General features: G+C 49.6%; 109 protein-coding genes, 4 tRNA genes, 1 pseudogene and 1 riboswitch (2 of these 115 cut by a window edge). Of the genes and pseudogenes, 64 read left to right on the top strand and 50 right to left on the bottom strand.

Going from position 1 to position 112,716, the window contains the following annotated elements:
* The 5 genes and pseudogenes from rho to trhA all read left to right on the top strand — a co-directional run.
* Window positions 1-611 carry the 3' end of a transcription termination factor Rho gene (gene rho, locus ACFPVS_RS01780; RefSeq protein ID WP_096294736.1) on the top strand. Its footprint begins 652 nt before the window's first position, so only the last 611 of its 1,263 coding nucleotides appear in the window; its start codon lies beyond the left edge, outside the window; it ends in the stop codon at window positions 609-611.
* An 85-nt stretch (window positions 612-696) separates the two neighbouring features.
* Window positions 697-2,055, top strand: coding sequence for a deoxyguanosinetriphosphate triphosphohydrolase (locus ACFPVS_RS01775; protein ID WP_198345328.1), 1,359 nt, complete (start codon window positions 697-699; stop codon window positions 2,053-2,055).
* Between the two features lie 133 nt (window positions 2,056-2,188).
* Window positions 2,189-2,265: transfer RNA gene (locus ACFPVS_RS01770), tRNA-Arg, on the top strand.
* A gap of 22 nt (window positions 2,266-2,287) precedes the next feature.
* Window positions 2,288-2,362 (top strand) — tRNA-Glu (locus tag ACFPVS_RS01765).
* Between the two features lie 178 nt (window positions 2,363-2,540).
* Window positions 2,541-3,168 (top strand): annotated as a pseudogene (gene trhA / locus ACFPVS_RS01760) (PAQR family membrane homeostasis protein TrhA).
* 56 nt (window positions 3,169-3,224) lie between these two features.
* Here the strand turns inward: trhA and ACFPVS_RS01755 are convergent.
* On the bottom strand, window positions 3,225-4,652 hold the full coding sequence (locus ACFPVS_RS01755; protein ID WP_096294738.1) for an alanine/glycine:cation symporter family protein: 1,428 nt from the start codon (window positions 4,650-4,652) through the stop codon (window positions 3,225-3,227).
* A 414-nt stretch (window positions 4,653-5,066) separates the two neighbouring features.
* Between ACFPVS_RS01755 and ACFPVS_RS01750 the strand changes: the two genes are divergently transcribed.
* Window positions 5,067-5,792: a YebC/PmpR family DNA-binding transcriptional regulator gene (locus tag ACFPVS_RS01750; RefSeq protein ID WP_096294739.1), complete on the top strand. Its 726-nt coding sequence runs from the start codon at window positions 5,067-5,069 to the stop codon at window positions 5,790-5,792.
* A 102-nt stretch (window positions 5,793-5,894) separates the two neighbouring features.
* Here the strand turns inward: ACFPVS_RS01750 and ACFPVS_RS01745 are convergent, their stop codons facing one another.
* The 6 genes from ACFPVS_RS01745 to ACFPVS_RS01720 all read right to left on the bottom strand — a co-directional run bounded on the left by ACFPVS_RS01745 (window position 5,895) and on the right by ACFPVS_RS01720 (window position 10,625).
* Window positions 5,895-6,392 carry a disulfide bond formation protein B gene (locus ACFPVS_RS01745; protein WP_096294740.1) on the bottom strand — a complete coding sequence of 166 codons (498 nt, stop codon included), beginning with the start codon at window positions 6,390-6,392 and terminating at the stop codon, window positions 5,895-5,897.
* Between the two features lie 856 nt (window positions 6,393-7,248).
* Window positions 7,249-7,455, bottom strand: a complete 207-nt coding sequence (locus ACFPVS_RS01740) for a hypothetical protein (RefSeq protein WP_096294741.1) — start codon at window positions 7,453-7,455, stop codon at window positions 7,249-7,251.
* A gap of 87 nt (window positions 7,456-7,542) precedes the next feature.
* Window positions 7,543-7,671, bottom strand: coding sequence for a hypothetical protein (locus ACFPVS_RS01735; RefSeq protein ID WP_255419103.1), 129 nt, complete (start codon window positions 7,669-7,671; stop codon window positions 7,543-7,545).
* A gap of 61 nt (window positions 7,672-7,732) precedes the next feature.
* Window positions 7,733-8,545 carry an FKBP-type peptidyl-prolyl cis-trans isomerase gene (locus ACFPVS_RS01730; RefSeq protein WP_096294742.1) on the bottom strand — a complete coding sequence of 271 codons (813 nt, stop codon included), beginning with the start codon at window positions 8,543-8,545 and terminating at the stop codon, window positions 7,733-7,735.
* Between the two features lie 139 nt (window positions 8,546-8,684).
* On the bottom strand, window positions 8,685-9,125 hold the full coding sequence (locus ACFPVS_RS01725) for a DNA polymerase III subunit chi (RefSeq protein ID WP_096294743.1): 441 nt from the start codon (window positions 9,123-9,125) through the stop codon (window positions 8,685-8,687).
* Window positions 9,126-9,215: 90 nt separating this feature from the next.
* Window positions 9,216-10,625: a leucyl aminopeptidase gene (locus tag ACFPVS_RS01720; RefSeq protein ID WP_096294744.1), complete on the bottom strand. Its 1,410-nt coding sequence runs from the start codon at window positions 10,623-10,625 to the stop codon at window positions 9,216-9,218.
* 223 nt (window positions 10,626-10,848) lie between these two features.
* On the opposite strand from ACFPVS_RS01720, the gene lptF reads away from it, so the two are divergent.
* Both lptF and lptG read left to right on the top strand, forming a co-directional pair.
* Window positions 10,849-11,964 carry an LPS export ABC transporter permease LptF gene (gene lptF / locus ACFPVS_RS01715; protein WP_096294745.1) on the top strand — a complete coding sequence of 372 codons (1,116 nt, stop codon included), beginning with the start codon at window positions 10,849-10,851 and terminating at the stop codon, window positions 11,962-11,964.
* Window positions 11,961-13,031, top strand: a complete 1,071-nt coding sequence (gene lptG / locus ACFPVS_RS01710) for an LPS export ABC transporter permease LptG (RefSeq protein WP_096294746.1) — start codon at window positions 11,961-11,963, stop codon at window positions 13,029-13,031. Before lptF ends, lptG begins: the two co-directional genes overlap by 4 nt.
* 63 nt (window positions 13,032-13,094) lie before the next feature.
* Here lptG and serB read toward each other — a convergent pair whose 3' ends face one another.
* From serB to hisC, 4 genes are all read right to left on the bottom strand, one after another.
* Window positions 13,095-13,931, bottom strand: a complete 837-nt coding sequence (serB, locus tag ACFPVS_RS01705) for a phosphoserine phosphatase SerB (RefSeq protein WP_096294747.1) — start codon at window positions 13,929-13,931, stop codon at window positions 13,095-13,097.
* Between the two features lie 93 nt (window positions 13,932-14,024).
* The gene (locus tag ACFPVS_RS01700; RefSeq protein ID WP_096294748.1) at window positions 14,025-16,067 is read right to left on the bottom strand and encodes a right-handed parallel beta-helix repeat-containing protein; all 2,043 of its coding nucleotides are present in this window, start codon (window positions 16,065-16,067) and stop codon (window positions 14,025-14,027) included.
* Between the two features lie 689 nt (window positions 16,068-16,756).
* Window positions 16,757-17,698 carry an imidazoleglycerol-phosphate dehydratase HisB gene (hisB, locus tag ACFPVS_RS01695; protein WP_096294749.1) on the bottom strand — a complete coding sequence of 314 codons (942 nt, stop codon included), beginning with the start codon at window positions 17,696-17,698 and terminating at the stop codon, window positions 16,757-16,759.
* A gap of 17 nt (window positions 17,699-17,715) precedes the next feature.
* Window positions 17,716-18,792: a histidinol-phosphate transaminase gene (gene hisC, locus ACFPVS_RS01690; protein WP_096294750.1), complete on the bottom strand. Its 1,077-nt coding sequence runs from the start codon at window positions 18,790-18,792 to the stop codon at window positions 17,716-17,718.
* Window positions 18,793-19,021: 229 nt separating this feature from the next.
* On the opposite strand from hisC, the gene ACFPVS_RS01685 reads away from it, so the two are divergent.
* A complete protein-coding gene (locus tag ACFPVS_RS01685) occupies window positions 19,022-19,588 on the top strand; it encodes a tetratricopeptide repeat protein (RefSeq protein WP_096294751.1) in 567 nt (188 codons plus the stop codon).
* A 251-nt stretch (window positions 19,589-19,839) separates the two neighbouring features.
* Here the strand turns inward: ACFPVS_RS01685 and ACFPVS_RS01680 are convergent, their stop codons facing one another.
* Complete coding sequence (locus tag ACFPVS_RS01680) at window positions 19,840-20,256, bottom strand: ChuX/HutX family heme-like substrate-binding protein (protein WP_232507495.1); 417 nt, start codon at window positions 20,254-20,256, stop codon at window positions 19,840-19,842.
* A 337-nt stretch (window positions 20,257-20,593) separates the two neighbouring features.
* Here ACFPVS_RS01680 and ACFPVS_RS01675 point away from each other — a divergent pair, with 337 nt between their 5' ends.
* Window positions 20,594-21,568 carry a PhoH family protein gene (locus tag ACFPVS_RS01675; protein ID WP_096294752.1) on the top strand — a complete coding sequence of 325 codons (975 nt, stop codon included), beginning with the start codon at window positions 20,594-20,596 and terminating at the stop codon, window positions 21,566-21,568.
* A 100-nt stretch (window positions 21,569-21,668) separates the two neighbouring features.
* Here ACFPVS_RS01675 and ACFPVS_RS01670 read toward each other — a convergent pair whose 3' ends face one another.
* Together ACFPVS_RS01670 and ACFPVS_RS01665 are read right to left on the bottom strand one after the other, a co-directional pair.
* Complete coding sequence (locus ACFPVS_RS01670; protein ID WP_198345329.1) at window positions 21,669-22,157, bottom strand: Rossmann-fold NAD(P)-binding domain-containing protein; 489 nt, start codon at window positions 22,155-22,157, stop codon at window positions 21,669-21,671.
* Entirely contained in the window at window positions 22,132-22,308 is a 177-nt protein-coding gene (locus ACFPVS_RS01665) for a Rossmann-fold NAD(P)-binding domain-containing protein (RefSeq protein ID WP_198345330.1), read from the bottom strand. The genes ACFPVS_RS01670 and ACFPVS_RS01665 overlap by 26 nt, the downstream gene beginning before the upstream one ends.
* A 207-nt stretch (window positions 22,309-22,515) precedes the next feature.
* Here ACFPVS_RS01665 and ACFPVS_RS01660 point away from each other — a divergent pair, with 207 nt between their 5' ends.
* Window positions 22,516-23,088 (top strand): DUF4126 domain-containing protein, encoded by a 573-nt coding sequence (locus tag ACFPVS_RS01660; RefSeq protein ID WP_373753352.1) that lies wholly within the window; start codon window positions 22,516-22,518, stop codon window positions 23,086-23,088.
* 312 nt (window positions 23,089-23,400) lie between these two features.
* Here the strand turns inward: ACFPVS_RS01660 and rpoD are convergent, their stop codons facing one another.
* From rpoD to gmk, 7 genes are all read right to left on the bottom strand, one after another.
* A complete protein-coding gene (gene rpoD / locus ACFPVS_RS01655) occupies window positions 23,401-25,344 on the bottom strand; it encodes an RNA polymerase sigma factor RpoD (RefSeq protein ID WP_123803819.1) in 1,944 nt (647 codons plus the stop codon).
* 183 nt (window positions 25,345-25,527) lie between these two features.
* The gene (gene dnaG, locus ACFPVS_RS01650; RefSeq protein ID WP_378595227.1) at window positions 25,528-27,315 is read right to left on the bottom strand and encodes a DNA primase; all 1,788 of its coding nucleotides are present in this window, start codon (window positions 27,313-27,315) and stop codon (window positions 25,528-25,530) included.
* Between the two features lie 90 nt (window positions 27,316-27,405).
* On the bottom strand, window positions 27,406-27,855 hold the full coding sequence (locus ACFPVS_RS01645; protein WP_096294753.1) for a GatB/YqeY domain-containing protein: 450 nt from the start codon (window positions 27,853-27,855) through the stop codon (window positions 27,406-27,408).
* Between the two features lie 127 nt (window positions 27,856-27,982).
* Window positions 27,983-28,195 carry a 30S ribosomal protein S21 gene (gene rpsU, locus ACFPVS_RS01640; protein ID WP_003680926.1) on the bottom strand — a complete coding sequence of 71 codons (213 nt, stop codon included), beginning with the start codon at window positions 28,193-28,195 and terminating at the stop codon, window positions 27,983-27,985.
* Window positions 28,196-28,578: 383 nt separating this feature from the next.
* Complete coding sequence (locus tag ACFPVS_RS01635; RefSeq protein ID WP_096294754.1) at window positions 28,579-30,735, bottom strand: RelA/SpoT family protein; 2,157 nt, start codon at window positions 30,733-30,735, stop codon at window positions 28,579-28,581.
* 203 nt (window positions 30,736-30,938) lie between these two features.
* Window positions 30,939-31,145 (bottom strand): DNA-directed RNA polymerase subunit omega, encoded by a 207-nt coding sequence (gene rpoZ / locus ACFPVS_RS01630; protein ID WP_095502195.1) that lies wholly within the window; start codon window positions 31,143-31,145, stop codon window positions 30,939-30,941.
* 48 nt (window positions 31,146-31,193) lie between these two features.
* Window positions 31,194-31,811 carry a guanylate kinase gene (gene gmk, locus ACFPVS_RS01625; RefSeq protein WP_096294755.1) on the bottom strand — a complete coding sequence of 206 codons (618 nt, stop codon included), beginning with the start codon at window positions 31,809-31,811 and terminating at the stop codon, window positions 31,194-31,196.
* A gap of 101 nt (window positions 31,812-31,912) precedes the next feature.
* Here gmk and ACFPVS_RS01620 point away from each other — a divergent pair, with 101 nt between their 5' ends.
* Both ACFPVS_RS01620 and ACFPVS_RS01615 read left to right on the top strand, forming a co-directional pair.
* Complete coding sequence (locus ACFPVS_RS01620; RefSeq protein ID WP_198345331.1) at window positions 31,913-32,509, top strand: adenine phosphoribosyltransferase; 597 nt, start codon at window positions 31,913-31,915, stop codon at window positions 32,507-32,509.
* Window positions 32,510-32,703: 194 nt separating this feature from the next.
* A complete protein-coding gene (locus ACFPVS_RS01615; protein WP_378595223.1) occupies window positions 32,704-34,554 on the top strand; it encodes a lytic transglycosylase domain-containing protein in 1,851 nt (616 codons plus the stop codon).
* A gap of 437 nt (window positions 34,555-34,991) precedes the next feature.
* Here the strand turns inward: ACFPVS_RS01615 and ACFPVS_RS01610 are convergent, their stop codons facing one another.
* The 8 genes from ACFPVS_RS01610 to ACFPVS_RS01575 all read right to left on the bottom strand — a co-directional run bounded on the left by ACFPVS_RS01610 (window position 34,992) and on the right by ACFPVS_RS01575 (window position 47,345).
* Window positions 34,992-35,678, bottom strand: coding sequence for a response regulator (locus tag ACFPVS_RS01610; RefSeq protein WP_096294756.1), 687 nt, complete (start codon window positions 35,676-35,678; stop codon window positions 34,992-34,994).
* Window positions 35,675-37,573, bottom strand: a complete 1,899-nt coding sequence (locus tag ACFPVS_RS01605; protein ID WP_378595220.1) for a type IV pili methyl-accepting chemotaxis transducer N-terminal domain-containing protein — start codon at window positions 37,571-37,573, stop codon at window positions 35,675-35,677. Before ACFPVS_RS01605 ends, ACFPVS_RS01610 begins: the two co-directional genes overlap by 4 nt.
* An 84-nt stretch (window positions 37,574-37,657) precedes the next feature.
* A complete protein-coding gene (locus tag ACFPVS_RS01600) occupies window positions 37,658-39,040 on the bottom strand; it encodes a NarK family nitrate/nitrite MFS transporter (protein ID WP_096294757.1) in 1,383 nt (460 codons plus the stop codon).
* Window positions 39,041-39,118: 78 nt separating this feature from the next.
* Window positions 39,119-40,342, bottom strand: coding sequence for an MFS transporter (locus ACFPVS_RS01595; RefSeq protein ID WP_096294758.1), 1,224 nt, complete (start codon window positions 40,340-40,342; stop codon window positions 39,119-39,121).
* 287 nt (window positions 40,343-40,629) lie between these two features.
* Window positions 40,630-41,313: a respiratory nitrate reductase subunit gamma gene (gene narI / locus ACFPVS_RS01590; RefSeq protein ID WP_123803795.1), complete on the bottom strand. Its 684-nt coding sequence runs from the start codon at window positions 41,311-41,313 to the stop codon at window positions 40,630-40,632.
* 13 nt (window positions 41,314-41,326) lie between these two features.
* Window positions 41,327-41,986: a nitrate reductase molybdenum cofactor assembly chaperone gene (narJ, locus tag ACFPVS_RS01585; protein WP_378595217.1), complete on the bottom strand. Its 660-nt coding sequence runs from the start codon at window positions 41,984-41,986 to the stop codon at window positions 41,327-41,329.
* Complete coding sequence (gene narH, locus ACFPVS_RS01580) at window positions 41,986-43,542, bottom strand: nitrate reductase subunit beta (protein WP_096294760.1); 1,557 nt, start codon at window positions 43,540-43,542, stop codon at window positions 41,986-41,988. The genes narJ and narH overlap by 1 nt, the downstream gene beginning before the upstream one ends.
* Window positions 43,543-43,673: 131 nt before the next feature.
* On the bottom strand, window positions 43,674-47,345 hold the full coding sequence (locus ACFPVS_RS01575) for a nitrate reductase subunit alpha (protein WP_096294761.1): 3,672 nt from the start codon (window positions 47,343-47,345) through the stop codon (window positions 43,674-43,676).
* Between the two features lie 187 nt (window positions 47,346-47,532).
* Between ACFPVS_RS01575 and ACFPVS_RS01570 the strand changes: the two genes are divergently transcribed.
* Complete coding sequence (locus tag ACFPVS_RS01570; protein WP_157742688.1) at window positions 47,533-47,718, top strand: hypothetical protein; 186 nt, start codon at window positions 47,533-47,535, stop codon at window positions 47,716-47,718.
* 9 nt (window positions 47,719-47,727) lie between these two features.
* Here the strand turns inward: ACFPVS_RS01570 and ACFPVS_RS01565 are convergent, their stop codons facing one another.
* Window positions 47,728-48,519 (bottom strand): Cof-type HAD-IIB family hydrolase, encoded by a 792-nt coding sequence (locus ACFPVS_RS01565; RefSeq protein WP_096294762.1) that lies wholly within the window; start codon window positions 48,517-48,519, stop codon window positions 47,728-47,730.
* 124 nt (window positions 48,520-48,643) lie between these two features.
* Window positions 48,644-50,035, bottom strand: coding sequence for a 3'-5' exonuclease family protein (locus tag ACFPVS_RS01560; RefSeq protein WP_096294763.1), 1,392 nt, complete (start codon window positions 50,033-50,035; stop codon window positions 48,644-48,646).
* Between the two features lie 119 nt (window positions 50,036-50,154).
* Here ACFPVS_RS01560 and ACFPVS_RS01555 point away from each other — a divergent pair.
* The 3 genes from ACFPVS_RS01555 to ACFPVS_RS01545 all read left to right on the top strand — a co-directional run bounded on the left by ACFPVS_RS01555 (window position 50,155) and on the right by ACFPVS_RS01545 (window position 51,290).
* A tRNA-Arg gene (locus tag ACFPVS_RS01555) sits at window positions 50,155-50,231 on the top strand.
* 22 nt (window positions 50,232-50,253) lie between these two features.
* Window positions 50,254-50,328, top strand: a tRNA-Glu gene (locus ACFPVS_RS01550).
* Between the two features lie 431 nt (window positions 50,329-50,759).
* Complete coding sequence (locus ACFPVS_RS01545; RefSeq protein ID WP_096294764.1) at window positions 50,760-51,290, top strand: hypothetical protein; 531 nt, start codon at window positions 50,760-50,762, stop codon at window positions 51,288-51,290.
* 72 nt (window positions 51,291-51,362) lie between these two features.
* Here ACFPVS_RS01545 and ACFPVS_RS01540 read toward each other — a convergent pair whose 3' ends face one another.
* On the bottom strand, window positions 51,363-52,583 hold the full coding sequence (locus ACFPVS_RS01540) for an aspartate kinase (RefSeq protein WP_096294765.1): 1,221 nt from the start codon (window positions 52,581-52,583) through the stop codon (window positions 51,363-51,365).
* A gap of 7 nt (window positions 52,584-52,590) precedes the next feature.
* Between ACFPVS_RS01540 and ACFPVS_RS01535 the strand changes: the two genes are divergently transcribed.
* A complete protein-coding gene (locus tag ACFPVS_RS01535; RefSeq protein ID WP_096294766.1) occupies window positions 52,591-52,854 on the top strand; it encodes a hypothetical protein in 264 nt (87 codons plus the stop codon).
* Here the strand turns inward: ACFPVS_RS01535 and ACFPVS_RS01530 are convergent.
* The 3 genes from ACFPVS_RS01530 to rph form a co-directional block, all read right to left on the bottom strand.
* Window positions 52,843-53,403 carry an AAA family ATPase gene (locus ACFPVS_RS01530; RefSeq protein WP_096294767.1) on the bottom strand — a complete coding sequence of 187 codons (561 nt, stop codon included), beginning with the start codon at window positions 53,401-53,403 and terminating at the stop codon, window positions 52,843-52,845. The two genes, ACFPVS_RS01535 and ACFPVS_RS01530, sit on opposite strands and share 12 nt — an antisense overlap.
* A complete protein-coding gene (gene pnuC / locus ACFPVS_RS01525; protein ID WP_096294768.1) occupies window positions 53,352-54,038 on the bottom strand; it encodes a nicotinamide riboside transporter PnuC in 687 nt (228 codons plus the stop codon). Before pnuC ends, ACFPVS_RS01530 begins: the two co-directional genes overlap by 52 nt.
* Window positions 54,039-54,101: 63 nt before the next feature.
* Complete coding sequence (rph, locus tag ACFPVS_RS01520) at window positions 54,102-54,827, bottom strand: ribonuclease PH (protein WP_096294769.1); 726 nt, start codon at window positions 54,825-54,827, stop codon at window positions 54,102-54,104.
* Window positions 54,828-54,957: 130 nt separating this feature from the next.
* Between rph and ACFPVS_RS01515 the strand changes: the two genes are divergently transcribed.
* Complete coding sequence (locus ACFPVS_RS01515; protein ID WP_232507498.1) at window positions 54,958-55,830, top strand: YicC/YloC family endoribonuclease; 873 nt, start codon at window positions 54,958-54,960, stop codon at window positions 55,828-55,830.
* Window positions 55,831-55,949: 119 nt separating this feature from the next.
* Here the strand turns inward: ACFPVS_RS01515 and ACFPVS_RS01510 are convergent, their stop codons facing one another.
* Complete coding sequence (locus ACFPVS_RS01510) at window positions 55,950-57,011, bottom strand: sensor histidine kinase (RefSeq protein ID WP_096294770.1); 1,062 nt, start codon at window positions 57,009-57,011, stop codon at window positions 55,950-55,952.
* 86 nt (window positions 57,012-57,097) lie between these two features.
* Here ACFPVS_RS01510 and argH point away from each other — a divergent pair, with 86 nt between their 5' ends.
* Complete coding sequence (argH, locus tag ACFPVS_RS01505; RefSeq protein WP_096294771.1) at window positions 57,098-58,480, top strand: argininosuccinate lyase; 1,383 nt, start codon at window positions 57,098-57,100, stop codon at window positions 58,478-58,480.
* A 263-nt stretch (window positions 58,481-58,743) separates the two neighbouring features.
* Here the strand turns inward: argH and ACFPVS_RS01500 are convergent, their stop codons facing one another.
* On the bottom strand, window positions 58,744-59,790 hold the full coding sequence (locus tag ACFPVS_RS01500) for an NAD(P)H-dependent flavin oxidoreductase (protein ID WP_096294772.1): 1,047 nt from the start codon (window positions 59,788-59,790) through the stop codon (window positions 58,744-58,746).
* 214 nt (window positions 59,791-60,004) lie between these two features.
* Here ACFPVS_RS01500 and ACFPVS_RS01495 point away from each other — a divergent pair, with 214 nt between their 5' ends.
* Complete coding sequence (locus tag ACFPVS_RS01495; RefSeq protein ID WP_096294773.1) at window positions 60,005-60,529, top strand: gamma carbonic anhydrase family protein; 525 nt, start codon at window positions 60,005-60,007, stop codon at window positions 60,527-60,529.
* A gap of 91 nt (window positions 60,530-60,620) precedes the next feature.
* Here the strand turns inward: ACFPVS_RS01495 and ACFPVS_RS01490 are convergent, their stop codons facing one another.
* Window positions 60,621-61,070 carry a hypothetical protein gene (locus tag ACFPVS_RS01490; RefSeq protein WP_096294774.1) on the bottom strand — a complete coding sequence of 150 codons (450 nt, stop codon included), beginning with the start codon at window positions 61,068-61,070 and terminating at the stop codon, window positions 60,621-60,623.
* Window positions 61,071-61,400: 330 nt separating this feature from the next.
* On the opposite strand from ACFPVS_RS01490, the gene ACFPVS_RS01485 reads away from it, so the two are divergent.
* The 10 genes from ACFPVS_RS01485 to greB all read left to right on the top strand — a co-directional run bounded on the left by ACFPVS_RS01485 (window position 61,401) and on the right by greB (window position 69,831).
* Window positions 61,401-62,009: a Maf family protein gene (locus tag ACFPVS_RS01485; protein ID WP_096294775.1), complete on the top strand. Its 609-nt coding sequence runs from the start codon at window positions 61,401-61,403 to the stop codon at window positions 62,007-62,009.
* 111 nt (window positions 62,010-62,120) lie between these two features.
* Window positions 62,121-62,900, top strand: coding sequence for a 16S rRNA (adenine(1518)-N(6)/adenine(1519)-N(6))-dimethyltransferase RsmA (rsmA, locus tag ACFPVS_RS01480; protein ID WP_096294776.1), 780 nt, complete (start codon window positions 62,121-62,123; stop codon window positions 62,898-62,900).
* A gap of 9 nt (window positions 62,901-62,909) precedes the next feature.
* On the top strand, window positions 62,910-63,638 hold the full coding sequence (locus ACFPVS_RS01475; RefSeq protein WP_096294777.1) for an amino acid ABC transporter ATP-binding protein: 729 nt from the start codon (window positions 62,910-62,912) through the stop codon (window positions 63,636-63,638).
* 69 nt (window positions 63,639-63,707) lie between these two features.
* On the top strand, window positions 63,708-64,067 hold the full coding sequence (locus tag ACFPVS_RS01470) for a hypothetical protein (RefSeq protein WP_096294778.1): 360 nt from the start codon (window positions 63,708-63,710) through the stop codon (window positions 64,065-64,067).
* 3 nt (window positions 64,068-64,070) lie between these two features.
* Window positions 64,071-64,514, top strand: a complete 444-nt coding sequence (locus ACFPVS_RS01465) for a protein YgfX (RefSeq protein ID WP_096294779.1) — start codon at window positions 64,071-64,073, stop codon at window positions 64,512-64,514.
* A 67-nt stretch (window positions 64,515-64,581) separates the two neighbouring features.
* On the top strand, window positions 64,582-65,859 hold the full coding sequence (folC, locus tag ACFPVS_RS01460; protein ID WP_378595207.1) for a bifunctional tetrahydrofolate synthase/dihydrofolate synthase: 1,278 nt from the start codon (window positions 64,582-64,584) through the stop codon (window positions 65,857-65,859).
* Window positions 65,860-65,871: 12 nt separating this feature from the next.
* A complete protein-coding gene (gene ftsN / locus ACFPVS_RS01455) occupies window positions 65,872-66,912 on the top strand; it encodes a cell division protein FtsN (RefSeq protein WP_096294780.1) in 1,041 nt (346 codons plus the stop codon).
* Complete coding sequence (locus tag ACFPVS_RS01450) at window positions 66,905-67,417, top strand: CvpA family protein (RefSeq protein WP_096294781.1); 513 nt, start codon at window positions 66,905-66,907, stop codon at window positions 67,415-67,417. Before ftsN ends, ACFPVS_RS01450 begins: the two co-directional genes overlap by 8 nt.
* A 99-nt stretch (window positions 67,418-67,516) precedes the next feature.
* Window positions 67,517-69,052: an amidophosphoribosyltransferase gene (gene purF / locus ACFPVS_RS01445; RefSeq protein ID WP_096294782.1), complete on the top strand. Its 1,536-nt coding sequence runs from the start codon at window positions 67,517-67,519 to the stop codon at window positions 69,050-69,052.
* 287 nt (window positions 69,053-69,339) lie between these two features.
* Window positions 69,340-69,831 (top strand): transcription elongation factor GreB, encoded by a 492-nt coding sequence (gene greB, locus ACFPVS_RS01440; protein ID WP_096294783.1) that lies wholly within the window; start codon window positions 69,340-69,342, stop codon window positions 69,829-69,831.
* Window positions 69,832-70,019: 188 nt separating this feature from the next.
* Here the strand turns inward: greB and ykgO are convergent, their stop codons facing one another.
* The gene (gene ykgO / locus ACFPVS_RS01435; RefSeq protein WP_096294784.1) at window positions 70,020-70,145 is read right to left on the bottom strand and encodes a type B 50S ribosomal protein L36; all 126 of its coding nucleotides are present in this window, start codon (window positions 70,143-70,145) and stop codon (window positions 70,020-70,022) included.
* Window positions 70,145-70,420 (bottom strand): type B 50S ribosomal protein L31, encoded by a 276-nt coding sequence (locus ACFPVS_RS01430; protein ID WP_096294785.1) that lies wholly within the window; start codon window positions 70,418-70,420, stop codon window positions 70,145-70,147. The genes ykgO and ACFPVS_RS01430 overlap by 1 nt, the downstream gene beginning before the upstream one ends.
* A gap of 277 nt (window positions 70,421-70,697) precedes the next feature.
* Between ACFPVS_RS01430 and ACFPVS_RS01425 the strand changes: the two genes are divergently transcribed.
* On the top strand, window positions 70,698-72,155 hold the full coding sequence (locus ACFPVS_RS01425; protein WP_123803780.1) for a TrkH family potassium uptake protein: 1,458 nt from the start codon (window positions 70,698-70,700) through the stop codon (window positions 72,153-72,155).
* A 63-nt stretch (window positions 72,156-72,218) separates the two neighbouring features.
* On the opposite strand, the gene galU is transcribed toward ACFPVS_RS01425, so the two are convergent.
* From galU to ampD, 4 genes are all read right to left on the bottom strand, one after another.
* Window positions 72,219-73,085: a UTP--glucose-1-phosphate uridylyltransferase GalU gene (gene galU, locus ACFPVS_RS01420; RefSeq protein ID WP_096294786.1), complete on the bottom strand. Its 867-nt coding sequence runs from the start codon at window positions 73,083-73,085 to the stop codon at window positions 72,219-72,221.
* A 69-nt stretch (window positions 73,086-73,154) separates the two neighbouring features.
* Entirely contained in the window at window positions 73,155-75,623 is a 2,469-nt protein-coding gene (ligA, locus tag ACFPVS_RS01415) for an NAD-dependent DNA ligase LigA (RefSeq protein ID WP_123803779.1), read from the bottom strand.
* 136 nt (window positions 75,624-75,759) lie between these two features.
* Complete coding sequence (locus ACFPVS_RS01410; protein WP_096294787.1) at window positions 75,760-76,995, bottom strand: cell division protein ZipA C-terminal FtsZ-binding domain-containing protein; 1,236 nt, start codon at window positions 76,993-76,995, stop codon at window positions 75,760-75,762.
* Between the two features lie 162 nt (window positions 76,996-77,157).
* The gene (gene ampD, locus ACFPVS_RS01405; protein WP_096294788.1) at window positions 77,158-77,715 is read right to left on the bottom strand and encodes a 1,6-anhydro-N-acetylmuramyl-L-alanine amidase AmpD; all 558 of its coding nucleotides are present in this window, start codon (window positions 77,713-77,715) and stop codon (window positions 77,158-77,160) included.
* Between the two features lie 131 nt (window positions 77,716-77,846).
* Here ampD and mltG point away from each other — a divergent pair, with 131 nt between their 5' ends.
* The 3 genes from mltG to ACFPVS_RS01390 all read left to right on the top strand — a co-directional run bounded on the left by mltG (window position 77,847) and on the right by ACFPVS_RS01390 (window position 81,458).
* Entirely contained in the window at window positions 77,847-78,842 is a 996-nt protein-coding gene (gene mltG / locus ACFPVS_RS01400; RefSeq protein WP_378595201.1) for an endolytic transglycosylase MltG, read from the top strand.
* A gap of 452 nt (window positions 78,843-79,294) precedes the next feature.
* A complete protein-coding gene (tmk, locus tag ACFPVS_RS01395) occupies window positions 79,295-79,915 on the top strand; it encodes a dTMP kinase (RefSeq protein ID WP_096294789.1) in 621 nt (206 codons plus the stop codon).
* Window positions 79,916-80,177: 262 nt separating this feature from the next.
* Window positions 80,178-81,458 carry a malic enzyme-like NAD(P)-binding protein gene (locus ACFPVS_RS01390; RefSeq protein WP_123803776.1) on the top strand — a complete coding sequence of 427 codons (1,281 nt, stop codon included), beginning with the start codon at window positions 80,178-80,180 and terminating at the stop codon, window positions 81,456-81,458.
* 100 nt (window positions 81,459-81,558) lie between these two features.
* Here ACFPVS_RS01390 and ACFPVS_RS01385 read toward each other — a convergent pair whose 3' ends face one another.
* Window positions 81,559-82,011 (bottom strand): c-type cytochrome, encoded by a 453-nt coding sequence (locus tag ACFPVS_RS01385; protein ID WP_096294790.1) that lies wholly within the window; start codon window positions 82,009-82,011, stop codon window positions 81,559-81,561.
* A gap of 253 nt (window positions 82,012-82,264) precedes the next feature.
* Here ACFPVS_RS01385 and ACFPVS_RS01380 point away from each other — a divergent pair, with 253 nt between their 5' ends.
* The 13 genes from ACFPVS_RS01380 (at window position 82,265) to ACFPVS_RS01320 (ending at window position 93,948) form a co-directional block, all read left to right on the top strand.
* Complete coding sequence (locus ACFPVS_RS01380; RefSeq protein WP_096294791.1) at window positions 82,265-83,095, top strand: SDR family oxidoreductase; 831 nt, start codon at window positions 82,265-82,267, stop codon at window positions 83,093-83,095.
* Window positions 83,096-83,213: 118 nt separating this feature from the next.
* The gene (locus ACFPVS_RS01375) at window positions 83,214-83,684 is read left to right on the top strand and encodes a Fur family transcriptional regulator (protein WP_096294792.1); all 471 of its coding nucleotides are present in this window, start codon (window positions 83,214-83,216) and stop codon (window positions 83,682-83,684) included.
* Entirely contained in the window at window positions 83,675-84,601 is a 927-nt protein-coding gene (locus ACFPVS_RS01370; RefSeq protein WP_096294793.1) for a CobW family GTP-binding protein, read from the top strand. Before ACFPVS_RS01375 ends, ACFPVS_RS01370 begins: the two co-directional genes overlap by 10 nt.
* 62 nt (window positions 84,602-84,663) lie before the next feature.
* Window positions 84,664-85,152: a hypothetical protein gene (locus tag ACFPVS_RS01365; RefSeq protein ID WP_096294794.1), complete on the top strand. Its 489-nt coding sequence runs from the start codon at window positions 84,664-84,666 to the stop codon at window positions 85,150-85,152.
* Window positions 85,153-85,255: 103 nt separating this feature from the next.
* On the top strand, window positions 85,256-86,302 hold the full coding sequence (locus ACFPVS_RS01360) for an ABC transporter permease subunit (RefSeq protein ID WP_096294795.1): 1,047 nt from the start codon (window positions 85,256-85,258) through the stop codon (window positions 86,300-86,302).
* 28 nt (window positions 86,303-86,330) lie between these two features.
* A complete protein-coding gene (locus ACFPVS_RS01355; protein WP_269768622.1) occupies window positions 86,331-86,462 on the top strand; it encodes a hypothetical protein in 132 nt (43 codons plus the stop codon).
* Between the two features lie 165 nt (window positions 86,463-86,627).
* A complete protein-coding gene (locus ACFPVS_RS01350) occupies window positions 86,628-86,846 on the top strand; it encodes a type II toxin-antitoxin system death-on-curing family toxin (protein WP_198345371.1) in 219 nt (72 codons plus the stop codon).
* A gap of 32 nt (window positions 86,847-86,878) precedes the next feature.
* The gene (locus tag ACFPVS_RS01345; protein ID WP_096294796.1) at window positions 86,879-87,901 is read left to right on the top strand and encodes an ABC transporter permease; all 1,023 of its coding nucleotides are present in this window, start codon (window positions 86,879-86,881) and stop codon (window positions 87,899-87,901) included.
* Window positions 87,902-87,936: 35 nt separating this feature from the next.
* Window positions 87,937-88,311: a DUF6979 family protein gene (locus ACFPVS_RS01340; protein ID WP_123803772.1), complete on the top strand. Its 375-nt coding sequence runs from the start codon at window positions 87,937-87,939 to the stop codon at window positions 88,309-88,311.
* Window positions 88,312-88,450: 139 nt separating this feature from the next.
* Window positions 88,451-90,001 carry a fatty acid--CoA ligase gene (locus ACFPVS_RS01335; RefSeq protein ID WP_096294798.1) on the top strand — a complete coding sequence of 517 codons (1,551 nt, stop codon included), beginning with the start codon at window positions 88,451-88,453 and terminating at the stop codon, window positions 89,999-90,001.
* Between the two features lie 51 nt (window positions 90,002-90,052).
* Window positions 90,053-91,600 (top strand): ABC transporter ATP-binding protein, encoded by a 1,548-nt coding sequence (locus ACFPVS_RS01330; protein WP_378595254.1) that lies wholly within the window; start codon window positions 90,053-90,055, stop codon window positions 91,598-91,600.
* Between the two features lie 63 nt (window positions 91,601-91,663).
* Window positions 91,664-91,996, top strand: a complete 333-nt coding sequence (gene trxA, locus ACFPVS_RS01325) for a thioredoxin TrxA (RefSeq protein WP_096294799.1) — start codon at window positions 91,664-91,666, stop codon at window positions 91,994-91,996.
* A 632-nt stretch (window positions 91,997-92,628) separates the two neighbouring features.
* Entirely contained in the window at window positions 92,629-93,948 is a 1,320-nt protein-coding gene (locus ACFPVS_RS01320) for a DUF445 domain-containing protein (protein WP_378595194.1), read from the top strand.
* Window positions 93,949-94,804: 856 nt separating this feature from the next.
* Here the strand turns inward: ACFPVS_RS01320 and ACFPVS_RS01315 are convergent.
* Window positions 94,805-96,001: an acetate kinase gene (locus ACFPVS_RS01315; RefSeq protein WP_096294801.1), complete on the bottom strand. Its 1,197-nt coding sequence runs from the start codon at window positions 95,999-96,001 to the stop codon at window positions 94,805-94,807.
* Between the two features lie 303 nt (window positions 96,002-96,304).
* On the opposite strand from ACFPVS_RS01315, the gene ACFPVS_RS01310 reads away from it, so the two are divergent.
* The 7 genes from ACFPVS_RS01310 (at window position 96,305) to ACFPVS_RS01280 (ending at window position 100,667) form a co-directional block, all read left to right on the top strand.
* A complete protein-coding gene (locus ACFPVS_RS01310; protein WP_096296078.1) occupies window positions 96,305-96,622 on the top strand; it encodes an HLGFF motif protein in 318 nt (105 codons plus the stop codon).
* Window positions 96,622-96,813 (top strand): cbb3-type cytochrome oxidase assembly protein CcoS, encoded by a 192-nt coding sequence (ccoS, locus tag ACFPVS_RS01305; RefSeq protein WP_378595191.1) that lies wholly within the window; start codon window positions 96,622-96,624, stop codon window positions 96,811-96,813. The genes ACFPVS_RS01310 and ccoS overlap by 1 nt, the downstream gene beginning before the upstream one ends.
* Entirely contained in the window at window positions 96,810-98,108 is a 1,299-nt protein-coding gene (locus ACFPVS_RS01300) for an MFS transporter (RefSeq protein ID WP_096294802.1), read from the top strand. Before ccoS ends, ACFPVS_RS01300 begins: the two co-directional genes overlap by 4 nt.
* Window positions 98,109-98,198: 90 nt before the next feature.
* A complete protein-coding gene (locus ACFPVS_RS01295; RefSeq protein ID WP_123803768.1) occupies window positions 98,199-99,197 on the top strand; it encodes a DNA polymerase III subunit delta' in 999 nt (332 codons plus the stop codon).
* A 9-nt stretch (window positions 99,198-99,206) separates the two neighbouring features.
* Window positions 99,207-99,557, top strand: coding sequence for a PilZ domain-containing protein (locus ACFPVS_RS01290; RefSeq protein WP_096294803.1), 351 nt, complete (start codon window positions 99,207-99,209; stop codon window positions 99,555-99,557).
* A 16-nt stretch (window positions 99,558-99,573) separates the two neighbouring features.
* Complete coding sequence (locus ACFPVS_RS01285; protein ID WP_096294804.1) at window positions 99,574-100,350, top strand: TatD family hydrolase; 777 nt, start codon at window positions 99,574-99,576, stop codon at window positions 100,348-100,350.
* A 77-nt stretch (window positions 100,351-100,427) separates the two neighbouring features.
* Complete coding sequence (locus tag ACFPVS_RS01280) at window positions 100,428-100,667, top strand: putative hemolysin (RefSeq protein WP_096294805.1); 240 nt, start codon at window positions 100,428-100,430, stop codon at window positions 100,665-100,667.
* A 174-nt stretch (window positions 100,668-100,841) separates the two neighbouring features.
* Here ACFPVS_RS01280 and lysM read toward each other — a convergent pair whose 3' ends face one another.
* Window positions 100,842-101,318 (bottom strand): peptidoglycan-binding protein LysM, encoded by a 477-nt coding sequence (gene lysM / locus ACFPVS_RS01275; RefSeq protein WP_096294806.1) that lies wholly within the window; start codon window positions 101,316-101,318, stop codon window positions 100,842-100,844.
* Between the two features lie 183 nt (window positions 101,319-101,501).
* Between lysM and ACFPVS_RS01270 the strand changes: the two genes are divergently transcribed.
* The gene (locus ACFPVS_RS01270) at window positions 101,502-102,170 is read left to right on the top strand and encodes a sulfite exporter TauE/SafE family protein (RefSeq protein ID WP_096294807.1); all 669 of its coding nucleotides are present in this window, start codon (window positions 101,502-101,504) and stop codon (window positions 102,168-102,170) included.
* Between the two features lie 76 nt (window positions 102,171-102,246).
* On the opposite strand, the gene ACFPVS_RS01265 is transcribed toward ACFPVS_RS01270, so the two are convergent.
* The 3 genes from ACFPVS_RS01265 to xseA all read right to left on the bottom strand — a co-directional run bounded on the left by ACFPVS_RS01265 (window position 102,247) and on the right by xseA (window position 105,302).
* Entirely contained in the window at window positions 102,247-103,050 is an 804-nt protein-coding gene (locus ACFPVS_RS01265) for a sulfite exporter TauE/SafE family protein (RefSeq protein ID WP_096294808.1), read from the bottom strand.
* A 6-nt stretch (window positions 103,051-103,056) separates the two neighbouring features.
* Window positions 103,057-103,809, bottom strand: a complete 753-nt coding sequence (pssA, locus tag ACFPVS_RS01260) for a CDP-diacylglycerol--serine O-phosphatidyltransferase (protein ID WP_378595251.1) — start codon at window positions 103,807-103,809, stop codon at window positions 103,057-103,059.
* A 137-nt stretch (window positions 103,810-103,946) separates the two neighbouring features.
* Window positions 103,947-105,302, bottom strand: coding sequence for an exodeoxyribonuclease VII large subunit (gene xseA / locus ACFPVS_RS01255; protein ID WP_096294810.1), 1,356 nt, complete (start codon window positions 105,300-105,302; stop codon window positions 103,947-103,949).
* 114 nt (window positions 105,303-105,416) lie between these two features.
* Here xseA and ACFPVS_RS01250 point away from each other — a divergent pair, with 114 nt between their 5' ends.
* From ACFPVS_RS01250 to rfaD, 8 genes are all read left to right on the top strand, one after another.
* On the top strand, window positions 105,417-106,586 hold the full coding sequence (locus tag ACFPVS_RS01250) for a PIN domain-containing protein (protein WP_378595186.1): 1,170 nt from the start codon (window positions 105,417-105,419) through the stop codon (window positions 106,584-106,586).
* A gap of 11 nt (window positions 106,587-106,597) precedes the next feature.
* Complete coding sequence (gene lpxK / locus ACFPVS_RS01245; protein WP_096294813.1) at window positions 106,598-107,638, top strand: tetraacyldisaccharide 4'-kinase; 1,041 nt, start codon at window positions 106,598-106,600, stop codon at window positions 107,636-107,638.
* Between the two features lie 57 nt (window positions 107,639-107,695).
* Complete coding sequence (locus tag ACFPVS_RS01240; protein WP_096294814.1) at window positions 107,696-107,878, top strand: Trm112 family protein; 183 nt, start codon at window positions 107,696-107,698, stop codon at window positions 107,876-107,878.
* Window positions 107,875-108,633 carry a 3-deoxy-manno-octulosonate cytidylyltransferase gene (kdsB, locus tag ACFPVS_RS01235; protein WP_096294815.1) on the top strand — a complete coding sequence of 253 codons (759 nt, stop codon included), beginning with the start codon at window positions 107,875-107,877 and terminating at the stop codon, window positions 108,631-108,633. Before ACFPVS_RS01240 ends, kdsB begins: the two co-directional genes overlap by 4 nt.
* Before the next feature lie 259 nt (window positions 108,634-108,892).
* Complete coding sequence (adk, locus tag ACFPVS_RS01230) at window positions 108,893-109,540, top strand: adenylate kinase (protein WP_096294816.1); 648 nt, start codon at window positions 108,893-108,895, stop codon at window positions 109,538-109,540.
* Between the two features lie 148 nt (window positions 109,541-109,688).
* On the top strand, window positions 109,689-110,426 hold the full coding sequence (gene pyrF / locus ACFPVS_RS01225; protein WP_096294817.1) for an orotidine-5'-phosphate decarboxylase: 738 nt from the start codon (window positions 109,689-109,691) through the stop codon (window positions 110,424-110,426).
* Window positions 110,427-110,551: 125 nt separating this feature from the next.
* On the top strand, window positions 110,552-111,514 hold the full coding sequence (gene rfaE1 / locus ACFPVS_RS01220; RefSeq protein WP_096294818.1) for a D-glycero-beta-D-manno-heptose-7-phosphate kinase: 963 nt from the start codon (window positions 110,552-110,554) through the stop codon (window positions 111,512-111,514).
* 68 nt (window positions 111,515-111,582) lie between these two features.
* The gene (rfaD, locus tag ACFPVS_RS01215; protein WP_096294819.1) at window positions 111,583-112,587 is read left to right on the top strand and encodes an ADP-glyceromanno-heptose 6-epimerase; all 1,005 of its coding nucleotides are present in this window, start codon (window positions 111,583-111,585) and stop codon (window positions 112,585-112,587) included.
* A gap of 122 nt (window positions 112,588-112,709) precedes the next feature.
* Window positions 112,710-112,716, top strand: a riboswitch (TPP riboswitch) (it continues 91 nt past the right edge of the window).

The raw sequence follows: 112,716 nt of genomic DNA, 5'->3' as shown, positions 1-112,716 counted from the left end.
AGATGAGCCGCAGTGTAAAAGGCGAAGTAGTGTCTTCTACGTTTGACGAGCCGGCACAACGTCACGTTCAAGTGGCTGAAATGGTGTTGGAAAAAGCCAAACGCATGGTCGAACATAAAAAAGACGTGGTGATTCTGCTCGACTCGATTACCCGCTTGGCGCGTGCTTACAACACCGTGGTGCCGGCTTCGGGCAAGATTCTGACCGGTGGTGTCGATGCCAATGCTTTGCACCGTCCGAAACGTTTCTTCGGTGCGGCGCGTAACGTGGAAGAGGGCGGTTCGCTCACCATCATCGCCACTGCTTTGGTCGAAACCGGCAGCCGCATGGACGACGTGATTTACGAAGAATTTAAAGGCACGGGCAATATGGAACTGCACCTCGACCGACGTATGGCTGAAAAACGCCTGTTCCCGGCCATCAGCATCAACAAATCCGGCACCCGCCGCGAAGAATTGCTGGTGCCAAACGACCAGTTGCAACGCATGTGGCTGCTGCGCAAATTCCTGCATCCGATGGATGAAATCGAAGCCACCGAGTTTTTGGTCGGCAAGTTGAAAGATTCCAAAGACAACAACGAATTTTTTGAATTGATGCGCGGTAATAAATAAGTTGTCATTGTGAGGCCGTCTGAAACTTTCGGACGGCCTTAATTTATTGTATAGTCAAATCATTAAACCGATACGGAACCTTATCATGCAGGCAAAAATGAACTGGCAGGATTTATTGTCTACCCAACGCTTCCGCGTGAAAGACGGCAGTATTGTGCCGACGGTGACGCCGTCCACACAAGAAGGCATGGATGCCTTGCGCACCGACTTTCACATCGATTACGACCGTGTGGTGTTTTCCGGCTCGTTCCGCCGTTTGGGGCGTAAAACGCAAGTTCATCCTTTTGCCGAACATGATTTGACCCACAACCGTTTAACCCACAGCGTGGAAGTGGCCAGTGTCGGCAGGAGCTTGGGCAACCGTGTCGGCATGATGTTGCAAGCCGGTGAATTTTTGCCTTTGGGCAATACGCCGAGTGATATTGGCGCAGTGGTGCAGGTCGCGTGTTTGGCCCATGATTTGGGCAATCCGCCGTTTGGCCACACCGGTGAAGACGCGTTGCGGGATTGGTTCCGAAATCCGCAACACAGCCGCTATCTGCAAGGCTTGAGCGACATTGAGCGCAATGATGTGCAAACTTATGAAGGCAATGCCCACAGCTTACGCATTTTGGCGACTTTGGAAATGTACCGCAATCGCGGCGGTATGCGCCTGACGGCAGCCACCATCGGCGCTTTACTGAAATATCCGTGGACCACGCAGCATCCCAACGGCAGAAAAAAATTCAATATCTACCAAACCGAGCTGCCCTTTATTCAATGTGTTGCCGAACAATTGGGCTTGCTTCAATTGGGCGAAAACCATTGGGCGCGTCATCCGCTTTCTTATCTGATGGAAGCCGCCGATGACATTTGCTATGCCTTGTTGGACTTGGAAGATGCGGTTGAGCTGGATTTGCTGAGTGATACCGAAGTTGAGAGCATATTATCCGAGCTGACCTTTACTGAAAGTACATGGCATGCCCAATCCAGCCGCCAGCGTTGCGCCATGCTGCGCGGTATTGCCATTGGTCGGGCGATTGATGATGTTGCGCAAACCTTTATGAAACACCAATCCGATTTGCTCAACGGCGAATTCAAAGGCAAAGACTTAATTGCCTTGTGCAGCCCCGAAGTACAGAACACGCTCGAGAAGGCCAAAGATTTGGCGCGCACGCGCATTTTCCGCCATCATACCAAGCTGATCACTGAAATCGCCACGTTCCCATGCTTGGGCTCGATTTTGGATTTGCTCGTGCCGGCGGCTTACGCGTATTTGGAGGATAGGCAGGTTGATTCGCGCCAATCATTAATATTGGAACTGTTCAAAAACGATGACCCGATCACTGAAGATGACACCCTTTACCAAGCCTATATGAAAATTTTGGATTTTGTCGGCGGTATGACCGACAATGCTGCTGCCAAGATGGCACAGGATTTATCCGGCTTAGGCATGTTGCGCTGAAATTATTTAATTTTATTTCAAATATTTATTAAAAATCTCAAAAAAATAATTGAAAATGCACTAGACACATTTCAGTAAATTCTTTATTATTCGCTCTTCTTGATTCACAGCGCAACAGCGAAGTGATGAGGATGCACCCGTAGCTCAGTTGGATAGAGTATCTGGCTACGAACCAGAGGGTCGGGCGTTCGAATCGCTCCGGGTGCGCCAGCTAAGAAAAATCCTTTATTCCGCGCCCATCGTCTAGCGGTTAGGACATCGCCCTTTCACGGCGGTAACCGGGGTTCGATTCCCCGTGGGCGTGCCACATACTTAACAAAAGCCTTACTGGATTCAGTAAGGCTTTTGTTTTATCCCTAAATGATTTATTTAAATATCATTCATTTGATAAAAAAGTAGTTAACCTATTTTTATCTTTCAGACGGCCTTTTATTCAGGGAATCGGCGTACACTGTTGGCTGTCATCCATGATGAGAAATAAAGCTATGTATCAAGGTGAGCGTTTTAATGCATATAGCCATTTGGCCGGCGTGCTGCTGGCATTGACCGGCATGGTGTTGCTGATTGTGAAGGCAGTTGAGGATTTTAATCCCTACAAGCTTGCCAGCGCGATTACTTATGGTGTGTGCTTGCTGCTGTTGTATTTGGGCTCGACGCTGTATCACAGCATTCCTCAGCCGAGAGTCAAGGCGGTGTTGCAGAAGGTGGATCATTGCATGATTTATCTGCTGATTGCGGGCAGTTATACGCCGTTTACACTGGTGACGCTGAAGGGGGGGCTGGGGCTGGTCGCTGTTCGGTGTGTCTTGGGGGCTGGCTTTATTCGGCATCATTCAGGAGTTGACCATCGGGTGTAAAAGCGAAAAACGCTTATTGTCGTTGGTAATTTATGTGGTGATGGGTTGGTTGATTTTGGTGGCGATGTATCCGCTGGCAAAGAGCTTGTCGGCAGCCGGTTTGTTTTGGCTGGCTTTGGGTGGCGTGTTATATAGTGCCGGGATTTATTGGTTTGTGAACGACACCAAAATCAAATACGGTCACGGTATTTGGCATTTGTTCGTGATGGCGGGCAGTTTGGCGCAGTTTATCTGTATTTATTTTTATGTTTTATAAGTTTCAGACGGCCTTTATTGGAAAAACCTCTCCGAGAAACGGAGAGGTTTTTTTGACTATTTCTTATCGTGAAATTCATGGAACTCGTATTGGTAAGACAATGCTTGGCCGGCTTTGGTTTGCGCCAAATAATCGTCGTACACCGCGCGGATTTCTTTTCGCAGCAGGAAGAGCGCGATTAAGTTCGGAATGACCATAAAGCCGTTAAACATATCCGATAAACTCCACACCAAATCAACCTTGCCCAAAGTGCCCAGCACAATCGCAATCAAAACCAACGAGCGGTAAAAGCCTAAATGTTTGCCGCGGAACAAAAAGCGGATGTTGGATTCACCGAAATAATACCAGCCGATGATGGTGGTAAAGGCAAAGAAAGCCAGGCACACGGCCAGCAATTGACCACCGAAATCGCCGAATGCGATGATAAAAGCTTGTTGGGTCACTGCGGCACCTTTTAAGCCCAAAGTATTGGCATCGGTGAGCAGGATAATCAGCGCGGTGGCGGTGCAGACCAATAAGGTATCGATAAACACGCCGACAAATGCCGCCATGCCTTGCTGCACGGGGTGCTTTACGTTGGCGGTCGCGTGGGCATGCGGGGTCGAACCCATACCGGCTTCATTGGAAAACAAACCGCGTGCCACGCCGTAGCGGATGGCTTCTCGCATACCGATACCGGCCGCGCCGCCCAACACTGCGCTCGGATCGAAAGCCGCCACAAAAATATGCTGGATCATCGGACCGATGTGGGCGGAAAATTTAAACAAAATCACCACCGCGCATAAAATGTAAATTACCGCCATAAACGGCACCACAAACTGCACCACATTGGCAATCCGGTTGACACCGCCGATGACAATCAAACCGGCCAATACCGCCAATACAATGCCCACCGCCAATGCCGGAGCATGAAATGCCACAGTGACCGCGGAAGCAATCGAGTTGGCTTGTGTGGCATTGCCGATAAAGCCCAAGGCGATGATGATGGCGACGGAGAAGAAGCCCGACAAAAAGCGGGCGGCAGGCCGGCCGATTTTTGGGGTTAAGCCGTGGGTAATATAGAATGCCGGGCCGCCGATGTATTTGCCGTGGCTGACGACGCGGTATTTTTGTGCCAAAACCGCTTCGGAAAAAATTGTCGACATGCCCAGTATGGCTGAGAGCCACATCCAAAAAATCGCACCCGGGCCGCCGGCAGTAATCGCTGTGGCGACGCCGGCCACGTTGCCCGTGCCGATTTGGGCAGAAATGGCGACCGCCAAAGCTTGAAATTGGGAAAGAGACTTTTGATCTTTATCGGTGCCGTCTTTTTTACCGAACAAACCGCCGAAAACCGATTTAAAACCTGCACCGAGTTTGGTAATCTGCGGCGCACCCAAATAAACCGTGAAAAACAAGCCAATACCGATTAAGGCATACATCAGCAGGTAATCCCACAGCACTTTATTGACCACGCCCACCAGCGCAGACAATGTTGCTTCCATAATAAACCTCAAAAAATAAAAAGTTAATCAACGTGAAATACACAGCGGCAACTACTCCGCTTTAATCCCGTTTAGACACCTCAGGCGAGCAGGCCGTTGGCCGGATAGGGATTATCCGAATGCTCTTTATCATATTTTCTTTAATAAAGAAACATTTTCGGCATCATACGCCTAATCTCGACTCAAGAGAATACAAAAACTGAATGGATATAACGGAATTTAACATAAAATTGATTTATACCAAGCGGACATACAGGCCGTCTGAAAGTTTTCGGCCGCAAAAAACTTATGATAAAATACGCATTTTGAAAATAGAATGACTCATGCATGTACGTGATTGATTAAAATAAGAATGGCATAAACCCATGCTTATTTTAATCGGTTATCAAACGCAAAAAATCGAAAGGAATCCACATGGCAGGCCATAGTAAGTGGGCGAATATCCAGCACAAAAAAGCGCGCGTCGATGCGCAGCGCGGCAAAATTTTTACCAAACTGATTAAAGAAATCACCGTTGCGGCCAAATTGGGCGGCGGCGATCCGGCAGCCAATCCGCGTTTGCGTCTGGCTATGGACAAAGCATGGGATGCCAACATGCCGAAAGACAACGTGCAGCGCGCGATTGACAAAGGCACAGGTAATTTGGAAGGCGTGGAATACATCGAATTGCGTTACGAAGGCTACGGTATCGGCGGCGCAGCTTTGATGGTTGACTGCATGACCGACAACAAAACCCGCACTGTGGCCGATGTTCGCCATGCGTTTACCAAAAACGGCGGTAATCTGGGCACTGACGGTTGCGTGGCCTTTAATTTTGAGCACCAAGGCTATTTGGTTTTCGCCGATGCGGATGAAGATGCGTTGATGGAAGCCGCTTTGGAAGCGGGCGCGGAAGACGTGCTTGTCGATGAGGAAGGCATGATTGAAGTCATTACCGCACCAAACGACTGGGCAGGCGTGAAAGCCACATTAGAAGAAGCCGGCTTTAAATCGGTGGATGGTGATGTGACTATGCGGGCGCAAAATGAAACCGTGCTGACTGGCGAAGATGCCGTGAAAATGCAAAAGCTGCTCGAAGCGTTGGAAAGCTTGGACGACGTACAAAACGTTTACACTTCGGCTGTATTGGATTTGGAATAAATCCTGTTGGGCAGTAGATATGAAAAAAAGCAGACTGAAATCAGCCTGCTTTTTTTATTTAGACAGGCCGTCTGAAATATTTCAGACGGCCTTGACTCCATCTCAAACTCGTATCTGACGGGTTTTAAACCACATGCCCCACACCAATAACACGACAAAGCCAAAATACAAAGCGCTCCACACCGGTAGGGCAACGCCAAAGATGTAATCCGGTTCGGCGCAATTGCCAAAGCCGCGCACAATCGGTTCGTACCATTCAAACAGCGGCCAATCACGTAGGCGGAAAGTCCACGGCGCACCGCAGGCAGGAGCGGTGCCGGCGGGCAGGCTTTGAATCCAGATTTGGTAAATGGCCACGCCCATGCCGTAAAGTGCCGGAATGCTGACCAAGAATGCGCTCGCGGTACGGGCAGCAAGGGAAAGTTGACGGTTAAATGCGGTGAGCAAAGCAACAAAGCCGACGGCCAACACCATTAAGCGCTGCACAATACACAGTACGCAAGGATTCACGCCGACAATGTACTGCAAAACGAAAGAACCGCATGCGGCGGCGGCGGATAGGGTAACAATGCCCCATAAAGTTAAGCGGAATAAGTTCATAATCCTAAAGCCGTTTCAGACGGCCTATTAATAGTTAATAATAGTTAAGTGTGTTGTTGGTGATAACGCTTCGGGAGTGTTAACGGAATCGAATGCCAAAGAATAGTTAGGCCGAAACCTTTCAAAGGCCTAGCCAGAATAAAAAAATATTACTTAAGTTATCAAATAAGCTTTTTAATATTAGATGTTCCTCGTTGCCTATGATTAAGTTTATTTAGGAACATATCCCCTTCGTGCGCAGACACACAAAACCTGAGACCTTTGCAAAATTCCCATCTTTGGCACATTTCTTCGTTATACGCTGCTCGAAAGCTTGCCTGTCTTTATGATATGTCTTTGCTTTCTGTGCTGCTATAATTTTGAACTGTACTCAAACCCGGGGTTTTGCAAAGGTCTCAGCCTGTTGGCAACTTTCAGCAGATTGAGACATAATTGCGTTCAAATGATTTTGCGCAGTGACTTTCAATAACCCGATATAACAATAACCCGATATAAGCAGTACGATGATGGTGGAATTTACAGTGCAACGCTGCCAAAACGCTGTTCCACCACATAGCGCGTTTTCGATAATTGTAGCGCATTACGCAGAAATGTACCAAAGAAGATGCTGATTTGACAAAGGCTGCAGCCTTGAATTTACATAATATTTACATAATAAAGATGTTCACAGTTTGTTTCAATAGCCCGAAAGCCAAATAGAATATGACCAAAGCAATCACACCATCGAGTAGTTGCCACACTTATTCGTGTCGGAACAGCGGCAATAGCAGCCGCGAAGCCGAAGCCTAATCCGCCGAACCACAACCTCTGATGCGGTGATGGCGTCTGCTAAAAAGAATGGTTTGGCGGTTTGGTCCTAATGGGCTGTGCTGCCGCCAATCAACACTATGGTATCGATGGACACATGCGGATTGAGCAAGGTGAGCGCCAGCGTAGTAGCGGTGATTTTTAAGGCAGAGGGAGGAAGGTGGTTTTCGGTATTCACGGTGAGATAATTGCTGCCTTGCCATGCGCGTTTGGCGATCATTGTGCTACAGGCCAATACAAATAAGGCACCTGCCAAGGCCGGCGCGCCAGATAATTCTCAGGCTGTCGGAGAGTAAGGCGCTTAAGCCAAATAAGCCCAAGGTCTCCAGCATCCCATCACCAGTCAGTACAACAGCACCACCGGCCAAACATGCTGGCGCAATAAGCCCTGTTTCAGTACCAGTGAGTTTTGTACGCCGATAGCCATAATCAAACCGGCGGAAATGAGAAAACCGTTAATACAATGGGGCATAATTCTTATATAAACAGGCCGTCTGAAAATGTTCAGACGGCCTGTTCGGCATCACAAAAGATTATTGCACTTTTTTGATTTGTACTTCAGGTTGGGCAGGCATATCTTCTGCACCGCCGACTTTCACCAATTTCACATCGAAAATCAAGGCGGAATTCGGACCGATTTTGTCGCCCGCACCTTGTTCGCCGTAAGCCAGTTTGGCCGGGATAAAGAAGGTTGCTTCTCCGCCTTCTTTCAACAATTGTACAGCTTCTTGCCAACCCGGAATCACTTGGTTTACCGGGAAGGTTACCGGCCGGGCGCCGTTTTGTTTGCTGCTGTCGAATACGGTGCCGTCAATCAAGCGGCCTTCGTATTCTACGGTAACCACATCTTCTTTGGTTGGTTTCTTGCCGGTGCCTTCGTTTTTCATCACATATTGCAAACCGGAAGCGGTGGTTTTGACACCTTCTTTAGCCGCGTTTTCTTTCAGGAAAGATTCGCCTTTTTCGAGATTGGCTTTGGCATCTTCACTGCGTTTGGCTTGCGCTTTTTCCTGCTGCTCGGTCAGGAATTTCATCATCACTTCTTGCGCCTGCATTTCGTTCATTTTCGGCTCTTTGCCGTCATACACGGTTTGTAAGGCTTCATTGAATACTTTCAGGTCGATGTCGGTACCTTGGTCTTTCATTTGTTTCAAAGAACGACCGATGTCCACACCCATTGCGTAGCTGGCTTGTTGCGCCGGTGTCCCAATGGCATCTACGCCGTTTGCTGCACCGGAAGCAGCAGAAGCCGTTGCAGGAGTTGCGCCTGTATCTTTTTTCTCACAAGCAACCAATGACAAGGCGGCGGCCAGAGCCAGCGCGCTGAATTTGAAAGTTTTGTTCATAATGCTGTTTCTTTGAATGAAAAAGAGAAACGTCATTATAGCCCAGGACGCCTGAAAATAAATCAGGCTGTCTGAAAAATTATCGTTGGATTTGTAAAGATGATGAGTGGATTTCAGACGGCCTATGCCGTCTGCACGTTTATGCTTTACCTTCCATTTTGTGATGTTCGATATTGAAACTGCTTTGGCGGTAAGCGCGGAATCGTTCGCGTGCTTCAGCCAAATCTTCCAAACTGTTGCCGACGATTTCCAGTACACGCTCGGGCGGATGCGCCGCGTCCGACCAAAAATCGGGCGATAAATTCAAAACGGTGATGTCGGCAGGAAGCGTGGGTAAGGTGTTGCCGCTAGCCAGTAAAACAGGCGTTTCAGACGGCATTATTTCACCGGTTTGCCAAATCTCGTGCGCAATAAAACTTTCCGCATCCTGCTGCCATAAACCGCGGTCAAGGCGTGCAATCGTATCGGCCGAATCCGACCAAACCAATACCCGGCCGTCACCGCGAATTGCACGGGCAGCCAAACGGCAGATAAAAATGGCAGGTTGGGCGACATGGGTGTAAAACGTGGCTTTGGGCATGGCAGTATCAAGTAAGATTGAATTGTGTTGAATTATAACAAAGGCCGTCTGAAAAACATTTTTTCAGACGGCCTGCGTGATGAATTAAACTTATTTCACATGGCGCAAATAATTCAGCAACAAAGGAACAGGGCGGCCGGTAGCACCTTTTTCGCTGCCGGATTTCCATGCGGTGCCTGCGATGTCGAGATGCGCCCATGGGTAAGCTTCGGTGAAATGCGACAGGAAAGTGGCGGCGGTAATGGTGCCGGCGCCCGGTGTGCTGATGTTCGGGAGGTCGGCAAAGTTGGACTTGAGCTGTTCTTTATAAGTGTCAAACAACGGCAGCTGCCATGCTTTGTCGTTGACTTCTTTAGATGAAGCCAGCAGGCTGTCAACCAATTCCTGATTGTTGCCCATCAGGCCGCTGACGTCGTGACCCAAGGCGATGATGCAGGCACCGGTGAGGGTGGCGACATCGATGACGGCTTTGGGTTTGAACTGTTCGGCGTAGGTGAGCGCATCACACAAAATCAGACGGCCTTCGGCATCAGTATTCAACACCTCGATGCTCAAGCCTTTCATGCTGGTGACGATGTCGCCCGGTTTGGTGGCCATGCCCGATGGCATGTTTTCGCAAGTCGGTACAATCGCAATCAGGTTAACCGGCAATTGCAGCTTCACGGCCGCGCAGAAGGTACCGATCACGGTGGCTGCGCCGCACATGTCGAATTTCATTTCATCCATGTTCAAGCCCGGTTTCAATGAAATGCCGCCGGTGTCGAAGGTAATACCTTTGCCGACCAACACAATGGGGGCGGCTTCTTGTTCTGCGGCGCCGAAGTAAGAGAGCTCGATTAAATAAGGGTCTTGTACGCTGCCTTTGGCAACCGCCCAAAACGAACCCATATTGGTTTTGATGTAGTCTTTTTCGATGATTTTGGCCTGAGCGCCCAATTTTTCTGCTTCGGATTTGGCGGTGGCGGCTAAAAAATCCGGCGTGCATTCGTTTGGCGCGGCATTGCCCAAATCACGGCAAAGGCTTTGGCCGAACACTTGCGCATCGGCTACTTTGACAGCTCGGTCAACTTTTTCAGCGTGTTCGGTATGGAAAGCAGTGTGGGTCAGCTTCGCCGGTTTGGCTTCTTTTTTGTAACGGTCGAAACGGTAGGCCGCGTTGCCGAATGCCACGGCAAAGGCTTCGGCCACGCGCGGGGCGTTGATTTCGCAAAACGGCATGATGTCAACGCTCACTGTTTCTTGTTTCTGCGCCCATTTGGCGGCTTCGGCGGCGGCTTTGTCGAGGGTGGTGCGTTCAAGATCTTTCAAATACACGAAGGCTACGGCTTGTAAACCGTCAGCAGAAAGGGTTTTGGTTTCGGCAAAAGTTTGGTCTTCTTCCAATGCGCGGAATAGGGCAAGGGCGGTCTCGTGGTGAAGTTGGGTTTCTTCCGTACAAATAAATAACGCTGCGCCTGCCTGATTCGGCTGCAATTTTTCGGCTTTTGTGCTAAATTCCACGTTTATTCTCCTGATTGAATATGGGTGTTCGGATGTTTCAGACGGCTTGGCGCCGTGTGAGAAAGACGGAATGATTGTACTCCATCATCAGGCCGTCTGAAACCTTATTTCATGATACCGGCAGGTTGCGCGTTTGCATTATTGCGTTTCAGACGGCCTGTAAAGAATAACAGCGAGAACCTGCCAACCGGCTTTACGCCGCCCAGCTTGAAACAGCAATTATATGATTTATCAAAGAAATTTTATTAAAGAATTGTCTTTTACCGCAGTCGGCATTTTTGTGGTGCTGCTGGCGGTATTGGTATCGACGCAAGCGATTAACCTGCTTGGGCGCGCCGCCGATGGGCGGGTAGCGATTGATGCCGTGTTGGCGTTGGTCGGCTTCTGGGTCATCGGCATGACGCCGTTGCTGATGGTGTTGACGGCGTTTATCAGCACGTTGACGGTACTGACCCGTTATTGGCGCGACAGCGAAATGTCGGTGTGGCTCTCCAGCGGTTTGGCTTTGAAGCAATGGATTAAACCGGTGATGCAGTTTGCTGTACCGTTTGCGGTCTTGATTGCCGTGATGCAGCTTTGGGTGATGCCGTGGGTGGAGCTGCGCAGCCGCGAATATGCCGAAATTTTGAAGCAGAAACAAGAGCTTTCTTTGGTGGAGGCGGGTGAATTCAACGCTTTGGGCAAGCGTAACAACCGTGTTTATTTTGTGGAAACCTTCGATGCCGACTCGGGCGTGATGAAAAACCTGTTTTTGCGCGAGCAAGATGATAAAGGCAACGACAACGTTGTGTTTGCCAAAGAAGGAAATTTTGCGCTGACTGACAATAAACGCACATTGGAATTGCGTAACGGTTACCGCTACAGCGGCACGCCGGGGCAGGCCGATTACAATCAAGTTTCGTTTGAAAAGCTGAGCCTGATTATCAGCACCACACCGAAAATCGTCGATCCGGTTTCTCACCGCCGCACCATTCCGACCTCGCAATTAATCGGCAGTGACAACCCACAGCACCAAGCCGAATTAATGTGGCGTGTGTCTTTGCCGATCAGCATTTTGCTGCTGACTATGCTGGCGGTGCCGCTTTCATATTTTAATCCGCGCACCGGCCACACTTATAATATCCTAATTGCCATTGGTTTATTCCTGATTTATCAAAACGGCCTGACCTTTTTACGCAACGCGGTGGAGAGCGGTAAAATCCATTTCTTCATTGGGCTGATTCCGATGCATGTGCTGATGTTTGCTGTTGCTGTGGTGTTGTTGTGTGTACGCAGTATGCCGGCGCAGCCGTTTTGGCAGGCTGTGGCAAAAAGCTTGAGTTTGAAAGGCGGAAAATGAATCTGATTTCACGTTATATTATCCGCCAAATGGCCGTAATGGCCTTGTATGCGTTGCTGGCGTTTTTGGCTTTATACAGCTTTTTTGAAGTGATTGACGAAGTCGGCAATCTTGGCAAAGGGGGTTATGATGGCGCGAAAATGGCGCAATATGTGCTGCTGCAGATGCCGGCGCGCGCCTATGAATTGATGCCTTTGGTGGTATTAATCGGCGGCTTGATTTCCTTGAGCCAGTTGGCGGCAGGCAGTGAATTGACGGTGATGAAAGCCAGCGGCTTGAGTACCAAAAAGCTGCTGCTGATTTTGGCGCAATTCGGTTTGATTTTTGCGTTGGCTACTGTGGCCTTGGGTGAATGGGTTGCGCCGAAACTCAGCCAACGCGCGGAAAACTTGAAAACCACCGCCATCAACGGCAAGCTCACCGCCGGCGACACCGGTTTGTGGCTGAAAGAAAAAAACAACATTATTAATGTGCGTGAAATGCTGCCCGATAAAACTCTTTTGGGCGTAAAATTTTGGCAGTACAATGAAAAATATGAATTGGAGCAAGCCGGCGAAGCCGAATCGGCGGTGTTGAATGCTGACGGTAGCTGGCAATTAAAAAACGTGCGCCACAGTGTGCTTCACGGTAATCGTGTTGAAGTGAGGACAGAAGCTGAGCAACGCTGGGAAACCGCACTCAACAGCAAATTGCTGGATGTATTGCTGGTCGATCCAGATCAGATGTCGGTATCCGAACTCACTACTTATATCATGCATTTGAAAGACAACCATCAGCAAACGCAGAGCTATTCGATTGCTTGGTGGCGCAAAGTCATGTATCCGATTGCCGCCTTGGTGATGGCTTTGGTGGCTTATGCGTTTACCCCGCAAACCACGCGCCACGGCAATATGGGTTTGAAACTGTTTGGCGGTATTTGTTTAGGCTTGGCCTTCCATTTCGCCGGCCGCTTTTTTGGTTTTACCAGCCAGCTTTATGGCGTACCGCCTTTCTTGGCCGGCGCGTTGCCGACCATTATCTTTGCGGTTTGGGCGGTTTACCTGATTCGCAAACAGGAAAAACGCTGAGTATTTAATCAAAAGGCCGTCTGAAATATCGGGTTTCAGATGGCCTTTTGCTTGGTAAGGCGATTAACGGAACCAGCCGCGAATGCGTTCTAATCCGCCAAAATTAATGCAGGCATCGGCATGCAGTTGTGTCTTTGGTTTGGCACGGTAGGCTATACCGATGCCGGCGGTTTCCAGCATAGGAATGTCGTTAGCACCATCGCCCACGGCTAAGGTTTTTGAAGCGGTTAAACCGAGTTTGTCGCGGTATTCGTTCAACAAATCCTGTTTTCTTTGTGCATCCACCACGTCACCCAATACTTGGCCGGTGAGTTTGCCATCGGTGATTTCCAAAACGTTGGCAAACTGATATTCAAAGCCGAGACGTTGTTGCAGGCGCTCGGTAAAGAAGGTAAAACCGCCGGAAACCAGTAGGAATTTCACATCGTGTTTTTTGCACTCGGCCAATAAATATTCGGAGCCGGGCGACAACTGCAACACGTTTTCATATACGTCGTACAAAAACTGCTCGTCCAAGCCTTTGAGTAGCGCCACGCGGCTGCGTAAGGATTGCTCGAAATCCAGTTCTCCATGCATAGTGCGTTCGGTGATTTCGGCTACTTGTTCTTTCAAGCCGGCACCGGCGGCGATTTCATCGATACATTCGATGGTAATCAGCGTGGAATCCATGTCGCTGACAATCAGCCCCAAATCGTTAAATGCCATATCGGGCAACACCGCAGCATCAATTTCTTGGCGGTCAAGTTCGGTTTTAGTGGCAGCGGGCAGGGTAAAATCTTCGGCTACGGCAAAACGCAGGCTGTGAGGTGTGTATTGCGGCTCAGCCAGCTTGAGGCTGTGCAATGCCCTTAAATCGCAGCGTGAGAAATCAGAGTGTTGAAGCACAAGAACGTTTGGCATGATAGAGAAATGATTGGATTGGAGAACCGCGATTATAGCAAAGAAAGAAAAGGCCGTCTGAAAGAATCTGTTTCAGACGGCCTTTGATTGAGATTATAAAATACCGAGTGAATTTAAGGTATTGATGGTATAGGTGTCATCTAAAGCATCGTATGAATAAGCTTTGGCTTCACCTAATTTCGCTTGGTCGTAGGCGGTAAAAAGGGCGTTGACTTTAAAGGCATTTTTATCGATGTCGAAAACGGTGGTCAATTCTTTTTCTATCGCGTCGGCCGCTTCCTTAGTATCGTTGAACGATTTTAGCTGCTTGGTATTTAAGTTGGAGTAAACATCCATTGTTTTGCCGTTGTGCGTATTATCAATGGCCACATAAGACGCGTTTTTGTGTTGCAGCCAATCTGCCGTCAGCTTGACGCGTGAGCTGGTTACTAAGTCGTTATCACTGACGGTTACGCTGGCGCTTTCTTTATTGCTGGTGCCGATAAAGCTGATGATGGATTTGTCTAAAATACCTTTTAAAGCAAAGTTGTTGTCGGTAACGGCGTATGTTTTGGCATTACCAATCAATTGCACACCTTCGACCACGCCGCTGGTTTTATTGATGCTGATGTCGTTGTCACTGACCGTCACGCTGCCGCGTAAAGTATCGGAAGCGTTTTTCTCTTCAACGTAAATCGGTACCGTGCCTTTCACGATTTCACCGATGTCGGCGGTGTTGCCAGAGATATTAATCGTGCCGGAACCGGCGCCATTTTTACCATTTAGCGAAGTGTCGTTAATTGCGGCAATCAGATACTTGCTACTGGTTCCTTCGATGGTATTGTCGGTGATGTTGACGGTGTAATCGATGGAATGCTCATGATTGCGAAATTCAATGCCGTAAGTATGCAGGGCATCGCGATGAACAGCTAAGCCGCTGATTTTATTGCCACTGATTTCATAATTGGCGTTGTTTTCCGTGTGTAAGTCACGACGCTGGGTGTTGGTTTCCAATTGGATGCCGCCATAACCATGATAAAACTGACCTAAATCGTCATCATGATAAAGGCGGAAGCTTGGATCTTGGATAACGGTGTTGTCTTTAATGACGACATCATCCATGGCGTATTGGCGGTTATAAACGGCAATGCCATATAAGCGGTCACCATTGGAGACGTTGTTTTTAATCACAATGTCGGTACCGTCATGTACATCCAAGCCTTTGCGGTAGTTGTGGTCGGTGTAGTTGTTAGTATAGGTGATACCGAAATTGTAGGTGCCTGCCAAAGCAGCAATGCCGTAACCGGTACCGCCATCGTATTGCGAGCCGTTCCAGGCTGCGATATTGCCGTTGGCTACAAAATCTTCTTGATAGGCGACTAATGCGCCGCCAACGCGGTTGTGGTGCAGATAGCTGTTTTCAATTCGATTGTTTTCACCCAAAGGCAATCTGGCGTCGGTTTCATCGATTTCACCATTTTCTACGCGGGTTTTGTAGGTGGTGCCGGTGCGGCTGTCTTTGTTGGTGGCGCTGGTTGAGGTAAACAAAATTCCCGCACGGTTGGCGCCTGAGGCTTCTACACCCGAAATCAGGGTGTTGTCGGCATCGTTGACCAAAATACCAGTTATCTTGCCGAAGTAACTTTGGCCTTTGCGGTAGAAATCACTGGTGTGCGTGTATTCAATGGATAAATTCGAGATATTTACGTTGTTGACGCCATCGACCAAAATACCGGCATATTTTCGAATATCGCCGTCGTTGTTGTTTGAGTTGAAAACACCGTCTTGCTTGGTATCAAAGCTGATTTTGGTTGCGCCCATGCCGTCTCCAAACAAACCCTTTACGTTGCTCAAAGATTTATCAATGACGATTTGATCCGCAATATACAGTTTGCCGCTCAAATATACGGCAGCTTTTTCCTTATTGGCCACTTCAAGCGCAGCTTTGATGGCCGCCGAGCTGTCGGTTTTGCCGGTTTTGTCGGTGCCGAATTGGCCGGCATCAATGTATTTACCAAATTTACTGTTGGAATAAACTGTATAAGTGATGCCTGAGGCTGTGGTTTTGGTAGCTAAGACTGAATCATTGCTGCGTTGGGTCTTTGAAGCACTGATTAGCGTTTGAAAGGTGGGAATCTGATTCACAGTTCCAGACATAAAATCTTCCTTTATTTAAAATTTAATAAATTAAAAATCTTTTATCATTTAAAAAAGAACGTTTTCATGTGCTTGAGAATGTATTTTGATTAAATAGTAGTAATATTGAATTTAAATTTCAATTATTTTTTAATTTTTGTAATATTATGCTAATATTTTTATAATATGGAATTAATTTAAGATTTAAGTGTATTTATGGTAACTCTTTACTAGATATTCGGTCAAGTATTTTGATAGGCGGATTTCATATTTGGACGTTTAATTTAAACTAATTTTAATGTTATAATATGAATTATTTTAAACGAATAAAAACTAAATATCATAAAAAAAGTGTGGTTATTGACATGTCTATTTTATGAAATGGTAAAGATAAATATTAAGTGTCGGAAATTAAATTAATTAATTATAGGCATACATCTTGATAAAAATTCAAAAATTTTATCATATTTAATATGGTTAAAATGACAAACAAAGTAATAATATTAAGGAATGGTTAATCTGTAGTGAAACAGATTTAATATGGAAATTAGAAAATATTTGCGATGTTTGTTTCAATTCATTGTATAGATTATTGAAATAACCTTGATAAATATAAGGTTATTTTAGACGTATAATGTTAAAAATCTCACTAAATTAAAAAAACCGTATTTCAGACGGCCTGAAATACGGTTTGAATTTGAATGGCTGGATTAAGCAGTCAATGTGCCTTTGGTCGAAGGCATTTTACCGGTCATGCGCTCATCGTATTCTACTGCCATGCGCAGGGCGCGTCCGAAGGCTTTGAACACGGTTTCGGCTTGGTGGTGGGCGTTTTTGCCGCGCAGGTTATCGATGTGCAGCGTCATCATGCTGTGGTTTACCAAGCCGTGGAAGAATTCGCTGAATAAATCCACATCGAATCGGCCAATCATGGCTCGGGTAAATTCGATGTTGTATTCCAAACCCGGGCGGCCGGAGAGGTCGAGCACCACGCGGCTTAAGGCTTCGTCTAACGGCACATAGGCGTGGCCGTAGCGACGTATGCCCATTTTGTTGCCCAAGGCTTGTTTCAAGGCTTGACCTACGGTGATGCCGATGTCTTCAACGGTGTGGTGGTCGTCGATATGTAAGTCGCCTTTGCACACGATATCCAAGTCAATTAAACCGTGGCGGGCGATTTGGTCGAGCATGTGGTCGAGAAACGGCACACCGGTATCGAAACGGCCGATACCGCTGCCATCCAGATTGAGCTGTACGCTGATTTGGGTTTCGCTGGTGTTGCGGGTCACGCTGACATAGCGGCCTTCGGTGGCGATTTGTACCACGCTGTTTTCAGACGGCATACCGCCTTGAATCAGGGTAAGGTTAGCGGTTTCTGCTGCCTGCTCTTGCGCCGCGGCTTTTTCTTTGTCTTTGCCGTGGTCGCGGTCAAGCCAGCCTTTGCGTTTGCTCATGCCTTGTTCTAATTTCTGTGCCAAGCTCGGGCGGATGCCGCGTGCTTTTTCATCGTCAACTTGTTCTTCCAAGCGGCGTTTGAGTTGGGACAGGGAGGCGGCGTTTTCATAACCGCATTGGCGCGCCAGCTTGGTAAGCGAACCGGCTTCTTCAATCAGTAAATACAGATTGTCTAAATGGCGTTTGGTTTTATTCATGGTGACAAGTCTCGTGTTTAAGCGTAAAGCTTGCGGATAATGTTTAAGACGGCATCATTTTGCTCGGGAGATCCGATGGTCAGGCGGACGCATTGATCCAAGAGCGGATGGTTGCCGTGCAGCTTTTTTATCAGAATGTTGTTTTGTTTTAAAGTGTTAAATAATCCGACCGCATCAGGTACGCGGACGGTAATGAAATTGGCTTCGCTCGGAAAGGCTTTCAGACGGCCTATGGTAGATAATTCGGCAAACATGCGTTCGCGTTCGGCTTTTAATTTTAACACATTGTCATTAATAATTTCAAAGTGTTGCATGGCAAATTTTGCCGTGGCCAAGCTTAATTGGTTCATGTTATAGGGTGGTAGGATTTTGGCCAATTCGTTCATGATGTTTGCGCTGCCGGCGGCGTAGCCGATACGGATACCGGCAAAACCGATTTTGCTGACAGTGCGCATCACCACCAAATTATCCATGCTGCCGGCTTGCGGCAGGAAACTGTCGCCGCTGAACGCGCCATAGGCTTCGTCCACCACCACAATACCTTTTGCTGCACGAATCACTGCTTCGACTTCTTCGCGTGTAAAATGCACGCCGGTCGGATTATTGGGGTAGGCGATAAAGGTCAGCGCGGGATTGTGTGCTTCAATGGCAGCTAAAACGGCCGCTAAATCAAGCGTGAAATCGTTATTCAGCGGCACGCCGACATAATTCATGCCGAACAAAGCTGCATTTTGCTTATACATCACAAAGCCCGGTTCCACCGCCAGCATGGTTGCGCCGGGTTTGGCCAATAGTAGGGTAATGAATTGAATTAATTCGTCCGAACCATTGCCCAAAGCGACACTTGCTGCTTCAGGAATGGCAAAAGCTTCACGCAACGCTTCCTGCAAGCCGCTGGCGGCAGGATTGGGATAGAGATGTACATCGGCCTGAGCCAACAGCGCCGTCCATTCGTTTAACAGCTCAGGCGGACCGGCAAACGGGTGATACGGGCTTTCCATCGCATCCAATTTGATAAAGCCTTCGGGCAGGTCGGCGACGTGATAAGCGGTCATGGCTTTCACGTCATCGCGGATAAAATCAAGCGTAGACATGGCGGTTCCTTAAATTGATATGCTGATTGGCAGGTATTTAGTTTTCGCAGGTTTTATTGATAATGCAAATGCAACATGCTGTGTTATCAATGCGGCGATGCGCGCAAAGAATTGTAATGTAACATAAAAAGCGCATAAAAACAGCTATTTTGACGACAATATTTTTTCAGACGGCTTATAATGTTCAATAAATAGCGAAAGCTGATAAACAAATTTCAGGGGGAATGCAATGAAATGGATACCACTATTGATTACGGCATTGGCCGTCAGTGCCTGCCACGCACCCAACCAAAATACGCAAGCCAATAACCTCCCTGCAAACCAAGCGCAACATCAAGCCTTTGATTTGGTTGAAAAAGGAAAGGATGCTTATGAAGCGCAACATTATGTCGAAGCCATGACTTATTTCACCCAAGCTTCCGCCGCCGGACACATGAGTGCACCGCGTTACATCGGCATCATGTATTTAAACGGCTACGGCGTAAAGAAAAACGTCCGCCGCGCCGTGGCCGAATTCAGTAAAGCCGCCCAATGGGGTGATGCGACCGGCCAATTCTGGCTAGGTTATTGTTACGAACAAGGCATTGGTGTCACGCAAAACCGTGAACAAGCCTTAAAATGGTATGAACTTTCTGCCCGCCAAGGCGACACTTATTCGGCTTCTGCCATGACTGCTTTGGGCCGTATGTCGGAAAGCGAAGATTTGCAGGAAGCCATTGAATGGTATCAAAAATCTGCCGCAGTCGGTGATAAAGAATCGCGTGTGGCTTTGAAGCGTTTGAATGTTGGACTGTGATGATTGATGAATGCGTATGCAAATACGATGAATTACTTTATTAATTTTTCATATATTTAAGGTAAAATTGCCAACCATTAACAAAAGTAATAAAAAGCCGTCTGAATATTAATATTTCAGACGGCTTTTTATTATACACGGAAGTACAAACCTGTTTCATCGTGGATGCGTCGTATGGGCCAATGATAAAGCCGTTGCAGCAAATTTTCGCGCCTCACGTCTTGCGGTGTGCTGGTGGCGATGATTTTTCCCTAATTCATTTTTTGCAGCGCGGTGCCGAATTCATCGTAAAACTGAATTGAGCGCGAAACCTTATCGCCGTCGCGGTTGGTCACCGCCAAAACATGTTGCCAACGCGCAGGAAAAATCCGTAAATCGATGCCGCCGATATTGAGCGCGATGCCCGAAGTCGGCGCCAAGCTGACATTTTCATACACGCCTTGTTTTTCATGCACGCACACATCATTGCGCACCACACATTGCACTTCGCCCAAAGCGTGAAGCTTGAGTACCACGTCACGGATGTTGCTGCCCAAATACACGCTTTGAGGCGCATCGGCCATTAATGCGCCTTCGCTGACGCCCAAATCCGCCGCACCTTCACGTGGAAAATACATGCCCTTGCGGGCGGCTTTGTTGGCTTGATATTGTTGCCAGAGATTATTCATGATGAACTCCTTGTGTGAGACCTTTGCAAAATCCCTATCTTTGGCGCATTTCTTCGTTGTGCGCTGCTCGAAAGCTTAGCCTTTTTATGATATGTCTTCGCTTTCTGCGCTGCTACAACTTTGAACTGTACTCAAATCTAGGGTTTTGCAAAGGTCTCTATGTTAATTTTTCAGACGGCTTATCGGTAATTTAAAGTATAAATGATAATGAATTGTATTTTATTTTTATCGGTATTGCCAAATTTATCATGAAAAAAACACCGCCGCGCATTGAATTTTTGCCCACTAAGCCTTATAACAATGAAACAGAAATTATTTGATTGGAAAAAGAAAAAACATGAGCCATACCGTTCATCTGCAATTTGAAGACATCGACAATACCGTGCTGCAACGCCTGTGCGGCGCGCTCGACGGCAATTTGGACACCTTGGCCAAGGCTTTGGATATCGAAATCAGCCGCCGTTTCGAACATTTCACCTTTATGGGCGAACTCGCCCATGCAGGTCGCCGTGCGCTGCTGGCTTTGGCCGAAACCGCCGAAAAAGGCGAATTGGATGATCATGTGATTCAGTTGGCAGCCATCGAAGCGAAAACCGCCGATGAAAAACATGAAGAAAAACACCGCGATCACCAATACTATTTCCGCACCAAACGCGGCAGCATCGGCGGGCGCACGCCGCGTCAAAACGGTTACATTCGCGCCTTGCTCAATTACGACGTCGTGTTCGGCTTAGGCCCGGCCGGTACCGGTAAAACCTATTTGGCCGTGGCCGCAGCGGTGGACGCGATGGAAAAACACCAAATCGAGCGCATTGTGTTGGTGCGTCCGGCGGTGGAAGCGGGCGAGAAACTCGGTTTCCTGCCGGGTGATTTGGCACAAAAAGTCGATCCTTACCTGCGCCCTTTGTATGACGCGCTGTATGATTTGATGGGCTTCGACAAAGTCACCAAGCTGATGGATAAAGGCTTGATTGAAATTGCCCCGCTGGCCTATATGCGCGGCCGCACACTGAATGGCGCGTATGTAATTTTGGACGAAGCGCAAAACACCACGCCCGAGCAGATGAAAATGTTCCTGACGCGTATCGGTTTCGGTGCCAAAGCTGTGATTACCGGCGACATCAGCCAAATCGACCTGCCGCGCAACATCAAATCCGGCTTGAAGGACGCGCGAGAAAAACTCTCCAACGTGGAAGGCCTTTATTTCCACACCTTCACCAGCGAAGACGTGGTACGCCATCCTTTGGTGCAGAAAATCGTTGAAGCTTATGAGGAAGCGGAAGAAGCTGAAGAGGGCAAACGCGTTGAATAATTGATGCTTTGTATTTGAAGCAGGTGAAACACAGGCCGTCTGAAACCCATGTTTTCAGACGGCCTTTTTATTGAATGTTACTTTGATCAATCAATTGAATTTACGCTTCAAGCAATGCCCAAATATCTTCTTTTTCCAAAATGCCGGTGCGTTTGAGCGTGACGCTTTTAATCATGGCGGTGGCGGGTTGTTCGGTCGGCAAAGGTTTTTGTGCCAACAGCAAGCCAAAGCCATTTAAAAATTCTAAAGCTTTTTCTGCCCAGACTTTGCCGCTGCGGTCGCTGTTGGGGCGTTTCAACAATGGCGGGCGCAGGATGCTGGTGTATTCAAAATCCAGCGCGCTAACGGCTTGTTCCAATTCACCTTTCATGCGCATGTAAAACGATTTAGAGTTAGGATTGGCCATGCCGGCGGAAACCAGCACATAATGCGCCACGCCGTTTTGTCGGGCGGCTTGGGCGAATTGGTATTGGTAGGTGAAATCGATTTGGTATTGCTTCGCTTGGCTGCCGGCTTGTTTGATGGTGGTGCCCAGGCAGCTGAACAATACGTCGCCCGTGACTTTATCCTGCCAAGTGTGGTTTGTCAAAGTCGATGATTTCGACCGTGAGTTGAGGGTGGGTAAAATCCAGCGGTTTGCGCATGAATACGGTGACTTGGCCAACATCAGGATGTTGCAGCAATTGTTGGGTAAGGGGCTTGCCGGTCGCGCCGGTTGCGCCGATGATCAGGGCTTTCATGTGCTTTCCTTAGTGGTTTTCACGGCATAGCTGAATCAAAATGAGGGAAAATCAAAGAGGCAGCAGGCCGTCTGAACAGGTTGGTGTTGGTCATTGTCGCATAAAAATCGGTCAGAGCGCATTCAGGCCGTCTGAAAACGCTATCTTGATTGTTCAGACGGCCTGTTTGCGCGTATAGTAGGCATTATTTGATTTTGAAAACTTATCATGACTTTTACCACGATTTTAAGTATTGCGTTGGGCATAGGCTTGGCGGCGAGTTCGGGCTTTCGTGTATTTTTGCCGCTGTTTGCCCTGAGTTTGTCGGCTTATTTCGGGCTGTGGCCGATTAATGAAAGTTTTGAATGGCTGGCTTCCACGCCTGCGCTGATTATTTTGGGTGTGGCAACAGTGGTCGAAATCGGCGCTTATCTGATTCCATTTATCGATAATTTGTTGGATACCTTGGCCGTGCCGCTGGCCGGTTTGGCGGGGACGGCGGTGATGGCTTCTACTACGGCAGACTTAAGTCCTGCGGTGACTTGGACATTGGCCATTATTGCAGGGGGTGGTGCGGCTGCGGCGATTAAAGGCGTGAACGCGACTACGCGTGCGGCGAGTACGGCGGCCACCGCTGGCTTGGCTAATCCGGTGGTGTCGGTAGCAGAAACCGGTATCGCAACGGTGATGGCGGTATTGAGTTTGTTTGTGCCGTTTTTGGCGGTGGCGGTGTTGTTGCTGATTGGCTTTTGGCTGTGGCGCAAATACCGTCAGTATCGCCAGCGGGTGCAAACGGTTTGATGGATATTGAACAGGCCGTCTGAAAGTTAATCTTTCAGACGGCCCGATACCTTTGCCAAAACTCCTTCAAAAGCCAGCACACAAAACCGACGTCATTCCCGCGCAGGCGGGAATCCATTTTTGAATATGGCAAACTATTGAATAAAATAGGTTTCTGAAGTTTTAGATGGATTCCCGCCTGCGCAGGAATGACGGCTTTTTGGTTTTGTTGGTGTGTTGGTGGTTTATGAGCTTTTGCAAAGGTCTCGGCCTTTTATTAATGATAAACAAAGCCGCAGATGATGATCATCTGCGGCTTTGTGGATTCAAGCATTACTGCTTGTTGTCTTCGCTGTCTAAGAAGCTCTTCAGGCGGTCGCTGCGGGTTGGATGGCGCAGTTTGCGCAGGGCTTTGGCTTCGATTTGGCGGATACGCTCGCGCGTGACGTCAAATTGTTTGCCGACTTCTTCCAGCGTGTGATCCGTATTCATGTCGATACCGAAGCGCATACGCAATACTTTGGCTTCGCGCGGGGTCAGGCTTTCCAGCACTTCTTTGGTTACTTCGTGCAGGCTGGAGTACATGGCGGCATCAGCCGGTGCCACGTTGTTGGCATCTTCAATGAAATCGCCCAAGTGTGAATCATCATCGTCGCCGATCGGGGTTTCCATCGAAATCGGTTCTTTGGCGATTTTCATGATTTTGCGGATTTTGTCCTCCGGCATTTCCATCAGCTCGGCCAATTTAGCTGAATCCGGTTCTTCACCGGTTTCTTGCAAGTATTGGCGCGAAATGCGGTTCATCTTGTTGATGGTTTCAATCATGTGTACCGGAATACGGATGGTACGTGCCTGGTCGGCAATAGAACGGGTAATCGCCTGACGAATCCACCAAGTAGCGTAAGTCGAGAATTTGTAGCCGCGGCGGTATTCGAATTTATCCACCGCTTTCATCAGGCCGATGTTGCCTTCCTGAATCAAATCAAGGAACTGTAAGCCGCGGTTAGTGTATTTTTTGGCAATCGAAATCACCAGACGCAAGTTGGCCTGAATCATTTCCTGCTTGGCTGCCGCGGTTTCGCGCTCGCTGGCAGCCATGTTTTTATTAATTTCTTTCAGTTCTTCAATCGAGATTTGCGTTTCTTTTTGCATATCGGAAAGCGCGGTTTGTTTCTCGATGATAGCGTGGCGGAAGCGGTCGAGTGCATCGCTCCATACGCGGCCTTTGCCAACTTCTTCTTCCACCCAGTTTAAATCGGTGATATTCGTCAGGAAGTTGTTGATGAAGTATTCGCGGTCCATGTGTACGCGGTCTAAGCAGATGTCGCGGATTTCTCGCTCAAGCTTGCGGATTTGGTCGACGCGGCCGCGCAGGTTGTTGCTCAGGTTTTCAATTTGACGGGTTGAGAAGCGCACTTCCAACAATTTGTTGGCGATGGCGTCACGGTGGGTCAAATAGGCCGGATGCTGGCTGTGATGCTTGGCCAATTGCGCGGTCATTTCGGCATAATCGACTTCGATTTGGGCAAAATGATCCAAGACTTTTTGCTTCAGCTCTTCCAAGTTGGCAGCGGTCATGCTTTCGGCATCGGCTGCGCTGTCATCATCGTTGTCGTCTTCGTCGTCATCATCATCGCTGCTTGCGGTGTCGTCGGAAGCATTGCTTTCCAAATGACCCAAGCCCAATTCGTTCAGTAATACTTCATTCGGGTCGATAATGGCTTCAACCACTTCGTCGACGCGGATTTCATCATTACGGATTTGATCTATCAAGGCCAAGATTTCTGCGACCGAACCCGGACAGGCAGAAATGGCTTGTACCATGTTTTTAAATGCATTTTCGATTTTTTTCGCAATGATGATTTCGTCTTCGCGCGTCAGCAGGTCAACCTGCCCCATCTCGCGCATGTACATACGCACAGGGTCGGTGGTGCGGCCGAACTCGGAATCTGCGCTGGAGAGCGCCGCTTCGGCTTCTTCAACGGCATCATCATCGGTAATGGTAGCGGCATTATCGCTGAGCAGAATGTCTTCGGCATCGGGTGCTTGTTCGGTAACTTGGATGCCTAAGCCGGTAATCATACTGACGATGTTGTCGATTTGGTCGGCATCAGACATATCGTCCGGCAGGGCATCGTTGATTTCCGCATAGGTGATGTAGCCGCGCTCTTTACCCATGATGATGAGCTGTCGCAGACGAGTACGTTGCTCTTCTACGGTTAACGGACGGTTATCATCTTGATCTTGGTATTCTTCGTGATTTTTAGACATAGATATCTCGTTGTTTAGTGAAAAATGCCAACGGTTTGCCGCAAGGCCGGCACCTGAGGGCGGAGCAGCGCATATCATCGGGATATTCACGCTGAGGCCGTCTGAAACTTTAAGAAAACGGGCGTTCTGCGCTTAATTGGTTCGCAGCATGGGACAATGTTTTCAGACGGCCTAAGAAGGAATTCAGAGTTAATTTGCTTTTGACATCAATAAGGATACCAAAAGTTTCTTTTCATAATCATTCAAACCATTTTGCAGGTTTTTTTGTTTGAGTGATTCAATTTGGCTGTATTTTAACTCATTTAACAGCTTTTTCATGCCAATTTTGAAATTCTCGCATTCGGCTTGGTAGGCTTCTTCGTTGTCTTCCGCCACTTCGTCATCGGCATGACGGGTTGATTGGAAGATTTGGTTCAACGCGGCTTCATAGGGGGAGCCGCGCATATGCTCTAAAATCTGTGCGCTGCTGGGCGGCTGGGCAAAGCTTTTGATGGTCTCGGCTAGGTTGGCTAAGCAGGCAAAATCGCCTTCCAGCGGGAGATATTCCGGCAAGTCTATATATGAAGCCCAATTCGGATTTATCAAGACGCTGCGGATTTGTCGTTGCACCAAAGTGAGCATCACCGGTCGCTTGAGGGTTTCTTGCGGCAGTTTGTAGCTTTTTTGCTTCACATGGCGCTTGGGCGATTCTTGGCCGAGCAGTTGCGCCAAATTGGCCGGATCGATGCCGACCAATTCACTGAGTGTCTGTTTCAATAAAAAGTTCAGCGCGGGCGCGGTGATTTGCGCCAACAGCGGCGAGGCGGTTTTCACCAATTCCGCTTTTCCTTCCTGCGTATTCAGGTTGAGGCCGTCTGAAAGATGTTGCCAAAAATATTCCGACAAAGGTTTGCTTTGATGGAGCAGGGCATCTTCAAATTGGGTTTTGCCAAACGCGCGGATGTAGCTGTCGGGGTCGTGTTCTTCGGGCAGAAACAGAAAATGCAGCGATTTATCGTCTTTCAACTGCGGCAGGGCATTTTCCAGTGCGCGCCATGCGGCTTTTTTACCGGCGGCATCGCCGTCGAAGCAGAAATAAATGCTGTCGGCCTGCCGCATCAAGATTTTTACATGGTCGGCGGTGGTGGAGGTGCCGAGCGATGCTACGCCGTAGCCGATGCCGAATTGCGCCAAAGCGACCACGTCCATATAACCTTCGACGACCAGGATTCGGCCGGCATCTTTAATCGCCGCGCGGCCTTCGTATAAGCCGTAAAGGTTGCGGCCTTTGTCGAACAAAGGTGTATCGGGCGAATTGAGGTATTTCGGTTTGGAATCGTCCAACACGCGCGCGCCGAAGCCGATAACCTGACCGCGTTGGTCGCGAATCGGAAACATAATGCGGTGGCGGAAACGGTCGTAATGCTTGCCTTCGTTGTCGATGACCATGCCGCTGTCGACCAAGGCGGTATTGGGGTAGGGTTGGAATACTTGCGCCAGCGGCTGCCAGCCGTCGGGCGCGTAGCCCAAGCCATAGTGGGCGATGATTTCTGCACTCAAACCGCGTCCGGCCAGATAATCCTGCGCCGTTTTTTGAAATTTAAGCTGCTGCGCGTAAAACGAAGCGGCGGAAGCGGTGGTTTCTTCTAAGGTTTGCTGCTTTTTCTTGCGCTCGGCACGCACTTCGGGGTTGTCGTTTTGCCCGCGCACTTTCGGCACGGCCATGCCCACCCGGTCGGCCAGATATTGTACCGCTTCGGTAAACGACAAGCCCTGATATTCCATGATAAAACCGATGGCCGAACCGTGCGCCCCGCAGCCGAAGCAATGGTAAAACTGCTTGCTCGGACTCACTGAAAACGACGGCGATTTTTCTTTGTGAAACGGACAGCACGCCATATAGTTGGCCCCGCCTTTTTTGAGCGGCACCTGCTCGTCGATAATATCTACGATATCGACTTTGGCGAGAAGTTCGTCTATGAAATCGGAAGGTATCATGGGGCGGTTAATGCGCAAGCAGCTTAATAGGTTTGATTAGGGGGTATGAGGCCATCTGAAAAAATTCAGATGGCCTCATACCTTTGATTTTTATTCGGCGGTCAGGGCGGCTTTTAAGATTTTATTGACTTCGCCCATATCGGCTTTACCGGCAAGCTGGGTTTTCAAGACGCCCATGACTTTGCCCATATCGGCCATACAGGTAGCGCCGGTCATGGTGATGACGGTATCGACGGCGGTTTTGATTTCTTCTTCGCTCATCATTTGCGGCAGATAACGGTTGAGCACTTCGATTTCGTCGATTTCTTTTTGTGCCAAATCGTAGCGGTCGGCTTCGGCGTAAATTTTGGCGCTGTCTTTGCGCTGTTTGACCATTTTGGTCAGAATGGCAATGACTTTTTCATCATCGGCTTCGATGCGTTCATCGACTTCGTATTGTTTGACAGCGGCATTAATCAGGCGGATGGTGCTCAAAGACAATTGGTCTTTGGCTTTCATCGCGGTTTTCATGTCTTCGGTAATCTGGGTTTTCAGGCTCATGACGGGCTCCGTGGGATTGCAGACAATCTAGCTAATGACAGTATTATAATGGATTTATAAAGGCAAAAACACCGTAGGGCATTCGGCCTTACGGTGTGTCTTGCTCAGATACGGGATTGCGCCCGTATTAGTACATTTTAGGAGGCAGTTGTTGGCTGCGCAGACGTTTTTGCAAGCGTTTGGCAGCAGCAGCTTTTTTGCGTTTGCGTTCGGTAGTTGGTTTTTCGTAAGCTTCACGGGCGCGCAGTTCAGTCAGCAGGCCGGTTTTTTCTACGGCGCGTTTGAAACGACGCATGGCAACTTCAAATGGTTCATTCTCTTTTACACGGATTGCAGGCATGTTATTTCCTTCAAAATTCTTTAAGTTTACGGCAGTCTGAAAAGATTGATTTAAGTTGGTTTCAGACGGCCTTTATCAATAGGGGTTTGTCTGTATCGCTGGTGCTTATAAACAAGCTGGCGGGATACGCGCCGTGATGTAAACATCACCTCCTAACAAGTCGGCTTGGTGCCGGATAGGGGTCTTTATATTTGGGTAAAAATATTTGGGTAAAAGACTGGAAACAATTCCGAGATTATCTTATAAATTGCTTTCTTGTGTCAAGTTTGGGTAAGGGATTTTAAGAGGCGTTGTGTCATTTTGGAGTGACGGGATAGGGTGTTTAAAGTTATAAAAACAGGCCGTCTGAAATTTTTCAGACGCCTGAAATGGTAGATTAACGCTTAACCGCGAATCACTTTACGCACATGCGGAATGGTATGCAGCTTGTGAATGATTTGGTTGACCTGAGCCAAATCTTTGGCCTTGATGATGAAGCCGAATTCGACAAAGCCTTCGCTGCCGGCACGGTTGGAGGAAGGGGTATTGACCGATTCGATGTCGGCGCCGGAGCTGGAAATGGCTTGTGCCATCTGTGCCAACAGGCCGTGAGTGTCTTCCGATTGGATGTTGAGGCTGAGGCGGTAGCTTTGATTGTTGAGGCTGTCCCAATCGGCATCTAGTTGCTGCTCCGGATCGGATTTGAGCAACACGCTACAGGTATCGCGGTGGATAATCATGCCTTTGCCTTGCACCAACAAGGCACGGACAGCATCGCCTGCGACCGGGTGGCAGCATTCGGCCAAATGCACGCGGCCGGTTTCTTGGCCGTTGACTTTGATCGGGCTCAGTTTGACTTCGCTGCCGAAGTGTTGGCCTGCGAGGTCGGCAATGTGCATGGCTACGGAAACGGGCTGGGTATTGCCCATGCCGACGTTGTATAACACTTCTTCAAACGAGGTTTTCTTGTCGCTCAAATCGTTCAAATATTTTTCTTTGAGGTCGTCTGAAATCAAGACATCTTTTGGCAAAAGGCTGGACAGGGCTTTTTGCAGCAGGTTTTCACCCAATACAACCGCGTCATGGCGGTTCATGGTTTTGATGTATTGGCGGATGGCGCTGCGGGCGCGGCTGGATACGGCGAAATTGAGCCATGCCGGATTCGGTTTGGCGTGCTCGGATGTAATGATTTCGACCGAGTTACCGGTTTTCAGCTTGGTGCGTAAAGGCATCATGGTGTTGTTGATGCGTGCGGCAACGGTTTTGTGGCCGATGTCGGTGTGCACGGCATAAGCGAAGTCAATCGGGGTCGAACCTTTAGGCAGGGTAAGGATTTTGCCTTTTGGGGTCAGGATATAAACTTCGTTCGGGAATAGGTCGACTTTGACATGTTCCAGAAATTCAATCGCATTGGCGCTGCTGGCCTGCAGATCGAGAATGCTCTTAAGCCATTGGTTGGTGTGTAACATGGCTTGATCGATGGTGTTTTCACCCGATTTGTAGATCCAGTGGCCGGCTACACCGCCTTCGGCAACGGCATCCATTTCGTGCGTGCGGATTTGCACTTCAATCGGCAAACCGTAAGGGCCGACCAGCGTGGTGTGCAAACTTTGGTAACCGTTGCTTTTCGGAATGGCGATGTAGTCTTTGAAACGGCCGGGTTTGGGCTTATAGAGATTGTGTAACGCGCCCAAGGCGGCGTAACAGGCCGGCATGCTGTTGACGATGACGCGAAAGGCGTAAATGTCCATCACGTCGGCAAAACGCAGTTTCTTTTGCAGCATTTTTTGGTGAATGCTGTAAAGGTTTTTCTCACGGCCTTTGATTTTGGCTTCGATGTTGGCATTGATCAAGCGGTGGCTGAATGCGCGTAATACTTTACCGACTACGTCGCGGCGGTTTTTGCGGCTGTTGTCCATCGCTTTTTGCAGCGTTTCGTAGCGCTTCGGATGCAGGTTTTGGAACGATAAATCCTGCAATTCCTGATAGGCATTGTTTAAGCCGATGCGGTTGGCGATTTGGGCGTAGATATCGAGTGTTTCTCTGGCGATGCGGCGGCGTTTGTCGGGGCGCATCGAGCCAAGCGTGCGCATATTGTGCAGGCGGTCGGCAAGCTTGATGATGATGACGCGCACGTCTTTGGTCATGGCGAGAATCAGCTTGCGGAAGCTTTCGGCCTGATGCTCTTCGTGATCTTCGAATTTGAGTTTTTCCAGCTTGGACAAGCCGTCTACCATTTCGGCAATGGTTTCACCGAATTCTGCCGCCATTTCGACTTTGGATACGCCGGTGTCTTCTAAGACATCATGCATTACGCCGGCGCACAAGCCTTGCACATCCATGTGCCAAACGGCTAATTGGGTAGCCACGGCAATCGGGTGGGTGATGTAAGGCTCGCCACTTTTGCGGGTTTGGCCCTCGTGGGCGTGAAAAGCGTAGGCCACGGCTTTTTCAAGCTGTGTCTGTTCTTTTTTGCTGAGATAGGATGCCGTTTTAAAGAGTAATTCGCGGGCTTCGGCTGTCAGCGCATCATAGGGAGCGGTAGGTAGGGGGGCGGACATATTCAGACGGCCTCTCTCGAGTTGGATAACTTGAATGGTGGGGGTGTTATCAGGTGATTCAAGAAGCGGTAAATATTATCGGCAGGCTGTTGCGGAATAAAAAAATAAGGCTTGCCATATTGTTATGTCAAAGTGAAGTGGGTAAACAACCGCGCATGGAAGCGCGGTTGAATGGTTGCTTGGCCTTGGCGGCGGCGCAAGTGTTATTTGTTGCGAGACAGCAATTCCACGCCGATTTGGCCGGCGGCTACTTCGCGTAATGCGGTCACGGTCGGTTTGTTGTTGCGGATGTCGTCAACCAAAGGTTGGTTGCCGTTTTCCAATTGGCGTGCGCGGCGGGCGGCAACCAAGGTCAAATCGAAGTGGTTGGGAATTTTCGGGGTGCAGTCTTCGGTGGTGATACGTGCCATATTGCTTTCTTTCAAAAAATAAATCGGATAGCGTATTTTCGCTGTTTTTTAAGAATTTTCCAACAGGTTTGTGAGAAAACCTTGTTGGGCGGATTTTTTCAGACGGCCTGACTTGATGATGTGCAGCAAATCGGCTTCGGCAGCATCTAAGTCTTCATTGACTACAATGTAATCAAAATCAAAAGCTTGCTCGATTTCATGACGTGCTTCAGCCAAGCGGGTGGCGATGACTTCTTCGCTGTCGCTCGCGCGGCTTTTCAGGCGGCCTGCCAAGATGTCAAACGACGGTGGCAGAATGAAGATGCTGACAGATTCCGGCAATGCACGGCGCACTTGTTCGGCGCCTTGTACGTCGATTTCCAAAATCACATCAAAGCCTTGTTCGCTCAATTGATTGACTGCGGCGATGCTCGTACCGTAGTAATTGCCGAACACATTGGCGTGTTCCAGAAAGGCTTTTTGTGCGATTAAAGATTCAAATTCTTCTTTGGGAACAAAATGATAATGCACACCGTGTTGTTCGCCTTCGCGCGGCTGGCGGGTAGTGTGGGAAATCGAGACGCGTAAATCACTGTTGTTTTTCAACAGGCGGGAAACCAAAGTGGTCTTGCCGGTACCGGAAGCGGCGGAGATGATGAAAATATTGCCGTTTTTATTGTGTTGCATGATGTTTTGCCATGGGATATTTTCAAGAAATTATAACACAATGCCTAGCGGATTTGGATGTTCAGACGGCCTCAACACCGACAGCATAAATTTGTTACAATATGGTGTTAAAAATATTCAATCTTGGAAAATTAAGCATGTTGATTCATCCTGAAGTGATGGGCGTTGATGCCTTGGCGGAAAAAATCCGTAAAATTGAAAACTGGCCGCAAAAAGGTATTTTGTTTCATGATATTACGCCGGTTTTGCAAAGTGCGGAGTATTTTCGTCTGCTGGTGGATTTGTTGGTTTACCGCTATATGGGCCAGAAAATCGACGTAGTGGCCGGCTTGGATGCCCGCGGTTTCATTATCGGCGCAGCCTTGGCTTATCAATTGAATGTGGGTTTTGTGCCGATTCGCAAAAAAGGCAAATTGCCGTTTGACACTGTGTCGCAAAGCTATGCATTGGAATACGGCGAAGCGACGGTGGAAATCCACACCGATGCGATTAAACCCGGTGCACGCGTGTTACTGGTGGATGATTTGGTGGCGACCGGCGGCACTATGTTGGCCGGTGTAGAATTGATTCGCAAGCTCGGCGGTAACGTGATCGAAGCAGCGGCAATTTTGGAATTTACCGATTTGACCGGGGGTAAGAAAATTCGTGATGCTGGTGTGCCGCTGTTTACATTGTGTCAAAACGAGGGCTGCATGTAATTATGTAAACGGTAACGGGCAAAAGGCCGTCTGAAAAGCCATACGCTTTTCAGACGGCCTTACTATTGTGGTATTCAACCCGGCAAAAAATGTAAATATCAGTTTGCAATTCGGATATTTGCCATAAATCATTTAGAATGCTGCAACTATACCGATAATAAATCATACCTGAAGATCTGATAAAGAAAGACGACATGAACGTACAACGCACATTTACCCTGTCGCTGAGCGCAATGGCATTGGCCGTATTGGCTGCCTGCGCTTCGCAAAGCAGCAAACCGACCGTGACCCGGGAGTCACGCGCAGAGAGTCAGTCGCCGGCATCGATTCCGTCACGCCGTGCCGACAGCCAATCGAAAATTTTATCTGATTTCAGCCAATATGAAAGCGCATTAAACGCCGCCAAACGCGGTGATGACGCATGGGCGCAGCAATATTTGGCACAAGCCGGCAACAGTGCCATGGCGGAAACCGTGCGCAATGAGTGGTTGAAAAGTTTAGGCGCACGCGGTCAGTGGCCGGTGTTCCAACAAGAATACAAAAAATTAGAAGCGGCAGGCCGTTCTCAAGAAGTGGAATGCTATGCTGATTTGAGCAGCGGCAATTATGCCAAAGCTGCTGATTTGGTGCGCGAAACCGCCCGCTTGCCGCAAGGCTGTACTTTATTGGTTCAGGCCGCAGCCGCCTCAGGCCGTCTGAAAAGCGATGGCGCTTGGCGCCGGGTACGCGGGTTGTTAAGCAACAATCAAATCACCGATGCGCGCAATTTGGCCGCCGCATTGGGCAGCCCGTTTGAGAGCGGGGCGCAGGGCATGCAGGAATACCGTCTGCTGTCGGTAATCGGCAGTGAAGCGCGCAAATCGTCTTCTGCCGCGGTCAATCTGTCGGCCATGGAAGGCAGCCTGACCCGCGCACAAAGCAGCTTCGCCTGGGCAGTATTGGGACAGTATCATGCCTACAGCCAAAACATGGCCGCCGCATTGAGCTACTACAGCCGAGTGACCGACCGCAGCCAGTTGACTGACGAGCAATGGGAATGGTATTCCCGTGCCGCTTTGCGTCTGCAACGTTGGAACGAATTGGCCAATGTGATTCAAGACATGCCGGTCAAGTTGCAACAATCGCCGGCTTGGCAATATTGGTTGGCACGCAGCTATGCCGCACAGGGCAACAGCGTACGCGCAAAATCGTTGTATGAACAAGCCGCCGCTTCCGGCCGCAATTTCTACGCCGTGTTGGCAACCGAAGAACTCGGCCGCCGCATCAATACCAAAAGCAACGTCAGCCAAGCCAGCCGCAGGGATGTCAGCCGTATGGCGAAAGACGGTGCCATCGACCGTGCTTTGACTTTGTTTAAAACCAGCCAAGCCAACGGCGACAGCAAAATGCGCCGTCAGGCACAGGCGGAATGGCGCTATGCCACACGCGGTTTCAGCGAAGACAATCTGCTTACCGCCGCCCAAGTGGCTTATGACAACCAGTTTTACGACATGGCCATCAACACCGCCGACCGCACCGATAATAAGCTGAATTACAATTTGCGCTATTTGTCGCCGTTTAAAGACACCACCGTGCGTTACGCCAATCAAGTGGGCGTAGATCCGGCTTGGGTTTATGGTTTGATTCGTCAGGAAAGCCGCTTTGTATTGGGTGCACAATCGCATGTAGGTGCACAGGGCTTGATGCAGGTGATGCCCGCCACCGCCCGCGAAATCGCCGGTAAAATCGGCATGAGCAGCAGCGAACTCTACACCATGGACGGCAACATACGCATGGGTACATGGTACATGGCCGATGCCCGCCGCAATCTGCAAAACAACGAAGTATTGGCAACCGCCGGTTATAACGCCGGCCCGAGCCGGGCACGCAGATGGCAGGCTTCAACGCCTCTGGAAGGCGCGATTTACGCTGAAACCATTCCCTTCAGTGAAACGCGCGATTATGTGAAAAAAGTGATGACCAATGCGACTTACTATGCGTCATTGTTTAATGAGCCAGAAACTTCATTGAAACGCCGTATGGGTACCATTCCTGCACGTTATTAATACTGTAGATTCAATATAGGCAAAGGCCGTCTGAATATTCAGACGGCCTTTGATGTAAGAAATAGCCGCATTGTTTACACTTTTTATGCAAAACAGCTTTTATTTTTTGCCCGAATGATTGTTTTAGGATTTTTGAGCATTATCAAGAACCATATGGCGTTGCCGTGCCTGTCGGCATTCTTGGCAGCACTCAAAAATTCCGAAATGGGTCTTTAAGCAAGAAAACAAAAGTGTCAACAACGCTAGGGTTTTCTACGCCCCCACCCCCCCAAAAAAAACTCCCTGAAAAGCCACTGAACAAAGAACCGACGTCATTCCCGCGCAGGCGGGAATCCATCTTAAAATTTCAGAAACTTATTTTATTCAATAGTTTGCCATGCTCAAAAATGGCTTCCCGCCTGCGCGGGAATGACGGTGCTTTGGTTTTTATTGGTGGGTCATGAAGTTTTGCAAAGGCTTCGGTCTTTATGCTGTTTATCGGTTTCGGAAACCAAATTATGCTGTGTGGCATAAACGGCGGCTTGAACTCGGCTGTTTAAATTAAGTTTTCTCAAGATGCTTTGCACATAAGCCTTGATGGTGGACTCGGCCAGATTCAAATGCTTGGCAATAACTTTATTACTGTGGCCGATGGCGAGATATTTTAAGGTTTCCAATTCACGCGGAGTGAGGGACTCAAGTGCATTAGGGGTATTTGCCTGCGCCGGATTGATGAGTGATTGTACCAGATGTGCGGTCATTTCTGGTGAGAACACGCTGTCGCCGTTGGCGGCTTTGGTGATGGCACTGATGAGAAAGTCGGCATCGATGTTTTTCAGTAAAAAGCCTTGCGCACCCAATTTCATACATTCGATTAAATCGTCGCTGTCTTCCGACACGGTGAGCATCACCACTTTTTGTGACGGGTTGCTGCTGAGGATTTGACCGAGCGCTTCGCGGCCGTTCATCACCGGCATATCCAAATCCAACAGCACCACATCGGGGTGAACCTGTTCAACCAATTTCACACCGCTCAAACCGTCTTCGGCCTCACCGATGATTTCAAAATCCGCTTCACCCAACACGGATTTGATACCGCGTCGAAACAGCGTGTGATCGTCAATTAAAACAATGCTTGTACTCATTCTAAAATTCTTTCTTTTTTCGGTAGTAGCAGTGAAATCGCGGTATTGCCGGGTTGGGACGCTACATTTAAATCAGCATGGATACGTTGCGCGCGCTCAAACATGATATTTAGCCCGACGTGTCCGTTTTCGGCAAAATCATTTAAATCGGCGGTATCAAAGCCGCAGCCGTTGTCTTCGATTTTCATTTCAAAATCGTCTTGATTATGGAATGAAACGTTGACCTGTGTCGCCTGCGCGTGTTTGCGGATATTCGACAGGCTTTCCTGCAAAATGAAGATAAACTGCAATTGCTGCTCGGAGGTCAACAGCGGGCCGTTGTCCTGCCAGTCGGTGACGGTGTCGATTTGTGTTTGCTGTCGGAAGCGGGCAATCAAACGTTCAACTGCATCGTTGAATTCGTTGTGGGTGATTTTAGTGCGGAAGTTTAATAATAATTCACGTACGTCTTCATAGCATTCCCGCACGCCTTCTTTGATGAATTGCAGCTTTTCATTGACCCTGGCATCTTGATTCAAGCCGGATTTTTTCAAGGCTTTGTCGAGCATTTGGATTTGCAGGTTTAAAAAGGTCAGTGTTTGGGCAATGCTGTCGTGCAGCCCTTGCGCAATCAGATTACGCTCTTGCAAAACGGCCAATTGGCGATTTTCAATACCCAAACGTAAATTGCTCACGGTGATGCCCAATTGTTGGCAAAGGGATTCGAGCAAATGATCATCGCCGTTGTCTGCGCCGGCATGATTGAAGTATAGCGTCATCATGCCCAAATCCACACCGTTGCTGCTGATTTTAAATACGCGTAAAAAGTGAAAACCCGATTGGCTGCACAATGGCTCGGCCACCTCGTGATTTTGCGGCGGCGTTTTGTAGAAGTTGACCGTTTGACGGCCGGATTGGTTTACAGCTTCGCCGCAGGTGCATTTTTCCAATTTGCGGCAGGCTTCGGCGGTTTGGAGGTTTTCCGGTAGGCCGCGGTGGGTAATCAAATCCATGCGTTTGCGCTGGAAATCAATCAGACGGATGCTGCCTGCTTGGGCGGGAATCATATCCATGATTTTATTCAGGAAGCCTTCCGAAGCTTCGGCAACGGTCTGCGCTTGGCTCAATAAATGGCTGAAATAGTAAAGCGTTTCCAGTGTATGGTTTTTCTGTGCTAAATCGCGGGTTTTATCCGCGACCTGCTGTTCTAAGTTTTGGTAAAGGTTGTGCAGACGGGTGCTCATTTGGTTGAAGCCGTGGTCGACTTCGGCAAATTCGGTCACATTTTCAATCGGTACTTGCTTGCCGAATTGGCCGTCGTGAATGGCAGTCACGCCGTTTTGAAGATGGGTCAGCGGGAGAATAATCCAGCGGTAAAGCAGTAAAACCATAATGATCGAGCTTATGCATACCATGCACAGCAACATTAATTGGAAAAGGCGTAATTTATTGATGTATTGGTTGTTGACGATTTCAATCGACTTAGCCAAAGTATCGATGGATTGGATAAAAGGTGGGATTTTACTGCGATTGAAAGCCAAACGTTCAGCTGAAATGGTTTGAAACCACGGTTTGATATCGTTAGCCCAAGTGTGCTTCAAAGTAGCCAGATTGGCTTGCACGTCTTTGTCATTAGGCAGAAACAGCGGCCGTTCGGGCACGCCGTTGCTCAAATTGGCAAGTGTTTGGTCGAAATCTTCAATGTAACGGTCGATTTTCGATTGCGGTGCACGGCTTTCCAGCAGCAGACCCAAACGGTAAGTCTGCATACGCAGACTGCCGGTGTCGTTGATGGCGGCGGCACCGCCTTCCAAACGCCACGACAAAACCAGCGTCAATACAATTGACGCGGTAGCTGCAACCAGCCACAGCAGCGTCAACAATTTCAAACGGGTGGAAAGGCGTTGTGGGAACATATTTCGTCATTGATCAGATACTTCCCACTATCTTATCATTTTCAGACGGCCTGTGCATAAGGCCGTCTGAAAAACATGACTGGACTAGCATTTCACTTCCGCTTGCGCACGGGTGTAATACCACCAATTCAGCAACAGACAAATGACGTAAAACGCGATAAATCCGTATAAAGCCATGTTGACGCTGCCGGTAAGCGCGATGGATGTGCCGTAGCTTTTGGGGATGAAAAAGCCGCCGTAAGCCGCAAACGCACCGGTAAAACCGGCCACCGCCGCGCCTTCTTTACCCGCGTTGATTAAGGCTTGTTCGCGGCTGATGATACCTTGTTCGGCCAAACGCTGCTGCTGAATCAAGAAGATAATCGGAATCTGCATGAAGGTTGAGCCGTTGCCGATGCCGGTCAGCGCAAAGAGGGCGATGAAGCAGGCGAAGAAGCCCCAGAAATTGCCGCCCTGTCCGTTGACGGGCAGGAAAAACAATACTCCGAATACGGCGATAATCATGCCGACAAACACCCATTGTGTGATTTTCGCGCCGCTTTGGATTTTATCCGACAACCAGCCGCCGAAAGGCCGCACCAGCGCGCCGACCAAAGGGCCGATAAAGGCGTATTTCACCGGATCGACGCCGGTAAACTGGCTTTTGGTCAAGAGCGGGAAACCGGCGGCAAAGCCCAAAAACGAGCCGAACGTGCCCAAATAAATGATGCACATAATCCAGTTGTGTTTGCGCTTGAAAATCACCGCCTGATCTTTGAAGCTGGCTTTCGCGCTGGCCAAATCGTTCATGCCGAACCAGGCGACTATGGTCGACAAGATAATAAACGGTACCCAGACGAAGCCCGCGTTTTGCAGCCAGATCTGTTTGGTTACGCCGTCTTTGACCCAGGTCTGCGGTTCGCCGCCCAAGTTGCCGAACAACGCGGCGGTAATCACCAGCGGCACGAGAAACTGCGCCACTGATACGCCCAAGTTGCCCAAACCTGCGTTTAAACCCATGGCCGTGCCTTTTTCCGCTTTCGGGTAGAAGAAACTGATATTGGCCATGCTGGATGAGAAATTGCCGCCGCCAAAGCCGCACAGTAAAGCCAAAATCAGCATGGTGGTGTAGCTGGTGTCGGGATTTTGTACGGCCAGCCCCAAACCGACGGCGGGCAAGAGCAGGCTGGCGGTGGAAATCGCCGTCCAACGGCGGCCACCGAAAATCGGCACTAAAAACGAGTAAAAAATGCGCAAGGTCGCGCCCGACAAAGCCGGCATGGCCGCCAGCCAGAAGAGTTGGTTTTCATTGAATTGGAAACCGATAGACGGCAGATTAATCACCGCCACGCTCCACACCTGCCAAATGGCAAATGCCAGCATCAGCGCAGGAATGGAAATCCATAAATTGCGGGAAGCGGTTTTCTTGCCGCTGTTTTGCCAGAAATCAGAATCTTCCGGCCGCCAGTCTTGAATTAAACGCGACATCGCGTTGCTCCTTATGATATTTTGACAAAGGCCGTCTGAAAGAGAAGATAATCGTTCAGACGGCCTTACTTAAAAGGTTTATTCTTGGCGTTTGCCTTTGAACGAGAAGTGCATCCAAATCAGCGAAATACACACCGTACCGTAAAGCAGCATGAACGCTGTCGAGCGGATACCCGTCAAATCTAAAAGCGCGCCGAACATAATAGGCAGTAAGAAACCGCCCATGCCGCCGGCCAAGCCGACCGCGCCGGAAACTGCGCCGATGTTGTCGGGGTAGTCATTAGCCACGAATTTGAATACCGATGCTTTACCCACCGCCATCGCAATGCCGGCAGCAAACATCAATAGGGTAAATATGGTTACATTTAAACCTATGCTCATGCTTATCGGGCCATTGGCCGTCTGAATCACCATTTCGGTTTGTGGGTAAGACAAGATGAAAAAACATACCCATAATACCCACATCACGCCCCAAGTCACCTTATAGGCACCGTATTTGTCGGAAAGATACCCGCCCAACGCGCGCAGCACACCACCCGGCAGCGAGAAGCAGGCAGCTAAAAACGCAGCCGTCTGAATACTCAAACCGTATTCGTCGATGTAGTATTTGGTCATCCACAGCGACAAACCGACATAACCGCCGAATACCACCGAATAATATTGGCTGTAACGCAATACGCCCGGATCTTTCAGCAGCAGCAATTGCTGTTTGAGGCTGGTGTTGGAAGACACCAAATGTTTCGGATCGTGGTAACTGGTGAACCAGAACAAAATCGCCGTACCCAGCATCACTGCCGAGTAAACGGTCGGCACGAAATGCCACGTGCCGTAAGCGATGAGGGCAGGAGCGAGGAATTTGTTGACCGCGGCACCGGCATTACCCGCACCGAACACGCCCATTGCCAAGCCTTGCTGGTCTTTCGGGAACCAACGTGCGACATAAGGTGTGCCGACCGAAAACGAACCGCCGGCCAAACCCATCATCAGGCCGATAATCAGAAACTGCCAGTAGGCATCGGCGTACTTCATCAGGAAAATAGCCGGCACGCTCAACATCATCAGCACAAACATCACAATACGGCCGCCGTAACGGTCGGTCCAAATGCCTAACGGCACGCGAATCAGTGAGCCGGATAATACTGGCAATGCCGCCAAAATACCGAATTCGGTTTCCGACAAGCCCAATTCGTTTTTTACCGGAATGCCGACCACCGCCATCATCATCCAAATCATGAAGCAGACGGTGAATGCGAAAGTGCTGCTAATCAGCACGGAATAGCGTTTATACGTTTCGGAGGCCATTGTCCCCCTGCCTTTCTTAGTGTTTGATACAAATTCAGATTTGGTTTTCAGACGGCCTAAAGATCTTGGTAATCCCCAATTTAAACCAAGAACTCTATCCACGTCATTCCCGCGTAGGTGGGAATTCGGAGCTTTGTCTTTATAAACTCTGTATTTCTGAAACTGATGAATCCGGATTTTCGCCTAGGCGGGAATGACGGATTGCAGGTTTCCGGCAATATACGAGTCTTGCAAAGAGGCCTGATCCTTGAACTCATACCACAAAACAGGCCGTCTGAAAGATGGGATTAACGGCGGCGCACCAACTGCCATGCGCGTCCGATATAAGCTACGCTGGCAAAACCGCTCCAAACGTGCACCATACGGGTGAACGGGAAAATGAAGAAGAAGGTCATGCCCATGAAGATATGCAGCTTAAAGAGGAAATTCACGTCTGCCAGATAGGCCGCCGCATCACCGCGGAAGGTGACGATGTGTTGCGCCCAGTGCATGAGTTTCACCATTTCATGACCGTCGAGATGGCCCATGCTGACAAAGATGGTGCATAAGCCCAATACCAAGGTAATCAAGAGCCAAACCAGCACCAATTTATCCTGCCAAGAACTGTTGGCGTTGATGCGGTCGATTTTGAAACGGCGCAAAATCAATAAAATCAGGCCGACCAGCGCCATTACCCCGAACACGCCGCCCATCACCATCGCAAACACCTGTTTTGCGCCGTGGCTCACACCGATGGCATCCCAAAACCATAGAGGGGTCAGCAGGCCGAACAAGTGGCCGAAAAATACTGCCAAAATGCCGACGTGCATCAAAATGCTGCCCAAGCGCAATTGGCCGTGAAACAGCAATTGGCTGGAATCGCTTTTCCACGAATATTGCTCGCGGTCAAAGCGGACCAAGCTGCCCAGGAAAAATACCGCCAGACAGATATACGGGTAAATGCCGAAGAAAAATTGATTGAAGGTATTCATGATTTATCCTCCTTTAAGGGTATGCGCCAAGGCTGCCCTTGGGGTAAAACTGTACGGTTTCGATGGCCGGTTTCAACAAAGGCTCAATGCCGGCCATATCGGGGCCGAACATTTCCATGGCTTCGTCCATGTCGCGCACCGGCGGTTCGATTAAGGCTTTCGGTTCGACCGGCGTCAGCGCCACTGCGGCTTGCAGCAGCGCTGCATAAGGCGAATCGGCGGTTTCGAGTTTGCCGGCAATATGCGCAATCACGTGTACCGCATCGCCGAGGATTTTTTGTGCTTCCGCTTCCGGAATAAACGACAGAAATTCCAACACCGCAGGCAGGTAGTCCGGCAATTCTTCATCGCCCAATTCAAAGCCGTGGCGGCGGTATTCTTCGATTAAATCCACCATCGCGCTGCCGCGGTCGCGGTCTTCACCATACACATGTTCGAAGAGATAGAGCGCCTGATGGCGGTTGCGGTCGAAGTTCAGCACATAATATTCCTGCAATTCGCGCAAAGGCGTGTTGCCCAGATAATCCAAAAAGGCTTGTAATGCTTCGCGTTTCGGATTTAATTCAGGCCATTCGTTCAAGGCCGTCTGAAACTCGGGCAGGAAATCAATCAGTTCTTGCTCGGGGTAACACATCAAGGACGAAAGCCATTTGTAAACCAAAGGGTTGCTCATCAGTGCACTCCTTCTTCCCGGTTTTTCTCGTTGTCTTTGCGCAAACCGTGGAACACAATCGGTGCGGCTTTGCGTTTACCGAACAGGCTTTCGTTGCTTTCGCCTCCCGAGCAGCCGTTGCCGAAGGTAAAGCCGCAGCCTTTTTCGTTGAAGGTTTCTTCCACCATTTCTTTGTGGCTGGTCGGAATCACGAAACGGTCTTCATAGTTGGCAATCGCCATCACTTGATACATTTCTTCCACTTGGGCAGGAGTCAGGCCGGTACCGTCTAAGGTTTGCTCCAGCGTTTCGCCGTGCACGACTTGGCCGCGTTTGAAGCGGCGCATGGCAATCATGCGTTCGAGCGCATCTTTAATCGGCTCGATTTTGCCCGCAGTGAGCAGGTTGGCCAGATAGCGCAGCGGGATACGCATTTCGTCCACGCTCGGAATAATGCCGTTTTCGCCGACCAAGCCGTTTTCGATGGCTGATTGGATCGGTGACAAAGGCGGTACATACCAAACCATCGGCAGGGTGCGGTACTCGGGGTGCAGCGGGAAGGCGATTTTCCATTCCATCGCCATTTTGTACACCGGCGAGCGTTTGGCTGCGTCAAGCCAGCTTTGGCTGATGCCTTGTTCCAGTGCTTGGCGTTGCACTTCGGGATCGTTCGGATTCAGGAATACACCCAGTTGTGATTCATACAAATCCTGAGGGTTTTCTACTGAAGCAGCTTGTTCGATTTTGTCGGCGTCATACAGCAGCACACCCAAATAGCGGATACGGCCGACACAGCTTTCCGAGCAGACGGTCGGTTGGCCGTTTTCGATGCGCGGGTAGCAGAAAGTGCATTTTTCCGCTTTGCCGCTGGTCCAGTTGTAGTAGATTTTTTTGTACGGACAGCCGGACACGCACATGCGCCAGCCGCGGCATTTGTCTTGGTCGATTAATACGATACCGTCGTCTTCGCGCTTGTAGATGCTGCCCGACGGGCAGGAGGCCACGCAGGTCGGGTTCAGGCAGTGTTCGCACAGGCGCGGCAGATACATCATGAAGGTTTGCTCGAATGCGGCGTGCATGTCTTTTTGAATGCCTTCGAACAATACGTCTTTGGCACGTTTTTCAAATTCGCCGCCCAAGTCGTCTTCCCAATTGGGGCCCCATTCGACTTTGTCCATTTTCTTGCCGGTCAGCACGGAAACAGGGCGTGCGGTCGGTGGCGTTTTCATTTTCGGCGCATTTTGCAGATGCTCGTAGTCGTAGGTAAACGGCTCGTAGTAATCGTCGATTTGCGGCATGTTCGGGTTGGCGAAAATATTGGCCAGAATCTTCAGCTTGCCGCCTTGTTTGGGTACCAGTTTGCCGTCGGGTTTGCGCACCCAGCCGCCGTTCCATTTTTCCTGATCTTCCCAGTTTTTCGGAAAGCCGATACCGGGCTTGGTTTCCACGTTGTTGAACCATGCGTATTCGACGCCGTCGCGTGAAGTCCAGACGTTTTTGCAGGTTACGGAGCAGGTGTGGCAGCCGATACATTTGTCGAGATTCAAAACCATGCCGATTTGCGCTCGGATTTTCATAATGGTGTTCCTTGTGTTTTATGTTTCAGACGGCCTTTTCAGAGGCCGTCTGAAAGATTTTTTATGGGTATGTTTGCGTGCAGGAAGTGTGTTCAGACGGCCTTGAAGCTTGGTTTAAGGCCGTCTGAAACTCAGGCCGGATCGTCCATCCAATCTACTTTGTTCATCTTGCGCACAATCACCCATTCATCGCGGTTGGAGCCGACGGTGCCGTAGTAGTTGAATCCGTAAGCTTGTTGGGCGTAGCCGCCGATCATGTGGGTCGGTTTCAACACGGTGCGGGTCACGGAATTGTGGATGCCGCCACGCTTTTTCGATACTTCGCCCGCAGGGGTATGCACGATTTTTTCCTGCGCGTGATACATCAGAATCATGGTTTCCGGAATCCGCTGGCTCACGACCACGCGGCAAGCGATGGTGCCGTTGGCGTTGAACACTTCCACCCAGTCGTTATCCACCAAACCGGCGCGTTTGGCATCGGCTTCAGATACCCAAACATGCGGGCCGCCGCGCGAGAGCGTCAACATGCGGATGTTTTCCGAATAGGTGGAGTGGATGCCCCATTTTTGGTGCGGTGTCAGGAAATTAAGCGTGATTTCCGGATTGCCGTTGGGGTATTTGCCCAACAGTTTCTGCGTGGTTTTGAAATCCACCGGCGGTTTGTACACACATAAATGCTCGCCAAACGCACGCATCCAATGATGGTCTTGGTAGAACTGTTGGCGGCCGGTAATGGTGCGCCACGGAATCAGTTCGTGCACATTGGTGTAACCGGCGTTGTAGCAGACTTCTTCGCTTTCCACGCCCGACCAAATCGGTGAGGACACAATCTTGCGCGGCTGGGCGACGATGTCGCGGAAACGGATTTGCGTATGCTCGCTCGCCGCAATCAAATGCGTGTGGTCGCGTCCGGTGGCTTTGCCCAGAGCCTGCCAAGCTTTCATCGATACATGGCCGTTGGTTTCCGGTGCCAAGGTCAGAATCATTTCGGCGGCATCGATGGCGGTTTCCAATTTCGGCTGGCCTTTGCCCACGCCTTCGCTGCGTGTACCGTTGAGTTTGCGCAGGAATTCCACTTCATGGCCGGTTTGCCATGCCAAACCTTTACCGTTGTTGTTGATTTTTTCCAGCAACGGACCGATAGAGGTGAATTTGTCATATACCGCACCGTAATCGCGCTCGATCACGGTCATGGCCGGCATGGTTTTGCCCGGAATCGGTTCGCATTCGCCGTGTTTCCAATCTTTCGGGTCAAACGGCTGCCCCATTTCCTGCGGGCTGTCGTGCATGAGCGGGGTCAGCACGATGTCTTTGCGCACACCCAGATAATCTTTGGCTATTTCGCTGAATTTTTTCGCCAAACCTTTGTAGATTTCCCAGTCGGATTTGCTTTGCCACAAAGGCTGCACCGCTTCGGTCAGCGGATGGATGAACGGGTGCATGTCGGAGGTATTCAGATCGTCTTTTTCATACCAAGTAGCCGTTGGGAAAATCACATCGGCGTAGAGGCAAGTCGTGTTCATGCGGAAATCGAGCAGGGTCAGCAAATCGAGTTTGCCTTCCGCAGCAGGGCGCACGGTGATTTCAGACGGCGTGATGCAGCCTTCTTCGTCGCTCAATACTGCGTTTTGCGTGCCGAGCAGGTATTTCAGGAAATACTCGTGGCCTTTGCCGGACGAGCCTAAAATATTCGAACGCCACACAAACAGGTTGCGCGGGAAGTTCAGCGGGTTGTCGGGATCGTTACAAGCCATGTCGATGCTGCCGTCTTTCAGGCCGTTGACCACATAATCGGCCGGATTCACGCCCGCAGCTTCGGCGGCATCCACCACATCGAGCGGGTTTTGCGTCAGTTGCGGCGCAGAAGGCAGCCAGCCCATGCGTTCGGCTTTGGCGTTGTAATCAATCATCGACATATTCGGCATGCTGTCGCTGAAGCCCGGTGCCAGAATTTCGTTCACGCCCAATTTCTCATGCCGCCATTGGCTGGTGTGGGCATAGAAGAAAGAGGTACCGTTCATCTGACGGGCCGGACGCTGCCAGTCGAGGGCAAAAGTCAGCGGTGTCCAGCCGGATTGCGGACGCAGTTTTTCCTGACCCACGTAGTGACACCAGCCACCGCCGGATTTACCGATCGAGCCGCACATCATCAGCATGTTGATGATGCCGCGGTAGCTCATGTCCATGTGGTACCAGTGGTTCAGACCCGCGCCGAGAATCACCATCGAGCGGCCTTCGGTATCGTGTGCGTTTTGGGCAAACTCGCGCGCCACTTGAATCACCAGTTTCGGATCGACGCCGGTGTGTTTTTGCTGCCAAGCAGGGGTGTATGGTTTGTCTTCGCTGTAATCTTTGGCGGCATTCGGGTCATCCAAGCCGTGATCGACACCGTAGTTGGCAATCATCAGGTCGAACACGGTCGCCACCAAGGCGCTGCCGCCGTCGGCCAATTGAATGCGTTTGGCCGGCACTTTGCGGTAAATCAGCTCGTCGTTGTCGCTGCCGAAATAGGTAAAACCGACATTGACCACTTCATCGGCACGCTCTTTCAGGCTCAGGGCGGCTTTTACGTCTTGACCTTGCGCACGTGTTTCCAGATTCCATTTTTGACTGCCGTCCCAGCGGAAGCCGACCGAACCGTTGGGTGCCATCAGGCCGTCTGAAAGTTCGTCCCAAGCCAATACTTTCCAATCGGGGTTTTCTTGTTCACCGAAATTATCGTCAAGGGCGGAAGCGCGCAGGAAATATTCCGGCTGGAAGCCTCGGCCGTCTTCTTTCAGGCGCACCAGCATCGGCATGTCGGTCAGGCGGCGGACATAGTCTTGGAAATATTCAGACGGCTTGTCGACATGGAATTCTTTCAAAATCACATGACCCATCGCCATCGCCAAGGCCGCATCAGTGCCTTGCTTCGGCGCCAGCCAGATGTCGCCGAACTTGGCCATTTCGCCGTAATCGGAAGACACGGCCACGGTTTTGGTACCTTTGTAGCGGACTTCGGTGTAGAAGTGGGCATCAGGTGTACGCGTCATCGGCACGTTGGAGCCCCACACCAAAAGATAGTTGGCGTTGTACCAATCGGCCGATTCGGCCACGTCGGTTTGTTCGCCCCAAGTTTGCGGGCTGGCCGGCGGTAAGTCGCAATACCAGTCGTAGAAAGACAGCGGCACACCGCCGATTAAACCCAGATAACGCGCACCGGCGGCATAGCTCACCATCGACATGGCCGGAATCGGTGAGAAACCGATTACGCGGTCGGGACCATAGTTCTTGATGGTGTAGGCATTGGCCGCGGCCACCAATTCGTAGGCTTCGTCCCAAGTCGACCGCACAAAACCGCCCAAGCCGCGTTGGGTTTTATAGGCTTTGGCGCGGGCAGGGTCTTCCACAATCGATGCCCATGCTTCTACCGGCGGCATGGTTTGACGGGCATCGCGCCACATTTGTGCCAAAACACCGCGCAGCATCGGATATTTCACGCGTTGGGCGGAATACACATACCAGCTGTACGAAGCGCCACGCGGGCATCCGCGCGGTTCGTGGTTAGGCAGGTCGGGGCGGGTGCGCGGATAGTCGGTTTGCTGAACTTCCCAAGTAATCAAACCGTTTTTCACGAAAATTTTCCACGAGCATGAACCGGTACAGTTCACGCCGTGGGTGGAGCGCACTTCCTTATCGTGCGCCCAGCGGCTGCGGTAGGCATTTTCCCACTTACGGTCTTCCGTGGTCACGGCGCCGTGGCCGTTGGCAAACGTTTCGTGCTTTTGGGTGAAAAATTTCAATCGGTCTAAGAAATGGCTCATGGTCGTGTCCTCACTGGCGATGATTGCCGGATGTTTTATTGTCGATTAACAATATAAATCGTGAGGTAAAAGACCGCCACGCGCTTAAAGCATGAGAGGAAGGTATAAAACAGTGGTAGCCAAAACCGACTTTCGGCGGTATGGTCAGGAATAAAAAATGGCTTGCTATTCCAAATGAATTGTGAATATGAAAGTTATGTTTAAAAGAAAAAGCGTGCTAAACAGCGAAAAATCAACAAAAAGCCGTCTGAAAGCTGTGATTGGACAAAATGTTGTTCAATCACAAATAAAAATGCCACTACCTACTTTAGTAGGTAGTGGCGGAGAGAAAAGGGCGGGTAGCAAAGGAGCCGGATCTTGGGTTCGGCATTAATCTATATGGTTAAATGACACCCAAATCCTGCAAGCCGCGCAACACGCCGTCTTCATCCACGCTCGGACAGACATAATCGGCCAATGCCTTCACGCTTTCTTCGCCGTTGCCCATCGCCACGCCAAAACCGACGGCCTGCATCATTTCCACATCGTTGAAGCTGTCGCCGAAGGCCATGACGTCTTTCATGTCTATGCCGAGCTTACCAATCGCATGGCCAATGCCGCGCGCCTTGGAGCCTTCCTGACGCAGAATATCCACCGCGTTTTCGTGCCAGCGAACGGTTTTGAAACCCATTTGTGCAACGGCGGCATCGATTGGCGAGTCATGTTCCTGTGTGTAAAAAGCCAATAATTGATACACCGGTTGCCGGCGGTAATAATGGGCATCAACTTGATAAGACGAGACAATTCTTGATAAAGCTTCTCTGGCCCATCCGGTTTCTTCAGAAACGGAGATTTCGGCATTGTTTACAAACGCATAAGCGATGTTTTGCTGAGCCAAAAAGTCGCACACCGCGGCTGCTTCAGCGGCTGCTATCGGATAATGTTGCAAGGTTTTTCCTTGAAACTCAATATATTGGCCATTGATGGTCACCAGCATATCGATGCCGGCTTCTTGAATCAAGGCTTTGACCTTGGCAGGAATAGCAACGGGCGGGCGGCCGGTGGCAATGGCGGTCAGGATACCGCGCTGTTTCAAGGCGGCCAAGGCTTCGCCGACCGATGGGCGTAGGGTATCGGTGTATTTGCGGTAAATGGTGTCGTCGATATCGAAAAAAACGATTTTGGGATTTTGCATGGGAAAAGGCCGTGGGGAAATGGTTTCAGACGGCCTATTGTATAACACTCCTTGCATTTGACGATATTATGGACGGGAAAAGATTGATGGGTTTTTCAAACCATCGTCCAAGGCCGTCTGAAACTCAATTTAGAATCTTGATGACGGTTTTGCCTTGTTTGAATTTGGCTTTGATAATAGCGGGCAGTGTGTCATCGAAATACCAGCGGCCGTCGGGCAGGGCGACGGCATTGGCAGTGCAGCGGAAAGTCAGCGTTTGGCCGGATAATTTGTCTGTTTCGCGAATATCGATTTCGTGCGCTCTGCCCCAATCGGCCACCGGCAGCAAGGGCGCGAGCGAGAGGATCCGGCGGTTTTGCTGCGATACACCGTTGGCATTTTGGCATGAGCCGTCGCATTGGCCGATGGCCTGAATCGGGCAAGGTTCGTTTTTGGCATGGGTTTCCGGCAGGATATTCAGCGAATCGGGACAAAGGCCGTGTTCCTGCGCCCATGCGGCCAAAGCGCGTTTGGCGCCTTTTCTGTGCAGGAAAAAACCATAAGGGCGATGAGGGTGAATGCCGTTGCTCATCGGCACTAATCGAGCCTGCAATACGCCGTGTTCGTCCGGTGAAAATTGCACCGTGGTAAACGTGCGAAAAGTTTCCGACGGGCTGAGATTAAATTGCACCATGGCTTGCGCTTTCAACCACAAAGCATGCACAGGCCCGATGGCCGGCATAAAATGAATCGAAACCGCGCTTTGTACAAAACTCGGAATTTTTTTGCCGTTTAACATGGCCGCCACTTCAAAATAAGCGCGCGTATGCGATTGCAGCGCTTGTGCTTGACCGTATTTATCCAGCCATACCAACACGCCTTCGCTGTCGGGTAGGGCGTAGATCTGTTCGGCCAATGTATCCGGCAGCCAAGTCGGAAGCATTTTCGGATTCAGTAATGCACGACTGTGATTGAGCCATTCTTCTTCGCCTTTTTCCTCCAAGCTTCTTTCCAAAAAATCCACCAAAGCCAAAACATCGGTCATGGCACGGTGGCGGTTTTCCACCGAAATCCCCATACGTTCGATGATGCTGTCGAGATTGTGTTTGTGAAATTGCGGATACAGGCGGCGCGACAATTGCACCGTGCACAAAGCCGGTGCCGCAAAATCGATGCCTATGCGTTGAAATTCATGCCGTAAAAAAGAATAGTCAAAGCGGCTGTTGTGTGCCAGCAGCAGCGTACCACGCAAAAGCGGCAGCAAATCGGCCGCAATTTGACCGAAAAACGGCGCATCTTTGACCAACTCATTATCAATGCCGGTTAAGCGGGTAATAAAGCTTGAAATCGGCTGCTGCGGATTGACCAGCCACTCATAACGCTTGACTTGGCCGTTATCAAAACTTAATACCGCCACTTCCGTCACACGGTCTTGGTAGAGATTGCCGCCGGTCGTTTCCAAATCCACCACCGCCACCGGCAACCCTATGCGGGAAAAAGCAGCAGCCAACCGCGGCCAACGCGAAGCGTGCGCCATTCTTCTTTTCCTGTAAATTCAACAAACAAACGCGCATTCTACACTTTTTGAGATTTTTTTCCAGTTGAATGCTTGACAGATTTTGAGCGTATCCCTATAATTTAAATCTTTCTTGCAGCGCACCCGTAGCTCAGTTGGATAGAGTATCTGGCTACGAACCAGAGGGTCGGGCGTTCGAATCGCTCCGGGTGCGCCAGCTAAGAAAAATCCTTTATTCCGCGCCCATCGTCTAGCGGTTAGGACATCGCCCTTTCACGGCGGTAACCGGGGTTCGATTCCCCGTGGGCGTGCCAGATTTTGATTAAAGCCTTACTGATTTCAGCAAGGCTTTAATTTTTTGTATTTCTTTCAGGCTGTAGCGATGCATTTTAGTCAATCCGGTTTTTAGACTGCATGAAAAAACATCTTTAAATACAGGCATACATACATGATTTTTAATGTCATACTGTTTTACCAAATCGTCTGAATTCAGCTTTTTTTAGGCAGCTTAGGGTCAAATGATTTATGTAAAATATACCTTTACTAAAATTAATTAAGTTTTTCGTATGTAAATTCTTGGTTTAGAGGCTTGTTTTCGTGGTTTTATTTTTCTTATGGTAGCTGGCCCAATTGGTTTTGTGGGGACAAGGTTTGGATATTTTCATTCAAATCCAAATACAAATACGGCTTTTTCTGCTAAGGTGACAGGCACATTAATCAGAATCATATTAATAGGAGTAAACACATGAATGCAAATTTGAAATGGATCGCTTCGGCTCTTGCGGCTACTGTGGCTTTGTCGGCATGTAGTAGCACCGGCACCAAACCGACCCCTGCCAAGCAGCCGGCTCAAACCCAAGCCCAACCGGCGCAACAGCAAGCACAAGCTGCGAGTGGCCCGCAAACGGTTAAAGTGGATTCTATTGATTCAACTAAAGAAGTTGCCTATAAATGCGGCGCTAAAGGTGAAGAGAAACTGACCGTGATGTATGGTGTGAAAAACAATCAGTTGGTAGCGGCACAAGTTCGCTTTAAAAACGAGCTGACACCGAATCTGTTCCGCGTAATCGGTGCCAACGACCAGAATATCTTTTGGGGCGAAAACGTAGCTTGGTTTGCCGAAAAAGCAACACCAGCCAACGTGGATAAAGTTGACGGCGGTATGCTGACAATCCGTGGCACGACTCAAGTCAACGGCAAAGCCGAAGTGGTCGATCAAATCGTGACCCGCGGTTGCTTATTGGATAAAACAGCAACGGCACGTTTGAAAAAATAATAGTTTGATTCAATGCTAAAAGGCCGTCTGAAAGATGAATCTTTCAGACGGCCTTTTATTTAATCAGAAAAATTATTTTTCCAATTCAAAGGCTTTGTGTAGAATGCGGGTAGCCAGTTCCATGTATTTTTCGTCAATCAATACTGATACTTTGATTTCCGAAGTCGAAATCATTTGGATATTGATACCTTCTTCAGCCAAAGTGCGGAAGATTTTTGCTGCCACGCCGACGTGGGAACGCATACCCATGCCTACTACGGAAACTTTGCATACGGTGTCGTCGCCATCGATATCCGCTGCGCCGATGCTGTCCTTCAAGTTGTTCAGCAGGCTCAGTATGGCTTTATAATCGCCGCGCGGAACGGTAAATGAGAAGTCGGTGGTGCCCTCCGAGCCGACATTTTGGATAATCATGTCGACTTCGATGTTGGCATCGGCTACCGCGCCCAAGATTTGGTAGGCTACGCCCGGTTTGTCAGGTACGCCGCGCACGTTGATGCGGGCTTGGTTTTTGTCGGTGGCGATACCGGTTACGGCAGCTCTTTCCATGTTGTCGTCCTCTTCAAAGGTAATTAAGGTGCCGTTACCGCCATCTTGCAGGCTGCTCAATACGCGCAGGCGTACTTTGTATTTTCCGGCGAATTCTACGGAGCGGATTTGCAAAACTTTCGAACCCAAGCTGGCCAGTTCCAACATTTCTTCAAAAGTAATGGTATCCAAGCGGCGTGCTTCAGGCACCACTCGAGGGTCGGTGGTGTACACGCCGTCTACATCGGTATAGATTTGGCATTCGTCTGCTTTCAAAGCAGCAGCCAAGGCAACGGCAGAAGTATCCGAACCGCCGCGGCCCAGGGTGGAAATATTGCCTTCGTTGCTGATGCCTTGGAAACCGGCCACAATCACCACGCGGCCGGCATCTAAGTCGGCACGCATTTTTTCGTCATCAATGCTTTCGATGCGGGCTTTGGTGTGGGCGGTGTCGGTTTTCAAAGCAACTTGCCAGCCGGTGTAGCTCTTGGCATCCACGCCGATGTTTTTCAAGGCCATGGCCAGCAAACCTATGGTGACTTGTTCGCCGGTGGACAATACGACGTCTAACTCGCGCGGGTCGGGCGTGTCTTGCATTTCGTGTGCCAAGGCGGCCAAGCGGTTGGTTTCGCCGCTCATGGCCGATACCACGACAACAACGTCATGGCCATCGGCGCGGGCTTTGGCAACACGGTTGGCTACGTTTTTAATGCGTTCGGCGGAACCGACTGAGGTGCCGCCGTATTTTTGTACGATTAACGCCATTTTTTTCGTGCTTTCTTTGGAAGTTGGGGCAGCGGTTTGTTGCTGCGTTGGTGAGAAAAGTTCGGTTATTATTACTATTTTTTACATAAAATTCAAGATTGCAACCAGATTAATTCAGCTTCATGGCCTAACCCTTTGTGAAATGGGGCAGTTTCATAACATTGTTGACAATGTTAGTATTTGTTTTTGTGTGAATGATAGCGGCTGGAAAGTCATCAAAGGCCGTCTGAAAAATGATGTTCAGACGGCCTTTGATGACTTATTTGATTAAAGCATTTTCAATCAGATCGACGGCTTGTTGCAAACGCTGCTCATGCGAACCACTCAAGAGGGTAAACGCGATATGGTTGCGCTTAAGGAAGTCTTGGAATAAAGCCAATATTTTTTCGCGTTCTTGCGGCTTATCGCGTAAATCGTCGGCTACCCACGGCACATCAATATCGGTCAGTAAAACAGTGTCGTAATGTGAAGACAGTGCGGCAGCTTCCAAATCGGGCGGACATTCACCAAAATAGAGATAGGCATATACCACCAATTCCCACAGGCAAGTATCACAAATCAGTACATCACGCGTGATTTGTGCCAGCCGGTTTTCAGATTCTATTTGACCTTGCGCAATCGGCAGTAAATCTTCTTGGCGGCAGATTTGCCGTGATTCATCCCACAAAATTTGGCAGTAGCCGCGCATGTATTCCGGTACCCAATGGGTTTGGAAATGCGCTGCCAATGCTTGCGATAACGTGGTTTTGCCTGTTGATTCCGGCCCGATTACGGCAACGCGGTGGAGGCTTGTGTTTGTTTGGCTGAGATTTTTTTCCATGAGACATATCCGCTGATGGCGATGAGGGTAAACACGATATATTGAAAGGCGCTGAAGGTCAGCCCTTTATGGAAATAAAGCGGCACCGATACGGCATCGGCAATGATCCATAAAATCCAGTGGGCGATTTTGCCTTCCGCCATCAGCCACATGGCCACCAGAAACAGCGCGGTCGTGAAAATATCGGTGTAATCCGGCCATGTGAAATGCGCAAATCCTGCGCTGACACCCTGCCAGGAAAAACTATTGTTGATGTAGGGCTTGAACCAGTAAACCAAGCCGACAAACAGCACACTGAAGAGGCTCAAAGCCATGCAGACCAACCAGTCTTTGTGTACAAAAGGGGAGATGCGGAAGGTTTTATCTGCCTGCTGCCGCTTCGACCAGTTTATCCAGCCATACACACTTAAAACCGTGTAATAAGCATTAATCAGCATATCGCCGTAGAGAGCATAAACCCACAGCAGCCACACAAACCCCGCGGTACTGACAATGCCGACCGGAAAACCCCACACGCTGCCATTGCGGATTAGCCACACGCTGACCATACCGAAGATTACGGCGACCAGTTCCAATGCAACCAGTTCGGCAGCGACACCTTGGTATTGCGCAAAAAGTGAATGAAAAATATCCATTGATTGTAAAAAATATATAAAAGAGGCCGTCTGAAACAGTTTCAGACGGCTTTGTTATCTGAATTAAGCCTGTAAAGCAGCTAGCTGGTGTTGTACCAATTCGGCAATGCCTTTTTGGCCTAAGGCAATCAATTTGCCCAATTCATCAAGCGTAAACGGCGCACCTTCTGCTGTTCCTTGGATTTCGATGATTTTACCTGAAGCAGTCATCACGATGTTCACATCGCTGTCGCAACCGGAGTCTTCGGGATAATCCAAATCCAACAGCGGTACCCCTGCCACCACGCCCACAGATACGGCAGCTACCGCTTCGAGAATTGGTGTTTCGCAAATCAGGCCGTCTGAAAGTAATTTGTTCACTGCCATTTGCAGCGCGACATATGCGCCGGTAATCGAAGCGGTACGCGTGCCGCCATCGGCTTGAATGACGTCACAATCGATTAGGATTTGGCGCTCGCCCAGTTTTTTCATGTCCACCACCGCACGAAGCGAGCGGCCGATTAAACGCTGAATTTCCTGTGTGCGGCCCGATTGTTTGCCCGAAGCCGCTTCACGGCGCATACGCGAAGCAGTGGAAGCGGGCAGCATGCCGTATTCCGCCGTTACCCAGCCTTGTTCTTTGCCACGCAGAAACGGCGGTACGTTCTCATCAATTGAGGCGGTACAGATCACTTTGGTGTTGCCGCATTCAATAAGCACCGAGCCGTCGGCGTGCGGCAGAAAATTCGGTGTGATGCGGATGTTGCGCAGGCTGTCGGCGGCGCGGTTGGTGCGGATAGGGTGGGTCATAGAAACATTCCTTAATTAAAACTATAGGGCGATTATAGCAGCTTCTTTCAGACGGCCTATCATCTGCCGGGTCGCTATGGTATATTGAAACCACTTTCACTCGTAATTCATATAGAAACGGAGTAAAACCATGGCCATTCGCAGTATGACCGGCTTTGCCAACGCCGCCGGTGAATGTGGCAGCAAACGCATTAATTTGGAAATCCGTGCGGTGAACCACCGCTATTTAGACGTGCAATTCCGCATGCCTGATGATTTGCGCCATTTGGAAGGCGCGTTGCGCGAGCAGATTGCGGCCGAAGCCGTGCGCGGTAAATTGGAGTGCCGCATTCAAATCCAAGACATCGCCCAAGGTACGCAAGGCTTGGAAGTGAATCAGGAATTAGTGGCGCAACTGGCCGACTTAAATGAGAAATGGCGTGATGAGTTTGACGGCTTAGGCAAACTGACCGTGGCGGATATTTTGAAGTTTCCGGGTGTATTGGCCAGCCAAAGCGAAGATTCAGAGGCTTTTGCGCAAACCGTGCAGGATTTGTTGAAACAGGCTTTAAAAGAGTTTGCCGCCGCCCGCAAACGAGAAGGTAAAAAACTGGCCGACCACCTGCTCGACCGTTTGGAAAAAATGGAAGGCATTGTCGATGCTTTGAGCGAATTGTTCCCAAACCTGCTGGAAGCGCATATGGAAAAAGTGCGTACACGCTTGGCCGATGCTGTGGCAAACATCGACAATGACCGTTTGCAGCAAGAGTTTGCCCTGTTTATTCAAAAATCCGATGTCGATGAAGAATTCAGCCGCCTGCGCACCCACATCGGCGAAGTGCGCCGTATTGTGACCGAAAGCAAAGGCAGCGTCGGCAAGCGTTTGGATTTTTTGATGCAAGAGCTCAATCGCGAAGCCAATACCTTGGGCAGCAAAGCCATCGCCGCCGAAAGTACACAGGCTTCCGTAGAATTAAAGGTGTTAATCGAGCAAATGCGCGAGCAGGTACAGAATATTGAATAGGATTTTCAGACGGCCTTATGGGTAGCAAAAGGGTTTTAAGCTGTTCTGGACATCGGTTTCACATTTAACCAAAAAGCCGTCTGAAACTATTCAGACGGCTTTTTGGTTAAGATTGATTGTTAACCGCCGAATAAACGGTTTACATCAGATGTTTTCTTGCGGTAAGGCAGACGGATATCGACTCGGAATATGCCGTCCAGCTCACGGCTTTGTATTTTGGCATCGTTGTCGTACATCAAGGCCAAGCGCTCTTTCAGGTTACGTAGCGCCATTGAGTTGCCTTTATGCGGTTTCAGGTTTTCACCACTATCGGGCGGGGCGTATGGATTTTCAATACGGATATAAATCGATGATTTGTTCAATTTGGTTAATACTGTAATCATACCCGGACGGTGGGTGGATTCGACACCGTGAAAAACGGCGTTTTCCAATAGAGGTTGCAGCAAAAGATGTGGCGTTTCCGCGTCGTCAGGTGCTTGATGTTGCCACATCACTTGCACGCGCACATGCCCCATGCGGATTTGTTCAATGGCGATATATTCCTGCGCCCATTCGATTTCCTGACCGAGCGTACTGCTTTGGCTGCCGTCACGTAATTGGGCGCGGAACAAATTGGCCAGATTTTCCAGTAACACCTCAGCATCATACGGACGCAAGCGGATTAAGCTGATGGCGGCATTAAGGCTGTTGAACAGAAAATGCGGGCGAATGCGGGCAGTAAGTGCACTCAAGCGGGCTTCGGAAACCGATGGTGCCAAGCTGTTGAGACGCGAAGCTTCGGTGAACATAAAGCCGAGTACGAAAATATTAAATAAGCAAAAATGCTGAAGAAAAGAATCCAGATAGTTGAAATTATTCAGCAGCACCAGCTCAACAAACAGAAAAATCAACAAGTTGATAATATAAGAAATGAAGAAAGCATATTTTGTATGTTGCAGCGAGGGCAGAAAACTACTCACAAAAAAAGCTTTCAGCAAAATCAAAAAAAGCACCGGCGCCACCCAAAGCAGATGGTGATAGATTTCTTCGGTATAGCCCAACGAAGATTCGCTGATTAATGGAAACAACAGCAGCGATAAAATCACAATAATCAGCAGGCGGGCCATAGTGGCTGAATTGCGCAAATTGGGTACGGCGAAAGTATGGGATATTTTCTGGGACAATTGACGTATAATGGACATATGTGAACCTTAGCCGTTTTCGTTTTTTATAATGTTAACCTGATTTTTGCGGTTAACTTTTTGTTTTATATCTGAGGAACAGTGTAATGGGTAATGATAAAACCTGGTCGGGCCGTTTTAACGAGCCGGTGTCCGAATTAGTGAAAAAATACACCGGTTCGATCGGCTTCGATAAGCGTCTGGCCAAGTGGGATATTCAAGGCTCTCTGGCACACGCGCAAATGCTGCAGCAAAGCGGGGTATTGAGTGCCGATGATTTATCTGCCATCCGGCAAGGTATGACCGAGATTATAACAGAAATTGAAGCCGGCAAAGTGGAATGGTCGCTGGATTTGGAAGATGTACACATGAACATCGAGCGCCGCCTGACCGATAAAATCGGTGATGCCGGCAAGCGTCTTCATACCGGCCGCAGCCGCAACGACCAAGTGGCTACCGACATCCGCTTATGGTTGCGCGACCAAATCACCGACATTCAAACGCTGATTCAAGATCTTCAGACGGCCTTGGTGGAATTGGCCGAAGCCAATGCCGAAGTGGTGATGCCCGGTTTTACCCATTTGCAGGTTGCCCAGCCGGTGAGCTTCGGCCACCACATGTTGGCTTATGTCGAAATGCTCGGCCGCGATTTCGAGCGCATGGCCGACTGCCGCAAGCGTGTCAACCGCATGCCTTTGGGCGCGGCGGCGCTGGCCGGCACCACTTATCCGATTCAGCGCGAAATTACCGCCGAACTGCTGGGTTTTGAACAAATCTGCCAAAACTCACTCGATGCCGTGTCCGACCGCGATTTCGCCATCGAATTTACTGCCGCTGCGTCTTTGGTGATGATTCATTTGAGCCGCTTGAGTGAAGAACTGATTTTATGGATGAGTCCGCGTTTCGGTTTTATCGATATTGCTGACCGTTTCTGCACTGGTTCAAGCATCATGCCGCAGAAGAAAAACCCCGACGTGCCGGAGCTGGTACGCGGCAAATCCGGACGCGTAATCGGCCATCTCACCGGCCTGATTATGCTGATGAAATCGCAGCCTTTGGCGTATAACAAAGACAATCAGGAAGACAAAGAACCGCTGTTTGATACGGTTGACACCTTGATTGACACCTTGCGTATTTACGCCGACATGATGCGCGGCGTGACCGTGAAACCGGAAAACATGCGCGCCGCCGTGATGCAGGGTTTCGCCACCGCCACCGATTTGGCCGACTATCTGGTGAAAAAAGGCATGCCGTTCCGCGATTCGCATGAAGTGGTGGCAAAAGCCGTGCGCCATGCCGACGAAAAAGGCGTGGATTTGAGCGGTTTGCCGTTAGACGTATTGCAAGGCTTTTCCGATTTGGTGGCTGAGGATGTTTATGAAGTGCTCACGCCGGAAGGCAGCTTGAATGCCCGCAACCACTTAGGCGGCACCGCGCCGGAGCAAGTGCGCTTCCAAGCCGCACGTTGGAAAAAATTGTTGGCTGAATAAGTTGTTCTGATTGCAAAGGTCTCAGGCCGCCTGAAAGGATATTGCTTTCAGACGGCCTATTTCATATTTGTTTGCTAGGGTCTGTTGACAATTAACGCAACGGCGGTGTTTTTGGTCAAAAATCCCTGTCTGCGGCGTTAAAAATGCCCGCAAGGTGTCCAACTTTGCTGCGCTTTTTGCCTTGCATACACGGGTTTTGCCTCAAAAAACCGCTTCGCCGGTCAATTGTCAACAGACCCTAAAACAGAATAAATTCTTTCAAGCTATGCCATAAACCCGCTTGCGGTTTCCATAATAATGTCCGCTGCGCTGCCGCTGCGGGCAAGCGGTGCATTTTGTCCAGCCCACAAGGGCGAAAATTCATCGCTGCCTTGTTTTTCAGCGGCGCTGCGTAATGGTGCGGATACGTTTTGGGCAAGTGGGAACGGAGGGACATCAGGGTGAATGCAGCCGTTTTCACGCATAAAGCGGTTGACGATGCCGCGCGCCAAGCCGCCGGAGAATAGATTGGTTAAAGCAGTGGTTTGCGCGCACGGGTTTTGCAAAGCAGTGCGGTGCAGGGGGCTGGTGTCGGCTTCATCGGCCAGCAATAAAGCCGTGCCGATTTGAATGCCGTCTGCGCCCAATGTTTGCGCGGCGTGTGCGGTGGCAGCATTGCTGATGCCGCCTGCCGCAATCACCGGTACATTTAGCGCCGCACGGATTTGCGGCAACAGTGCAAAAGTACCGACTTGCTCATGCACTTGGCTGCGGAACATCGATCGGTGCCCGCCTGCTTCCAAGCCTTGCGCAATCACCGCATCAACCCCTTTTTCTGCCAACCAGCGTGCTTCGTCAACCGTTGTGGCGGAAGCCAGGATTTTTGTGCCGCTTTGTTTCACCTGCTGAAGCAAACCTGCTTCCGGTAAGCCGAAATGGAAGCTGACTACTGCAGGTTTGAGTTCGGCAATAATTTCCGCTTGTGCCGCACCGAAAGGCTGTCTTCCGTTACCTTGCGCAATATTGTCGGCATCGATACCGAGTTCGCGATAATAAGGTGCCAGCTTGGCAAGCCATTGTTGCATTTTGTCGGTATCGGTTTCAGGTTGGCGGTGTGCAAAAAAATTGACATTAAACGGCGCATCGACGGCAGCGCGGATTGCCAAGATTTCGGCATGCAATTGCTCGGGCGAGAGCATGGCGGCAGGCAGCGAACCGAGCGCACCGGCACGGCAGGCAGCAATAGTCAGGCGACTGTTTTGCACGCCGGCCATCGGTGCCTGAATGACGGGCAAGCGGCAGCCGAGCAATTGGGTCAGGCGGTTGGGCATGGGCTTTCCTTGTAGAATAGCGGGCTTTATGAAATAAAAGAACAGTTTACCCAGAATGAGGCCGTCTGAACATAGATGAGGTGATTTTCAGGCGGCTTTGTCGGAGCTTGACAAAAATCATGCAATCCAAGGCCGTCTGAAAAAATTACCGCTTTTTCAGACGGCCTTGATTATGTTATAAATCCCTTTCTACTAACTAAAAAAAGAATACGCCATGCCGATTCGACCTTATACCTACCATACCCCCGATATTCACGGAACTTGTTTTATCGACGATACCGCCGTGGTAATCGGCCAAATCAGTCTTGCCGAGCAGGTCAGCGTATGGCCGCTGGTGGTGATGCGTGGGGATGTAAATCATATACGGATTGGCGCACGTACCAATATTCAAGACGGCAGTGTGTTGCACGTTACCGGCGCGCGTTTGCAGAAGCCGGAAGGTTCGCCTTTAATTGTCGGTGAAGACGTAACCATCGGCCATAAAGTGATTCTGCACGGCTGCACCATCGGCAACCGCGTGTTGGTGGGCACGGGTGCGATTGTTTTGGACGATACGGTGATTGACGATGACGTGATGGTCGGCGCAGGCAGTGTGGTGCCGCCGGGCAAACGCCTACAAAGCGGTTTTCTGTATCTTGGCTCACCTGTCAAGCAGGTGCGCCCTTTAACCGATGAAGAAAAAGCGTTTTTAGTGCAATCGGCTGTAAATTATATTAATCTCGCACAGGAATACAAGTAAATATCTAAAGTTGTCTAAAAATAATGTTGATTTAATAAAAAATCAAGCTATCGGTTCTTTTTCTTAATATATTTCATAAAGAAAAACTCGGTCAGCAAGAGTATAAAAATGACGACAACGAAATCAGGGATAAAATGACTATTTCCAAGATGGTAGGAGCTATAAGGTAAAAACTTAAAATAAAATTAACTGTGTATACGGCAAAACCGCATAAAACATAGATAATGGCTAATGCTTTCCAATGTTTTTTCATAAACTTTATTAATAATGAGAAATTCTTTTTATAATTTTCCCAAAAATTTTTCATGGGCATCATCATAATCCTTTTGAAGCATTGATGAGAATCCGTACCCGGCCAAATATGTTTGGCAGGTGCGGAATTATTAAACGATGGCTTAATAGCCGAATGAGCGTTCGGCTGCAGGTGGCCTAACTTCTGTCCCAAATACCTGCCGACAGCCATATCCACCTTGGCACCTACTACCATGCCGCCGGGGCCTCCGATTGCACCTAAGGCAGCACCTGTGAAACCTCCTGCCAAAGCGCCGGCACCAATGCCTGTATAACCGCATACATCTGATACGATGGTTTTTTAAAAGTCAAAACCACCTGAAATTTGATGCAATTGATTCATAGATAATGTTTTCATAGTTAACTCCTAGTAAAGATAAAGAAAAAAGTAGGCTTCAGTCTGCCTACTGTTTTAGTGGACAATTTTTTTCTGTATCAGTTTTTTTGTAATTTAAATCATAAAAAAGTTAATTTTATTAAATGTTATTTGATTATTTATTAATTGCTATGCCATTAACTATAATTCGATTTTTGGTATTTGTAATATTTTAGGCTGAATACAAATAAAAAAGGAAATATTTTGAACCACATTTATCTCGCTTCCGGCAGCCCGCGCCGCCGCGAAATTTTAGAAAATTTAGGCTATACGGTGCAGCGTTTGTATGCCGAAATAGACGAAACACCGTATCCGCAAGAAAAAGCGGCTGATTATGTTCAAAGATTGGCTCGTGAGAAAAATGCCGGTGCAGTAGCGCAATGGCGCGTCACGCATAACGAACCACCCGAATTCCCGATTCTCACCGCCGACACCACCGTCGCCTATCAAAACCAAATTTTGGGTAAACCCGAAAACGAAGAGCATGCGGCGGAAATGTTGGCGCAATTATCCGCTAACACACATCAGGTCTATACTGCCGTAAGCGTGTATTGGCAGGGTAAAACGCGCACGCTGCTGCAACAGAGCGATGTGGCCTTTAAAGCCATGAGTGCGGCGGAAATCGCGGCGTATATTGCCAGCGGCGAACCGATGGATAAGGCCGGTGCGTATGGTATTCAAGGTTTGGGCGGCGTGTTTGTCACGCATTTGCACGGCAGTTTTACCGGCGTAATGGGGCTGCCTGTATTTGAAACAATCGAACTTTTGGCGCAATTCGGTTTGGCTGTGCCGCCGTTTCCGAAAAAAACATAGGCCGTCTGAATGTGCCGCAAAAAAATTCCGTTTTCAGAGGGCATTTTCTCAACCGGCGTATATTTTCAGTTACAATACGTTCTTGAAAAATCCCCGAATTAAAGACGCCGTATGAAAGAACACAAAGCCCGCAAACGCTTTGGGCAAAACTTTTTGCAAGACACGCGCATCATCAGCGATATTGTCAATGCCGTTCGCCCCGAAGCCGATGATATCGTTATCGAAATCGGCCCGGGTTTGGCCGCGATTACCGAGCCGCTGGCGAAAAAACTCAACCGACTGCACGTTTGCGAAATCGACCGTGATATTGTCAAGCGCTTGAAAACGCTGCCGTTTGCCGAAAAATTGGTGATACACGAAGGCGATGTGCTGCAATTTGATTTCAACAGTATTGCGGGCAAAAAGAAAATCGTGGGCAACCTGCCTTATAATATTTCCACGCCGCTGCTGTTTAAATTGGCCGAAGTAGCCGATGACGTGATTGATATGCACTTTATGCTGCAAAAAGAAGTGGTCGAGCGTATGGTGGCTCAACCGAAAACCAACGACTACGGCCGCTTGGGCGTGATGCTGCAATATTTTTTCGAGATGGAATCCCTGATTGACGTGCCGCCTAAGTCGTTCGACCCGGTACCGAAAGTCGACTCTGCCGTGGTGCGCATGATTCCGGCGAAACACCGCATCGGCAAGACCGATGATTTCGGATATTTTGCCAAACTGGTCAAACAGGCGTTTGCCCAGCGCCGCAAAACCATACGCAATAATCTGAAAGACATTGCCGCCGATGAAGATTTGCAGGCCGTGGGCATCAACCCGCAAGACCGTGCCGAACACATCGCGCCGGAAAAATATGTCGCCTTGAGCAATTATTTGGTGAATAAGGCCGTCTGAAAGTAAAACATGATTAAATTCAAAAACGTACACAAACACTTTAAAGATTTGCACGTGATTAACGGTGTGAATCTGGAAGTCAAGCAAGGTGAAGTGGTGGTGGTTTGCGGCCCGTCGGGCAGCGGTAAATCGACCTTGATCCGTACCGTCAACCAACTTGAAAGCATCGAGAGCGGTGAAATCTGGGTGGACGGTATAAATGTGGCCGATCCGAAAACCAATCTAAACAAAGTACGCGAAGAAGTGGGCTTTGTGTTTCAAAGTTTCAATCTCTATCCGCATTTGAGCGTGTTGGAAAATATTGTTTTGTCGCCGATGAAAGTAAAAGGGCAGAGCCGTGCCCAAGCCGAAGCCAAGGCGATGGAATTGCTGGAGCGCGTGGGTTTGGCGCACAAAAAAGATGCCCTGCCGAGCCAATTGTCCGGCGGTCAGCAACAGCGTGTGGCAATTGCCCGCGGCTTGGCGATGGAGCCGCGCGTGATGCTGTTTGACGAACCGACTTCCGCGCTGGATCCGGAAATGGTCGGCGAAGTCTTGCGCGTGATGAAAGACTTGGCGATGAGCGGCATGACCATGATGTGCGTGACGCATGAGATGGGTTTTGCCCGCGAAGTGGCCGACCGTGTGATTTTTGTCGATCACGGCCAAATCATCGAAGAAGCCACGCCGGAAGAATTTTTTACCAATCCGAAACACGAGCGCGCCAAGCAGTTTTTACAGCAGGTGATGACGCATTAATCAATGTGATAGGCCGTCTGAAAAGCGTTCAGACGGCATGAGAAATACAATGGAAACCAAAGGATAATCATGTATTTTGTTGACCGCACCGCCGTGGTGTTGAAACCGACCGCGCGTTTTTTGGAATGGCTGAAATCGGCGGATGAAAATATGCCGGATTTGACGGTGGAGCAAATCCGCATCAATTGCTCGATATTTCTGGTGCCGGAATTTGATGAACCGGAAGCGGTGATTTCGTATTTTGACGAGCGTTACCAGCAGATTTTTGAAGCAGAAATCGCCGGTTGGGACGTGGATAAAGCCAAATGGCCGCAAGATATGAGTTTGAAGGCGTTTTGGGAATTTTTTGAAATTGAAATCCATGACATGGTTTTGGACATGGAAGACGCGGATTTAAATGTCAGCCCCGTGTTCGATAATATGATGTAAGCCATGCGTGCATTTCAGACGGCCTTGAAACCTTCGCGCAGCCTGAAAATCATGGTGTTGGCTTTACACTTACTGGCAGCGGTGATGTGTGCGGTGTGGTTTTACGGCGCGATGTTTGGGCTGGGTTTGTTTGGTCTGGCGCTAAGCTCGGTTTTCGCTTGGTATCATGCCGATTTAAGAGGCCATCAAACGGTAAAGCAGATTGCGGTAAACCGTTTGCAGCAGGCTGCCATTTTTATCGGGCGCGAGCAGACCGCTTTTGAAGCGGTATTGGGTGGCGCCTCGTTGGTGACACGTCATGTGCTCTTTCTGCAATGGCACACCGGCAGCCGCACTATTTGGCAATTGGTGTTGCCTGATATGCTGGATAAGGAAGCGCATCGCCGTTTACGCGTATGGGCGCGTTGGTGTCAGGCGGAGCAAAATCCGTTTAAACAAAAAATCTGATGTGCATTGAGCATCATAAAATGCTGTCTGTTTCAGACGGCCTTGAATAATAATTACCTGAAAAATAATGAAAACACTGCAAGACTGGCTCTCTTATTTAGAAACCGCCCACAGCACCGGGCTCATCGACATGGGCTTGGAACGTGTGGGCGAAGTGAAAAACCGCATGGGCTTGACGCCGCAATGTCCTGTGGTGGTGGCGGCGGGCACCAACGGCAAGGGTTCGGTGTGTGCCTATTTATCGCAAATTTACAAGCAGGCCGGTTTTAAAGTCGGCACGCTGACCAGCCCGCATATTTTGCGTTTTAACGAACGCATTGCCGTGAATGCCGAACCGGTTGGCGATGCAACCATCGTGGAGGCGTTTGAGCGTATTGAAGCGGCGCGCGGTGATGTTTCGCTGACTTATTTTGAATTCAACACTTTGGCCGCGGTGGATATTTTCATACGCGCCGAAGTGGATGTGATGGTGTTGGAAGTCGGCTTGGGCGGGCGTTTGGACGCGGTAAACGTGTTTGATGCCGATTGCGCCGTGGTCACCAGCGTGGATTTGGACCATCAGGCATTTTTGGGGGATACGGTCGAGCAGGTGGGTTTTGAAAAAGCGGGTGTGTTCCGCAGTGGCAAACCGGCGATTTGCGGTCAGAATCCGCCGCCGGAATCGTTGCGCCAACACGCTGAAAAAATCGGCGCGCATTTGCTGTTGGTTAAAGAAGATTTTGATTTCAACACCTTGGAAAATGTACAATGGAATTATCAGTTCCATCCGAAAGTTTCAGACGGCCTCTTACCCAAACGCCGCAATGCTTTGCCGTTCCCAGCTTTGCGCGGTGCGTACCAAACCGGCAATGCCGCCGTGGCGCTGACGGTGTTGGAATGTTTGGCCGACAAGCTGCCGATTGATATCGGTGCGATTAAGCGCGGCTTGCTGCTGGTGGAAAATCCGGGACGCTTCCAAGTGTTGCCGGGGCGTCCGCTCACCATTTTGGATGTCGGCCACAATCCGCATGCCGCCCGAGCCTTGCGCCTCAGCCTGATTAATCTGGCGTTTGCGCAAAACCGCATTGCCGTGTTCAGCATGTTGGCCGATAAAGATATCGACGGCGTGTTGGATATAGTGAAAGACCAGTTTGACGAATGGTATATCGCGCCCTTGGATATGCCGCGCGGCATGACGATTGATGCTTTGCAAGACAAACTGGTGGGGCACGGCATCGATAAAATCAAAGTATTCGACCATGTTCAAAGCGCTTACCAAGCAGCTTTGGCGAAAGCTTCTGAAAATGATAGAATTGTCGTTTTCGGTTCGTTTCATACTGTTGCCGATGTGATGGCGACGTTGTAAATAGGAAATTTCATGTCTGACGATAAGCAAAAAGAAGTTTTAACCGGTTATGAGCAGCTCAAGCGCCGTAACCGCCGCCGCTTGGTGATGACGTCAGGATTGGTTGTGGTTGCCGGTATTCTGTTGGCTTCCGTATTGAGTACAGGCAGCGACGACGAAGAAAAAACAGCCGTACCAACGGCCGCGGTGGCGCAAAATGATGCGCAAGGTGATGCCGCCAATGCCACCGTATTGGAGCCGAGTAATAAGGAAGAAGCACAAGCGGCCGCACAAGAGCAAGCAGCCGCACAGAGCAGTGAGCCTGAGCAACCGGTGGAAGTGTTGAGACCTGCTGCCGCTACACCGCCGCAAGATATCGGTGCGCCATTGGTGTTGATTAACGATAAATTGGTTGACAGCGATATCAAAGGTTTGGAGGAGTCGGAGCGCATTCGCAAGGCCGAAGAAGAAAAGCGTGCAGCGGAAGAGCAGAAAGCCGAAGCACGTCACCAACGTTTGGAAGAGCAGCGTGCGGCCAAACGTGCCGAAGAGAAGCGTTTAGCGGCAGAAAAAGAAGCAGCTAAGAAACGCGTTGCGGCAGCCAAAGCTGAAAAATCAGAGCGGAGCGCAGAAGCCGAACGCAAGCAGGCAGAAAAAGACGCTGCCGAGCGTAAAGCCAAACAAGCTGAAGAGAAAAAAGCAGCTGCGGCCAAAGCCAAAGTAGAAGCCGACAAAAAAGCAGCTGCGGCCAAATCTAAAGAAACCGAGAAAAAAGCTGCCGCTAAAAAAGCGGAACCGGCTAAGCCTAAGCCGACCGAAAAAGCAGCCGATAATGGTTCCAAAGGTCAAAAAGCCGCCATTCAGGCCGGTTATTCCGATAAAGAACGCGCACAAAGCCTGCAACGCAAAATGAAAGCTGCCGGTATCAATGCCACCGTCAGCGAAATCAAAACCGACAAAGGCGTGGTTTACCGTGTGAAATCAAACTCATATAAGAGTCGCCAAGAAGCTGCGAAAGATTTGGAAAAATTGCGTTCTAAAAACGGCATCGCAGGACAGATTGTGAATGAGTAATATTCCTTTGGCGGATTTGTTGGTTTTCGGCGTGATTGCGGCATGTATTATCATGTCGCTCATACGTGGTGTGATTGCCGAAATCAGCTCGCTGATTACTTGGATTGTGGCGTTTTTGATTGCCAAGTGGTTTGCTGTACCGTTCGCTGACATTGCTTTTAAATCTTTCGAACCGCAAGCCTTGGGTGTAGCATTGTCCTTTATCATGCTGTTTCTTGCGGCATGGCTGGTGCAGCGCTTCCTGCGCTCGTTGCTGACCGCCGGTGTGTCAGCCATTGGGTTGGGTAGTGTCAACCGCTTGCTCGGCGGTGTATTCGGCGCAGCCAAAGGCGTGCTGCTGGTGACCTTGGCGGTGATGGTTTGCTCCTACACCGATTTACCGGAAACGGAAGGCTGGCAAGTCTCACGCAGCATTCCTTATTTCGAAACCTTGGCGCATGATGTGGTGATGCCTTATTTGCCGACGATTGGCAACAGATTAAACGATACGGGCATTCCTTCATAACACAACCGGTTTCAGACGGCCTTTTTGATACAGGCCGTCTGAAACCGGTTTAATCTTATTTTATTTCATTGGGTTAATTCTTTTATTCGGAGAACACAAATGTGTGGTGTATTAGGGTTGGTGAGTAACGAACCGGTCAATCAGCTTTTGTATGACGGTTTACAAATGCTGCAGCATCGCGGTCAGGATGCGGCGGGCATTGTGACGGCGGAAGGCAGCATGTTCCACATGCACAAAGGCAAAGGCATGGTGCGCGAAGTGTTCCGCACCCGCAATATGCGCGATTTAATCGGCCATTCCGGCATTGCACATGTGCGTTACCCGACAGCAGGCAACGCAGGCAGCAGCGCCGAAGCGCAGCCGTTTTACGTCAGCTCGCCTTTCGGCATCGTGTTGGCGCACAACGGTAATTTGACCAATACCGCCGAATTGTATGAAAACGTGTGCCACAAGCACCTGCGCCACATTAATACCAGCTCCGATTCGGAAGTGCTGTTGAATGTGTTTGCGCATGAGCTGCGCCATGAAGTCTCGAAAAATAGCGATAAAGTGTTGAGCACCGACAATGTATTTACCGCCGTTAAAGCCGTACATGAATTGGTGCGTGGTGCGTATGGTGTGGTGGCGATGATTGCCGGTTACGGTATGGTGGCTTTCCGCGATCCGTACGGTATCCGTCCGCTGGTGTTGGGGTCGAAAACCGATGAAAACGGCTTCAAGTCCTATGCCGTGGCTTCCGAATCGGTGGCCTTCAATGCTTTGGAATACGATTTGGAACGCGATATTGAGCCGGGTGAGGCGGTGTTCATCAGCTTCGACGGCCAGTTTTTCTCACGCCAATGCAGCGCATCACAACTGAAACCATGTTTGTTTGAATACGTTTATTTTGCCCGTCCGGACTCGGTGATTGACGAAGTATCTGTGTATCAGGCGCGTTTGGATATGGGTGTGTCGCTGGCAGAAAAAATCAAGCGCGAATTGCCGGTTGACGACATCGACGTAATTATGCCGATTCCCGATACCAGCCGCCCGAGCGCGATGGAATTGGCCATGCACTTGAACAAACCTTACCGCGAAGGCTTGATTAAAAACCGCTACATCGGCCGCACCTTTATTATGCCGGGGCAGGCGACGCGCAAAAAATCCGTTCGCCAAAAATTGAGCCCGATGGAAACCGAATTCAAAGGCAAAAGTGTGTTGTTGGTGGATGACTCCATCGTGCGCGGCACCACCAGCCGTGAAATCGTTGAAATGGTTCGTGCTTCGGGGGCACGCAAAGTCTATATTGCATCTGCCGCGCCGGAAGTACGCTTCCCGAATGTGTACGGCATCGACATGCCGACGCGTGAAGAACTGATTGCCAATGGCCGCACACCGGTTGAAATCGCACAGGAAATTAGTGCCGACGGCATCGTATTTCAAGATTTGAACGACTTGGAAGCCGTCGTCAAAGCCTTAAATCCGAAAATCGAAGGCTTTGATTCTTCTTGCTTTAACGGCATTTATCTGACCGGTGACATCGATGAAGCCTATTTGCAGCGTTTATCGGAAGGTAAAACCGGTTGCGGCGGCTTGAAAGTCATGCCAAGCAAAATGGAACACAGCATTACCATCAGCAGCAGCGACGAAGAATAAGTTAGGAAGAAAAGGCCGTCTGAAAACTAAAAAAGTTTTCAGACGGCTTAGAGCTTTGCAAAACCCCATAAACCACCAACATACTCCAAATAGCCGTCATTTCTTCGTAAGTTTTAATGTATCTTATTGTTTAATATAAATATTTTATTCAATCGTTTATCGTTGTAAAAATACATTCCTGCCTACGCGGTAATGACTTCGGTTTGTTGTGCACTGGCTTTTCAAGGAGTTTTACAGAGGTCTTGGCCTTTTGATTTCGTGGCAATAAAGCCCACAAAGGATTCATCATGACAGCAGAAATCAAAAATTACATCACACCCGCCGGCTGGCAGGCGTTAAAAGACGAGCTTTATCACCTCGTCAACAAAGAGCGCCCCGAAATCGTACAAATCGTCAACTGGGCAGCGAGCAACGGTGACCGCAGTGAAAACGGCGATTACCTTTACGGCAAACGCCGCATGCGTGAAATCGACCGCCGCATCCGTTTCCTAACCAAACGTTTGGAAGCGGCGGTAGTGGTCGATCCGGAAGCACGTGAAGCGACGGATCAAATATTTTTCGGTGCTACAGTCGGGTTATTGCGTGGCGATGGCAGTGAACAAACCGTGAAAATCGTTGGTGTTGATGAAATTGATGCCGCAAAAAACAAAATTTCGTGGGTTTCTCCCTTGGCACGTTGTCTGATTAAAGCACGCGAAGGCGATGAAGTGGTGCTTTATGGGCCGGAAGGTGGTGAAGAAATTGAGATTTTATCGGTCGACTATTGCCGCATTGACTGAGGCTGTCTGACAGATCGGTTGGCTATTTCCAACAGCCTAGCATCAAGGCCGTCTGAAATATTCAGATGGCCTTGTCATTATTTGAATGGCACTCATGAAAAATAAAAAAAAATGCCGCACCGATAGGAAATGGTGCGGCCAAATCTCAATAGCCAGAGAGAGTTACATAAAAAATCACAGCAAAAAGGTTAACGTTGACGTGCTTTAAAACGCGGGTTGCTTTTGCAAATCACATACATTTTACCTTTACGGCGTACGATTTGGCAGTCGCTGTGGCGTTTCTTAGCTGTTTTCAGGGAAGATAAAACCTGCATTATTTATCCTTTCTTAAAGAACCCATCATCGATTGGAAACGTTGATGGAACTTGCTGGCGCGACCTTCGGTCGTTACGTTGCGCTGTTTTCCGGTATAAATAGGGTGGGAAGCGGAAGACGTATCCAAAGAAAATAATGGGTATTCGTTACCGTCTTTCCAAACCATGGTTTTACCGTGGGTATTGGCGCATGAACTGATGAGCCAGCCTTCGTTGGTACCGCTGTCGTAGAATAAAACGGTGCGGTAATTATCGGGGTGAATATCGGGTTTCATAAGCTTACTAGAAAAACGTTATAGTATAACATTATATACCTATTTTTCTAAAAGACAAGTTTGTGATCGGCCAAAATTCCAGCATCAAGCCTAATCATCTGTTTTACTTTGAGATTTATTATCATTTCAGACGGCGTAGGCTGGAAATATCCATATCCATTTGTAGAGAATTTGATAAAATACGCTTTCAGACGGCCTTATCAATAGCAAGGCCGTCTGAAATTTTTGAATTGTTTCTGCAGGCCGTATTCGGACGGCTTGTGCTTAAAAGATTGATATGTATAAAGTCATACCGATTATTCATGTGCTGTCTAAGCTCGGCGTGTTGTTTTCGCTGTTGCTGATGGTGCCGACGCTGATGTCGTATTTTTTTCTCGACAGTGCGTTCCCGGCATTTGCACGCACCGCGCTGGTGACAACGTTTTCTTCCTGCACCATCTGGCTGCTGACGCTACGCTATAACCGTGAGTTGCGCCCGCGCGACGGTTTTACGCTGGTGATTATGCTGTGGCTGGCGTTTGCGGTGGTGGCGGCGGTGCCGATTTATTTATATGTGCCACACATGAGTTTTACCGATGCGTTTTTTGAGGCAATGTCGGGTTTAACCACTACGGGGGCAACGGTCATCACCAGCTTGGATACCTTGGCGCCGTCGGTCAATTTTTGGCGGCACATGCTCAACTGGTTGGGCGGTATGGGTATTATCGTGTTGGCGGTGGCGATTTTGCCTATGTTGGGGGTTGGTGGTACGCAGCTTTTCAAGGCGGAAATTCCGGGTTTGGATAAAGAAAGCAAGATGGCGCCGCGGATTTCGCAAGTTGCCAAAAAGTTGTGGGGCGCTTATCTTTTAACCACGGTAGCGGCATTTTTTTCCTTGCATTGGGCGGGGATGAGTTGGTTTGATGCCCTTTGCCATGCGATGTCGTCGGTGGCTTTGGGCGGGTTTTCGACACACGATGACAGCATCGCTTATTTCAATTCGATGAAAATCGAATGGACGATTATGTTTTTCACCTTGTTCGGCGGCATTAATTTTGCCAGCCACTTTGCTGCGCTGGGCGGGCGTTCGTTAAAAGTGTATTGGAAAGATGAAGAATGCCGTGTGCTATTACTGGTGATGACCTGCAGCATCATCATGGCCAGCCTGTATTTGTGGCACAAAGAATTTTATCCGTCGTTGGCTGATGCGTTTCGCTTTGTCAGCTTTAACTTTATGTCGATTGGTTTGGCTAGCGGCTTTTCCAATACCGATTTTGCTAAGTGGCCGCTGCTGATTTCGCTATGGATGTTTTTCTTGTCTAACGTATTGGCATGTTCCGGCTCGATGGGCGGCGGTATTAAAAACGTGCGTGGTTTGGTGCTGTTCAAATTCAGCTTGCGCGAAATGATGATTCTGCTGCATCCGCGTGCGGTACGCACAGTGAAGGTCAACAACCGCAGCATTTCCGAGCGTATGGCTCTGACGGTGATGTCGTTTATTTTTGTGTATTTTATGACCGTGGTTTTGTTCAGCTTCTTAATGATGGTCACCGGCTTGGATTTTGTTTCCGCGTTCACGGCGGTAATTGCCTGTATCACCAATGCGGGTCCGGGTTTGGGCGAAGTCGGGCCGGCCCATAATTATGCCAGCTTGAATGATGTGCAAAAGTGGTTGTGTACGATCGTGATGCTGTTGGGGCGCTTGGAAATTTTCACGGTGTTGATTCTGTTTACACCCGCGTATTGGAAGAAATAAGTGTTGGCATAAAACAGGCCGTCTGAAAATCATTTTTCAGACGGCCTGTTGCTTTTAAGCGGATTATTTAACGTATTGCTTCAACAATTCGGCAAAGTCTTTTGCGGTTTCGGGGTGCTTCAGACCATAAGCCAAAGTGGCCTCCAGATAACCTAATTTACTGCCGCAGTCGTAGCGTTTGCCTTCAAAAGCGTGTGCCAACACGAATTCGTGATCCAGCAGGCGGGCGATGGCGTCGGTAAGTTGGATTTCATTGCCTGCACCGCGTGGGAGATTGGTCAGTAAATCAAAAATGCGCGGGGTCAGAATGTAGCGGCCAACCACGGCTAAGTTGGAAGGGGCTTCTTCCGGTTTTGGTTTTTCCACAATATTGGTGATGCGCTGGAAGCTTTTGAGCTGTTCCACTTCGACAATGCCGTATGAACCGGTTTGCGACGGATCGACGGTCTCAACGCCTAATACGCTGTTGCCGCTTCGGTTGTAAATATCGACCATCTGTTTCAATGCGCCTTGCGGTGCGTCAATCAGGTCGTCGGCCAGAATTACGGCAAACGGCTCTTCTCCAACGGCGGCACGGGCGCACAACACGGCATGACCCAAGCCCAAGGCTTCGGCTTGGCGGATATACAGACAAGTGATTTCAGGCGGCAGAATGTCTTTAACATGCGCCAGCAGTTTTTCTTTGTTGCGCTGCTCCAATTCGTTTTCCAGCTCGTAGGCTTTGTCGAAATGGTCTTCAATGCTGCGTTTTTTGCGGCCGGTAATAAACACCATTTCGGTGCAGCCTGCGGCAACGGCTTCTTCCACCGCGTATTGAATCAAAGGCTTATCGACAATCGGCAGCATTTCTTTCGGACTGGCTTTGGTGGCGGGCAAAAAACGTGTGCCCATACCGGCAACGGGGAAAACGGCTTTTTTAATCGGTTTCATGATGTCTCCACAGTTTAAAATTTCGGGTCTCGGCTGTTTGACCCGACAATATCTAAAAATTCATTTTTTTTACGGGTTGAACCAAGTCAGCAATTCGGCTTCGCTGATAACGGCCACACCTAAGGCATGGGCTTTTTCCAGCTTGCTGCCAGCCGCTTCGCCCGCAACCACGAAATCGGTTTTTTTCGACACGCTGCCGGAGACTTTGCCGCCGGCGGCTTCAATCATGGCTTGTGCTTTGTCGCGTTTCAGTGTCGGCAGTGTGCCGGTCAGGACGAATGTTTTGCCGGACAGGCCGCTTGGGCGGGATTCCGTTATTGTATCGGTTTCAGACGGCATATGTTGTAAAAATTGCCGCATGACTGTTAAAAGCGACAAATTGGCCGGAATACTGCGCCATTGCTGCCATTCTGCGGGTAGGGCTTTATCGAGGATTAGGCCGTCCGCGCTTTTTCCGGCCAAATCCCATAGCGCGGCAGCTTTTTTTTCGCTGATTTTGAAACCGGGCAGACGGTTAATCCAGCGTTCGGGGGTAACGTATTGAGCCAGCGGCAGGCTGGTGGTTTGCGTTTGCGGCGCAACACCGACGGCCAGTAATTCGTCAATCATGTTTTGCTGCTCGGGTTGGGCGAAAAAGCGGGCAATCGAATGCGCGACCACGCTGCCGATGTCGGGCAAACAAGCTAAAACAGGCTCGGGCGCGTGGCGGACTTTTTCTAAATCGCCAAATGCCTGTGCCAATGATTTGGCTGTGCGTTCGCCAACATGGCGGATGCCCAGTGCGAATAGGAAACGTGCCAAATCAGGCTGTTTGCTGGCTTCGATACCGTCTAGAATATTTTGTGCCCACTTGGTTGGCGATGCTTTTTTACTGCTTTTGAGGCCGTCTGAAAATATTAAAGGGGTTTCAGACGGCATATCTTCTGTATTAGTTTGCGTTTCCGCTTGCTCGGCGTTTTCTTTCATTTTTTGCAAGGTGGCGATGTCCAGACGGTATAAATCGGCAAAATGTCGCACCAAATCCTGCGCCACCAGTTGCTCGATTTGGCGTTGGCCGAGGCCGTCGATGTCCATGGTTTTGCGCGAAGCAAAGTGAATCAAGCCTTGCGCCCGCTGCGCCTGACACAGCATGCCTCCGCTGCAACGTGCCACGGCTTCGCCTTCTTCACGCTCGATGTCGCTGCCGCAAATCGGGCAATGTTCGGGTAGGCGGTATTGTGGGTAGAGCGGTTCGGTGGCAGTAGATGTGTTTTCAGACGGCGTGGCAAACAAATCATCTTGCCGGCTGTCTGAAAGATGATTTTGTGTTTCAATGGTTTGCATCGGCCGGCGGTCGAACACCACGCGTACCACTTCGGGAATCACATCACCCGCGCGACGCACAATCACCGTGTCGCCGATGCGCACGTCTTTGCGCTGCGCTTCGCCTTCGTTGTGCAAGGTGGCATTGGTGACGGTTACGCCGCCGACAAACACCGGCTGCAGACGCGCTACCGGTGTGACGGCGCCGGTGCGGCCGACTTGCACATCAATCGCTTCCACCACGGTCAAAGCTTCTTCGGCAGGGAATTTGTGCGCAATCGCCCAGCGCGGCGCACGTGAAATGAAGCCCAGCGTTTCTTGTTGCGCCAAACTGTTGACCTTGACCACCATGCCGTCGATTTCATACGGCAGGGAAGAGCGTTTTTGCTGCATTTGTTCGTAAAAAGCCAATACTTCGCTGATATTCGGGAAACAGCCGAATTGGCCGTAGGGAAGGCTGAAGCCGAGTTCGCTCAAGTAAGCCAATTCTTGAATGTGTTCTTGCGAAACGAAGCCGCCTTCCTGTTGCGCGATGCCGTAGGCGAAAAAGTGCAGTTTGCGTTGGGCGGTGATTTTGGAATCGAGTTGGCGTAAGCTGCCTGCGGCGGCATTACGCGGATTGGCAAACGTTTTTTGGTTTTGCTCGGTCTGACGTTGGTTGAGTGCGGCAAAATCGGCTTTGAGCATCAACACTTCGCCGCGCACTTCAATCAGTTTCGGCACATTATCGCCGTGTAAGCGCAAGGGAATATTGGCGATGGTTTTCACATTTTGCGTGACATCTTCGCCGTTTGCGCCATCACCGCGTGTAGCGGCTTGCACCAGTACGCCGTTTCGATACAGCAGACTGATGGCTAAGCCGTCGAATTTGGGTTCAATGACATATTCAACCGCCGTACCGTTTAAACCTCCGCGCACGCGTTCATCAAAAGCATACATTTCCTTATGGTCGAACACGCCTTCTTCGTTTTGTGGTGAAAAAGCATTGTTCAGCGATAACATTGGCACGGTATGGCGCACGCTGGCAAAACCATCCAAAGCCGCGCCGCCGACACGCTGGGTCGGGCTGTCGGGCTGTTTCAAATCAGGGTGTGCCGCTTCCAAGGCTTCCAGTTCGCGGAACAGGCGGTCATATTCGGCATCGGGCACCGTCGGCGCATCGAGTGTGTAGTATTCGTAGGCGTAGCGGTTGAGTAGGGTGGTCAGGTTTTTGATTTTTTGTTCGGTTGCGTTCATGGTTGAAAATGTTCAGACGGCCTTTGAATGATGGTAAAACAGGCCGTATGAAAAAAACATAAAATAGATAGATGGATTTTACCTGAAAAAAGCGGATACGCTGTGATACGTATCCGCTTTTTTTGGGGAAATAGCTTTATGAGAACAAACGCAGCGATTGTTTGCTGCCGGGCTTGATGCCCACTTTCAGCATTTCTTCCTGGCGCGCCAATACATAATTGCGCACGTCTTTCAGCCAAGGGGTAGACACTTCTTCCATTTTGTCGTTAACCAAGTCCAAGCTCAACTGGCCGGACAGTTTAACCGCCAAGTCCATAAACAGGTCGAAGGTTTTTTCACCGGCCGGAATGTGCGGAATGTCGAACAGCATGCTGAAGCCACGGTAGGCTTGGTTGTTCAGCAAGGCGCCGGTAAACGGTGAATTGTCGAGCGATGCCAAGACAAACATCGGATTGCCGTTTTCATCAGGGTAATGGAACGTGCCGTCTTCAGCCAAATTGAAACCCACGCCTTCAACAGCCGAGCGCAATTCCAAGCCGCTGATGCTGGAGCGTGATACCAAATGGATGGCAATGGTTTGGTCGACACGTTCGCAGAAGCTGTCGAGTGCTTGGGCAACTTCGACAAAAGCCGGCAAATCGGTGTAGCGTACGTGGCCACCTACCAATTGGGCAAAGGCAGCAACTTGTTGGTTGAATTGGCCCAATTCTTCCGGCAAAGCCAAGCCATTGCGGCTGACGGCTTGCAGGCCCATCACAAAGCCTTGGTAATACACGCCCGGAATCGGCTCGGCCACTTGGAAGCGGTCGTCCATGGTACAACCGATGATTTGGAAACGGTGTCGGTTAGACAAGCGCGGCAGGGCATGCAATTCTTGCGCTTCATTCAAAGCAATATAGGCCAGATAGTCAAAGCGCGGGTCGAACCAAGGCAGCTCAACTTGTACCAATTCATCCAAGTTCACCAAATTGCCGTGTTGTGTGGCAGAAGTGGTTTGGGTGTTGATTTCATTGTTTAGACCAATCACCGTGTGATGAACCGGCTCGTCAGTGAAATCGTCCTCCATCGCGAGCTCGATGTCGGTTTTGATGGCTGAGGGTTTCGCCAATTTGGCTTTGGCGGCATAAATTTCATCTTGCTCTTGCAGGTTGCGCAAAGCAGCGTCTTCGGCTTTTTTTTGCTTTTTCAACAACAAACCGTGGCCGCCGGATTCTTTGCCGTCGCGCACATGGCTGGTTTTGCTGGCCAGCAGTGCATCTTTATCGGAATGGCCGAATTGCTCGCGCACTTGTTTGCGGTATTGGTTTTCTTGATACATATTGTAGGCAATCACGGCCAAAATAATGGCCAGGCCTAAAACGATAATAATCATGGTGGGCACTCTTGGGGAAAGAAATTTCTGGAGTGGCGCAATGCCGGATTCGAACCGCAATCGGGACATCACGGTAATGTTCGGATTATAACGAAATTTAACTGTTCTGACAGCATTAAGCATAAAACCGGCGGCAACTTTGCTTCAGGCCGTCTGAAAAAGTCAACGCTCTACCGGAAAACCTGCTTTGATTAAGCGTGGCCAGTCGAAAAAATGGCCGGGGTCGGTTTTGCGGCCGGGGGCGATATCCTGATGGCCGGTAATGGCTGTGATGGGGTATTGCGCTTGTAATGCGTTTAACAGATGGTGCAAGGTTTGGTATTGCGCTTCGGCAAAAGGCTCGAAATCGCAGCCTTCCATTTCTATGCCGATGGAAAACAGATTGCATTTTTCATGCCTTTGGAATGACGACACGCCGGCATGGTAAGCCATGTCGTCGCAGGAAACAAATTGCACCGCTTCGCCTTCGCGGGTGATGAAAAAGTGACTGGATACCCGCAAAGCGTGAATCACGCTGAAAAACGGATGTTGCTGCGGTTGGATTTGGTTGGTAAACAGCTTTTCTACTGCGCCGTTGCCGTATTCAAACGGAGGCAGGGAAATATTGTGCAGTACCACCAGAGAGATTTTTTCACTGGCAGGGCGGGCTTCAAAATTGGGCGAATAGGCTTGGCGGGCAGCCGACCAGCGCCCTTGTTGCCAAGAAGATGCAAAATTCATGTTTCAGACGGCCTTTAATATAATACTTTTATTCGATTATTCGACAAATGCTGCGTTAAGTGTAAATCTTCGGCAAAGACAGCGCATTCGGTTATACTGTCGCCCGATTAAACTTGATGGCACATCCTACCATGTTGAATAAATTGTTGAAATGGCTGCTGGTGTTTTTTCTGGCCGTGATGGCGGCGGTAGCGGCATTGTTGTTCGTACCAAAAGACAACGGTAAAACCTACCGCGTGAAAGTTGCTAAAAACCAAGGCATTTCGTCGGTGAGCCGCAAATTGGCTGATGACGGGCTGATTTACAACCGTCATGTATTGATGTTGGCCGCGTATGCAACCGGTATGCACAATCAGTTAAAAGCAGGCACTTACCGCATGCCGGCCAAAGCATCGGCGTGGGATGTGTTGCAAAAATTACGCAGTGGCCGTCCCGATACCGTGAGCGTGAAAATTGTAGAAGGTATGCGTTTTGCCACCATGCGCAAAATCATCAATGAAACCGAAAGCATTCAGCACGACACCGCCCAATGGAGCGATGAAAAGCTGATGGCCGAAATCGCGCCCGACGCTTTAAATTCAAACCCTGAAGGCCAGTTTTTCCCCGACAGCTATGAAATCGATGCCGACAGCAGCGATATTCAGATTTACCGTTTGGCCTATAAAACCATGCAGCGCGAACTCAGCGCCGCGTGGGACGAGCGTCAGAGCGGGCTGCCGTATAAAAATCCGTATGAATTGCTGATTATGGCCAGCATTATTGAAAAAGAAACCGGCCATCCGGCCGACCGTGCGCATGTGTCGTCGGTGTTTAAAAACCGCTTGGCCATCGGTATGCGCCTGCAAACCGACCCGACCGTGATTTACGGCATGGGTAGCGCCTATCAAGGGCGCATCCGAAAAGCCGATTTGCAACGCGATACCCCCTACAACACCTACACCCGCGCAGGCCTCACGCCAACCCCGATTGCCTTGCCGGGCAAGGCGGCACTGGAAGCTGCCGCGCATCCTTCGACCGAAAAATACCTCTATTTCGTGTCAAAAATGGACGGTAGCGGCTTGAGCCAGTTCAGTCATACTTTGGATGAACACAATGCCGCTGTGCGCAAGTATATTTTGAAAAAGTAAGACCCGTATGAATAAAAAGGCCGTCTGAAAATACAATAATATTGTAAAATTTCAGATGGCCTGAGGTGTAGGAAATTGTCGGGTTGTTTACACTTTTTATGCAAAACAGCTTTTATTTTCTGCCTAAATGATTGTTTTAGGATTGTTGAGCATTATCAAGAACCATGCGGCGTTGCCGTGCCTTTCGGCATTCTTGACAATACTCGAAAATCCCAAAATGAGTCTTCAAGCAAAAAAGCAAAAGTGTAAACAGCGCTAGGATTTTCTACACCTGAGACCTTTGCAAAACCCTAAGGTTGAGTGCAGTTCGCAGTTATAGCGGCACAGAAAGCGCAGACCTATCATTTAGACAGGCAAGCTTTCGGGCAGCGCATAACGAAGAAATGTGCCAAAGATAGGGTTTTGCAAAGGTCTCGGCTTATTATGTAAGCTATTTAGATTTAAGGAATTCCATGAACGCGCAATTCATTACGCTCGACGGTATAGACGGTGCCGGAAAATCAACCAACTTGGCGGTGATACAGGCATGGTTTGACGAACGCCGATTGCCGGTGGTTTTTACACGCGAGCCGGGCGGTACGGCGATGGGCGAAGCCTTGCGTGAACTGTTGCTTAATCCGCAAACCCAAGTCAGCCTGCGGGCAGAAACATTATTGATGTTCGTAGCGCGGCAGCAGCATCTTGAGTCGGTTATCCGTCCGGCTCTGGATGAGGGCATCCATGTGGTATCCGACCGCTTCACCGATGCAACGTTTGCCTATCAGGGCGGCGGTCGCGGGGTGCCGTTGGCAGATATTGAAATTTTGGAACAGTGGGTACAGCAGGGGCAGCATCCTGATTTGACGCTGCTGCTGGATGTGCCGTTGGATGTATCGATGGCGCGTATTGCTCAAGCACGGCAGAAAGATCGTTTCGAGCAGGAGCAGGCGGATTTTTTTATGCGGGTGCGTGAGGCGTATTTGAACCGCGCCGCTGCCGCACCACAGCGTTATGCTGTAATCGACAGCAACCGCGAACGTGAGTTGGTCAAGCAGGATATCGAGGCCGCATTAAGCCGTCATTTCGGGATTTAATTCAAAAATAAACAAAAGGCCGTCTGAAAAACAAGATTGACATTTTTCAGACGGCTTTCCTTGCTTTTTATCAAATACTTTCCTGTTGCTGATAAAAATAATCAAATTAACGGTATGCCCAATCAGGGTTGCATGTTAGAATTACGCCCGATTACATCAGCTTGAAATTATCGAGTTTGTTGCTTTTGTATCTTACCGCCTGACCGATTTTCAGACGGCATACACTCTTCACAGCATAAATTATTGCAACAGGATTAGCACAATGGAAAATACATTAAAAGATGCAGCACTGAAATTCCACGAATTTCCCGTTCCGGGTAAAGTATCCGTTACCCCGACAAAATCTCTGAGCACTTCGGAAGATTTGGCATTGGCCTACTCTCCAGGTGTTGCATTCCCTTGTTTGGAAATCGAAGCCGACCCTCAAGCCGCTTACAAATACACCGCCAAAGGCAATTTGGTTGCCGTGATTTCCAACGGTACCGCCGTTTTGGGTTTGGGCAACATCGGCGCACTGGCCGGTAAGCCTGTGATGGAAGGCAAAGGCGTATTGTTTAAAAAATTCGCCGGCGTGGATGTATTCGATATTGAAATCGACGAAAAAGACCCACAAAAATTAGTCGACATCATCGCTGCATTGGAGCCGACTTTCGGCGGCATCAACTTGGAAGATATTAAAGCCCCCGAGTGCTTCTACATCGAACGAGAATTGCGCAAACGCTGCAAAATTCCGGTATTCCACGACGACCAACACGGCACCGCCATCATTACCGCTGCCGCCGTATTGAACGCTTTGCGCCACACCGGCCGCGACATCAGCGAATCCACTTTGGTATGTTCCGGCGCAGGTGCCGCTGCGATTGCGTGTTTGAACCAATTGTTGGCAGTCGGCCTGAAACGTGAAAACGTGACCGTGTGCGACTCTAAAGGGGTGATTTACCAAACCCGTGAAGATAAAGACCGCATGGACGAATCGAAAAAATTCTACGCGGTAGAAGACAACGGCTCACGCAACTTGGCCGATGCCGTAAAAGGCAAAGACATCTTCTTGGGTTTGTCCGGCGCGAATGTATTGACTCCTGAAATGCTGTTGACCATGAACGACAAACCAATCGTGTTTGCCATGGCGAATCCGAATCCTGAAATCATGCCGCCATTGGCGAAGGAAACCCGCCCGGACGTGGTCATCGGTACCGGACGTTCCGACTTCCCGAACCAAGTGAATAATGTATTGTGTTTCCCATTTATCTTCCGTGGCGCATTGGATTGCGGTGCAACCACCATCAATGAAGAAATGAAACTGGCTTGCGTATACGCTTTGGCTGATTTGGCGATGGAAGAAGTAACCGAAGAAGTCACTGCTGCTTACGGCAAGAAATTTGAATTCGGTGCGGATTACCTGATTCCAACCCCATTCGATTCACGTCTGTTGCCACGCGTAGCCGCTGCTACTGCCAAAGCAGCGATGGAAAGCGGTGTAGCGACCCGTCCGATTACCGATTTGGACGCTTACCAGGCCAAATTGAGCGAATGGAAGCTGTAAGTTTTGAATTCATCGGGCAATTTGCCTGATTGAATCAAAACCCTAAAACACAGGCCGTCTGAAACATTCAGACGGCCTTGATTATGTCAATAAGCCCCATTTATTTCGGTTTGCGGTACATATCGTGACATGATTTGCAGCTGGCGCCCACCTCGCCGTAAGCGGCTTTAATGGTTTCCAAGTTGCCGCCTTGAGCCGCTTGGTTGAGTTTGGCCACGGCGGCATGGAATTTTTCTTCTTCGGCTTTGAATTTGGCTTCATCTTGCCAAATAGCCGGCAGCGCATCGCCATTGCCTTGCGGGTCGGATTGGAAATGTTCAAATGGTTTTTTGCTGCTTTCGGCAAATTTGGCGGCGTTGGCTTTAAAGGTCTCGACAACGTAGGTTTCTTCGCCTTTCACCATTTTGCCCATGCTCATGAATTCCGGCATCATCAATTTGAACGCGGCGGTGCGTTCTTCCGAAATATGGCCTTTGGGCTCGGCAGGTGCGCCGCCGCAGGCGTAAAGAGCAAAAGCGGTAGCCGCAAAAATCAGGGAAGTTTTGATTTTCATGGTGTGTCCTTGTGGTATGATTGTGTTGATGAAAGACGGTGAGGTCGAGACCTTTGCAAACTCCCCATCTTTGGCACATTTCTTCGTTACGCTGCCCGAAAGCTTGCCTATCTAGATGATATGTCTGCGCTTTCTGCGCTGCTATAACTTTGAACTGTATTCAAATCCGGGGTTTTGCAAAGGTCTCAGGCCGTCTGAAAAATAAAAGGATGCAATCATACCTGAAACCGTGTGAAAAATGAAAGGAAACAGTATGGCGATTTTGATTACCGGCGCTTCGGCCGGATTCGGCGAAGCGATGTGCCGCAGCTTTGTGGCGGCGGGCTACCATGTTATTGGTGCGGCGCGCCGTTTGGATAAATTACAGGCATTGGCCGATGAATTGGGCGGCCAGTTTTACGCGCTGGAAATGGACGTGTCCAAAACCGAATCCATCCGTAATGCGCTCGACAGCCTGCCGGAAAATTTCAGCGAAATCGACTGCTTGATTAATAATGCCGGTTTGGCCTTGGGCTTGGACAATGCCGACAAAGCCGATTTCGGCGATTGGGAAACCATGATTCAAACCAACATCGTCGGCCTGACTTTTCTCACGCGCCAAGTGTTGCCGCAGATGGTGGAACGCAATCAGGGCTACATCATGAATTTAGGTTCGATTGCGGGCACATACCCTTATCCGGGCGGCAATGTGTATGGCGCGACCAAAGCATTTGTGCGCCAATTCAGTCTGAATCTGCGCGCAGATTTGGCGGGTAAAAACATCCGCGTCACCAACATCGAACCGGGCCTGTGCGGCGATACCGAGTTTTCCAATGTGCGCTTTAAAGGCGATGACGAACGCGCAGCCGATTTATATAAAAACGTGCAGTTTATCCGCCCGCAAGACATTGCCGACACCGCTTTGTGGCTGTATCAGCGTCCGGCGCACATGAACGTCAACGCCATTGAAATCATGCCGGTGGCGCAAACGTTCAACCCGCTCAAAGTCACCAAAGACGAAACCACTGCTGTGGCGGTGGCCGAAGAGAGCTTCGAGAAACAAAGCACCTCATTATTCGGCAGAATCAAATCATGGTTTAAATAAGTCTTTCTTACAGGCCGTCTGAAAGCAGCATAAGGCTTTCAGACGGCCTTGATGTATCTGAATATAGACAAACACGTTATAATAAGACCATCTGAAAAGGCCATCTGAAAGCCCCTTAATGAATCCTTTGAAACAGAAAATTTTAGAACAAGCCCGCATTGACGGCGCGCAGGTAACCGCTTTACGCGAGCAGGTGCTGGATATCGTGTTGCAGCAAACCGGCGTCATTAAGGCCTACAATGTTTTGTCGCTGATGCAGCAGCAAAGCGAAGGTGTGGTTGCGCCGCCTACCGCCTACCGTGCTTTAGATTTTTGGGCGGAGCAGGGCGTGTTGCACAAAGTGGCTGCGGTGAATGGTTATGTATTGTGCAGCCACGCGCAGCATGAGTGCGGCGAGCATTGCCATGATGACGAAGAAATCGCCACCCACCATAGCGCGTTTATTCTGGTGTGCACCGAGTGCGGTGCGGTTGATGAGCAAACCTTGAGCCAAGAATGGACGGCCTTACGTGCCGGCGTGGCCGAAAGCGGCTTTGCGTTGAAAGAAGAACACGTTGTTTTAACAGGAATCTGCAAGAAATGTCAGTAAAGAAAACCAAAGTCCACCTGATTTCCGGCTTCTTGGGTACCGGCAAAACCACCGCGCTCAAAAGTCTGATGGCGCAAAAAGACCCGAATGAAAAATGGGTGATTATCGTCAACGAATTCGGCGAAATCGGTATTGACGGCGCGGTATTGAGTGACGACGGTATTCCCGTGGCCGAAATCGCCGGCGGTTGTTTGTGTTGTACTGCCGGCGCACAAATGGGCAGCACCGTGCAAAAAATGCTGCGCGATGCCGAACCCGACCGACTGATGATTGAAGCCAGCGGTTTGGCACACGCCGCCAGCGTGATTGATGAGCTCAAAGCCCCGCCGTTGAAAGACTTGGTAGAAATCGCCGCCGTGTTTACCGTGGTCGATCCACGCCAATTCATCGACCTGAATTACGCCAACCAAGCCTTGTATAAAGACCAAATCGGCGTGTGCGATGTGCTGGTGGCCAGCAAAACCGGTTTGTGTACGCCCGAGCAAATGGCCGAATTTCACGACAAAGCATCTAAATTGTTCCCGCCGAAAGCCAAAGTGGTTGAAGTGCAAAATGCCCAGCTTGATATCCAATGGCTGGATATTCCGGTGGTCGAAAAATCACGCTACCGCATCAAAGCCTTGCCCGACAACACCATGGGTTTCCAATCCGAAGGCTTCACTTTCCCTGCCAGTAAAGAATTCGACGGCGAACGCCTGACCCATTTTTTCAACGACCTGCCGAAAATGACCGAAGGCTTAGTGCGCGCCAAAGGCGTGTTCCAAGTGCTCGGCACATGGGTGTGGCTCAACTGGGTAGACGGCCAATGGGGCGCGAACCAAGTTTCATGGCGGCGCGATTCGCGGTTTGAGCTGATTGCCAAATCGTTTGACGCGGATTTGATTCAGCAGAAATTGAATGAAGCGATGGAAAAATAATGTTACTAGGAAAATAAAAGAGAAGCATTTGTTCAAAACTACAAGTTTTTTTCCCAATAGGGATGCTGGCAGGTGTTGTTATTGTAGTGAGTTCTAAATATAAAGCTGTTAGCGTGAATTTAGATGCATTATTTGGAGCTTTTGTCAGCCCTGTTGCAATATTCATATTTTTATCAATGATATTTTTTATTAAGTTTTTCCGGCAGATTCCTTGGTTAATTAATCATGTTAATTTTATAAACAATTATGAAAATAAAATAATATCAGAGTTGAGAGACTTAATTCTTATAGTGTTGTCTTTTCTTGCGGGAGTTACGGTATTTTCATTGTTATATGACCCGAATAATCAGGAAGGCAGCTATGGTGTATTATCCTCATTTTTGTTTGTGGGACTTTATGTTGCAATATTTAATGGGTTAATATCTGGGTGGTTTGAGAAATTTGCTCAAGAAAAAATGAAAATTCAGCCAATCTGGTTAAAGGCAATTTTGTTTGTCTGTTCATTGGTAGTATTAATCGTAAATATAACTAGTTCTAATTTTTCCAATTAAGGCCATTAGCTGAAAAACAATGATATCGTTTGAAAATAATTTTGCTTTAGCTTCGTAGAAACTTTGTTTTCAGACGGCCTCAACACTCAAGAAAGCAAATCCCATGTGGCGTTATATTTTCCAACGCTTGTTACTGTTAATCCCCACGCTGCTCGGTATTCTGGCGGTAACGTTTGCGATTATCCAATTCGTGCCCGGCGGGCCGGTGGAGCAGATGGTGCAGCAGCTGACCCAAAGTGCGGCGGTGGGCGAGGCGGGTAGCGGTGCCGTGAATATGATGAAACCGGGCAACTTGAGCGCCGATGACATAGCGGCGTTGAATGCGCTTTACGGGTTTGACAAGCCGCCGTTGACGCGTTTTGTTGAGATGGTCGGGCGCTTTGTCCGATTTGATTTGGGCGAGAGTTTTTTTCATCATCAAACCGTGTTTGAATTGGTGAAAGAAAAAATGCCCGTTTCGATGAGCTTGGGGCTGTGGACGTTTTTCCTGACCTATCTGATTTGCATTCCGCTCGGTATTGCCAAGGCGGTGCGCGACGGCAGCCGCTTTGATATGTTCACCGGCATGGTGGTGTTGGCCGGCTACACGATTCCGCCGTTCGTGTTGGGCTTGGTATTGCTGGTGTTGTTCGGCGGCGGCAGCTTTTTCTCATGGTTTCCGCAGGGCGGTTTGGTGAGCGATGACTGGGAAAATTTAAGCACGTTTGCCAAAATCAAAGATTATCTGTGGCACATGGCCTTGCCGGTTACCGCTTCGGTGGCGGGTAATCTGGCGGTGATGACGGTGTTGACCAAAAACGTATTCCTTGAAGAAATCCGCCGTCAGTATGTCTATACCGCCCGCGCCAAGGGTTTGCCCGAACGGCAGATTTTGTGGAAACACGTGTTCCGCAACGCCATGATTCCGCTGATTACCGGTTTTCCGGCCGCCTTTATCGGCGCGTTTTTCACCGGCAGCCTGCTGATTGAAACGCTGTTTTCGCTCGACGGGCTGGGTTTGTTGTCATACGAAGCGGTGATGAAGCGCGATTACCCGGTGGTGATGGGCACGCTGTATGTGTTCACGCTGATGGGGCTGCTGGCGAAATTGTTGTCGGATATTTCCTATTCGTGGGTCGATCCGCGCATTCATTTTGGCGGGCAGAAGTAGGCCGTCTGAAAGATTTGAGGATAAAACAATGAAAAGTTTGAAAGAGATTAAACAATCAAGCAGTCGCCATTATAAAAGTGAAGCCAATAAAGTGGTGGATATTGCCCTGCAAAATGATGAAGCCGGCAAACGTTTGGTTCTGCACAGTGCCAACGCGTGATTGCGGCACACAAAAACGAATTAGAAAAGCTGGCATATAAATGAAGGGAATTAATGTTGGTTTTGTGGTGGCTGTGCACGATGAAATTATCCGGCAAACCGGGGGTAGGGCGTGCCGGTGTTCATTTTGAACGTCTGGAAAGTGCTCGGCAGAATCGATTAGCAGATTTATTACAACCAAATCGAAAATATTTATGAAATTGCCGCTCGGTATGGCATTGTTCTAGCGAAAGGCCATGCATTTGTTGACGGTAATAAACGTACCGGCTTGGCTACCATGCTCACCTTTTTGGAAATTCAAGGTGTGGGTATTCAATACGATACCGGTTTGGATGATTTGATGGCGGAGCATGTAGCCGAATTCCTATATCAATTGACACTATAAAACCTTTCAGACGGCCTCAACAAAACACAACGATGAAGACACTCTCTCACAATCCCACATGGCAGGCTTTTAAGCAGCACAAACGCGGCTGGTTGGCATTGCGCGTGCTGGCGGTGCTGTTTGCCGTGGCACTGGCCGCGCCGCTGTGGAGCAACGACAAGCCGCTGTGGATTCGGTATCAGGGCAAAACCTATTTTCCGCTCATCAATACCTATCACGAAACCGAATTCGGCGGCGATTTTGACACGCCTGCCGATTATCTCGACCCTTTAATCCGTCAAAACATCACGTCCGACGGCAATTTTGCTCTGTATCTGCCCAATCCTTACGCCGCCAATACCTTAAATGATTTCGACACCCAACCCGATCCGGCAAGGCCGTCTGAACGGCATTGGCTGGGCACGGATGACCGCGGCCGCGATGTGCTGGCGCGTTTGGTGTATGGTTTCCGCGATTCGCTGCTGTTTGCGCTGGCCTTGACCGCCGTGACCACGTTTATCGGCGTGGTGATGGGCGCGGTGCAAGGTTATTTCGGCGGCAAAACCGATTTGCTGATTCAGCGCTTTTTGGAAATTTGGGGCGGCCTGCCCGAGCTTTATCTGCTGATTATTTTGTCGTCGTTTTTTAATCCGAGCTTGCTGATTTTATTGCTGCTGTTGTCGCTGTTCGGCTGGATGGGGCTGTCGGACTATGTGCGCGCCGAATTTTTGAAAAACCGTCAGGCCGATTATGTGTTGGCGGCAAAAAGCATGGGCGTGGGCAACGGCACGATTATGTGGCGGCACATTCTGCCCAACAGCCTCACGCCGGTGTTGGCGTTTTTGCCGTTCCGCATTTCCGGTGCGGTGTTGGCTTTAACCAGCTTGGACTTTTTGGGGCTGGGCGTACCCGCTTCGCAAGCCAGCTTGGGCGAGCTGTTGGCGCAGGGCAAAGACAATCTCGATGCATGGTGGATAGGCTTGTCGGCAGTCGGCGCGTTGACGGTGATGTTGCTGCTGTTGGTGATGGTGGGCGAAGGCTTGCGCCATGCATTTGACGTGCGGGCGCGGAATTGATTTCAGACGGCCTGACAATGAAAGGGGAATGTACAATGACAACTTATGAAGAAATGACTCTAAAGGCAATTGAATTGTTACCTGAAACCGAATCTTATGAATCAGCATGGCTAAATGCGGCAAGAATTTGTAATAAGAGCGTATCTGTGCAGAAAAAGGGATGCCCTGAAAATGCATTTCCAGGATTGGCTGAATCCGGCTTGATTAAAAATGTTCCTGCAAAATTTAGCCATCAGCCTCAATCCCGAAATGCTCAATATGCCATAAAAGCTGTGAAACTATTAAAGCAAAAGCCTTGTTTGGCGGAGAATAAAAAGAGGTTGTGGAATGCGGTGATAGAAGAGTCTAAAGAGCATAACGGGCGGATGGGTGTTGTTTTAGCATTGTGGAATAAAGGCTTGATTATTTGATAAAGCCGTCTGAAAACATACAATCAAATTTTTACAACCGCAGCCTTACCTTCCGCATTCCTATTCTATACAATGCGCATTTACACGCCGTTTGGCTGTGTGGGGAAATGAAGCCGCTTTAACAAGAAACTTTTACTTTATGAATTACCGCTACAATAATTTTTACCAAATGCTGGTGTCGGCGAACCGCCAATCCGCCAAACAGACCGCTATTTTCAACGACGAAAAAAAAATCACTTACGGACAATTCAAGCAGCAGGTCGACGCGGTGGCCGCTTATCTGCAAAGCATTGATGTGAAGTTCGGCGATAAAGTGGCGCTGGCCGTATCGAATTCGCCCGAATTCATCGTGGCTTACTTTGCCGTTACGGCGTTGGGCGCGGTGGCTGTGCCGATGAATACGTTTTTGAAAAACGACGAATTTGCCTATATTCTCAATGATTGCGGTGCCAAGTTTCTATTTGCTTCAGACGGCCTGAAAGAAGTCAAAGGCTTGGAAGACAAAACCAAGCTGGAGAAAACCATTTGGATCGGCGATAAGCCGTTGGCCGATAAAAAACACGCCCATTTTGCGGCGGCTTTGTCGTTTCCGGAAAAGCCGGATTTAAGCCGTCAGCCGGCCATTGATGATTTGGCACACATTATCTATACGTCGGGCACCACCGGCCATCCGAAAGGTGCGCTGATTACCTATAAAAACCTGTTTTCCAACCTGCAAGACGTGGAGCAGGTGTTTCGGATTTCGCGCAAAGACCGCTTTGTCGTGTTCCTGCCGATGTTCCACAGCTTCACGCTGACGGCGATGGTGCTGCTGCCGATTTACATGGCCTGCTCGATTATTTTGGTGAAATCGGTGTTTCCGTTTTCCAATGTGTTGAAACAGGTTTTGTTCAAACGCGCGACCATTTTCTTGGGTGTGCCGGCGATTTACACCGCAATGGGTAAGGCGAAGATTCCGTGGTATTTCCGCTGGTTCAACCGTGTGCGCCTGTTTGTCAGCGGCGGTGCGCCTTTGGCTGAACAAACGATTTTGGATTTCAAGGCCAAGTTCCCCAAAGCCAAGCTGATTGAAGGCTATGGTTTGAGCGAGTGTTCGCCGGTGGTCTCCGTCAACACCTTGGAGCAGCAAAAAGTCGGCAGTGTGGGCAAACCACTACCGGGTTACCAAGTCAAAGCGGTTGACGACGAATTGATGGAAGTAGAAAAAGGCGGCGTGGGCGAACTCATCGTCAAAAGCGATGCGGTGATGCAAGGCTATCTGAATATGCCGGGCGCGACCGACGAAGCGATTGTCAACGGTTGGCTGCGTACGGGTGATTTGGTGCAGATTGACGATGACGGCTTTATTTTCATTGTCGACCGCAAAAAAGATTTGATTATTTCCAAAGGCCAAAACATTTATCCGCGCGAGATTGAAGAAGCGCTGTATAAAATGGACGCGGTGGAAGCGGCGGCGGTGATTGGCGTGAAAGACCAATATGCCGATGAAGAAATCGTCGCTTTTGTGCAGGTCAAAGACAACATGATGCTGGATGAAAAAGAAGTGCGCGCTTATTTGCGCAAAAATCTGGCGAATTTTAAAGTGCCCAAGCACATTTATTTTAAAGACGGGCTGCCGAAAAACGCCACCGGAAAGGTGTTGAAACGCGTGTTGAAACAGCAGCTGAAAGAAGAGCAATCGGCCTCATAAGGCCGTCTGAAAAGCGTGGTTGGCCAATCACGCTTTTATGCTATGGAATCCATCATGACCCCGATTTTACACATCGAAAACCTCTATGCTTCGTTCCCGGGCAAGCAGGTGTTGTACGACATCAACCTTACCGTGCAAGCCGGGCGAAAGCTGGCGGTTGTCGGCGAGAGCGGCAGCGGCAAAACCGTGTTGGCGCAGGGGATGATGCGGCTGAATCCGGCGGTGTCGTTAACAGGCCGTCTGAAATTTGAAGACACGGATTTGTTGACGCTGCCTGAGCGCAGTCTGCAAAAGCTGCGCGGCCGCGACATCGGCATGGTGTTCCAAGAGCCGATGACGGCCTTAAACCCTGTGATGCGTGTGGGCAGGCAGATTGCCGAAGTATTGATGCTGCATTTGGGCCTGACCGCCAAACAAGCATGGGCGCGCGCCGTCGGGCTTTTGTGTGAAACCGGCATTCGGCAGCCCGAAGAAAAAGCCCTTGCCTATCCGTTTCAATTATCGGGTGGGCAGCGGCAGCGGGCGATGATTGCGATGGCGGTGGCCGCGGAGCCGAAATTGCTGATTGCCGACGAACCGACCACTGCGCTGGATGTGGCGGTGCAGGCGCAAATTCTCGATTTGCTGTCGCGTTTGCAACAGGCACGCGGTATGACCTTGGTGTACATCAGCCACGATTTGAATTTGGTGCGCCGCTTTGCCGATGACGTGGTGGTGATGCAGCATGGCCGTATTGTCGAGCAAGGCAGCGTGGAAGACGTGTTCAGACGGCCTCAACACGAATACACCAAGATGCTGCTCAATGCCGGCGCGGTGCGGCAGGCGGTGGATTTGCCGCAAAATCCTGCGACTGTGTTAGAAGGTGAAGCCATCAGCGTATCGGTAAAAGAGCAGGCCGGTTGGTTTAAAAAACGCCGCAAAATTCTGCTGCAACCCTTAGATTTTCATTTGAAAGCGGGTGAAACCTTGGGCATCATCGGCGAGAGCGGCAGCGGCAAAACCACCTTGGCCAAAGCGGTGATGAATTTGACGGATGCGGAAGGCCGTCTGCAAATCAACGGCCAAGCATGGCGGCCCGAATTACGCCGGGAAATCCAAATGGTGTTTCAAGACCCGTTCGGCGCATTCAATCCGCGTATGAATGTGTTCGACATCGTTGCCGAAGGCTTGCGCGTACACGAGCCGCAGTTGAGCCGCGAAGCCATGCGCGAGAGAGTAGCGGAAACCTTGCGCCAAGTCGGTTTGCCTGAAGACGTGATGACGCGTTATCCGCATGCGTTTTCCGGCGGCCAACGCCAACGGCTTGCCATTGCCCGCGCGATTATCGTGCGTCCGAAAATTTTGGTGCTGGACGAGCCGACCAGCGCGCTTGATGTACAATGGCAGCAACAGATTTTGGCTTTGCTGGCCGATTTGCAGCGTCAGCACGGCTTGAGCCTCATCATCATCAGCCATGATTTGGCGGTGATTCGCGCACTTTCGCACCGCGTAATGGTGTTGAAAGACGGGCAGATTGTCGAAGAGGGGGATTTGGATGCCGTGTTTGCAAATCCTCATGCCGCGTATACGCAAAATCTATTGTTGCACGCAGGGGCTTGAAATTTTCCGCCATTAGCCCTATTCTGCCAATATACAAAAAACCTGAACTGAAAGGATAACACTATGAGCAGCGAACTGATTGTACACACTACTGATGCCAACTTCGAACAAGACGTTTTAAAATCAGACGTGCCGGTATTGTTGGATTTCTGGGCATCATGGTGCGGCCCTTGCAAAATGATTGCCCCGATTTTGGACGATGTTGCCGCCGAATACCAAGGTAAAGTGAAAGTCGTGAAAATCAACATCGACGACAACCAAAATACCCCGAACCAATTCGGCGTGCGCGGTATCCCGACTTTGATGGTTTTCAAAGACGGTCAAAACGTGGCCACTAAAGTAGGTGCATTGGCAAAAGGCCAATTGACTGCATTCTTGGATGCGTCTATCGCTTAAATCTTTGAACGAATAAAAAAGGCCGTCTGAAACCTTGTGGTTTCAGACGGCCTTTTGCTGCGGAAAAGATATAGGCAGAATGTTTAGACAAGTAAGATCTTTGCAAAATCTTCATTATTGGCACATTTCTTCGTTATGCGCTGCCCGAAAGCTTGCCTGTCTAAGTGATATGTCTGCGCTTTCTGTGCTGTTCTAACTTCGAACTGTGCCAATAATGAAGATTTTGCAAAGGTCTCACGCTGTCAGCAAACTGTGGAAAAGTAGGATTGGTCTTTGAAAGATAGACGAAAAATCAAATTGATTGAAATTTAAGCGGCTTGGTGATATTAAGAACAAGGCCGTCTGAAACAGAAAACACACAGTTCACATCATCAAAGCTGTGCGCAGCCTGTGTATAAATTGCCTTTTTTATTGATAGATAAACGAAAAATAATGCTGCTTAAAATTTAAGCGAAGATTAAGCTTAATCACAGCACGACAAGCGAGAATTGTGTGCAGTCTGTTGATAACTCATCTATCTTTATGAAATCTAAACATAAAAATGTGTTGCTTAAAAATTGGGCAAATGAGGGCAGCGGTTGCAGACGGCCTGCGCTATAATTTCATTATCGGTTGGCAAATAAAGGAACATCATGCACACATTATCGGCAGAAGTGCGCTTGGCGCAGGCTAAAGCACGGTTACGTCGCAGCCGCCGCTGGGCAACCGGCCTGCTGCTGGCCGCTTGCGTGTTGTTTGTGCTGTCCACACTGTATCTCAAGCATTATCCTTGGTTGGCGTATGTGAAAGCCTTTTCCGAAGCAGCGATGGTCGGTGCGCTGGCCGATTGGTTTGCCGTAACTGCGTTGTTCAGACGGCCTTTGGGTCTGCCGATTCCGCATACCGCCATTTTGCCGCGCAATCAGGCCCGGATTGCCGATGAGTTGGGTCGGTTTATTGAAAACAATTTTTTGCAGGGCAAACCGATTGCGTTAAGGGTGTATCAGGCGCAGCCGAGTGATAAATTACTCAGTTGGCTGGCGGGCGAATCGGTGCGCAGCCAATGGTTGCCGTGGGTGGCCAAGCAGATTCCGCTGCTGTTGAACATCGCCAAGCCCGAGCAAGTGGCGCGCTTTTCCGGCATGATGTTGGCGCAGCAATACAATGGCGAGAAAATCGCCAAAACGATTTCAGACGGCCTGCTGCTGCTCAAAAAGCACGGCATGCACGAAACCTTGTATTACAGCTTATTGAAGCAATTGCGCCGCTGGCTGAAAAATCCCGAAACGCGCGAAATGTTGGAGCAAAACCTGCGCGAATGGGCGGCCAAAATCGAAAGCGATGCACCGAGTACCTGGGATAAATTCAAAGCCGCGCTGAAATCAACAGTGGTAGAAAAAGTGGATGATTGGGCGGCTGCTAAGGCTTTGGATTGGGCAGACGGTTATTTGGCTGCTGCCATGCAAGGTGATGAAAATGCCATGCGCCGCCGCTTTGACGAGCAATACGATGCCATTATTGATCGGCTGCAGACTTCACGTTTGTGGCACCGCCGTTTAGAAGCCGCCAAAATGCAGATTGCCGGATCACCAGCCTTGCAAAACAGCTTGCAAAGTTTTTGGAAAGGGCTGCAAAAATGGGCAGAGGATGATGTGGCTAAAACTGATTCACTGTGCGCCGCGCAATTGCAAAAACTGCTTGATCATATGCTGTCGCAGGCGGAAGCCTATCCGCAGTTTATGCGCAGGGCGGATGTGCGCCTATCGCTGATGGTACGCGATTTCGTTATGCGTTATAAAGAGCAGGCGGCGCAATTTGTGGCCGATAAAGTGAAAAGCTGGGACAGCGCGCAAATGGTTGAAAAACTCGAGCTCAGCGTCGGTAAGGATTTGCAGTATATCCGCATCAACGGCACGCTGGTCGGTGGCTTGGTCGGGCTGGCGATTTATGTGGTGTCGCAATGGTTGGGGTAGCAAGATAAGTTTGAGGCCGTCTGAAAGATGAACGTTCAGACGGCCTTTTCATATTATTTATTTTCAAGCAAACAAAAAAGCCATTCAAGCATGAAATTGCGTTTATTTAAAATATTTTCATGGTTTATTGATTAAATTATTTTGATGAATCATTTATTTAGAAATTTTCAAATGGCCAAATAAGGTTTGGCGACAGTAGCTGTTTATTTTTATCTTGATTGTAAATGGCTATTAAAAGTGACAAATTCTGTCATGTGCCAAAAAAAGAACATCATACCTGCCGAGAATCAAAAAAAGATGACAAAAAAAAGCATATTGCCGTGATTGGATACTATTAGGCGATATGTATATTTAATGATTTATGCATGTTTTTTTTATATATTTTTATTTTTAAAATATATAGTTATATATTTATTGGGCGGGATTTAAATTTTTGGCATGCACTTTGCTTGATAGACAGTAAGAAACAAAACGGTGCGCAAGAAAATAACGGCAATCTGTTGGGTTTCTTCATGAAAAAAGCAAACATATTACGCGGAAATCATCAAACGGAAAACCGTTGCGATACTCAGCAATAAAATTGCGGGAAAACGTCATCACTATCTTCGGATGGTGATGACATCTTACAGAATAAAAAAGTAACACGAATCTTGCCCAATCAAAACAACAACAGGATTTAAAAAATCCGATTATCTCCCTAAAACTTATTACGGAAAACGCAAAGGCCGTCTGAAAAGCTGGTAATGAAGCCTGTATCCCGCCCGCTTGAAAGACGGCCACTTTTTTATCTTGTTTTGAACAAAACGAATACAAAAAAGCCCTGTTGACAATCAACAGGGCTTTTTTAACGGTTGGATTACAGACCGCTCAAGCGTGCGGTGTCGTGTGCAATCATCAACTCTTCGTTGGTTGGAATCACCACGGCAACGGCTTTGCTGTCGGCAGTGGTAATCACGCCGGCATTGCCGAAGCGGGCAGCCAAGTTGGCGTCTTGATCGACATTCAGACCCAAGAAGCCCAAGTAGCCCAACACTTTGCTGCGGATCAGGTCGGAGTTTTCGCCGATACCGCCGGTGAAGGCCAATACGTCCAAACCACCGGCGGCTACTGCCATGCCGGCAACGTATTTCGCCAAGCGGTAGCAGAACACTTCCAGCGCCAATACTGCGCCGGAGTGACCCTTGGCCGCCTCTTCTTCGATGGCGCGGCAGTCGCTTGACAATTCAGACAAGCCCAGCAAGCCTGATTTTTTGTTCAGCATGTCGGTCACTTGCGCGATGGTCATATTGGCGTTTTCAGCCAAGAAACCGAATACCGCAGGGTCAACGTCGCCCGAGCGCGTACCCATTACCAATCCTTCCAGCGGAGTCAAACCCATGCTGGTGTCTTGGCATACGCCGTTGGCGATGGCGGCAATTGATGCCCCGTTACCCAAGTGGGCAATTACCATGCGCAAATCGTTTTTGTCTTTGCCCAAGAAACGGGCAGCTTCGTCAGCTACATAGCGGTAGCTGGTGCCGTGGAAACCGTAGCGGCGCAGGCCGTATTTGCTGTACAACTCACGCGGTACGGCATACATATAAGCGCGTTCCGGCATGGTTTGGTGGAACGCGGTGTCGAATACGGCTACGTTTGGCAGGCCTTTGAAAATGTTTTGGGCAGCACGCACGCCCAACAGGTTGGCAGGGTTGTGCAACGGCGCCAACGGAATGCATTTTTCGATACCGGCAATCACGTCTTCGGTAATCAAGGTTGATTCGCTGTATGCTTCACCCCCGCTCACGATGCGGTGGCCGATGGCGGCGATCTGGCTGTCGAAGCCGTGTGATTTCAATTCTTCCATCAAGGCTTCAACTGCGCCGGTGTGGTTCGGACCGGCAGTCAATTCAACTTTGTGTTTTTCGCCGTTGAATTTGAAGGTAATGTAGGCATCGGGTAAGCCCAGTTTTTCTGCCAGGCAGCTCAACAACACGTCGCCGCTGTCGTTATCTAAAACAGCACCTTTTAATGATGAACTGCCGCAGTTTAAAACCAAAATCAATTTTTGAGACATCTGTAGGCTCCTAAAGGTTTTCAGACGGTCTGTGGTATGATTGCCAAAACGCGGGAGAGCCGTCTGAAACAGGTTAATAAAAACATTCAAAGGCTAGTCTATTCGATATAAAAAGTCAATGCCGCAGGCCGACTATGTTGATATGCTCTATTTATTTCAAGCATTGGTCACGGCAAACTGCTGCACACAAAAAGATGCTAAGATAGAAACCGCCTGAAAGCCAAAAGCAGAGGGCATTGATCTGCCGTTCAGACGGCCTTTTATATGATTTATTTAATATATGATTTATTTAAAGACAAAACCATGCATTATTTCAGTATTCATACCCAACAAGGCGAGCATTTGGGCTTTTTCATCATGCTGGCCGATGACGAATCCGAAACCCAGCCGCAAAGCGGACAGTTTGCCGTCAAACTCCACAGCGAAGAAACGCCCGGAGACCAAGCGGCGGTGATGGCGTTGCAGCCTTGGCAGGATGTGGCTGAGCCATTGCTTTGGCGCGTGGAAAAAGACCGCGTCGAACTCTTTGCCGGTGACACCAATATCGGCGCCATCCGCAACGAATACCTGACCTTATCCGGCCAAATGCTGGTTTTAAACGATTTGACAGGAATGATGTAATGGAAAGTATGTATCTTTTGGTGCCGCTGAGTATTATTTTGGCCTTTATCATCGGCTTTTTTTTCTGGTGGTCGGGCAAACACGGCCAGTTCGACGATTTGGAGGGACCGGCCTACCGCATCCTGATGGACGACGATTCCACCGACAAACTGCTTGACAAAGAAGATTCAGCCGAAGACGAAGCCAAATGAGCATCAAAAAAGATTATCTCGATTTCAAAACCAGCCGCCGTTTCTTGCCTTTGTTCGGCACGCAGTTTCTCGGTGCGTTTAACGACAATGTGTTTAAAACGGCGCTGTTTGTGATGATCAGCTTCTACGGTTTGGGCGGCAACGAATGGATTCCGGCCAGCCAAATGCTGAATCTGGGCGCGTTGCTGTTTATCCTGCCGTATTTCCTGTTTTCCGCTTTATCCGGCCAACTGAGCAACCGTTTTGATAAAGCCGTGCTGGCACGTTGGATTAAAGTGTTGGAAATCATCGTGATGGCCGTGGCGGCGTATGGTTTTTACATTCAATCTGCGCCGCTGTTGCTGTTCTGCCTGTTCTGCATGGGCACGCAATCGACCTTGTTCGGCCCGTTGAAGTATGCCATTTTGCCCGATTATTTGAATGATAAAGAGTTAATGATGGGCAACAGCCTGATTGAGTCGGGCACGTTTATCGCCATTTTGTTCGGGCAGATTTTGGGCACATCTTTGGCCGGTGTTCCGCCGCACATGGTCGGCATGGTGGTGATGGCGGTGGCGGTTTGCGGTACTTTGGCCAGCCTGTTTATGCCGTCTGTACCCGCCAAGGATCCGGATACCAAGATCGAACTCAACATCATCAAAGGCACGATGGGTTTAATGCGCGAAACCGTGTCTCATAAACCTGTGTTCACCGCCATTATCGGCATTTCGTGGTTTTGGTTTGTCGGCTCGGTTTATACTACCCAATTGCCGACTTTTACCCAAATCCATCTGGGTGGCAACGATAATGTGTTTAACCTGATGCTGGCACTGTTTTCCATCGGTATCGCCATCGGCTCGGTATTGTGTGCCAAACTCAGCCACGAACATTTGCGCTTGGGGCTGGTAACTGTCGGCGCCATCGGCCTGACCGCCAGCGGTTTGCTGTTGGTGTGGCTCACGCACGGCCAACGTTTTGCTGAACTCAGCGGTATTATGTGGTTTTTATCGCAAGCCAATGCTTATCCTGTGATGTTGGCCATGACGGCCATCGGATTTTTCGGCGGCTTTTTCTCTGTGCCGCTTTACACATGGCTTCAGACGGCCTCCAGCGAAACCTTCCGCGCGCATGCCGTGGCGGCCAACAATATTGTTAACGGTATTTTTATGGTGACGGCGGCGATTATCAGCGCGGTATTGCTGATGTTGTTTGAAAGCATTACCTTGCTGTATTTGATTGTGGCACTGGGTAATATGCTTTTGCTTGTTTATCTGATTAAACGCGAACCGCGTTTCATTTTGAAGAAAAACCGTTGATAAATAACCTGAAAGGCCGTTTGAAAATTCGGACGGTCTTTCTCGTTTATCTGTATAATAAACGCTTATTTCAACCTGATTTTCAAGCGCATGATTTATCCGTGGCATCAGCAAGAATGGCAGCAGCTTGCCGCGCATTGGCAGAACCAGCCCAATGCATGGCTGTTTACCGGTAAGCAAAATACCGGTAAAACGGCGTTTGCGCGTTATGTGGCGCAGGCGTTGCTGTGTGAAAGGCCGTACCACGGGCAGGCTTCGCACTCTGAAAACCATCAGCCTTGTGGCGAATGCGCTTCGTGTCATTTGTTTTCCCAAAACAGCCATCCCGATTTTTACGAACTCACGCCCGAATTACCGGAAGATGGCAGCGTGGGGCGCAAATTGCTGCAGATTAAAATCGATGCCGTGCGCGATATTGTCGAGAATATTTATCTCACGGCTGTGCGTGGCGGGTGGCGGGTGGTGTTGGTGCATCCGGCTGAAAGCATGAATGTGCAAGCGGCCAACGGTTTGCTCAAAGCCTTGGAAGAGCCGCCGCAGCATGTGATTTTTCTGCTGGTAACGCACGCTCGGGATAAATTGTTACCGACGATTAAAAGCCGCTGCCGGCAGATGGTATTGCCTGCGCCGAGCCGTGATGAGGCCTTGGCTTATCTGCAAGAGCAGGGTATGGACAATGCGGCTGCCTTGCTGGCCTTCCACAGCGGTGCGCCATTATTTGATGTTGTGCACGAGTTAGACGATTCGCGCCAAGGCCTGCTCAACATACTCGCCGCGCCGCGTTTGCTGGCGATGCTGGATTATGCGGCGGCGTTTGACAAACAGAAGCAGCCGCTGGCCGTGGTTATTGATTGGCTGCAAAAATGGCTGATTGATGTCGGCTTGGCGCAGCAAAACATGCCGCCGCTCTATTATCCCGATTTTGCGGCGCAATCGGCAGCCGTTGCCGCCAAAACCGAACCACACCGCTTATTTGCACTTACAGGCCTTCTGAATCAACTCAGCCCTTACGGACACCATACCTTGAGTGTTAAAATGCAGCTTGAATATATCCTAATTGAATATCTCAACTTTTGGCAAAATAAATAAGGTCACCCGATGAGCACTAAAGAAATTCCGGCCAAGATGATGGCTTTGAAGTTAAAAGAAAAAACCACGCTTTACAACTGCTACATGCCGTTTTTTGAATACGGCGGTCTGTTTGCGCCGACCGACGATGTGTTTTCGCTGGGTGAAGACATTTTGTTGGCGGTAGAAATCGGCGAGCATCCCAAGCTTTATTTACCGACCAAAGTCGCATGGATTAATCCGGCGCGTACCTCGGCCAACCGCCCGAAAGGCATTGGCTTGGCGTTTTCATCTCACGAAAACTGCCTGCAAACCAAATCCATTATCGAAGATGAGCTGGGCAATGCATTGCGCAGCGACCGTGCCACGTTTACCCTTTAATTAAGCCGGTTTATTTATGCAACTCATTGATTCACATTGCCATCTGAATTTTGAAGGCTTGGCCGGCCGTCTGCCGGAAGTGTTGGCCAATATGGCGGAAAACGACGTCAAGCAAGCGCTCGCCATCAGCGTGAGCAAGCAAAGCTTTGACGAAGTGTTCGCCATCGCCCAAGCGCACGAGCAGATTTACTGCACCATCGGCGTTCACCCCGACAGCGAAGAAGCGGAAGACTTTACCGTAGCCGAAATGGTGGCGCAGGCGCAGCATCCGAAAGTGGTCGGCATTGGGGAAACCGGTTTGGATTACCACTGGTGCAAAGGCGATTTGGCTTGGCAGTATCAGCGTTTTGCCGATCATATTCAAGCGGCGAATGAAACCGGTCTGCCGGTAATCGTGCATACCCGCGATGCCGGCGAAGATACGCTGCGCATATTAAAAGAATCTCAAACCAATTCAGGCGTGATTCACTGCTTCACCGAAGACGTGGCCTTTGCCAAAGGCGCATTGGATTTGGGGCTGTATATTTCGTTTTCCGGGATTGTAACCTTTAAAAACGCGTCGCAGATTCAGGAAGCGGCAAAATATGTACCGAAAGATAGAATGCTGGTGGAAACCGATGCGCCTTTCCTTGCGCCGGTACCGAAACGCGGCAAACGCAACGAGCCGGCTTATGTGCGCCATACCGCTGAATTCATCGCCCAGCTGCGTGGCGAAGCGGTGGAAGACGTGGCCGTGTATACCACGGAAAACTTTTATCAGTTGTTTCAAAAAGTGCCGCGCCGGGTGGAATAAGGCCGTCTGAAAAATGAGTTGCCTACATGATTTTATGTTTTTCAGACGGCCTGTTTGAATGATGGAAAGGAAATAAAATGTTGAAAGCGTTAATTATGGCTGTCATCACTGCTGCTGCATTGGCCGCTTGCGCGCAACAAAACGAGCCTGAATCGCCGGTAGTCGGCATGGCTAATCCCGCTGCCGAATTTTGCGTGAAGCAGGGTGGCAAGCCGGTAATCAAAAAAGATGCGCGAGGCAATGAATATGGCGAATGCCACTTACCCGATGGCAATGTGGTGGAAGAATGGGCATATTTCCGTCAACACCATCAATAATGTAATTGTTTAAAATAGAAATAATGTAATACAGCGTTACAACTTACTCATGTGTTGGGTGTACGTGGCGGCCGTTGTTGCCTTGTTTTATTTCTATGTCAAAACGACTAGATAGCCATACAAAAGACCGTCTGAAGAAAATTTCAGACGGTCTTTTATCATTAAATCAATTTATTATGCAGGAATACGCAATTTCTGACCCACGTAAATTTTATCAGGGTGGCTCAACATTGGTTTGTTCGCTTCAAAGATTTTCATGTATTGGTTGGCATCGCCGTAGTATTTTTTCGCGATGGCAGACAAAGTGTCGCCACTGACTACATCGTGATATTGCGCTGCTGCTTCGGCAGGGAATTGCAGGTTGTTGTCGACATCAGAAACGCCGGTTACGTTGCCTGCCGCCAAAACTGCTTTTTCAGCCGCTTCTTGCGAAGGAGCCGAGCCATTCAAGGTAACTTTACCGCTGGCGCCGTCAAAAGCCACTGCCAAGCCGGTCAGGCCTAAGTTTTGTTTCTCGATGTACGTTTGGATGGCTGCTGCTGCTTTGGTGTTCAAATCATCGACGTTGGCTGCTGCTTGTGCGGCCACTTCTTTTTCGTCTTTGCCAAACAGTTTTTCTCCTGCATTTTTAATAAAGCTGAACAAACCCATAAATCCACTCCTTTAAATTAAATGTGTTTAAAAAATTCGGGCTATCCGAATAAATCAATAATCATACGAAACACGCCGAAATACAAGCAGGGCAAGGCTTGTATTACCTTGTTTTACAAATGCGGGCGGCCAGTCTTCATTATTGCTACAATAACAATCTGAAACTTTACCCACAACCCCACCATGAACAACGAAATCACTTTGCTCACCCTTTTTCTGCTCGGCTTTTTCGGCGGTGGCCATTGCGCAGGCATGTGCGGCGGTTTAAGCAGCGCGTTTGTATTGCAGCTGCCGCCCAACCTGAATCGGGCAGGATTGATTATCCTGCTGAACTTGGGGCGTGTGGGCAGTTATGTGCTGATTGGTTTGATTTTGGGCTTGGTCGGCCAAGTCGGGATTTCGTTGGATGAAACACGGTGGCTGCAAAATATCCTGTATGTGGCGGCAAATGTGTTGTTGCTGCTGCTGGGGCTTTATTTGGCGGGCATTTCCAGCATGGCAACCAAAATCGAAGGATTGGGGCGGCCGGTGTGGAAGCGCTTAAATCCTGTGTTGAACAAACTGTTGCCTATCCGCTCGGTTCCGGCTTGTTTTGCCGTGGGTATGCTGTGGGGCTGGCTGCCCTGCGGCTTGGTCTACAGTGCGTCTTTGTATGCCTTAGGAAGCGGCAATGCATGGCATGGCGGCCTCTATATGCTGGCGTTTGCGTTGGGCACGCTGCCGAATTTGCTGGCGATGGGCTTCTTTGCTGCGCAATTGAAAAGCTTTCTGCAAAACCGTAAAGTGCGCTTCATTGCCGGTTTGCTGGTGGCTGCGTGGGCAGTGTGGCGTTTGGCGGTATTTTTTATGTAGCTAGACACAACGATAAAAGGCCGTCTGAAAGAATCTGTTTCAGACGGCCTTTTGTTTCAGAAATAGTTTGCGTTGTTTATAACTTCCACAACATACGCAGTGCAATCAACAGCAGTAGCACGCCGAAAGTTTTTTTCAGTTTATCGGCAGACAGCTTATGCGCAAGCTTTACACCCAATGGGGCAAACAGCATGGTGGCTATGCTCAACACCAAGACAGCGGGTAAATAGATAAAACACAGCGAGCCTTCAGGTAAATTGGAAATCTGCCGGCCTGCCGCCAAATAACCGATTGTGCCCGCTACGGCAACCGGCCATGCGAGGCCGCTGGATGTGCCGATGGCGCGGTGTGAAGGCATGTTGCAATACATTAAAAACGGCACCGACAATGAACCACCGCCCACACCGACCCAGCTTGATGCCGTGCCGAAAATCACGCCTACGCTGCTAAGTCCGGCGAAGCCGGGCAAACGGCGTGAAGGCACGGCCTTACTGTTCATGAGTGTACGCAGGGCAATCAGCGTGATGAAGACGATAAAGAAGATTTGCAGCCCGTAAGTGGGAATGAATTTGGCCGAAGCCGCGCCGATAAATACTCCACCAATCATGCCGGGCGACATTTTGCCGACAGTCGGCCAGTCGATAGAGCGCTTTTTGTGTTGTGCATAAATGCTGGATAAGGTGGTGAACAACATCACCGCAAATGACGAACCAATGGCCAAATGCTGGGCGTAAGGGTGTTCGCCGCCGTATTGCAAATGCAATACCCACAAAACAATCGGCACGATAATCGTGCCGCCGCCGACGCCGAATAAGCCGGCCAAAAAACCGGCCGCGCAGCCGCCGGCCAGCAGCGCGAGAATTACATCAAGATTAATCATAAAACATTAAACGGTTTTGTGGCGGCGTTTGCGTAACCAACGGCGCGCCGCCAAAATATAGCCCGACAGGCTGTAGCCAAAGAAGAACAGGAATAACACCAGCGACGGTTCCCATGTCACCAGCAGCAAAACCAACACGGCCAATACCATGCCCATAAACGGCACTTTGCGGCGGATATTGATTTCTTTGAAGCTCCAAAACGGGATTTGTACAATCATCGACAAACCGGCAAACAGCGTAATACCCAGCGCCCACCAATGCACACCGGGGAAGCGCTCGACGCTGTGGTTGACCCAAATCAGACCGACAATCAGCGCAGCGGCAGTCGGGCTGGGAATGCCGATAAACCAGCGTTTGTCCACTTTGCCGATTAAGGTATTGAACAAAGCCAAACGCAAAGCGGCGCAAGCGCAATAGATAAATGCTACCGAGTAGCCGATTTTGCCGAATTGCCAAAGCTGCCATTTATAGGCAATCAACGCAGGTGCCACGCCGAAGCTGACCATGTCGGCCAGGCTGTCGAGCTGTTCGCCGAATGCGCTTTGCGAATTGGTCAGGCGTGCTACGCGGCCGTCCATGCCGTCGAGCAGCATAGCAATAAACACTGCAATCGCCGCCGTTTCGTAATGGCCGTGCATGGCTTGGGTGATGGCGTAAAATGCGGCGAAGAGCGCCGCAATCGTGAAAGAATTGGGCAAAAGGTAAATGCTGTTCTGACGTAAAGACGCGCGTGGCGGAATCGGGTTGGGATTTTCCATGTTTTCCATATTTTTCCGTAAGAATGCATATTATTGAAGTAGGGATACCTTATACTGTTTCTCAAATGATGGCAACTCTCAAACAGAACAGCTTGCGTATCGGCGGTTTTCGTATTTTTGCCGGCGTGGAAGCGGCGTCACGAAAAATCAAACAAATCGGGTTGCGCCGTTTCACCGGTGACGCGCACATCGGTTTCACCATCGGCAAACACGATATGCAGTTTTTGCCCTTGTTTCAATCCGGCCGAACTTCGCACCACTTGGCCGCGGCTGTTTTTCACCACCGAAAAACCGCGTGCCAAAATATGCTGCGGCGACACGGCTTCCAACAGCGCGGATTGCTTTTCCAAGGTTTGCCGGCGTTGCTTCAGCAAAATGGCAAACGATTGCGTTAAAGCCGTCTGAAATTGCACGACTTCTCGTTTCGGCGGTGAAACATCAGGGCGTAAGTGCTGCAAAACCTGTGTTTGGCGCAACAATTGTTGCGCATTAAAGCGGTGGTTCTGCTGCATGGCAAAGCGCAAATGCTGCGCCAAACCCTGCAACTGCACACGCTGTTCGTTTAATTTTTGGCGCGGGTGGCGGATTTGCCGCGCCAGCCAATCCACTTTTTGACTGGCATCATAATAACGCTGCTGCAACACCGTTTTCAGACGGCCTTGCGCCTGTGTCAATTTGTGCAGCAATTCCAAACGGTTGGGGCTGACCAATTCCGCCGCGCCGGTCGGCGTGGGCGCGCGTACATCAGCGACAAAATCCGCCAGCGTGAAATCAGTTTCATGCCCGACGCCGCTAACCACGGGAATTACACATCGTTCAATCGCCCGCACTACCGGCTCTTCGTTAAACGCCCATAAGTCTTCAATGCTGCCGCCGCCGCGACACACAATCAACACATCGCATTCCGCCCGCGCCGAGGCCGTCTGAATCGCTTGGGCAATCTGCAATTCGCTGCCTGCACCTTGCACCGCGGTCGGAAAAATAATCACCGGAATTTCCGGCGCACGGCGTTTCAGCGTCGACACCACATCACGCAAAGCCGCCGCCGCCAAGCTGGTAACAATGCCGATGGTTTGCGGATGAGTGGGCAGCGGTTTTTTGCGTTCCAAATCAAACACGCCTTCAAGCTGCAATTTGGCTTTCAGCTTCTCATAAGCCTCATACAAACGCCCCAAACCGACCATGCGTATTTCATTAACCGTAATCTGAAATTCGCCGCGCGCTTCGTAAATACTGATTTTGCCGCTGACTTCAATATGATCGCCTTTCTTTAAAGGCTGGCTCAAACGTGCCGCTGCCCCCTTAAACATCGCACAACGTACCTGCGCGCGGCTGTCTTTCAACGAAAAATAATAATGCCCGCTCGCCGCCCGCGTGAGATTCGACACCTCGCCCGCAATCCATAAGCCGGAAAGATGGTCTTCCAGCAGGTTTTTGGCCAGCGCATTGAGTTCGGAAACGGATAGGGAAGCGGCAGTAAATAAATCGGACATGGCGGGTGTTGGTGATTGGGGAAAGTCGGGATTATAAAGGTTTTCAGACGGCCTTTGTAGGATACCGATTCAATGCTATAGTAATGAACTAAAAACATACTATACGGGAAGAACATGAAACATATTTTGATTGATTTTGAAAATGTGCAGCCGCAAGCAGAGCAATTAAACGGATTGGATGATAAAAGCTGTCATATTTGGTTGTTTTTGGGGAAATTGCAGCAAAAGAGCCTATCGGTTGAGTTGTGCGAAGCGTTGTGCCGTTTTGGTAAAAATGTTCATTTTGTTCGTGTTGCTAAAACAGGCAAAAATGTGCTCGATTTTTACTTGGCTTATTATTTGGGCAAAATTACAGAACAGGATGATGAAGCATTAATTTGTATTTTGTCGCGTGATGGTGGTTTTGATGTTTTGGTTGAGCATTTGGAAGATGGGGGACACTGCAAAGGGATTGTGCGATTGGCAGCATTGGACGAAGCGCGAAAAAATGAAGTTGAATTGTTGGAAAGGGTGAAAGTAGAAAGGCCGTCTGAAAATGCCGATAACAAAATGATTCAGGAAGAGCTTGTCGTAGAAGCATATAAGCGTGCTGCTTTTATCGGAGAGTGTACGAAAAAAGTTTTCTTTGAGTTGATGAGGCCGGACGCATTCAAGCCCAGCGTGATGGGTAATTTACAGACGCGCTTACTCACTATTTTGGCATCAGATTTGCAACCGTTTAATCACGAAGAAAAAATGGCGGCAGTTGCATTGGTGCTTCAGAAGTTAAAAGATAAGCAATTTATCACGCAAAATGCAGATACCAATTTTGTGGAATATCATCTGAACAGTAATGATATTTTAGAGAGATTAACGCAAAAACTGGTTCAATCAAAAGTAAAGAGCGTGGAAGGCGCAAAAAATGTTTTGACCAACCAAGCTAAAATTTTATTTTTCGATATTGACCAAAACACAATCAGCGATATTTTGAAATATTGTGAGCGGGAAGGTATGTTGAGAATTAAGGACCAGAAAATAGAATATCCTCCGTTTCCTTTGGTTGTGCCTATTCCTTCGCAAAGTATTATTGTCAGCAAAGAAGAAGACGTTAAAATTATGCAGAAGGTGGCGGAATTTTTTAATAAATCTGCGAAAAACAAGCCTGCAAGTGTCAAGACGTTAACCAATTCTTTTAAATCAACTTTAAAGTTAAGTGATAAGCAAATTGAAAAGCTAATAAAAGTTTTGGTTGATAAGAAGAAGTTTGCTGTTGGCACAACAGGAAAAATAACCTACAAAAAGTAAAGGCCGTCTGAATGCCCAAGCTGCATCAAATCATCGAACAACATTGGCAACAGCCCAAGCCGTGGCTTCGTGTTTTGCTGAAGCCTCTGTCGGCCGTGTTCGCCCGTATTGCGGCCAAGCGGCGGCAGGATTTTTTGGCGGGGCGCACGCCGAGCGAAAAATTGCCTGTGCCGATAGTGGTTGTGGGCAATATCCACGCAGGCGGCGCGGGTAAAACACCGATTGTGTCCGCGCTGGTGTCGGGTTTGCAGCAGCGCGGGCTAAACGTGGGCATCATCAGCCGTGGCTATGGGCGGACGGAAAAAGATGTGCATGTGTTAACTGTAGACAGCACCGCCGCGCAAGCCGGCGACGAGCCTTTGCTGCTGTACCGCCAAACCGGTGCGCCGGTGGCGGTGGGCAGCCGTCGGGTGGAGGCCGGTCGGGCGTTGCTCGCGGCTCATCCGCATGTGCAAATCATTGTGGCTGATGACGGTCTGCAACACTATGCTTTGCAGCGCGATGTAGAGATTGTGGTGTTTCCCTTCGCCGATACCGCGCGCGATGATTTGGATTGGCTGCCCAACGGCGGTTTGCGCGAGCCTTTATCGCGTTTGGCTTCGGTGGCTGCGGTGGTGGTGAGTGGTGGGCAGAATCCGGCATTCAGGCCGTCTGAGCATATGTTTGCCAGCCATATCGAAACCGGCCAGATTTACCGCTTGAACCAGCCGTCTGAAAAATTGGATTTAGGCCGTCTGAAAAACAGCCGTGCCGCAGCAGCAGCAGGCATTGCCAAGCCCGAGCGCTTTTTTAATTCTTTGCGTGCGCTGGGCATTGAACTGCAACAAACGCTCGCATTGCCCGACCATGCCGCCATCACGCCGCAGGATTTGCCACGCGCCGATTTTGTGTTCATCACTGAAAAAGATGCGGTGAAACTTTCAGACGGCCTCGATTCCGATGCTTTAAATCATGTGTGGGTATTGCCTATTTGTGCGATAATCGAGCCTGATTTAGCTGATTTTGTATTAGGCCGTCTGAATATCGAATCGTCATCGAAACGGTTTGATTAAGATTGAATCAAATACGCCGGACGACCACCAAACACTTTCCCAAAGAAAGCCGAAACCATGGAAAAAAAATTCTTAGATATTTTGGTCTGCCCCGTGACCAAAGGCCCGCTCGAATACCATCAAGACAAGCAGGAATTGTGGAGCCGCCAAGCGAAATTGGCTTATCCGATTCGTGACGGTATTCCTTATATGCTGCAAAACGAAGCGCGTGAATTAACCGAAGAGGAATTGCACGCATGACCGAATTTGTGGTGTTGATTCCGGCGCGTTTGTCGTCTTCACGTTTGCCGGGTAAGGCGTTGGCCGATATTCACGGCAAACCGATGGTGGTGCGTGTGGCAGAACAGGCCGCCAAAAGCCATGCAGCGCGCGTGGTGGTGGCCACCGATCACGCCGATATTCAAGCGGCTTGCGAGGCGCACGGTGTGGAAGTGGTGATGACTGCGGATACGCATGAGAGCGGCAGCACGCGTTTGGCCGAAGCGGTGAAAACGCTCAATCTCCCACAACATTTGATTGTGGTGAACGTGCAGGGCGACGAGCCGTTAATCGAGCCGGAGCTGATTAACCGCACTGCCGAAGTGTTGGTGGAAAACAATGTGCAAATGGCCACCGCCGCTCATGAATTGCACGATTTCGATGAATTTATGAATCCGAACGTGGTGAAAGTGTTGCTGGATAAAAACCGCAATGCCATGTATTTCAGCCGGGCGCCGATTCCGTTTCCGCGCGACACCATGCGCGAAAATCTGCGTGCATTGCCGCAGGAAACGCCGGTTTTGCGCCACATCGGCATTTATGCCTACCGTGCCGGTTTCCTGAAACGCTATGCCGAGATGAGTGTGTCGCCGTTGGAAACCATTGAATCGTTGGAACAGTTGCGTGTGTTGTGGCACGGCTTTCCCATTGCGGTGGAAGTCACCTCACATGCACCGGCCGCCGGCGTGGATACGCAAGAGGATTTAGAGCGTGTGCTGCAGGCGTTTCAAGCATAAATACATACAGGCCGAGATCTTTGCAAAATCCCCACCTTTGGCACATTTCTTCGTTGCACGCTGCCCGAAAGCTTACCTATCTTCGTGATATGTCTTCGCTTTCTGTGCCGCGACAACTTTGAACTGCACTCGAATCTAGGGTTTTGCAAAGGTCTCAGGCCATTCTGAAAACCGTGCGCTTGCCGCAAACCTTTTCAGACGGCGTGTAAAGTATTATGATAGTAATGTAAAAATCATTAACACAAACAGAGGACAAACCATGAAAGTATTATTGTTGGGTGCACCAGGCGCAGGTAAAGGCACGCAGGCGCAATTTATCACCGCCGCTTTCGGCATTCCGCAAATTTCCACGGGCGACATGTTGCGCGCCGCCATCAAAGCCGGCACGCCGCTGGGTTTGGAAGCGAAAAAAATCATCGACGAGGGTGGTCTGGTGCGCGACGACATCATCATCGGCATGGTTAAAGAGCGCATCGCCCAAGATGACTGCAAAGACGGTTTCCTGTTCGACGGTTTTCCACGTACCTTGGCGCAAGCCGAAGCCATGGTTGAAGCCGGCGTGGATTTGGATGCGGTAGTAGAAATCGACGTACCCGACAGTGTGATTGTCGACCGCATGAGCGGCCGCCGTGTGCATTTGCCGTCAGGCCGTACTTACCATGTTGCTTACAATCCGCCGAAAACCGAAGGCAAAGACGACGTGACCGGCGAAGATTTGATCCAACGTGATGACGACAAAGAAGAAACCGTGAAAAAACGCTTGGATGTGTACCACGAGCAAACCGAAGTGCTGGTGGATTTTTACAGCAAACTGGAAGGCGAACACGCGCCGAAATACATCAAAGTTGACGGCACCCAAGCCGTTGAGGCGGTAAAAGAGCAAGTATTGACTGAATTGGGTAAATAATTTTGTACCCATGATAAAGATAAAAAGGCCGTCTGAAAAAATTTTTTCAGACGGCCTTTTTGTATGGAAAAACTGTTAAAATCCAGATGAACTGATGATAAAGGCTGGTGCGGATTCCGCCGTTCGGCTTGCTTTGATAGGAATCATAATGAACCCGTTAATCACTGATTTTCACCTGCCGCAAACCCGTACGCCGGTAATAGTGGCCTTGGATTTTGCCAACGAAGCCGGTACGCTGAATTTTGTGCGCACGCTCGACCCGGGCCTGTGTCAAATCAAAATCGGCAAAGAATTGTTTACCGCAACCGGCCGGCCGTTGGCGGAAAAGCTGATTAACCAAGGCTTTAAACTATTCTTGGATTTGAAATACCACGATATTCCGAATACCGTAGCCCAAGCCTGCCGCGTGGCGGCCGATATGGGTGTGTGGATGGTTGATTTGCACGCTTCGGGCGGCCGCCGCATGATGGAAGCCGCGGCCGAAGCCATTGCCAATCATGCGCAAAAACCGCTGCTGATCGGTGTGACCGTATTGACCAGTATGGAACAAAGCGACATGGCGGAAATCGGTTTGGACATCGAGCCGGAGCAGCAAGTGTTGCGCTTGGCTAAATTAACCCAAAGCTCGGGCTTGGACGGTGTTGTCTGTTCGCCTTTGGAAGCCGCGCCGTTGCGCCGCGAATTAGGCGAAGATTTTGTGTTGGTAACACCGGGCATCCGCTTGGATATTGCCGGTAACAACGATGACCAACGCCGCATCATGACCCCTACCGAAGCCCTGACCGCCGGTTCGACTTATTTGGTGATGGGGCGCCCGGTGACGCAAGCCGCTGACCCGATTGCCGTGTTGCGTGAAGTGAACCGAGTGGCCAATCCGACGGAATAATTTCAGACGGCCTTAAAACCAGAGCGGGTTGAAAAACAAATAGCATTGAATGAAAAAAGCATATCGGCGTGAGCGCGAAAAACGATTCACGCCATCAGGCAGTATACCCAAATCAGGAATTCCATATGGTACAAAAATTCCAAGCAGCAGATGTACAACAACGTTTTGCCCAAGCCCGCGTGCTGGTGGTGGGCGATGTCATGCTCGACCGTTATTGGTTCGGCGACGTATCGCGCATTTCGCCTGAAGCACCGGTTCCTGTGGCGAAAATCAATCAAATCGACCAACGTGCTGGCGGGGCGGCCAATGTGGCGCGCAATATTGCTTCCTTGGGTGGTAAGGCCGGATTGTTGTCGGTAACCGGCCATGACGAAGCGGCCGATTCGCTCGACCGGCTTATGCAGCAGGACGGCGTGGAATCTTATTTAATGCGCGACGGACAAATCGCCACTACGGTCAAGTTGCGCGTGGTTGCCCGCAACCAGCAATTGATTCGTTTGGATTTTGAAGAATTACCGCATCACGAAGTGTTGGAACAGGTGAAAGAGCGTTATCAGGAAGTGTTGCCTGATTACGATGCGGTGATTTTTTCTGATTACGGCAAAGGCGGTCTGACCCACATCGCCGACATGATTGACTGGGCGAAACAGGCGGGAAAAATCGTGTTGATTGACCCGAAAGGCGATGATTACGAAAAATATGCCGGCGCGACTTTGATTACGCCAAACCGCAGCGAATTGAAAGAAGTGGCCGGCAGCTGGCGCAACGAAGACGAGTTGACCGACAAAGCACAATACTTGCGCCGTCACCTTGATTTGACCGCTATTTTGCTGACCCGCAGTGAAGAAGGCATGACGCTGTTTAACGACGGCGAAGCGGTATACCAGCCGACGCGTGCGCAGGAAGTCTATGACGTTTCCGGCGCGGGCGACACCGTGATTGCCGGCATGGGCTTGGCGATGGCGGCCGGTTTTACCATGCCCGAATCCATGCATTTGGCCAATACCGCCGCCGGTGTGGTGGTGGCGAAATTGGGGACGGCGGTTTGCTCGTTTGATGAATTGCAAACCGCGTTGGCCGACCAATAAACATCGAATATTCAACGATTCAGACGGCCTTGATTCAATAGGCTGTCTGAAAAACAAAAGGAATTGTTATGACCATCATCGTAACCGGCGCGGCCGGCTTTATCGGCAGCAACATTGTCAAAGCGCTGAATGCACGCGGCATCACCGACATCGTGGCGGTGGATAACCTGACGCGCGGCGAAAAATTCAAAAATCTGGCCGAATGCGAAATCAGCCATTATCTCGACAAACACGAATTTATCCGCCAAGTGCGCGGACATGCCTTGCCTTATGATGATATTGAAGCTGTGTTCCACCAAGGCGCGTGTTCCGATACCATGAACCACGACGGCCTGTATATGATGGACAACAACTATCAATATACGCTGGATTTGCTGGATTGGTGTCAAGATGAGCATATTCCGTTCCTCTATGCGTCCAGCGCGGCGGTGTACGGCAAGGGCGAGATTTTCCGCGAAGAGCGCGAATTGGAAAAACCGCTGAATGTGTACGGCTATTCAAAATTTCTGTTCGACCAAGTATTGCGCCGCCGCATGGAAGAGGGCTTGACCGCGCAAGTAGTGGGCTTCCGCTATTTCAATGTTTACGGCCAAATGGAGCAGCACAAAGGCCGCATGGCTTCGGTGGCTTTCCATCATTTCAACCAATACCGTGAAAACGGCTATGTGAATCTGTTCGGCGCCAATGATGGTTACGGCAACGGCGAGCAGACCCGCGATTTCGTCAGCGTGGAAGACGTGGCGAAAGTGAATCTGTTCTTCTTCGATAATCCTGAATTGTCGGGCATTTTCAACTTAGGCACAGGCCGCAGCCAGCAGTTTAACGACTTGGCCGCCGCCACCGTCAATGCCTGCCGCTCTGCCGAAGGCAAGCCGGAAATGAGCTTGGACGAATTAGTGAAAGAAGAATTGATTCGCTACATTCCGTTTCCCGACGCGTTAAAAGGCAAATACCAGAGCTTTACCCAAGCCGATATCAGCAAACTGCGTGCAGCCGGTTACAATGAATCTTTCTTTGATGTCAAAGAAGGCGTGAGCCGCTATGTGCACTGGATGTTGGCGAACTTGGTTTAAATGCCGAATGCTATCTCCAGGCCGTCTGAAATGCTTTCAGGCGGCCTGTGATCTTTGTTAGAAAGTATCAGTACAAACAAATCAGAATTTACAATATTCACCGTTTATGCTTTAATTTTCCTTAACCGA

The sequence above is a fragment of the Neisseria weixii genome (genome assembly GCF_042658245.1).
Taxonomy (GTDB): domain Bacteria; phylum Pseudomonadota; class Gammaproteobacteria; order Burkholderiales; family Neisseriaceae; genus Neisseria; species Neisseria weixii.
This window is presented reverse-complemented; position numbering and strand designations above follow the sequence as displayed.

Excerpts from the sequence above, each read along its gene's own strand:
- ACFPVS_RS01775 (WP_198345328.1), top strand. The coding sequence starts at position 697 with ATGCAGGCAAAAATGAACTGGCAGGATTTATTGTCTACCCAACGCTTC.
- ACFPVS_RS01755 (WP_096294738.1), bottom strand. The coding sequence starts at position 4,652 with ATGGAAGCAACATTGTCTGCGCTGGTGGGCGTGGTCAATAAAGTGCTG.
- ACFPVS_RS01750 (WP_096294739.1), top strand. The coding sequence starts at position 5,067 with ATGGCAGGCCATAGTAAGTGGGCGAATATCCAGCACAAAAAAGCGCGC.
- ACFPVS_RS01745 (WP_096294740.1), bottom strand. The coding sequence starts at position 6,392 with ATGAACTTATTCCGCTTAACTTTATGGGGCATTGTTACCCTATCCGCC.
- ACFPVS_RS01735 (WP_255419103.1), bottom strand. The coding sequence starts at position 7,671 with ATGCCCCATTGTATTAACGGTTTTCTCATTTCCGCCGGTTTGATTATG.
- ACFPVS_RS01730 (WP_096294742.1), bottom strand. The coding sequence starts at position 8,545 with ATGAACAAAACTTTCAAATTCAGCGCGCTGGCTCTGGCCGCCGCCTTG.
- ACFPVS_RS01725 (WP_096294743.1), bottom strand. The coding sequence starts at position 9,125 with ATGCCCAAAGCCACGTTTTACACCCATGTCGCCCAACCTGCCATTTTT.
- lptF (WP_096294745.1), top strand. The coding sequence starts at position 10,849 with ATGATTTATCAAAGAAATTTTATTAAAGAATTGTCTTTTACCGCAGTC.
- lptG (WP_096294746.1), top strand. The coding sequence starts at position 11,961 with ATGAATCTGATTTCACGTTATATTATCCGCCAAATGGCCGTAATGGCC.
- serB (WP_096294747.1), bottom strand. The coding sequence starts at position 13,931 with ATGCCAAACGTTCTTGTGCTTCAACACTCTGATTTCTCACGCTGCGAT.
- ACFPVS_RS01700 (WP_096294748.1), bottom strand. The coding sequence starts at position 16,067 with ATGTCTGGAACTGTGAATCAGATTCCCACCTTTCAAACGCTAATCAGT.
- hisB (WP_096294749.1), bottom strand. The coding sequence starts at position 17,698 with ATGAATAAAACCAAACGCCATTTAGACAATCTGTATTTACTGATTGAA.
- hisC (WP_096294750.1), bottom strand. The coding sequence starts at position 18,792 with ATGTCTACGCTTGATTTTATCCGCGATGACGTGAAAGCCATGACCGCT.
- ACFPVS_RS01685 (WP_096294751.1), top strand. The coding sequence starts at position 19,022 with ATGAAATGGATACCACTATTGATTACGGCATTGGCCGTCAGTGCCTGC.
- ACFPVS_RS01680 (WP_232507495.1), bottom strand. The coding sequence starts at position 20,256 with ATGAATAATCTCTGGCAACAATATCAAGCCAACAAAGCCGCCCGCAAG.
- ACFPVS_RS01675 (WP_096294752.1), top strand. The coding sequence starts at position 20,594 with ATGAGCCATACCGTTCATCTGCAATTTGAAGACATCGACAATACCGTG.
- ACFPVS_RS01665 (WP_198345330.1), bottom strand. The coding sequence starts at position 22,308 with ATGAAAGCCCTGATCATCGGCGCAACCGGCGCGACCGGCAAGCCCCTT.
- ACFPVS_RS01660 (WP_373753352.1), top strand. The coding sequence starts at position 22,516 with ATGACTTTTACCACGATTTTAAGTATTGCGTTGGGCATAGGCTTGGCG.
- dnaG (WP_378595227.1), bottom strand. The coding sequence starts at position 27,315 with ATGATACCTTCCGATTTCATAGACGAACTTCTCGCCAAAGTCGATATC.
- ACFPVS_RS01645 (WP_096294753.1), bottom strand. The coding sequence starts at position 27,855 with ATGAGCCTGAAAACCCAGATTACCGAAGACATGAAAACCGCGATGAAA.
- rpsU (WP_003680926.1), bottom strand. The coding sequence starts at position 28,195 with ATGCCTGCAATCCGTGTAAAAGAGAATGAACCATTTGAAGTTGCCATG.
- ACFPVS_RS01635 (WP_096294754.1), bottom strand. The coding sequence starts at position 30,735 with ATGTCCGCCCCCCTACCTACCGCTCCCTATGATGCGCTGACAGCCGAA.
- rpoZ (WP_095502195.1), bottom strand. The coding sequence starts at position 31,145 with ATGGCACGTATCACCACCGAAGACTGCACCCCGAAAATTCCCAACCAC.
- gmk (WP_096294755.1), bottom strand. The coding sequence starts at position 31,811 with ATGCAACACAATAAAAACGGCAATATTTTCATCATCTCCGCCGCTTCC.
- ACFPVS_RS01620 (WP_198345331.1), top strand. The coding sequence starts at position 31,913 with ATGGTGTTAAAAATATTCAATCTTGGAAAATTAAGCATGTTGATTCAT.
- ACFPVS_RS01615 (WP_378595223.1), top strand. The coding sequence starts at position 32,704 with ATGAACGTACAACGCACATTTACCCTGTCGCTGAGCGCAATGGCATTG.
- ACFPVS_RS01610 (WP_096294756.1), bottom strand. The coding sequence starts at position 35,678 with ATGAGTACAAGCATTGTTTTAATTGACGATCACACGCTGTTTCGACGC.
- ACFPVS_RS01605 (WP_378595220.1), bottom strand. The coding sequence starts at position 37,573 with ATGTTCCCACAACGCCTTTCCACCCGTTTGAAATTGTTGACGCTGCTG.
- ACFPVS_RS01600 (WP_096294757.1), bottom strand. The coding sequence starts at position 39,040 with ATGTCGCGTTTAATTCAAGACTGGCGGCCGGAAGATTCTGATTTCTGG.
- ACFPVS_RS01595 (WP_096294758.1), bottom strand. The coding sequence starts at position 40,342 with ATGGCCTCCGAAACGTATAAACGCTATTCCGTGCTGATTAGCAGCACT.
- narI (WP_123803795.1), bottom strand. The coding sequence starts at position 41,313 with ATGAATACCTTCAATCAATTTTTCTTCGGCATTTACCCGTATATCTGT.
- narJ (WP_378595217.1), bottom strand. The coding sequence starts at position 41,986 with ATGAGCAACCCTTTGGTTTACAAATGGCTTTCGTCCTTGATGTGTTAC.
- narH (WP_096294760.1), bottom strand. The coding sequence starts at position 43,542 with ATGAAAATCCGAGCGCAAATCGGCATGGTTTTGAATCTCGACAAATGT.
- ACFPVS_RS01575 (WP_096294761.1), bottom strand. The coding sequence starts at position 47,345 with ATGAGCCATTTCTTAGACCGATTGAAATTTTTCACCCAAAAGCACGAA.
- ACFPVS_RS01570 (WP_157742688.1), top strand. The coding sequence starts at position 47,533 with ATGAAAGTTATGTTTAAAAGAAAAAGCGTGCTAAACAGCGAAAAATCA.
- ACFPVS_RS01565 (WP_096294762.1), bottom strand. The coding sequence starts at position 48,519 with ATGCAAAATCCCAAAATCGTTTTTTTCGATATCGACGACACCATTTAC.
- ACFPVS_RS01560 (WP_096294763.1), bottom strand. The coding sequence starts at position 50,035 with ATGGCGCACGCTTCGCGTTGGCCGCGGTTGGCTGCTGCTTTTTCCCGC.
- ACFPVS_RS01545 (WP_096294764.1), top strand. The coding sequence starts at position 50,760 with ATGAATGCAAATTTGAAATGGATCGCTTCGGCTCTTGCGGCTACTGTG.
- ACFPVS_RS01540 (WP_096294765.1), bottom strand. The coding sequence starts at position 52,583 with ATGGCGTTAATCGTACAAAAATACGGCGGCACCTCAGTCGGTTCCGCC.
- ACFPVS_RS01530 (WP_096294767.1), bottom strand. The coding sequence starts at position 53,403 with ATGGAAAAAAATCTCAGCCAAACAAACACAAGCCTCCACCGCGTTGCC.
- pnuC (WP_096294768.1), bottom strand. The coding sequence starts at position 54,038 with ATGGATATTTTTCATTCACTTTTTGCGCAATACCAAGGTGTCGCTGCC.
- rph (WP_096294769.1), bottom strand. The coding sequence starts at position 54,827 with ATGACCCACCCTATCCGCACCAACCGCGCCGCCGACAGCCTGCGCAAC.
- ACFPVS_RS01515 (WP_232507498.1), top strand. The coding sequence starts at position 54,958 with ATGGCCATTCGCAGTATGACCGGCTTTGCCAACGCCGCCGGTGAATGT.
- ACFPVS_RS01510 (WP_096294770.1), bottom strand. The coding sequence starts at position 57,011 with ATGTCCATTATACGTCAATTGTCCCAGAAAATATCCCATACTTTCGCC.
- argH (WP_096294771.1), top strand. The coding sequence starts at position 57,098 with ATGGGTAATGATAAAACCTGGTCGGGCCGTTTTAACGAGCCGGTGTCC.
- ACFPVS_RS01500 (WP_096294772.1), bottom strand. The coding sequence starts at position 59,790 with ATGCCCAACCGCCTGACCCAATTGCTCGGCTGCCGCTTGCCCGTCATT.
- ACFPVS_RS01495 (WP_096294773.1), top strand. The coding sequence starts at position 60,005 with ATGCCGATTCGACCTTATACCTACCATACCCCCGATATTCACGGAACT.
- rsmA (WP_096294776.1), top strand. The coding sequence starts at position 62,121 with ATGAAAGAACACAAAGCCCGCAAACGCTTTGGGCAAAACTTTTTGCAA.
- ACFPVS_RS01475 (WP_096294777.1), top strand. The coding sequence starts at position 62,910 with ATGATTAAATTCAAAAACGTACACAAACACTTTAAAGATTTGCACGTG.
- ACFPVS_RS01470 (WP_096294778.1), top strand. The coding sequence starts at position 63,708 with ATGTATTTTGTTGACCGCACCGCCGTGGTGTTGAAACCGACCGCGCGT.
- ACFPVS_RS01465 (WP_096294779.1), top strand. The coding sequence starts at position 64,071 with ATGCGTGCATTTCAGACGGCCTTGAAACCTTCGCGCAGCCTGAAAATC.
- folC (WP_378595207.1), top strand. The coding sequence starts at position 64,582 with ATGAAAACACTGCAAGACTGGCTCTCTTATTTAGAAACCGCCCACAGC.
- ftsN (WP_096294780.1), top strand. The coding sequence starts at position 65,872 with ATGTCTGACGATAAGCAAAAAGAAGTTTTAACCGGTTATGAGCAGCTC.
- ACFPVS_RS01450 (WP_096294781.1), top strand. The coding sequence starts at position 66,905 with ATGAGTAATATTCCTTTGGCGGATTTGTTGGTTTTCGGCGTGATTGCG.
- purF (WP_096294782.1), top strand. The coding sequence starts at position 67,517 with ATGTGTGGTGTATTAGGGTTGGTGAGTAACGAACCGGTCAATCAGCTT.
- greB (WP_096294783.1), top strand. The coding sequence starts at position 69,340 with ATGACAGCAGAAATCAAAAATTACATCACACCCGCCGGCTGGCAGGCG.
- ykgO (WP_096294784.1), bottom strand. The coding sequence starts at position 70,145 with ATGCAGGTTTTATCTTCCCTGAAAACAGCTAAGAAACGCCACAGCGAC.
- ACFPVS_RS01430 (WP_096294785.1), bottom strand. The coding sequence starts at position 70,420 with ATGAAACCCGATATTCACCCCGATAATTACCGCACCGTTTTATTCTAC.
- ACFPVS_RS01425 (WP_123803780.1), top strand. The coding sequence starts at position 70,698 with ATGTATAAAGTCATACCGATTATTCATGTGCTGTCTAAGCTCGGCGTG.
- galU (WP_096294786.1), bottom strand. The coding sequence starts at position 73,085 with ATGAAACCGATTAAAAAAGCCGTTTTCCCCGTTGCCGGTATGGGCACA.
- ligA (WP_123803779.1), bottom strand. The coding sequence starts at position 75,623 with ATGAACGCAACCGAACAAAAAATCAAAAACCTGACCACCCTACTCAAC.
- ACFPVS_RS01410 (WP_096294787.1), bottom strand. The coding sequence starts at position 76,995 with ATGATTATTATCGTTTTAGGCCTGGCCATTATTTTGGCCGTGATTGCC.
- ampD (WP_096294788.1), bottom strand. The coding sequence starts at position 77,715 with ATGAATTTTGCATCTTCTTGGCAACAAGGGCGCTGGTCGGCTGCCCGC.
- mltG (WP_378595201.1), top strand. The coding sequence starts at position 77,847 with ATGTTGAATAAATTGTTGAAATGGCTGCTGGTGTTTTTTCTGGCCGTG.
- tmk (WP_096294789.1), top strand. The coding sequence starts at position 79,295 with ATGAACGCGCAATTCATTACGCTCGACGGTATAGACGGTGCCGGAAAA.
- ACFPVS_RS01390 (WP_123803776.1), top strand. The coding sequence starts at position 80,178 with ATGGAAAATACATTAAAAGATGCAGCACTGAAATTCCACGAATTTCCC.
- ACFPVS_RS01385 (WP_096294790.1), bottom strand. The coding sequence starts at position 82,011 with ATGAAAATCAAAACTTCCCTGATTTTTGCGGCTACCGCTTTTGCTCTT.
- ACFPVS_RS01380 (WP_096294791.1), top strand. The coding sequence starts at position 82,265 with ATGGCGATTTTGATTACCGGCGCTTCGGCCGGATTCGGCGAAGCGATG.
- ACFPVS_RS01375 (WP_096294792.1), top strand. The coding sequence starts at position 83,214 with ATGAATCCTTTGAAACAGAAAATTTTAGAACAAGCCCGCATTGACGGC.
- ACFPVS_RS01370 (WP_096294793.1), top strand. The coding sequence starts at position 83,675 with ATGTCAGTAAAGAAAACCAAAGTCCACCTGATTTCCGGCTTCTTGGGT.
- ACFPVS_RS01365 (WP_096294794.1), top strand. The coding sequence starts at position 84,664 with ATGCTGGCAGGTGTTGTTATTGTAGTGAGTTCTAAATATAAAGCTGTT.
- ACFPVS_RS01360 (WP_096294795.1), top strand. The coding sequence starts at position 85,256 with ATGTGGCGTTATATTTTCCAACGCTTGTTACTGTTAATCCCCACGCTG.
- ACFPVS_RS01355 (WP_269768622.1), top strand. The coding sequence starts at position 86,331 with ATGAAAAGTTTGAAAGAGATTAAACAATCAAGCAGTCGCCATTATAAA.
- ACFPVS_RS01345 (WP_096294796.1), top strand. The coding sequence starts at position 86,879 with ATGAAGACACTCTCTCACAATCCCACATGGCAGGCTTTTAAGCAGCAC.
- ACFPVS_RS01340 (WP_123803772.1), top strand. The coding sequence starts at position 87,937 with ATGACAACTTATGAAGAAATGACTCTAAAGGCAATTGAATTGTTACCT.
- ACFPVS_RS01335 (WP_096294798.1), top strand. The coding sequence starts at position 88,451 with ATGAATTACCGCTACAATAATTTTTACCAAATGCTGGTGTCGGCGAAC.
- trxA (WP_096294799.1), top strand. The coding sequence starts at position 91,664 with ATGAGCAGCGAACTGATTGTACACACTACTGATGCCAACTTCGAACAA.
- ACFPVS_RS01320 (WP_378595194.1), top strand. The coding sequence starts at position 92,629 with ATGCACACATTATCGGCAGAAGTGCGCTTGGCGCAGGCTAAAGCACGG.
- ACFPVS_RS01315 (WP_096294801.1), bottom strand. The coding sequence starts at position 96,001 with ATGTCTCAAAAATTGATTTTGGTTTTAAACTGCGGCAGTTCATCATTA.
- ACFPVS_RS01310 (WP_096296078.1), top strand. The coding sequence starts at position 96,305 with ATGCATTATTTCAGTATTCATACCCAACAAGGCGAGCATTTGGGCTTT.
- ccoS (WP_378595191.1), top strand. The coding sequence starts at position 96,622 with ATGGAAAGTATGTATCTTTTGGTGCCGCTGAGTATTATTTTGGCCTTT.
- ACFPVS_RS01300 (WP_096294802.1), top strand. The coding sequence starts at position 96,810 with ATGAGCATCAAAAAAGATTATCTCGATTTCAAAACCAGCCGCCGTTTC.
- ACFPVS_RS01295 (WP_123803768.1), top strand. The coding sequence starts at position 98,199 with ATGATTTATCCGTGGCATCAGCAAGAATGGCAGCAGCTTGCCGCGCAT.
- ACFPVS_RS01290 (WP_096294803.1), top strand. The coding sequence starts at position 99,207 with ATGAGCACTAAAGAAATTCCGGCCAAGATGATGGCTTTGAAGTTAAAA.
- ACFPVS_RS01285 (WP_096294804.1), top strand. The coding sequence starts at position 99,574 with ATGCAACTCATTGATTCACATTGCCATCTGAATTTTGAAGGCTTGGCC.
- ACFPVS_RS01280 (WP_096294805.1), top strand. The coding sequence starts at position 100,428 with ATGTTGAAAGCGTTAATTATGGCTGTCATCACTGCTGCTGCATTGGCC.
- lysM (WP_096294806.1), bottom strand. The coding sequence starts at position 101,318 with ATGGGTTTGTTCAGCTTTATTAAAAATGCAGGAGAAAAACTGTTTGGC.
- ACFPVS_RS01270 (WP_096294807.1), top strand. The coding sequence starts at position 101,502 with ATGAACAACGAAATCACTTTGCTCACCCTTTTTCTGCTCGGCTTTTTC.
- ACFPVS_RS01265 (WP_096294808.1), bottom strand. The coding sequence starts at position 103,050 with ATGATTAATCTTGATGTAATTCTCGCGCTGCTGGCCGGCGGCTGCGCG.
- pssA (WP_378595251.1), bottom strand. The coding sequence starts at position 103,809 with ATGGAAAATCCCAACCCGATTCCGCCACGCGCGTCTTTACGTCAGAAC.
- xseA (WP_096294810.1), bottom strand. The coding sequence starts at position 105,302 with ATGTCCGATTTATTTACTGCCGCTTCCCTATCCGTTTCCGAACTCAAT.
- ACFPVS_RS01250 (WP_378595186.1), top strand. The coding sequence starts at position 105,417 with ATGAAACATATTTTGATTGATTTTGAAAATGTGCAGCCGCAAGCAGAG.
- lpxK (WP_096294813.1), top strand. The coding sequence starts at position 106,598 with ATGCCCAAGCTGCATCAAATCATCGAACAACATTGGCAACAGCCCAAG.
- ACFPVS_RS01240 (WP_096294814.1), top strand. The coding sequence starts at position 107,696 with ATGGAAAAAAAATTCTTAGATATTTTGGTCTGCCCCGTGACCAAAGGC.
- kdsB (WP_096294815.1), top strand. The coding sequence starts at position 107,875 with ATGACCGAATTTGTGGTGTTGATTCCGGCGCGTTTGTCGTCTTCACGT.
- adk (WP_096294816.1), top strand. The coding sequence starts at position 108,893 with ATGAAAGTATTATTGTTGGGTGCACCAGGCGCAGGTAAAGGCACGCAG.
- pyrF (WP_096294817.1), top strand. The coding sequence starts at position 109,689 with ATGAACCCGTTAATCACTGATTTTCACCTGCCGCAAACCCGTACGCCG.
- rfaE1 (WP_096294818.1), top strand. The coding sequence starts at position 110,552 with ATGGTACAAAAATTCCAAGCAGCAGATGTACAACAACGTTTTGCCCAA.
- rfaD (WP_096294819.1), top strand. The coding sequence starts at position 111,583 with ATGACCATCATCGTAACCGGCGCGGCCGGCTTTATCGGCAGCAACATT.